This window comes from Pseudomonas sp. COR18 (assembly GCF_048568395.1).
Classification (GTDB): Bacteria; Pseudomonadota; Gammaproteobacteria; order Pseudomonadales; family Pseudomonadaceae; genus Aquipseudomonas; species Aquipseudomonas fuscovaginae_B.
Map to the genome: position 1 here is coordinate 1,710,454 of NZ_CP183808.1, position 99,547 is coordinate 1,810,000.

At 64.6% G+C, this 99,547-nt stretch carries 91 protein-coding genes, 2 rRNA genes and 3 pseudogenes (2 of these 96 running past the window's edge); 38 read left to right on the forward strand and 58 right to left on the reverse strand.

The genetic code is table 11. The features are described 5' to 3' along the window. The 3 genes from ACM62G_RS07925 to ACM62G_RS07935 all read right to left on the reverse strand — a co-directional run. Window positions 1-418, reverse strand: partial view of an HAD family hydrolase gene (locus tag ACM62G_RS07925; protein ID WP_416771680.1) — the 5' portion only. The gene continues 179 nt to the left of window position 1, outside the view; the window shows 418 of its 597 coding nt (coding positions 1-418); it begins with the start codon at window positions 416-418; its stop codon lies beyond the left edge, outside the window. Continuing rightward, on the reverse strand, window positions 415-1,284 hold the full coding sequence (gene tesB, locus ACM62G_RS07930; RefSeq protein WP_419736970.1) for an acyl-CoA thioesterase II: 870 nt from the start codon (window positions 1,282-1,284) through the stop codon (window positions 415-417). Before tesB ends, ACM62G_RS07925 begins: the two co-directional genes overlap by 4 nt. A gap of 280 nt (window positions 1,285-1,564) precedes the next feature. Continuing rightward, window positions 1,565-2,134, reverse strand: a complete 570-nt coding sequence (locus tag ACM62G_RS07935) for a GNAT family N-acetyltransferase (protein ID WP_054058691.1) — start codon at window positions 2,132-2,134, stop codon at window positions 1,565-1,567. A 94-nt stretch (window positions 2,135-2,228) separates the two neighbouring features. On the opposite strand from ACM62G_RS07935, the gene ACM62G_RS07940 reads away from it, so the two are divergent. Both ACM62G_RS07940 and ACM62G_RS07945 read left to right on the forward strand, forming a co-directional pair. Continuing rightward, window positions 2,229-3,149 (forward strand): histone deacetylase, encoded by a 921-nt coding sequence (locus tag ACM62G_RS07940; protein WP_273824698.1) that lies wholly within the window; start codon window positions 2,229-2,231, stop codon window positions 3,147-3,149. A gap of 253 nt (window positions 3,150-3,402) precedes the next feature. Further along, on the forward strand, window positions 3,403-4,653 hold the full coding sequence (locus tag ACM62G_RS07945; protein ID WP_419736971.1) for a TIGR03862 family flavoprotein: 1,251 nt from the start codon (window positions 3,403-3,405) through the stop codon (window positions 4,651-4,653). A 140-nt stretch (window positions 4,654-4,793) separates the two neighbouring features. Here ACM62G_RS07945 and ACM62G_RS07950 read toward each other — a convergent pair whose 3' ends face one another. Both ACM62G_RS07950 and yedA read right to left on the reverse strand, forming a co-directional pair. Then, window positions 4,794-6,131: a DEAD/DEAH box helicase gene (locus ACM62G_RS07950; RefSeq protein WP_054063750.1), complete on the reverse strand. Its 1,338-nt coding sequence runs from the start codon at window positions 6,129-6,131 to the stop codon at window positions 4,794-4,796. A 71-nt stretch (window positions 6,132-6,202) separates the two neighbouring features. After that, entirely contained in the window at window positions 6,203-7,093 is an 891-nt protein-coding gene (gene yedA / locus ACM62G_RS07955; protein WP_054058685.1) for a drug/metabolite exporter YedA, read from the reverse strand. Between the two features lie 158 nt (window positions 7,094-7,251). On the opposite strand from yedA, the gene ACM62G_RS07960 reads away from it, so the two are divergent. Then, complete coding sequence (locus ACM62G_RS07960) at window positions 7,252-7,713, forward strand: Lrp/AsnC family transcriptional regulator (RefSeq protein ID WP_273824696.1); 462 nt, start codon at window positions 7,252-7,254, stop codon at window positions 7,711-7,713. A gap of 75 nt (window positions 7,714-7,788) precedes the next feature. Here the strand turns inward: ACM62G_RS07960 and ACM62G_RS07965 are convergent, their stop codons facing one another. After that, window positions 7,789-7,935 carry a hypothetical protein gene (locus ACM62G_RS07965; RefSeq protein ID WP_273824695.1) on the reverse strand — a complete coding sequence of 49 codons (147 nt, stop codon included), beginning with the start codon at window positions 7,933-7,935 and terminating at the stop codon, window positions 7,789-7,791. A gap of 188 nt (window positions 7,936-8,123) precedes the next feature. On the opposite strand from ACM62G_RS07965, the gene ACM62G_RS07970 reads away from it, so the two are divergent. After that, window positions 8,124-8,411 carry a type II toxin-antitoxin system Phd/YefM family antitoxin gene (locus tag ACM62G_RS07970; protein ID WP_273824694.1) on the forward strand — a complete coding sequence of 96 codons (288 nt, stop codon included), beginning with the start codon at window positions 8,124-8,126 and terminating at the stop codon, window positions 8,409-8,411. Continuing rightward, a complete protein-coding gene (locus tag ACM62G_RS07975; RefSeq protein WP_273824693.1) occupies window positions 8,401-8,691 on the forward strand; it encodes a type II toxin-antitoxin system RelE family toxin in 291 nt (96 codons plus the stop codon). The genes ACM62G_RS07970 and ACM62G_RS07975 overlap by 11 nt, the downstream gene beginning before the upstream one ends. Window positions 8,692-8,700: 9 nt before the next feature. Here the strand turns inward: ACM62G_RS07975 and ACM62G_RS07980 are convergent, their stop codons facing one another. The 3 genes from ACM62G_RS07980 to ACM62G_RS07990 form a co-directional block, all read right to left on the reverse strand. Next, window positions 8,701-9,312: a PolC-type DNA polymerase III gene (locus tag ACM62G_RS07980; RefSeq protein ID WP_054058681.1), complete on the reverse strand. Its 612-nt coding sequence runs from the start codon at window positions 9,310-9,312 to the stop codon at window positions 8,701-8,703. A 28-nt stretch (window positions 9,313-9,340) separates the two neighbouring features. After that, window positions 9,341-9,820: an NYN domain-containing protein gene (locus ACM62G_RS07985; protein ID WP_054058680.1), complete on the reverse strand. Its 480-nt coding sequence runs from the start codon at window positions 9,818-9,820 to the stop codon at window positions 9,341-9,343. 198 nt (window positions 9,821-10,018) lie between these two features. Then, on the reverse strand, window positions 10,019-10,780 hold the full coding sequence (locus tag ACM62G_RS07990) for a DUF2076 domain-containing protein (RefSeq protein ID WP_273824690.1): 762 nt from the start codon (window positions 10,778-10,780) through the stop codon (window positions 10,019-10,021). Window positions 10,781-10,960: 180 nt separating this feature from the next. On the opposite strand from ACM62G_RS07990, the gene ACM62G_RS07995 reads away from it, so the two are divergent. After that, window positions 10,961-11,623 carry a YciC family protein gene (locus tag ACM62G_RS07995; protein WP_419736972.1) on the forward strand — a complete coding sequence of 221 codons (663 nt, stop codon included), beginning with the start codon at window positions 10,961-10,963 and terminating at the stop codon, window positions 11,621-11,623. 87 nt (window positions 11,624-11,710) lie between these two features. After that, on the forward strand, window positions 11,711-12,793 hold the full coding sequence (locus ACM62G_RS08000) for an endonuclease/exonuclease/phosphatase family protein (protein WP_054058677.1): 1,083 nt from the start codon (window positions 11,711-11,713) through the stop codon (window positions 12,791-12,793). A 15-nt stretch (window positions 12,794-12,808) separates the two neighbouring features. On the opposite strand, the gene ACM62G_RS08005 is transcribed toward ACM62G_RS08000, so the two are convergent. The 3 genes from ACM62G_RS08005 to ACM62G_RS08015 form a co-directional block, all read right to left on the reverse strand. Next, window positions 12,809-13,966, reverse strand: coding sequence for an L-dopachrome tautomerase-related protein (locus ACM62G_RS08005; RefSeq protein WP_054063747.1), 1,158 nt, complete (start codon window positions 13,964-13,966; stop codon window positions 12,809-12,811). Between the two features lie 194 nt (window positions 13,967-14,160). After that, window positions 14,161-14,925, reverse strand: a complete 765-nt coding sequence (locus ACM62G_RS08010; RefSeq protein WP_054058675.1) for an SDR family oxidoreductase — start codon at window positions 14,923-14,925, stop codon at window positions 14,161-14,163. Window positions 14,926-14,953: 28 nt separating this feature from the next. Next, window positions 14,954-15,751, reverse strand: coding sequence for an SDR family NAD(P)-dependent oxidoreductase (locus tag ACM62G_RS08015; RefSeq protein WP_273824686.1), 798 nt, complete (start codon window positions 15,749-15,751; stop codon window positions 14,954-14,956). 110 nt (window positions 15,752-15,861) lie between these two features. On the opposite strand from ACM62G_RS08015, the gene ACM62G_RS08020 reads away from it, so the two are divergent. Further along, on the forward strand, window positions 15,862-16,806 hold the full coding sequence (locus tag ACM62G_RS08020) for a GlxA family transcriptional regulator (protein ID WP_419736973.1): 945 nt from the start codon (window positions 15,862-15,864) through the stop codon (window positions 16,804-16,806). Window positions 16,807-16,849: 43 nt separating this feature from the next. On the opposite strand, the gene hrpB is transcribed toward ACM62G_RS08020, so the two are convergent. Then, complete coding sequence (gene hrpB / locus ACM62G_RS08025; RefSeq protein ID WP_419736974.1) at window positions 16,850-19,381, reverse strand: ATP-dependent helicase HrpB; 2,532 nt, start codon at window positions 19,379-19,381, stop codon at window positions 16,850-16,852. Between the two features lie 108 nt (window positions 19,382-19,489). On the opposite strand from hrpB, the gene ACM62G_RS08030 reads away from it, so the two are divergent. Together ACM62G_RS08030 and ACM62G_RS08035 are read left to right on the forward strand one after the other, a co-directional pair. Further along, window positions 19,490-19,909: a polyribonucleotide nucleotidyltransferase gene (locus ACM62G_RS08030; RefSeq protein ID WP_419736975.1), complete on the forward strand. Its 420-nt coding sequence runs from the start codon at window positions 19,490-19,492 to the stop codon at window positions 19,907-19,909. A 28-nt stretch (window positions 19,910-19,937) separates the two neighbouring features. Beyond that, window positions 19,938-20,828 carry a cation diffusion facilitator family transporter gene (locus ACM62G_RS08035; RefSeq protein WP_054061505.1) on the forward strand — a complete coding sequence of 297 codons (891 nt, stop codon included), beginning with the start codon at window positions 19,938-19,940 and terminating at the stop codon, window positions 20,826-20,828. Here ACM62G_RS08035 and ACM62G_RS08040 read toward each other — a convergent pair whose 3' ends face one another. Beyond that, entirely contained in the window at window positions 20,829-21,965 is a 1,137-nt protein-coding gene (locus ACM62G_RS08040; RefSeq protein WP_273824683.1) for a DUF6515 family protein, read from the reverse strand. Window positions 21,966-22,395: 430 nt separating this feature from the next. On the opposite strand from ACM62G_RS08040, the gene ACM62G_RS08045 reads away from it, so the two are divergent. Together ACM62G_RS08045 and ACM62G_RS08050 are read left to right on the forward strand one after the other, a co-directional pair. Further along, on the forward strand, window positions 22,396-22,875 hold the full coding sequence (locus ACM62G_RS08045; RefSeq protein WP_054061508.1) for an Lrp/AsnC family transcriptional regulator: 480 nt from the start codon (window positions 22,396-22,398) through the stop codon (window positions 22,873-22,875). A 99-nt stretch (window positions 22,876-22,974) separates the two neighbouring features. Continuing rightward, a complete protein-coding gene (locus tag ACM62G_RS08050; RefSeq protein ID WP_017903158.1) occupies window positions 22,975-23,184 on the forward strand; it encodes a DUF2788 domain-containing protein in 210 nt (69 codons plus the stop codon). Here the strand turns inward: ACM62G_RS08050 and ACM62G_RS08055 are convergent. From ACM62G_RS08055 to ACM62G_RS08070, 4 genes and pseudogenes are all read right to left on the reverse strand, one after another. Then, the gene (locus tag ACM62G_RS08055; protein WP_273824682.1) at window positions 23,179-23,811 is read right to left on the reverse strand and encodes a pseudouridine synthase; all 633 of its coding nucleotides are present in this window, start codon (window positions 23,809-23,811) and stop codon (window positions 23,179-23,181) included. The two genes, ACM62G_RS08050 and ACM62G_RS08055, sit on opposite strands and share 6 nt — an antisense overlap. A 239-nt stretch (window positions 23,812-24,050) precedes the next feature. Next, complete coding sequence (gene amn, locus ACM62G_RS08060) at window positions 24,051-25,514, reverse strand: AMP nucleosidase (protein WP_054057108.1); 1,464 nt, start codon at window positions 25,512-25,514, stop codon at window positions 24,051-24,053. Window positions 25,515-25,604: 90 nt separating this feature from the next. Then, a complete protein-coding gene (locus ACM62G_RS08065) occupies window positions 25,605-27,254 on the reverse strand; it encodes an acyl-CoA dehydrogenase family protein (protein WP_054057107.1) in 1,650 nt (549 codons plus the stop codon). Window positions 27,255-27,330: 76 nt separating this feature from the next. Next, window positions 27,331-29,696 (reverse strand): annotated as a pseudogene (locus ACM62G_RS08070) (hybrid sensor histidine kinase/response regulator). Window positions 29,697-29,981: 285 nt separating this feature from the next. Here ACM62G_RS08070 and ACM62G_RS08075 point away from each other — a divergent pair. The 4 genes from ACM62G_RS08075 to ACM62G_RS08090 all read left to right on the forward strand — a co-directional run bounded on the left by ACM62G_RS08075 (window position 29,982) and on the right by ACM62G_RS08090 (window position 33,524). After that, window positions 29,982-30,779, forward strand: a complete 798-nt coding sequence (locus ACM62G_RS08075) for a hydroxymethylpyrimidine/phosphomethylpyrimidine kinase (protein ID WP_054063743.1) — start codon at window positions 29,982-29,984, stop codon at window positions 30,777-30,779. Between the two features lie 33 nt (window positions 30,780-30,812). Then, window positions 30,813-31,436 carry a thiamine phosphate synthase gene (thiE, locus tag ACM62G_RS08080; RefSeq protein WP_054057104.1) on the forward strand — a complete coding sequence of 208 codons (624 nt, stop codon included), beginning with the start codon at window positions 30,813-30,815 and terminating at the stop codon, window positions 31,434-31,436. Between the two features lie 18 nt (window positions 31,437-31,454). Continuing rightward, window positions 31,455-32,738, forward strand: coding sequence for a glutamate-1-semialdehyde 2,1-aminomutase (hemL, locus tag ACM62G_RS08085; protein ID WP_419736976.1), 1,284 nt, complete (start codon window positions 31,455-31,457; stop codon window positions 32,736-32,738). Window positions 32,739-32,975: 237 nt separating this feature from the next. Continuing rightward, window positions 32,976-33,524: a tetratricopeptide repeat protein gene (locus ACM62G_RS08090; protein WP_054057102.1), complete on the forward strand. Its 549-nt coding sequence runs from the start codon at window positions 32,976-32,978 to the stop codon at window positions 33,522-33,524. A 40-nt stretch (window positions 33,525-33,564) separates the two neighbouring features. Here ACM62G_RS08090 and ACM62G_RS08095 read toward each other — a convergent pair whose 3' ends face one another. Continuing rightward, window positions 33,565-33,891, reverse strand: coding sequence for a DUF1820 family protein (locus ACM62G_RS08095; protein ID WP_054057101.1), 327 nt, complete (start codon window positions 33,889-33,891; stop codon window positions 33,565-33,567). A 136-nt stretch (window positions 33,892-34,027) separates the two neighbouring features. Here ACM62G_RS08095 and miaB point away from each other — a divergent pair, with 136 nt between their 5' ends. The 5 genes and pseudogenes from miaB (at window position 34,028) to lnt (ending at window position 39,398) form a co-directional block, all read left to right on the forward strand. After that, window positions 34,028-35,356, forward strand: coding sequence for a tRNA (N6-isopentenyl adenosine(37)-C2)-methylthiotransferase MiaB (gene miaB, locus ACM62G_RS08100; protein ID WP_054057100.1), 1,329 nt, complete (start codon window positions 34,028-34,030; stop codon window positions 35,354-35,356). A 145-nt stretch (window positions 35,357-35,501) separates the two neighbouring features. Next, window positions 35,502-36,506 (forward strand): PhoH family protein, encoded by a 1,005-nt coding sequence (locus ACM62G_RS08105; RefSeq protein WP_054063741.1) that lies wholly within the window; start codon window positions 35,502-35,504, stop codon window positions 36,504-36,506. Then, the gene (gene ybeY / locus ACM62G_RS08110) at window positions 36,499-36,957 is read left to right on the forward strand and encodes an rRNA maturation RNase YbeY (RefSeq protein ID WP_054057098.1); all 459 of its coding nucleotides are present in this window, start codon (window positions 36,499-36,501) and stop codon (window positions 36,955-36,957) included. Before ACM62G_RS08105 ends, ybeY begins: the two co-directional genes overlap by 8 nt. A gap of 61 nt (window positions 36,958-37,018) precedes the next feature. Further along, the gene (locus ACM62G_RS08115) at window positions 37,019-37,858 is read left to right on the forward strand and encodes an HlyC/CorC family transporter (RefSeq protein ID WP_054063740.1); all 840 of its coding nucleotides are present in this window, start codon (window positions 37,019-37,021) and stop codon (window positions 37,856-37,858) included. Window positions 37,859-37,875: 17 nt separating this feature from the next. Continuing rightward, window positions 37,876-39,398: pseudogene (gene lnt / locus ACM62G_RS08120) on the forward strand (apolipoprotein N-acyltransferase). An 84-nt stretch (window positions 39,399-39,482) separates the two neighbouring features. On the opposite strand, the gene ACM62G_RS08125 reads toward lnt, so the two are convergent. Both ACM62G_RS08125 and ACM62G_RS08130 read right to left on the reverse strand, forming a co-directional pair. Continuing rightward, window positions 39,483-40,274 (reverse strand): YdcF family protein, encoded by a 792-nt coding sequence (locus ACM62G_RS08125; RefSeq protein ID WP_419736977.1) that lies wholly within the window; start codon window positions 40,272-40,274, stop codon window positions 39,483-39,485. A 116-nt stretch (window positions 40,275-40,390) separates the two neighbouring features. Next, a complete protein-coding gene (locus tag ACM62G_RS08130) occupies window positions 40,391-40,711 on the reverse strand; it encodes a hypothetical protein (protein WP_054060057.1) in 321 nt (106 codons plus the stop codon). 223 nt (window positions 40,712-40,934) lie between these two features. Between ACM62G_RS08130 and leuS the strand changes: the two genes are divergently transcribed. The 5 genes from leuS (at window position 40,935) to ACM62G_RS08155 (ending at window position 46,927) form a co-directional block, all read left to right on the forward strand. Then, window positions 40,935-43,541 (forward strand): leucine--tRNA ligase, encoded by a 2,607-nt coding sequence (gene leuS / locus ACM62G_RS08135; protein ID WP_419736978.1) that lies wholly within the window; start codon window positions 40,935-40,937, stop codon window positions 43,539-43,541. An 85-nt stretch (window positions 43,542-43,626) separates the two neighbouring features. Continuing rightward, window positions 43,627-44,232, forward strand: a complete 606-nt coding sequence (lptE, locus tag ACM62G_RS08140) for an LPS assembly lipoprotein LptE (RefSeq protein ID WP_273824674.1) — start codon at window positions 43,627-43,629, stop codon at window positions 44,230-44,232. Between the two features lie 40 nt (window positions 44,233-44,272). Beyond that, window positions 44,273-45,310: a DNA polymerase III subunit delta gene (gene holA / locus ACM62G_RS08145; protein WP_419736979.1), complete on the forward strand. Its 1,038-nt coding sequence runs from the start codon at window positions 44,273-44,275 to the stop codon at window positions 45,308-45,310. 66 nt (window positions 45,311-45,376) lie between these two features. Next, window positions 45,377-45,538 carry an alternative ribosome rescue factor ArfA gene (gene arfA / locus ACM62G_RS08150; RefSeq protein ID WP_017123357.1) on the forward strand — a complete coding sequence of 54 codons (162 nt, stop codon included), beginning with the start codon at window positions 45,377-45,379 and terminating at the stop codon, window positions 45,536-45,538. Between the two features lie 72 nt (window positions 45,539-45,610). Continuing rightward, a complete protein-coding gene (locus ACM62G_RS08155) occupies window positions 45,611-46,927 on the forward strand; it encodes a lytic murein transglycosylase (protein WP_419736980.1) in 1,317 nt (438 codons plus the stop codon). Window positions 46,928-47,114: 187 nt separating this feature from the next. Here ACM62G_RS08155 and ACM62G_RS08160 read toward each other — a convergent pair whose 3' ends face one another. From ACM62G_RS08160 to ACM62G_RS08220, 13 genes are all read right to left on the reverse strand, one after another. Then, window positions 47,115-48,068, reverse strand: coding sequence for a S66 peptidase family protein (locus tag ACM62G_RS08160; protein ID WP_273824672.1), 954 nt, complete (start codon window positions 48,066-48,068; stop codon window positions 47,115-47,117). A 5-nt stretch (window positions 48,069-48,073) separates the two neighbouring features. Then, entirely contained in the window at window positions 48,074-49,102 is a 1,029-nt protein-coding gene (gene lipA, locus ACM62G_RS08165; RefSeq protein ID WP_054060062.1) for a lipoyl synthase, read from the reverse strand. Between the two features lies 1 nt (window position 49,103). Then, window positions 49,104-49,754 carry a lipoyl(octanoyl) transferase LipB gene (lipB, locus tag ACM62G_RS08170; protein WP_054060063.1) on the reverse strand — a complete coding sequence of 217 codons (651 nt, stop codon included), beginning with the start codon at window positions 49,752-49,754 and terminating at the stop codon, window positions 49,104-49,106. After that, window positions 49,754-50,029 carry a DUF493 domain-containing protein gene (locus ACM62G_RS08175; protein WP_017903133.1) on the reverse strand — a complete coding sequence of 92 codons (276 nt, stop codon included), beginning with the start codon at window positions 50,027-50,029 and terminating at the stop codon, window positions 49,754-49,756. The genes lipB and ACM62G_RS08175 overlap by 1 nt, the downstream gene beginning before the upstream one ends. A 108-nt stretch (window positions 50,030-50,137) precedes the next feature. Further along, window positions 50,138-51,301, reverse strand: a complete 1,164-nt coding sequence (locus ACM62G_RS08180) for a D-alanyl-D-alanine carboxypeptidase family protein (RefSeq protein ID WP_054060064.1) — start codon at window positions 51,299-51,301, stop codon at window positions 50,138-50,140. A 241-nt stretch (window positions 51,302-51,542) separates the two neighbouring features. Next, complete coding sequence (locus ACM62G_RS08185) at window positions 51,543-52,562, reverse strand: septal ring lytic transglycosylase RlpA family protein (RefSeq protein ID WP_054060065.1); 1,020 nt, start codon at window positions 52,560-52,562, stop codon at window positions 51,543-51,545. Next, window positions 52,562-53,572, reverse strand: coding sequence for a lytic murein transglycosylase B (mltB, locus tag ACM62G_RS08190; RefSeq protein WP_054060066.1), 1,011 nt, complete (start codon window positions 53,570-53,572; stop codon window positions 52,562-52,564). Before mltB ends, ACM62G_RS08185 begins: the two co-directional genes overlap by 1 nt. 17 nt (window positions 53,573-53,589) lie before the next feature. After that, window positions 53,590-54,693: a rod shape-determining protein RodA gene (gene rodA, locus ACM62G_RS08195; RefSeq protein WP_010446724.1), complete on the reverse strand. Its 1,104-nt coding sequence runs from the start codon at window positions 54,691-54,693 to the stop codon at window positions 53,590-53,592. A 38-nt stretch (window positions 54,694-54,731) separates the two neighbouring features. Continuing rightward, the gene (gene mrdA, locus ACM62G_RS08200) at window positions 54,732-56,618 is read right to left on the reverse strand and encodes a penicillin-binding protein 2 (protein ID WP_054060067.1); all 1,887 of its coding nucleotides are present in this window, start codon (window positions 56,616-56,618) and stop codon (window positions 54,732-54,734) included. Between the two features lie 9 nt (window positions 56,619-56,627). After that, window positions 56,628-57,095, reverse strand: a complete 468-nt coding sequence (gene rlmH, locus ACM62G_RS08205) for a 23S rRNA (pseudouridine(1915)-N(3))-methyltransferase RlmH (protein WP_003185785.1) — start codon at window positions 57,093-57,095, stop codon at window positions 56,628-56,630. Between the two features lie 9 nt (window positions 57,096-57,104). Further along, entirely contained in the window at window positions 57,105-57,530 is a 426-nt protein-coding gene (gene rsfS, locus ACM62G_RS08210; RefSeq protein ID WP_054060068.1) for a ribosome silencing factor, read from the reverse strand. Window positions 57,531-57,596: 66 nt separating this feature from the next. Further along, window positions 57,597-58,259: a nicotinate-nucleotide adenylyltransferase gene (gene nadD / locus ACM62G_RS08215; RefSeq protein WP_273824737.1), complete on the reverse strand. Its 663-nt coding sequence runs from the start codon at window positions 58,257-58,259 to the stop codon at window positions 57,597-57,599. A 28-nt stretch (window positions 58,260-58,287) separates the two neighbouring features. Then, window positions 58,288-59,559 carry a glutamate-5-semialdehyde dehydrogenase gene (locus tag ACM62G_RS08220; protein WP_419736981.1) on the reverse strand — a complete coding sequence of 424 codons (1,272 nt, stop codon included), beginning with the start codon at window positions 59,557-59,559 and terminating at the stop codon, window positions 58,288-58,290. 179 nt (window positions 59,560-59,738) lie between these two features. Here ACM62G_RS08220 and ACM62G_RS08225 point away from each other — a divergent pair, with 179 nt between their 5' ends. Together ACM62G_RS08225 and ACM62G_RS08230 are read left to right on the forward strand one after the other, a co-directional pair. Then, the gene (locus tag ACM62G_RS08225; RefSeq protein ID WP_054061509.1) at window positions 59,739-60,425 is read left to right on the forward strand and encodes a DNA-3-methyladenine glycosylase; all 687 of its coding nucleotides are present in this window, start codon (window positions 59,739-59,741) and stop codon (window positions 60,423-60,425) included. Between the two features lie 15 nt (window positions 60,426-60,440). Further along, window positions 60,441-61,757, forward strand: coding sequence for a bifunctional DedA family/phosphatase PAP2 family protein (locus ACM62G_RS08230; RefSeq protein WP_419736982.1), 1,317 nt, complete (start codon window positions 60,441-60,443; stop codon window positions 61,755-61,757). A 159-nt stretch (window positions 61,758-61,916) separates the two neighbouring features. Here the strand turns inward: ACM62G_RS08230 and ACM62G_RS08235 are convergent, their stop codons facing one another. From ACM62G_RS08235 to ACM62G_RS08245, 3 genes are read right to left on the reverse strand one after another with little or no spacing between them, the layout of a single operon-like run. Beyond that, window positions 61,917-62,507, reverse strand: coding sequence for an LON peptidase substrate-binding domain-containing protein (locus ACM62G_RS08235; RefSeq protein WP_054058561.1), 591 nt, complete (start codon window positions 62,505-62,507; stop codon window positions 61,917-61,919). Between the two features lie 12 nt (window positions 62,508-62,519). After that, a complete protein-coding gene (locus ACM62G_RS08240; protein WP_054063730.1) occupies window positions 62,520-63,236 on the reverse strand; it encodes an LrgB family protein in 717 nt (238 codons plus the stop codon). Next, a complete protein-coding gene (locus ACM62G_RS08245; RefSeq protein ID WP_054058563.1) occupies window positions 63,233-63,595 on the reverse strand; it encodes a CidA/LrgA family protein in 363 nt (120 codons plus the stop codon). Before ACM62G_RS08245 ends, ACM62G_RS08240 begins: the two co-directional genes overlap by 4 nt. A 162-nt stretch (window positions 63,596-63,757) precedes the next feature. Here ACM62G_RS08245 and ACM62G_RS08250 point away from each other — a divergent pair, with 162 nt between their 5' ends. From ACM62G_RS08250 to ACM62G_RS08260, 3 genes are all read left to right on the forward strand, one after another. After that, window positions 63,758-64,213 carry a MaoC family dehydratase gene (locus ACM62G_RS08250; RefSeq protein ID WP_054058564.1) on the forward strand — a complete coding sequence of 152 codons (456 nt, stop codon included), beginning with the start codon at window positions 63,758-63,760 and terminating at the stop codon, window positions 64,211-64,213. 111 nt (window positions 64,214-64,324) lie between these two features. Continuing rightward, window positions 64,325-66,043 (forward strand): C13 family peptidase, encoded by a 1,719-nt coding sequence (locus tag ACM62G_RS08255; RefSeq protein WP_054058565.1) that lies wholly within the window; start codon window positions 64,325-64,327, stop codon window positions 66,041-66,043. Between the two features lie 27 nt (window positions 66,044-66,070). Continuing rightward, window positions 66,071-66,712 carry a nucleoside-diphosphate sugar epimerase gene (locus tag ACM62G_RS08260; RefSeq protein ID WP_054058566.1) on the forward strand — a complete coding sequence of 214 codons (642 nt, stop codon included), beginning with the start codon at window positions 66,071-66,073 and terminating at the stop codon, window positions 66,710-66,712. 152 nt (window positions 66,713-66,864) lie between these two features. Here the strand turns inward: ACM62G_RS08260 and ACM62G_RS08265 are convergent, their stop codons facing one another. From ACM62G_RS08265 to ACM62G_RS08295, 7 genes are all read right to left on the reverse strand, one after another. Further along, window positions 66,865-67,152, reverse strand: coding sequence for a YceK/YidQ family lipoprotein (locus ACM62G_RS08265; protein WP_054058567.1), 288 nt, complete (start codon window positions 67,150-67,152; stop codon window positions 66,865-66,867). After that, a complete protein-coding gene (ubiX, locus tag ACM62G_RS08270; RefSeq protein ID WP_419736983.1) occupies window positions 67,145-67,774 on the reverse strand; it encodes a flavin prenyltransferase UbiX in 630 nt (209 codons plus the stop codon). Before ubiX ends, ACM62G_RS08265 begins: the two co-directional genes overlap by 8 nt. Continuing rightward, the gene (gene mpl, locus ACM62G_RS08275; protein ID WP_054058568.1) at window positions 67,771-69,120 is read right to left on the reverse strand and encodes a UDP-N-acetylmuramate:L-alanyl-gamma-D-glutamyl-meso-diaminopimelate ligase; all 1,350 of its coding nucleotides are present in this window, start codon (window positions 69,118-69,120) and stop codon (window positions 67,771-67,773) included. The genes ubiX and mpl overlap by 4 nt, the downstream gene beginning before the upstream one ends. A 114-nt stretch (window positions 69,121-69,234) precedes the next feature. Then, the gene (locus tag ACM62G_RS08280; RefSeq protein WP_273824603.1) at window positions 69,235-69,603 is read right to left on the reverse strand and encodes a glyoxalase superfamily protein; all 369 of its coding nucleotides are present in this window, start codon (window positions 69,601-69,603) and stop codon (window positions 69,235-69,237) included. A 140-nt stretch (window positions 69,604-69,743) separates the two neighbouring features. Then, window positions 69,744-70,637 carry an NAD-dependent epimerase/dehydratase family protein gene (locus ACM62G_RS08285; RefSeq protein WP_273824601.1) on the reverse strand — a complete coding sequence of 298 codons (894 nt, stop codon included), beginning with the start codon at window positions 70,635-70,637 and terminating at the stop codon, window positions 69,744-69,746. Between the two features lie 129 nt (window positions 70,638-70,766). Next, complete coding sequence (locus ACM62G_RS08290; protein ID WP_419737499.1) at window positions 70,767-71,675, reverse strand: LysR substrate-binding domain-containing protein; 909 nt, start codon at window positions 71,673-71,675, stop codon at window positions 70,767-70,769. Between the two features lie 55 nt (window positions 71,676-71,730). After that, entirely contained in the window at window positions 71,731-72,321 is a 591-nt protein-coding gene (locus ACM62G_RS08295; protein ID WP_054058571.1) for an NAD(P)H-dependent oxidoreductase, read from the reverse strand. A 194-nt stretch (window positions 72,322-72,515) separates the two neighbouring features. Here ACM62G_RS08295 and ACM62G_RS08300 point away from each other — a divergent pair, with 194 nt between their 5' ends. Next, the gene (locus tag ACM62G_RS08300) at window positions 72,516-72,830 is read left to right on the forward strand and encodes a putative quinol monooxygenase (RefSeq protein WP_054058572.1); all 315 of its coding nucleotides are present in this window, start codon (window positions 72,516-72,518) and stop codon (window positions 72,828-72,830) included. A 134-nt stretch (window positions 72,831-72,964) separates the two neighbouring features. Further along, window positions 72,965-73,312, forward strand: a complete 348-nt coding sequence (locus tag ACM62G_RS08305) for a cupin domain-containing protein (RefSeq protein WP_017903103.1) — start codon at window positions 72,965-72,967, stop codon at window positions 73,310-73,312. A gap of 85 nt (window positions 73,313-73,397) precedes the next feature. Here the strand turns inward: ACM62G_RS08305 and ACM62G_RS08310 are convergent, their stop codons facing one another. From ACM62G_RS08310 to ACM62G_RS08335, 6 genes are all read right to left on the reverse strand, one after another. Further along, window positions 73,398-73,802 carry a hypothetical protein gene (locus ACM62G_RS08310; protein WP_419736984.1) on the reverse strand — a complete coding sequence of 135 codons (405 nt, stop codon included), beginning with the start codon at window positions 73,800-73,802 and terminating at the stop codon, window positions 73,398-73,400. A gap of 272 nt (window positions 73,803-74,074) precedes the next feature. Then, window positions 74,075-75,292 carry a cytochrome c biogenesis protein DipZ gene (locus ACM62G_RS08315; protein WP_419736985.1) on the reverse strand — a complete coding sequence of 406 codons (1,218 nt, stop codon included), beginning with the start codon at window positions 75,290-75,292 and terminating at the stop codon, window positions 74,075-74,077. A gap of 94 nt (window positions 75,293-75,386) precedes the next feature. Beyond that, window positions 75,387-75,623, reverse strand: a complete 237-nt coding sequence (locus tag ACM62G_RS08320; protein ID WP_054063725.1) for a DUF2790 domain-containing protein — start codon at window positions 75,621-75,623, stop codon at window positions 75,387-75,389. Between the two features lie 162 nt (window positions 75,624-75,785). Next, window positions 75,786-78,149: a DNA polymerase II gene (locus ACM62G_RS08325; RefSeq protein WP_054058579.1), complete on the reverse strand. Its 2,364-nt coding sequence runs from the start codon at window positions 78,147-78,149 to the stop codon at window positions 75,786-75,788. 125 nt (window positions 78,150-78,274) lie between these two features. Continuing rightward, entirely contained in the window at window positions 78,275-79,162 is an 888-nt protein-coding gene (mmsB, locus tag ACM62G_RS08330; RefSeq protein ID WP_054063724.1) for a 3-hydroxyisobutyrate dehydrogenase, read from the reverse strand. Between the two features lie 14 nt (window positions 79,163-79,176). Further along, window positions 79,177-80,700, reverse strand: coding sequence for a CoA-acylating methylmalonate-semialdehyde dehydrogenase (locus ACM62G_RS08335; protein WP_054063723.1), 1,524 nt, complete (start codon window positions 80,698-80,700; stop codon window positions 79,177-79,179). Between the two features lie 128 nt (window positions 80,701-80,828). Between ACM62G_RS08335 and ACM62G_RS08340 the strand changes: the two genes are divergently transcribed. Then, a complete protein-coding gene (locus tag ACM62G_RS08340; RefSeq protein WP_273826366.1) occupies window positions 80,829-81,776 on the forward strand; it encodes a LysR family transcriptional regulator in 948 nt (315 codons plus the stop codon). A gap of 35 nt (window positions 81,777-81,811) precedes the next feature. Here ACM62G_RS08340 and ACM62G_RS08345 read toward each other — a convergent pair whose 3' ends face one another. From ACM62G_RS08345 to ACM62G_RS08355, 3 genes are read right to left on the reverse strand one after another with little or no spacing between them, the layout of a single operon-like run. Continuing rightward, window positions 81,812-82,315, reverse strand: coding sequence for an OmpA family protein (locus ACM62G_RS08345; RefSeq protein ID WP_054060413.1), 504 nt, complete (start codon window positions 82,313-82,315; stop codon window positions 81,812-81,814). Window positions 82,316-82,319: 4 nt separating this feature from the next. Next, on the reverse strand, window positions 82,320-83,591 hold the full coding sequence (locus ACM62G_RS08350) for a diguanylate cyclase domain-containing protein (protein WP_419736986.1): 1,272 nt from the start codon (window positions 83,589-83,591) through the stop codon (window positions 82,320-82,322). After that, window positions 83,588-84,073, reverse strand: coding sequence for a YfiR family protein (locus ACM62G_RS08355; protein WP_419737500.1), 486 nt, complete (start codon window positions 84,071-84,073; stop codon window positions 83,588-83,590). Before ACM62G_RS08355 ends, ACM62G_RS08350 begins: the two co-directional genes overlap by 4 nt. 435 nt (window positions 84,074-84,508) lie before the next feature. On the opposite strand from ACM62G_RS08355, the gene ACM62G_RS08360 reads away from it, so the two are divergent. The 4 genes from ACM62G_RS08360 to ACM62G_RS08375 all read left to right on the forward strand — a co-directional run bounded on the left by ACM62G_RS08360 (window position 84,509) and on the right by ACM62G_RS08375 (window position 88,945). Next, a complete protein-coding gene (locus ACM62G_RS08360) occupies window positions 84,509-85,360 on the forward strand; it encodes a sugar phosphate isomerase/epimerase family protein (RefSeq protein WP_273826367.1) in 852 nt (283 codons plus the stop codon). A gap of 12 nt (window positions 85,361-85,372) precedes the next feature. Next, window positions 85,373-86,431, forward strand: coding sequence for an isopenicillin N synthase family dioxygenase (locus tag ACM62G_RS08365; protein ID WP_419736987.1), 1,059 nt, complete (start codon window positions 85,373-85,375; stop codon window positions 86,429-86,431). A 37-nt stretch (window positions 86,432-86,468) separates the two neighbouring features. After that, the gene (locus tag ACM62G_RS08370) at window positions 86,469-87,260 is read left to right on the forward strand and encodes an ABC transporter substrate-binding protein (RefSeq protein WP_419736988.1); all 792 of its coding nucleotides are present in this window, start codon (window positions 86,469-86,471) and stop codon (window positions 87,258-87,260) included. Window positions 87,261-87,400: 140 nt separating this feature from the next. Then, window positions 87,401-88,945 (forward strand): amino acid ABC transporter permease/ATP-binding protein, encoded by a 1,545-nt coding sequence (locus ACM62G_RS08375; RefSeq protein ID WP_419736989.1) that lies wholly within the window; start codon window positions 87,401-87,403, stop codon window positions 88,943-88,945. Window positions 88,946-88,984: 39 nt separating this feature from the next. Here ACM62G_RS08375 and recD read toward each other — a convergent pair whose 3' ends face one another. The 5 genes and pseudogenes from recD to ACM62G_RS08400 all read right to left on the reverse strand — a co-directional run. Beyond that, window positions 88,985-91,072 (reverse strand): exodeoxyribonuclease V subunit alpha, encoded by a 2,088-nt coding sequence (gene recD, locus ACM62G_RS08380; protein ID WP_419736990.1) that lies wholly within the window; start codon window positions 91,070-91,072, stop codon window positions 88,985-88,987. Further along, on the reverse strand, window positions 91,069-94,755 hold the full coding sequence (gene recB, locus ACM62G_RS08385) for an exodeoxyribonuclease V subunit beta (protein WP_419736991.1): 3,687 nt from the start codon (window positions 94,753-94,755) through the stop codon (window positions 91,069-91,071). Before recB ends, recD begins: the two co-directional genes overlap by 4 nt. After that, a pseudogene (recC, locus tag ACM62G_RS08390) lies at window positions 94,752-98,212 on the reverse strand (exodeoxyribonuclease V subunit gamma). The gene recB and the pseudogene recC overlap by 4 nt, the downstream one beginning before the upstream one ends. A 203-nt stretch (window positions 98,213-98,415) precedes the next feature. Further along, window positions 98,416-98,531, reverse strand: a 5S ribosomal RNA gene (gene rrf / locus ACM62G_RS08395). Between the two features lie 149 nt (window positions 98,532-98,680). Further along, window positions 98,681-99,547, reverse strand: a 23S ribosomal RNA gene (locus ACM62G_RS08400) (it continues 2,024 nt past the right edge of the window).

Here is a 99,547-nt window from a genome sequence, read left to right on the forward strand (position 1 = left end):
AGGCCTCGGCCAGTTTCAGCAGACCGCCCGGGTGCGGCTTGGGTGGCGCGTCGTCGCGGCCCAGCACATCCTCCATGGCGAAGCAGTCGGCCAGACCGATCGCTTCCAGGGTGACATGGGCCAGCTCGCGGGCATTGCGCGTCAGGATGCCCAGGCGATAGCCGCGCCCGGCCAGTTCGCGCACCAGTTCCACCGCCCCCACCGCCGGCCTGGACCCCAGCGCCAGGTCACGCTCATGCTCCAGCAGCCAGGCATGCTTGGCCGCCGCCTCGTCGGCCGGCAGCGCCGCCAGGTGGGTGAGAATGTCGTCTTGCGGCGGAATCGACAGGGCCACGCGAATCGCCGCGAAATCATGCACGGCGACGGTCAGGGTGCCGTCCATGTCGAACACCCAGTGACGCACATCGGCCAGGCTCATGCCCAGTCCTTGCGGTGACGGATCAGGCCTTCCTGGGTCACCGACGCCACCAGCACGCCGGCGCGGTTGTACACGCTGCCACGGGAGAAACCGCGGGAGTTGCCGGCCCAGGGGCTGTCCATCGCGTACAGCAGCCAGTCATCGGCGCGCAGGTCGGCATGGAACCACAGCGCGTGGTCCAGGCTGGCGACCTGCATGTCCTTCTGCCACACCGACTTGCCATGGGGCAGCATCGAGGTGGTCAGCAGGCCGAAGTCCGAGGCGTAGGCCAGCAGGTACTTGTGCAGCGCCGGAATATCGGCCAGGGCGCCGTCGGCGCGGAACCAGACATACTTGATCGGATCGGCCGGCTGCGGGTTGTAGGGGTCCTTCTCGGTCACCGGGCGCACTTCGATCGGTTTGGGGCACAACAGCTTGTCGCGCATGTGCTCGGGGATCAGATGGGCGCGCTGGCGGGTGATTTCCAGCTCCGACGGCAGGTTCTCCGGCCCCACCACCTGCGGCATGCTGCTCTGGTGCTCGAAGCCTTTTTCGTCGTACTGGAACGACGCGCTGCAGGTGAAGATCGGGTGGCCCTTCTGGATCGCGGTCACGCGCCGGGTGCTGAAGCTGCCGCCGTCGCGCACGCGGTCGACCGAATACACCACCGGCAGCGCCGCATCGCCGGGGCGCAGGAAGTAGCCGTGCAGCGAGTGTACGTGCCGCGCGTCCTCGACGGTCTGGCTCGCCGCCGACAGGGACTGGCCCAGCACCTGGCCACCGAACAGCTGGCGAAAGCCGAGGTCCTGGCTACGCCCGCGAAAGAGGTTTTCCTCGATAGATTCCAGGGTCAGCAAGTCGACCAGGTCTTCCAGCACGTGGCTCATCAAAACGCTCCTCACACAGGGCAATGCCGCCCAGCCTTGGCTGCGGCGGTCGAGGTCATTCGCTGTTCGACGACAGCGCTCATGCCGCAAATGATACAGCGTTTGCAGCCCCCGGGCCCTAGTGGCCCGTGTGGCTAATTCGCATACTCGGCTCCGAGCCCATGGCTTCGCCAGATAGCGTTGCCATTCCTCGCCGTAGCCCTGCTACGACTCGTCATGGCGCCTTGCCTGGCAAACCCCTGGGCCCGAATTTGAGTATTCGAATCAACCGTACAGGCCACTAGCCGTGCAGGGTTTCCAGCCACTGGTCGCGGCTGATACGGTACAGCACGTGCTTGCGCAACGGATGGTCCTCGGCCAGCTTGGGATGCTCGAAATCCGCCGACGGATCGTAGTGCATGCCGATGGCCTGCATGACCTTCTGCGAAGGGGTATTGGTTTCGGTGGTGAAGGCCACCACTTCCTCCAGCGCAAGGCGATCGAACGCACAGCGCAAGGCGGTCCAGGCGGCCTCGCTGGCATAACCCAGGCCCCAGTGCTCATGGGCCAGGCGCCAGCCGATCTCCACCGCCGGGGTGAAGTCGGCGTCGAAGCTGACATGGGCCAGCCCGGTCAGGCCGATGAACGCACCGGTGTCCTTGCGCTCCAGGGCCCACAGGCCAAAACCGTGCTCGGCGAAATGGCCGCGAAGGCGCCCGATCAGCGCGGCGCTTTCCAGGCGGCTCAAGGTCACCGGGAAATAGCGCATCACTTGAGGATCGGCGCACATCCGGGCAAATTCCGGCAAGTCGTCGTCACGCCACTGGCGCAACAGCAGGCGCGCACTCTCAAGTTCCAGTATCGGCTCCATCATTCCCCCCTTCAGGTTTCCTTGCCACGCTGTTTCCTGCCCGCAAGTGTATCGCGCTGATAAGATCCTTCACTCATTCCTACATGAAATCGCCATGCCGTTGCCACTGATCTATCACGACGACTACAGCCCCGAGTTTCCGCCGGAGCATCGTTTCCCCATGGACAAGTTCCGCCTGCTGCGCGATCACCTGGTGGACAGCGGCCTGACCAGCGACCCGGCGTTGCTGCGCCCGCAGATCTGCCCTGTGGATATCCTCGCCCTGGCCCATGACCGCGACTACATCGAACGCTACATGGCCGGCGAACTGTCCCGTGAAGACCAGCGCCGCCTCGGCCTGCCCTGGAACGAAGCCCTGGCCCGGCGCACCGTGCGGGCGGTCGGCGGCTCGCTGCTGGCCGCCGAACAGGCCCTGGAACATGGCCTGGCCTGCCACCTGGCCGGCGGCACCCATCATGCCCACTACGACCACCCGGCGGGTTTCTGCATCTTCAACGACCTCGCGGTGATCAGCCGCTATTTCCTCGAGAGCGGGCGCGTGGACCGGGTGCTGATCTTCGACTGCGACGTGCACCAGGGCGACGGCACCGCCCGCATCCTTGAAGACACTCCCGAAGCCATTACGGTTTCCCTGCATTGCGAGAAAAACTTCCCGGCGCGCAAGGCCCACAGTGACTGGGACATCCCCCTGCCCATGGGCATGGGCGATGCCGACTACCTGCGGGTGGTGGACGATGCGCTGAACTATCTGCTGCCGCTGTATCAGCCGGACCTGGTGCTGTATGACGCCGGTGTCGACGTGCACAAGGACGATGCCCTCGGCTACCTGCAGTTGACCGACGAAGGCGTCGCGGCCCGCGACGAAAAGGTCCTGCGCCACTGCCTGGGCCGTGACATCCCGGTGGTCGGGGTGATCGGCGGCGGCTACAGCAAGGACCGCCAGGCCCTGGCCCGCCGCCACGGCATCCTGCATCACAGTGCACAGCGGGTCTGGACGTCATCAGGCTGTCATTGAGTTGTGCAGGCTTACCCACAATGCCTGTGGAACCGCCTGTGGATAACCTGCGTGAAAGGCTGCACAGGCCTTGCAGAGCAAGGCTCACAGGTGGCTGTATGTTTTTCGTACACATGCCGATGCCGTGCCGGTTCGATGGAAGTGTGCAAGACAGGAGGGCCTATTCGCGGGCAAGCCCCGCACCGCCCACCCCACACAAGGCTGTGGAAAAACGTAGAATACGCGCCCTCATCCAGCCGATTCGCAGCCCGCCATGACCCGTCCAGCCCCCGATACCCCTTCCCGCGTCGCCATCATCGGCGGTGGCCCCGCCGGCCTGATGGCCGCCGAGGTCCTGAGCCAGGCGGGTATCCAGGTCGACCTGTACGACGGCATGCCCTCGGTCGGACGCAAGTTCCTGCTGGCCGGCGTCGGCGGCATGAACATCACTCATTCCGAGCCCTACCCGGCCTTTCTCTCGCGCTACGCCGAACGTGCACCGCAGATCGCGCCGATGCTGCGGGCGTTCGGCGCGGATGAACTGCGCGAGTGGATTCACGGCCTGGGGATAACCACCTTCGTCGGCACCTCCGGCCGGGTGTTCCCCAGCGACATGAAGGCCGCACCGCTGTTGCGCGCCTGGCTCAAGCGTCTGCGCGAGGCCGGGGTGCTTATCCACACCCGCCATCGCTGGACCGGCTGGCAGGAAGGCAAGCTGGTTATCCACAGCCCGGACGGCGAAAGGCTGGTCAACGCCGAGGTGACCTTGCTGGCCCTCGGTGGCGGCAGTTGGGCCCGGCTGGGCTCCGACGGTGCCTGGCTGCCGCTGTTGGCACAGCATGCGGTCGGGGTTGCGCCGTTGCAACCGAGCAACTGCGGCTTCGAGGTCGAGGCCTGGAGCCAGTTGCTGAAGGACAAGTTCGCCGGCGCCCCGCTGAAGAACGTCGCCATCGGCCTGCAGCACAATGCCCTGCGCCTCGGCGAGTGCGTGATCACGGCCAACGGGATCGAAGGCAGCTTGATCTATGCCTTGTCCGCCGGAATCCGTGAGCAGATCAACCAGCAAGGCTCGGCCGTCATCGAGATCGACCTGCTGCCCGGCAAGACCCGTGAACAACTGCGCACGGCGCTGGCCAAGCCAAGGGGCTCACGCTCGATGGCCAAGCATCTGCACAGCCAGGTCGGCATCGACGGGGTCAAGGCGGCGTTGTTGCGCGAGCTGACGAATGCTGCCTGCTTCGGCGACCCCGAGCAGCTGGCAAACGCGATAAAGGCCCTGCCATTGAAGTTGGTAGCGCCCCGCCCGCTGGACGAGGCCATCAGCAGTGCTGGCGGCGTGACGTTCGAGGCGATGGACGAGCACCTGATGCTCAAGGCCTTGCCGGGGGTGTTCTGCGCCGGCGAGATGCTCGACTGGGAAGCGCCGACCGGCGGCTACCTGCTGACCGCCTGCTTTGCCAGTGGGCGCGTGGCGGGGAAAGGTATCCTGGAGTGGCTGCGGCGCCAGCCAACACGGCATCTGTAGGAGCGCTTGCCCGCGAAGGCGTGCCCCAATAAGCAATAGCTTCGCGGGCAAGCCACGCTCCTACAGAATTGCAAGAACGGACGCCGAGCGTCCAGAGAGGCGTTCCCACGCGGAGCGTCGGAACGATCGGAAGATCAGGTTCAGGGCTTGCGCTTGCGCGGCCCGGTATTGAACGCCGGCACCTTGCGCACCGGTTTGACCGGCGGCGCCACGTCCTCCGGTTTCTCGCCACTGTCCACCCAGCGCCCCAGGTTGCGCTTGCCACCGCCCGATTCCTTGGGTTTCTTCGGCTTCTTCGGTTTCTTCACCACGTTACCGGCCCCGTCGGTCTGCGGCACCCGGTGATCCGGCTCGAAACCGGCCTCGTCCTGCCGCTTGAGGGTCTGGCGGGTCAATGTCTCGATCGCCGACAACAGGTTCACTTCATCGGCACACACCAGGGAAATCGCCTCGCCGGTGGAACCGGCACGACCGGTGCGACCGATCCGGTGCACGTAGTCCTCGGCGACGATCGGCAGGTCCAGGTTGACCACCAGCGGCAGGTCCTCGATATCCAGGCCACGGGCCGCGACGTCGGTCGCCACCAGAATCTGCACTTCGCCCTGCTTGAAGCTGTCCAGCGCCCGTTGCCGGGTCGCCTGCGGCCGGTCGCCATGGATGCCGTCGGCACTCACGCCCAGTCCCTGGAGCTTTTCCACCAGTTGGTCGACGCCGTTGCGGGTCTTGGCGAACACCAGCACCTGCTTCCACTTGTTCTTGCGCAGCAGGTGCACGAACAGTTCCGACTTGCGCTTCTTGTCGACCGTCACCACCCACTGCTTGACAGTGCTGGCCGCCACGTTGCGCGGGCTGACCTCGATGCTCAGCGGATTGTTCAGCGTCTGCCCGGCGAGCAGGCGGATGGCGTCGGAGAAGGTCGCCGAGAACAGCAGGGTCTGGCGCTTCTTCGGCAAGGCCCGGTAGATGTTGCCCAGCTCTTCCTGGAAACCCAGGTCGAGCATGCGGTCGGCCTCGTCGAGCACCAGGGTCTGCAGCTGGTTGAACTTGATGGCGTTCTGGCGGAACAGATCGAGCAGGCGGCCCGGAGTCGCCACCAGCAGGTCGACGCCGCGGCGCAGCTTCATCATCTGCGGGTTGATGCTGACCCCACCGTATACCGCGTAGGTACTCAGCGGCAGGTGCTCGGCGTACTGGCGAACGCTTTCGTGGACCTGCTCGGCCAGTTCGCGGGTCGGCACCAGGATCAGCGCGCGCAGCGAGTTGGCGGCGACCTTGGGGCCCTCCATGGCCAGCAGTTGCAGCAGTGGCAGGGCGAAACCGGCGGTCTTGCCGGTACCGGTCTGGGCCGCGGCCATCAGGTCGCGGCCGGCCAGCACGGCGGGAATGGCCTGGGCCTGGACCGGCGTCGGCTCCTTGTAGCCAAGAGTGTCCAGGGCCCGGGTCAGGGGTTCGATCAGGCCGAGAGTGGCGAATGTCATGCAAGTACCATAAAAAAGAGCACCGTAGGAAAAGAGTCAGCGCAAGAAGCCATGCGCGGCAGTTTAACCTGTCAGGCCCCTTTCGGCTTGCGCCACTGCGGCAAACCGATCAGCACCACGGCACTGATGATCACCGCCATGGCCAGGCATTCGTGCCAGCCGATGTGCTCGTCGGCGAACAGGATGCCCAGCAGCACCGCCACCGCCGGGTTGACGTAGGCATAGCTGGTGGCCGCCGCCGGACGGACATTCTTCAGCAGGTACATGTAGGCGTTGAAGGCGATGATCGAGCCGAAGAACACCAGGTAGGCCATGACCACCCAGCCTTCGACGGAGGGCATGTGGGCCAGGCGCTCGCCGCGGGCAAAGCTGGCCAGCAGCAGCACCACGCCGGCCACCAGCATCTCCGCCGCGCTGGCCATGCCGCCGGGCGGCAGTGGCAGGTGCTTGCTCCACACCGAACCGAAGGACCAGGTGGCGGCCGCCAGCAGGATCAGGCCCGCACCCAATGGGCTGCCCTGCAGGTTGGAGCCCATGTTGAGCAGAGCGATACCGATCAGCCCGAGGACGATGCCGGCCCATTCGAGACGGGTGGCGCGGCCCCCCCAGAAGTAGCCGCACAGCAGGGTGAACAACGGCACGGTGGCGACCGTCAGCGCGGCAATCCCCGAGGCCACGCCGATATGCTCGGCCAGGGTCACCGCACCGTTGCCGAAGGTCAGCAGCAACACGCCGATCACCGCGGCGGCCTTCCACTGCTGCCAGGTCGGCGCCGGCACCCCGCGCCAGCGCTGGTAGGCATACATCAGGGCACCGGCGATCACGAAACGGATCCCGGCCATCATCAGCGGCGGCCAGGACTCGACGCCAATGCGGATCGCCAGATAGGTCGATCCCCAGATGAAATACAGCGCGAAAAAGGCACCGATCAACGGTAGCGGAAAGCGGCGAGGGGCAGGCATGGGAGGCTCTGGGCAGGACAAGGGAAGGCTATTCTAGAAAGGCCTTCGCTAAATAATAAGTTACAAAACCGCGTAATCACGCCGGTACACTTTCTAAATCATGGATATCACGGGTATAAACCGTGATTTCGAAAGTCGGCCTTGCGGAGACCCTGCAGATGGATAAATACGACCGTTTGATCCTCGGTGCTTTGCTGGAAAACGGCCGCGCCTCGTTCGCCGAACTGGCGCGCAAGGTCAACCTGTCGGCCCCGGCGGTGGCCGAGCGGGTCTCGAAGCTGGAGAGCAGCGGCGTGATCACCGGCTACCAGGCCAAGGTCGACCTGGACAAGCTCGGCCTGCCGATCCGCTGCGTGATCGAGTTACGGATGAACCAGCATGGCAAGCAGCAGATCTACGACGATCTGGCGCAGATCCCGCAGATCACCGAATGCCATCGGGTCACGGGCGACCCTTGCGTGATCATGCAGGCGGCGGTGGGCTCGATGGGCGAGCTGGAGGACCTGATCAACCGGGTGGCCCAGTTCGGCCTCAGCAAGACCTCGGTCGTGCTGTCCAGCGCCATCGAGCCACGGGTGCCGTTGGGGCATCTGGACATGAATGGAAAGACCAAGGGCTGAGCAGCCCCGTCATTTGCGATGAATGACCACGAGAACGTCGATTGCGTTCTGCCAGAGCGCCCGCGCGTACCGATTTCAGGGCGACTTCGACCCCATCGCGTAGACACCCGGCTCGCTGAGCATCAGATGTTCCTCGGGGCCGCCGTTGCCCTGCAGGTTCAGGGGACGGCGCTGATCCGGATCGAGCTTGACCGCCTTGCGCTCGTGCCACTCGATGCCCATCAACCGCCCGACATCACGGGCGCGAAGTACGACATTTCTGAAAAGCTACAGGACAGCCGCATGCGCCATGCAACCCCGCAAAATCCCTAATACCATCCCGACTTCTGCAGACGACTGACGGTGGGGTACGAGCATTGATTGGCTGCGAAATAAAGACCAAAATAAAGACCGATCAAGGAGTCTTTATTATGCAAAGCGTTTTGAGCAAGATGGTTGTCAGCGTCTCCGAGCTCAAGAAGAATCCGTCCGCCGTGTTGACTGGCGCAGGAGGAGAGCCTGTGGCCGTGCTCAACCATAACCGTGTCATGGGTTACATGGTGCCTGCCGAGGTGTTCGAAGCACTGATGGAGCGACTGGATGACCTGGAACTGGCTCAATTGGCCAGAGAGCGCATCGAAGCCAATGAAACGCCGGTAAAGATCTCCTTGGACGATTTGATTGCTGAAGCTCAGGCCGATCTCGAAGATGGGCGCTGAATACCGTGTTGAATGGGATCTCAAGGCCTTAAAGGAGCTGCGTAGCCTGGACGCGGCTCTTCGGTTGCAATTGCTGCACAAACTGGAAGAACGTCGGCATGCACCACGCGTGCAAAGTGATGCACTGCATGGGCTCAAGGACTGCTACAAGATCAAGTTGCGCGCAGCAGGGTACCGACTCGTCTATCGTGTCGAAGATGAACGTATCGTCGTTGTCGTACTGGCGATAGGCAAACGAGAGCGCAGCGCCGTGTATGAGCAGGCCAGGAAACGTACCTGACCGGCGGTCTCAGACACCCCGATACCGCTTCAACTGCTCCCCCACCTTCGCCGCCGGCACTTTCTGCAGCTTGCACAACAGGTCATGGGACAACTCCCGTAGCCCGTGCTTGTCACGCAATTCCCCAACCATATGCGCCAGCAGGTTCGCCGCCATCTCGGCATCGGCCATGGCCCGGTGCGCCTTCCCGGTATTGGGCAACTGTGCATAGGTGGTCAGGGTACCGAGCTTGTGGTTCGGCGCCGCCGGCATCAGGCGGCGCGCCAGCAGCAGTGAGCAGGCAAAGTTCTGCAGGCGGGTGCGCTTGATCCGCGACAGCTCGTAGTCCCAGAACTTCTGGTCGAACGCCGCATTGTGCGCCAGCAGCGGCGTGACGCCGACGAACTGGTTGACCTCGTTCATCACCTGCTCGGCCGATGGCGCCGTGCGCAGCATGGCGTTGCTGATGCCGGTCAGTTGTTCGATGAACGCTGGCACTCGCACACCGGCATTCATCAGGCTCTGGTAACGGTCGACGATGCGCCCTTCTTCCAGGATGACCACGGCGATTTCCGTCGCCCGGCAACTGCTGCTCGGCGAGATCCCGGTGGTTTCAAAGTCGATGACCGCAATACGTTCCAAAAGCCCTGCCCTTTCAATAATCGGTTGTTCAGTTTTTCAGCAGCAACGCACCTTCGATCGGCACGTAGCGGCTCGCTGCGCGAATCAGCGAGTTGGCGGTCAGCCCTGGCACACCATAGGCCACCGCGTCGACCCCGTGCCTGGCGATGATGCGTTCGAGCAGCAGGTCGAAGTCGCCATCGCCGGAAGCCAGCACCACTTCATCGACATTCGGTGCCGCATCCATGATGTCGAGGGTGATGCCCACGTCCCAGTCGCCCTTGGCCGAACCGTCGCTGCGCTGGATGTACGGCTTGAGTTTCACCGTGAAGCCCAGGTTGCGCAGGATCTGCTGGAATTGCTGCTGCTTGCTGTCGCCGCGGTCGATCGCATAGGCATAGGCCTCGACGATTTCCCCACGCCGGCTGATATCGGCCCACAGGGCGGCATAGTTGAAATGGCAACCATAGGCCTGGCGGACGGTGTAATAGAGGTTCTGCACATCGGCGAACACAGCGATTTTCTTCACCGCGAATCCTCATGGCGCAGACGCGCACTGGCGGGCTGACGGACACTCGAAAGCGAGCAGACGCCCAGTATGCCAGCATGGGGCAAGATTCCGCGAACAATCGCCACCTGCGCTTCGTCCGCGAATGGCCGGGAAGACGGCCTTCCGTAGGGGGATAAGGGTAGTCCGGGGCACCCTGGCGCCCCGGATTGCGAGGGATCAGACGTAGGAGTCGTCGTCAGAGAAGGAGCTGTCGTCGCTGTAGTCGCTATCGAGGAAACCGCCCTGGTCGTTATTGCCCCAGGCGTCGTTGTTGGCCATGCGCTGCTCGTCGCCCCAACCGCCACCATTGCCCCAGCCATCGTTGTTGCTCATCGGCGCGGGCTCGATGATTTCCTCGATGATCTGCGGCTGTTGCTGGTTGTGGTGGAACAGGCTGCTGATGCCTTCGGCCAACATCACGCCACCGGCCACGCCCGCGGCGGTTTTCAGCGCGCCACCGAGGAAGCCGCTGCCGATTGGCGCGGCCGGAGCCGCCTGCTGTGGTGCGTAGCTGGGTGGAGGGTTGTAGCTCTGCTGCGGCTGGGCGTTGAAAGCTGGCCGCGCCGGCTCACGCCAACCGCCACCCGAGCTGGCAGGGGCCGGAGCCGGGGCCGCTTCGCGATTGCCACCGCCGAAGAGGCTCGACAGGAACCCGCCGCTGCTCTGCGCCGGTGCCGCGCCCTGGGAGCGGGCCTGCTGCAGTTCAGCCTGGAGTTGCTGGAGTTGAGCCTGCAATTGCTTGTTCTGCTCGTCGAGACTCTTGATCGCGTGCTCCTGCACCAGGATCGATTGAGTCATGTAGTACGGCGCAGCCGGCTGGCGCGTCAGATGCTCCTTGATCCGCGCCTCGGCCTGGGCGTCACGCGGGGCTGAATCCTTTTCGGCTTGTTGCAACCGTGAAAACAGTCCATCGATCAGGGTTTGCTCTTCGCTATTCATGGCGACCTCATCAGATTGCCGGGTAGAAATCGGTCGTCCGGGCCAACGCTGGCAGGGACGTGCATCAGTTATGGGGTTGTTGCAGGAAGTTTCAATGATCCTTACGCAACGTTTACATTTGAGTGTCGGCCAGCCGCATCGGTTAAAGTGGCGCCTTGCTTTGACCTTGATAGCGATCCCATGACTCCGTTCACCGTACTACGCGACTCCCTGTATTTCTTCCGCCGCAACCTGGGCCGGATCGCCAAGTTGTGCCTGCCCCTGGTGGTGCTCGAAACCGTGCTCCAGCACCTGCTGGATAATGCCATCGGCCCCGACGCCCCAGCCACCTACGACCTGCTGGCCGGGCTGGTGGTGTACCCGCTGTACACTGCGGCGCTGATCCTGTTCCTCGATGCCCGCACCCGCGCAGAAGCACCCGCCAACCGCGTGCTGCTGGCCGCAGCCCTGAGCCTGTGGCCGCGCATGGCCCTGCTGGCGGCGACCACCACCGTGGCGACCGTGCTGGGTCTGTCGTTGTATTTCCTGCCCGGCATCTGGCTGACCGTGGTCCTGGCTTTCGCCGAATACCGGCTGGTGCTGAACAGGAGCGAGCCCCTGCGGGCGATGAAGGAGAGCTTCAATCTCAGCCGCGGGCATTTCTGGCTGATCTTCACCTGCATCCTCTGCGTCATGGCGCCGCTGTGGATACTCAAGGGGATCACCGCCAACCTCTACCCGGAGCCGCAGAACCCGCTGCTGACGCTGGTCATCGACAGCGCCCACAGTTTTTTACAACTGTTCACCAGCGTCGTGCTCTTCCGTTTGTATATGCTGATCAGCGAAAAGCCTGGCCGGGACTGACCGGACAGCCCTCAGGGAGCGGGGTTAACCGCTGACAAGGCTGTCGGGTATGCTCCCACATCAACTGCAACGTCATAAGCCGCGCCCATGACCCGTTTATTACGTTACACCGTTCTGAGCCTCGTCCTGATCGCCGCCCTGCTCGGCCTCGCCCTCTACAGCCTGACCTGGCGCCCCGCCGACAAGGAAACCCTGCCCGTCAGTTGCACCGCCCAGGCGCCGGTGCTGGTCGCCGGCCAGGCGCTCAAGGTGATGACCTGGAACGTCCAGTACCTGGCCGGCAAGCGCTACGTGTTCTGGTACGAAACGGCCGACGGCAACGGCAAGGATGAACGCCCGACGCAGGCCGACATGGCCTTCAGCCTCGATGAAGTCTCGCGGGTGATTCGTGATGAGCAGCCGGACCTCGTGCTGTTGCAGGAAGTGGACGACAACGCCAAGGCCAGCGCCTATCAGGATCAGCTCAAACTGCTCCAGGAACGGGTCGCCGACCTCTACCCGTGCAGCACGCAGGCCTTCGACTGGAAAGCCGATTTCGTGCCCAACTGGCATATCCTCGGCAGCGTCGGCCGCAAGCTGGCGATTCTCAGCCGCTACCAGGTCGAACATGCCGAGCGCCTGCAACTGCCCCTCGGCCCGGCCAACCTGATCGCCCGCCAGTTCCAGCCCCGCCCGGCACTGCTGCTCAACTACCTGCCGATGAGCAATGGCGATCAACTGGCGGTGATCAACACCCAGCTGGCGCCCTTTGCCCAGAACGATACCCAGTTGCGCCAGGTGCAGGCGACCACCCATCTGCTGGACAAGCTCGAAAGCCAGGGCACGCCCTGGCTGATCGGCGGCGATTTCAACCTGCTGCCCCTGGGCCAGTATCTGCGCCTGCCGGCGCAGTTGCGCGGCGGCTATTCGGCGGACAGCGAACTGCACGTGCTGTGGGACAAGTACCCGATGATCCCGAGCAACAATGAAGCCAGCGGGATCGACCGCGAGCAGTGGCTGACCTTCTATCCGAACAACCCCGCCATCAGCGGCCCGGACCGCACGCTGGACTACTTCTTCTACAGCGCGAAGATGCGCCGGGTGCAGGCACAGGTGCGCCAGGACGATACGCTGAAGATCTCCGATCACCTGCCGCTGGTGGCGCGGTTTCTATTGCCGGCCGGGCACTAGCGGCCTTCAGTGCCCTCAGTGGGTCGCCGCCGGCTTGGCGTCGATCCGCACCCGCATCAGCCGGTAGGGTTTTTCCCGCTTGTCCTGCCCATCATGGAAACCGGGCGAGCGGTGCAACTGGTTCGCGGTGAAGTAAAGATAGCCGTCCGGCCCGATCGACAGGGTGTCCGGCCACTGCGCCCGCGGGTCCTGGACGATGGTCTGCCAGCGCCCGTCGGGTAGGCGCTGGCGGATAGCGTCGTGTTCGTAGTCGCCGGCATACACCGAACCGTTGGCGTCCGCCTCGAGGCCGTCCGAGGCGCCCTTTTCCCCCAGGTCGACGACCGCCTTCTCCAATTCGGCCTCGCTCACGCTGGCGTCGCGCAGCAACGCGGTCGAAATCGAATAGAGGTGCCGGCTCGACAGCGGGCAGAAGTACAGGGTCTGGCCATCGCTCGACAGGGCAATGCCGTCGGAGGCGACCTTGAGGAAGCTGTTCCCCCCCTGGGCGTCACGGGTGATCAGTGCCGGCTTGCCCTCGATCACCGGGACGAAGGACGGGTCGACCGAAGTCGACTTCGCACCGCTCAGGCGCCGGCTGGCGTTGCCAGTGGCAAGGTCGACCACGATGATCCCGCCGGGACCGCTGACGGAAGAGTCGGTCACATAGGCGACACCGGCCTGGCCGACGCGGAAGTCGAAGCGCACATCGTTGACGTAGGTACTCGGCAGGATGACGCTGGCGGGGAACACCAGCGTCTTCACCACCTTGTTCGAGGCCAGGTCGATCGCCACCAGCTTGGCGCCCCCGGCCCTGGGTCGGGAAAACCCGGGAGCGGCGGTGTCGAGCACCCAGAGCCGGCCACGGCCATCGGCGACCACGCTCTGCACGCTGATGAAGCCGGCGGCGGGGTCCTTGGGATCGGCGGTATTGATCGACCGGTTCGGGTAGGCGACCAGCTTGCCGTCGACGATTTCCGCAACGGTGAATTCGACGTTATCACCCCAGCGCGGGAAGTTGACGAAAATCCTTCCGGTTTCGCTCACCGTCACCCCCGTCGGCATGGCGCCGTCGAACGCGTAGACCTGTTCGAGAGCGGCCTTGCCGGCCGGCGTGGCGGCCTGCTCGGCGAAAGAGAAAGCGCTGGCGGAAATGGCCAGCGCGAGGCTTGCAACCTTGAAGAGGGTTTTCATTTTCGATTTCCTGGACTTCGAACTGACACTGCCGGGAGCCCGCCACCTCATCAGAGGTTGGCACCGACAGAATGGGAGTGGTGTCAGGCTATCCGTGCCGCTCAATCGGAAAAACCGCCCGATCGGGGCAAGACCTTCAATGTTTCATTGAAAATGCTGGGGCACCTGCCGGAACACCGCAGGTGCCCACCCACTCAGGCGACAGGAATCGGGTTGTCGACCAGCGACAGGTTGAACTGGTGGATCAGCTCATGCTCGCCCTGGCCCTGGTTGGCACGCAGCGGCACGACCCGGTCCACCAGCACTTCGGTGGTCGCGGTTTCGAGCTTGACCAGGGTTTCGCGGATGAACTCGTCCAGCGGCATGGCGCGCTCGTCGCCGCTCTTGTGGATCAGGTCGGTGTCCACCCACGGCGGCGCGATTTCCAGCACCTTGACGCTGGTATCACGCAGGGCGAAACGTTGCGACAGCGAGTAGGAGTGGATCGCGGCCTTGGTCGCCGAGTACAGGGCCGTGGCCGCCAGTGGCAGGTAGGCCAGTACCGAACTGTTGTTGATGATGTACGCCTCGGGCTGGCGCTTGAGATGCTCGACGAACGCCGCGCTGATCCGCACCGGGCCGAGCAGGTTGGTTTGCAGGAGGCCTACGGCCTGCTCATCGTCGTAGTCACCGGAGCCAGGATTGTCGAAGGGCATGATGCCGGCGTTGTTGATGACCACGTTCAGCGACGGATGGCGGCGAATGACTTCCCCGGCGACCGCCTTGATCTGCTGCGGATCGTTGATATCCAACTGGATGGTGTCGATCCCCGGGTTGGCCCGGGCGATCTCGTCCAGCAGGGCCTGGCGCCGGCCGGCGATGATGACCTGGTTGCCACGCTGGTGGAACGCTTCGGCCAGGGCCCGGCCGATACCCGAGGTGCCGCCGGTGATGAAGACAGTGTTTGCGCTGAGTTTCATGGGTCGTGTCCTTCTCAATGAACGGGGATCAGTTGGCGCTGTAGCGAGGCGCCAGGCGGTTGCTGGAAAGCTGGCTGAACAGGGCCTGCCGGCTGGCTTCGTAGTGTTCGAACGGTTGCAGGTCATGCAGCGACGGAATGGAAATCAGCACATCCCGGTCGAAGTCCTGCAGGGCGCCGTCGACCAGGTCGGAGGCCGACATCACGATGCCCGGGTCGAGGTTTTCCAGCGGCAGGCCGCCGATCTGCCAGAAGTCGGTCGCGGTCGCCCCGGGCAGGACGGCCTGGACCTTGATGCCCTGTGCCGACAGCTCCTTGTGCAGCGACTGGCTGAAGGCGGTGACATACGCCTTGCTGCCGCCGTACACGCCATTGAGCAGTTCCGGGGCCAGGCTGACGATCGACGAGATATTGATCAGCGCGCCCTGCCGGCGGGCGATGAAGCCCGGTACCGCGGCGTAGGTCAGGCGGGTCAGCGCGGTGACGTTGAGGCCGATCATCTCGGCCATCCGCTCCACGTCGCTTTCCAGCAGGCTGGTGTGGGTGCCGATCCCCGCATTGTTCACCAGCAGGGTGATGCTCGCGTCTTCGCGCAGCTTGCGCTCGACCCGGGCCAGGTCCTGCGAGTCGGCCAGGTCCGCCGGGAAGACTTCGACGTTGCGCTGGGTGTCGGTGGTGATGCGGCTGGCCAGCGTGTTGAGGCGGTCACGGTTGCGGGCCACCAGCACCAGGTCGTAACCGCGACGAGCCAGGCGCTCGGCATAGATGGCACCGATTCCGCTGGAAGCGCCGGTGATGAGGGCGGTGCCTTTGTGTTCCTGAGTCATGTTGCTGCTCCGTCATGTGTGGGGGGACTGGAGCCATGATGCGCAAAACCGGCTATGTCTTAAACGACGTATATGGTAGTTTTTCAGGACATCAGAACAGGAGCATTGCCATGCACCGAGTGGGCTATCTGCTGACCGAAGGTTTTCAGGTCATGTCCCTGGCGACCCAGGCGGTTTTCGAGTTCGCCAACATAGTCGCGGGGGAGCCGGTCTACCGGATCCAGAACTTCTCCCTGGCGGGAGGCCTGGTGCGCTCGTCCCTGGGCATGCAGATCGACACGCTGGCGCTGGGCAAACCCGGCCTCGCCGACAGCTGGATGGTGGCGGGCACCCTCGAGCCGCTGACGCCACCAGACGCGGGCGTGCTCGACAGTGTGCGCGGCTTCACCGAAAACGCCCGGCGCACGGCGGGGGTCTGCACGGGCGCCTTTGTCCTGGCCGCAGCGGGCGTGCTCGACCATCGTCGCGCGACCACGCACTGGGCCTATGCCGCGGACCTGCAGGCGAACTACCCGGACATCGAGGTCGAGGACGACCGGATCTACATCGTCGATGGGCCGGTATGGACCTCCGCCGGCATGACCGCCGGGATGGACATGACCCTGGGGATGGTGGAGAAGGATCTGGGGCCCGAGCTCGCACGGTCGGTGGCACACCGCCTGGTCATGCATCAACGCCGCTCCGGCGGACAGTCGCAGCACTCCGAACTGCTGTCGCTGTCACCCAAGTCGGACCGGATCCAAAGCGCCCTGGACTATGCCCGCCAGCACCTGAGCCGGCCGTTGAGCGTCGAGGAACTGGCCGAGGTGGTGCACCTGAGCCCGCGGCAGTTCACCCGCGTGTTCACCGCCGAGACCGGCCAATCGCCGGCCAGGGCTGTGGAGAGCCTGCGGCTGGAGGCGGCGCGGTTGATGATCGAGCAGAGCCGCCACAGCCTGGATGTGGTGGCCCGGGAAACCGGCTTCCGGGACCGGCGTCACATGCGCGAGGTGTTCATCCGCGGCTTTGGCGTGCCGCCGCAGGCGGTGCGGCGGGACGCCCGGCGGGTTGGCTGAACAGACGCCGATCACGCGCCTGCAGGTGGGCGGTGTCGGGTGGTTATTTGCGCGGCTTGGCCCGCGCCGTCGCCTCGGCCACCAGCGGATCATCCGGCCAGTAGTGCTTGGGGTAACGCCCCTTCAGATCCTTCTTCACGTCGGCATAGGTGCTGCGCCAGAAGTTCGCCAGGTCCTGGGTCACCTGCACCGGCCGTCGCGCCGGAGACAGCAGGTGCAGCTTCACCACCTGCCGGCCGCCGGCCACCCGCGGCGTCTCGGCCAGCCCGAACAGCTCCTGCAGGCGCACCGCCAGGATCGGCGGCTGCTCGCTGTAGTCCAGGCGGATCGACGAGCCCGACGGCACGCTCAGATGGTGCGGGGCCAGTTCGTCCAGGCGCTGTGGCAACGGCCACGGCAGCAGGTTGTGGACGATGCTCGCCAGTTCCAGGTTGGCGAAGTGGCTGAGCCGCGAAACCCGCCCCAGGTAAGGTGCCAGCCAGTGCTCCAGGCTCGCCAGCAGGGCCGGGTCGCTGACGTCCGGCCATTCGCTCTCGCCCTTGTCCGCCAGGTCAAGCTGGCGCAACAGGGCCACCCGCGCCTGCCACTGGCGCAGTTCCGGCGTCCAGGGCAACAGTTCGAGGCCCTTGCGCCGCACCAGGTTGACCAGCGCCTGGCTGCGGGCGCTCTCGTCCAGGCCGGTCAACGGCTCGCGACTGAGCACCAGTTCGCCAACCTTGCGCTGGCGTTCGGCACGCAGCACGCCCTCACGCTCATCCCAGTCCAGTTGATCGACAGTGCTCACCTGCTCGGCCAGCACCGTGTCGAACAGAGCGGGGTCGAACTCGGCCGCCAGGTAGATCCGCTCTTCGCGCTGCCCCTGGCGACTGCCGAGGTCGGCGATCACCAGCCAGGGCTGCTTCATCAGACTGTCGGTTTCGCTGAACATCGCCGCGCGGCCGTTGGCCAGGCGGTATTCCGCACCACCGGCGCGGCGCTGCTGGGCGACCCGGTCCGGGTAGGCCAGCGCCAGCAGCGCACCGAGCCAGCGCGAATGCTCGGGATCGGCCACCGGCTCGGTCGCCTTGCCGCGCAGGTAACCCCGGTATTGCCGCGCCAACTGCCGGGCGCGCTGCACCCCGCCCTGTCCACCGCGGGCCACCCGCTGCTCACCGGCCAGCAAGGCCAGGCGGCTGTGCAGGTCGGCACCACCGCCACGCTGGATATCGCGCTCGCCGAGCAGGGCCGCGACATCGCAGGCCATGTTCGCCAGACCCAGCGCCTGGCCACGCAACAGCAGGTGGGCGATACGCGGATGCGCCGGCAGCTCGGCCATGGCCTGGCCATGGCGGGTCAGCGTCGGTGCCTCGCCCGGCCTAACCGCCAGGGCCCCCAGGCGCTGGAGCAGGTCGCAGGCCTGGGCAAACGCCGCGGCCGGGGGCACATCGAGCCAGACCAGTTGCTCGACCGCCACGCCCCAGCGCGCCAGTTGCAGGGCCAGCCCGGCCAGGTCGGCCTGGAGAATCTCGGCGCTGCCGTAGGCCGCCAGTTGTTCATGCTGGGCCTCGGACCACAGCCGATAGCACACGCCCGGCTCCAGGCGCCCGGCCCGGCCGGCACGCTGGGTCGCACTCGCGCGGGAAATGCGTTGGGTATCCAGGCGGGTCATGCCGCTGCCCGGGTCGAAGCGCGGCACCCGCGCCAGCCCGGCGTCGATCACCACCCGCACGCCGTCAATGGTCAGGCTGGTTTCGGCGATGTTGGTCGCCAGCACCACCTTGCGCTTGCCCGCCGGGGCCGGCTCGATGGCCGCACGCTGGGCCGCCAGGTCCAGCTCGCCATGCAGCGGGCAGAGCAGGATCTCCGGGCGGCTGCCCAGGGCTTCCTCCAACTGCTGATGCACGCGGCGGATCTCAGCCTGCCCCGGCAGGAACACCAGCAGGCTGCCGCTTTCATCGCTGACCGCTTCGAGCACCGTCTGCACCACCCGCGGCTCGATGAACTCGCCGGGCTGGAAAGGCCGCCCCCAACGGGTAGCCACCGGGAACATGCGGCCCTCGCTGCGCACCACCGGCGCGTCCCCCAGCAGGCTGGACAGGCGCTCGCCCTCCAGGGTCGCCGACATCAGCAGGATCTTCAGCGGCTGCTCGTCACGAAACATCTCGCGACCATTGAGGCTCAGGGCCAGGGCCAGGTCGGCGTCCAGGCTGCGCTCGTGGAACTCGTCGAAGATCAGCAGGCCGACGCCCTCCAGGGCCGGGTCATCCTGCAGGCGCCGGGTCAGGATACCTTCCGTGACCACTTCGATCCGCGTGCCAGGGCCCACCTTGCTCTCCAGGCGGATACGATAACCCACGGTTTCGCCGACCTTTTCCCCCAGCTCCGCCGCCAGCCGCTCGGCCGCCGCACGGGCCGCCAGGCGCCGAGGTTCGAGCATCAGGATGGTTTGCCCGGCCAGCCACGGCTCGTGCAGCAGCGCCAATGGCACACGGGTGGTCTTGCCCGCGCCGGGCGGGGCTTCGAGCACGGTTTCGTGGCGTTCGCCCAGGGCCTGGCGCAGGGCAGGCAAAACTTCATCAATCGGCAAGGAAATCATGGTGGCTCCAGAACAGGCCGCCGAGTATAACGGCGAACCGAGCTGCATTAATCACGGTCTTATTCGTTGACCCTTGTATAGTTGGCCTTTCCCCCAGGAGATCCTTGCATGCGTATTTCTTCGCGCGTTATCGGCGGCATCGTGGTTGCCACCCTGCTGACCCAGTTGACCGCCTGTGGCTCGATCTTTTTCCCCGACCGCCGTGGCCAGATCGAAGGCAAGATCGACCCGCTGGTCGCCGGCCTCGATGCCATCGGCATCCTGTTCTATGTCATCCCCGGGCTGATCGCCTTCGGCATCGACTTCGCCACCGGCGCCATCTACCTGCCCAACGGCACCACCGCGCAGATCGCCCCGGAAAAACTCCATGAATCCATTGGCACCGATGGCCGGGTGGACAACCAGAAACTGCAGGCCATCATCCAGACCGAACTGGGCCAGAGCCTGCCGCTGAACGATCCGCGGCTGATCCAGCACAAGGGCAGCCTGCAGCAACTGGCCCTGTACGGCCTGCAACCTTCCGCCTGATACCCGCCCGCACAAGGACCGCCCCTGCATGAGCAACAGCCCCGAACACGCTCGCCTGCTGCGCCTGGCCACCCGGGCCTCGGTGGCGGTCGCCAGTATCCTGATCGTGACCAAGGCCATCGCCTGGTGGCTGAGCGGCTCGGTGAGCATGCTCGCCGGCCTGACCGACTCGGCGCTCGACGGCGTGACCTCGTTCCTCAACCTGCTGGCGGTGCACTATGCGCTGCGCCCGGCGGATGACGATCACCGCTACGGCCATGGCAAGGCCGAGTCGCTGTCCGGCATGGCCCAGGCGCTGTTCATTGCCGGCAGCGCCATTCTGATCGCGGTACAGGCGGTGGAACGGATCCGCCATCCGGAGCCGGTCGGCGCGCCCTGGCTGAGCATCGGCGTGATCGTGCTGTCGCTGGCGCTCACGGCCGCGCTGCTGGTGCTGCAACACCGGGTCATCCGTGCCACCGGCTCCACCGCCGTGCGCGCCGACTCGCTGCATTACCGCTCGGACATGCTGCTCAACGGCAGCATCCTGCTGGCCCTGGTCTTCGCCAGCCTCGGCTTCGCCCAGGTGGACGCCTGGTTCGGCCTGGGGATCTCGGCCTACATCCTGTGGAGTGCGATCCAGATCGGCCGCGAGAGTTTTGCCGTGCTGATGGACGAGGAACTGTCGCCCGAAATCAGCCAGCACATGCTGGAGCTCGCCAAGGGCGTGCCGGGTGTGCTCGGCGCCCATGACCTGCGTACGCGGGTGTCGGGCAACCACTGGTTCGTGCAGTTGCACCTGGAGTTGCCGGGGGAATTGACGCTGTCGGTGGCCCATGGCCTGAGCGACCAGGCCGCCGATGCGATCAGCGCCGTTTACCCGAAGGCCGAAGTGCTGGTGCACGCCGACCCTCGGGAAGTGGTGAAGCGCCGCGACTGATCAGTAGTTGACCTGGTAGCCGCGGCTGCTCAGGCAGTTGCCCTGGGCCTGGCGGTAGGTCTGCACCACCGTGGGGTCCGGGGCATAAGTGGCCCGGGCCGGGTCGAAGCCGCTCTGCTGCACGGCCCAGCGATAGCAGTCCTCGCCATCCTGCTGCACCTGCTCGGGGCTCTGGCCGTTGGCCGGGTAGGCCACCACGTCATAGCCATTGCCCGATGGCGCCGGCGCCACCTGTGGCGCGGCGGCGGGCGGATCGACCACCACGTAGTCCTGGGTATCTTCCTGATAGAGGTAGTAGGCGCCTGCCGCAAGGAAGAACAGCGTGCTGCCGACCCAGACTTCCCGTGCATAGTCGGGCAGGTAACTGATACGGATCCCGCGCGGTGGTGCGACCACCACATAACGTGGCCCCTGCGGGCGATACCAGTAGCCGCCGGAGAAGAAGTAGTCCTGCCCGCGATACGGCACCCGCCAGTTGCGGTCGGGGAAACGGTCGATCACATAACCGGGACGATACTGCGGACCGGGGCCCCAGCCATTGCCATGGCCGGACGGCCGCCCCGGCCAGCGGTGGTCGTTGGGGTGATCGAAGTTGCCACCGGGCCGGCCGTTGTAGCCGCCGGGCTGCCAGCCGGGGTTGTAGCCGTTGCGCCGGGGAATGTCCGAGTAGTTGCCACGCAGCGGCTCCTGGGTCTGGCGCACGGTATCGGGCCGGCTCTGGATCGGCAGGTTGTTCTGCGGCTGTGGCGCCGGGCGACTCTGCTGGTTGGGATCGTTCTGGGGTGGACGCGGCTGCCACTGGCCGCCGAAGTTCTGCTCGCGCCGCTCGAAGTGCGGGTTGTTCTCCGGACGGGGCTGGCTGTTCTGCGGATGGAACGGGGTCATCTCCGGACGGGCCTGGGGTGCCTGCGGGCGAACCTCTGGTGTCTGCGGACGCGGCTGGACGTTCTCCGGGCGCGGCTGATTGTTCCCCGGCCGCTCCTCATGACCGCCCGGCCGCCCTTCGGGGCCACGCTGGCCACCGTTGGGATGGGGATGTTGCTGATTATCGTCACCCCGATCTTCAGCCAGCGCTTGCGCACCAACACTCATACAGAGCAAGCCAACACCTGCCAGACGCCAGATGCGCGATTTCATTCGGTTCCTCACTGCGGTTCAGGGCATGACCATAAGACTGGGAAAGCGGATTCCGGTTCTGCAACACTTTATCAGTCACGCGACTTATTTTACGCCCAATAAAAAAGGGAGGCTCGTCAGCCTCCCTTTGGGGAATTTCGTCCGTGCTCGACGCTTTTGACGCCGGCTCACCTCACACCGTCTTCTGGACCGTGTGTAGCCCGGGGGCCTGCACAACCCTGTGGGATTGCCGGCCGCGGCGCGCCTGATTCGGCGGACCGCTGTGGACTCGATGTCCGGGCAGTGATTCGTGTTGCAGTGATTCTGGTGATAAGAATAGGCCGACAGCGGCGGCAGGCGATTGCGAACATTGCTCGAATAAACATGACTTGCGCAATATTTCGCTTCAGATGGATAATTCAGCGCAATTGTTATGATAAAGGTCTGAATGATGAGCAAACTCGACCGATACGACCTGAGCATTCTGGCGGAATTGCAGCGCGATGCCCGCATCTCCAACCAGGAGCTGGCCGAACGCATCGGCCTGTCGCCATCGCCCTGTTCGCGGCGGGTCAAGCAATTGGAAGACGACGGCTACATCTCGCGCCAGGTCGCCCTGCTGGACCGCAAGAAGCTCGGCTTGAGCCTGACCGCCTACGTGTTGATCGGCATGGACCGGCACACCCCCGAACGCTTCGAGAACTTCGAGGCGGCGATCCGCAGCTTGCCGCAGGTACTGGAGTGCAGCCTGGTGACCGGGATGGATGCCGACTACCAGTTGAAGGTGGTGGTGGCCGATATGGATCACTACCAGAAACTGTTGCTCGGCCACCTGACCCGTATCGAAGGGGTGACCAGCGTGCGCTCCAGCTTCGTGCTCAACCAGGTGCTCAACAGCACCGAGTTGCCGTTGAATCACCTGCGCAACTGAACCGGGATCTGAGGCAAACCGCCGCAGGTCAATGCCGGTCGATTCTTCGCTGGCGTATACTCGGCGGGCTTTTTACCTCGCGTGTGCTGGAGAGTCCCGATGGATCCTGCCGTTTTCGAAGAATGGATGATGACCGGCCTGGTCAGCATCCTGATCATTTTCATGGGTTTCATCGTCTGGGACCTGGCGAAAAAGTCCAAGGCCGGACGCTTCGGTACGCTGATCCTGTTTTTCGTGCTGGGCCTGGGCGTGGCGGCGTTCGTGATCAAGAGCGTGGTGATCGGCCTGATCGAGTCCGGCTCGCTATAACCGCGCCGGGACTTCCTTCCACTGGCCCTGGTCGAGCCCGTCGAGCGTCCAGTCGCCAATCCGCACCCGTACCAGGCGCAGGGTCGGCAGGCCCACCGCCGCCGTCATCCGCCGCACCTGGCGGTTGCGACCTTCGCGGATGATCAGTTCCAGCCAACGGGTGGGGATACTCTGGCGAAAGCGCACCGGTGGGTTGCGCGGCCAGAGCTGGGGTTCCTCGAGCAGCCGGGCCTGGGCCGGCAGGGTCATGCCATCGTTCAACTCGACGCCCTTGCACAAACGCTCGATCTGCTCCGCTGTGGGAATGCCCTCGACCTGCACCCAGTAGGTTTTCGCCAGCTTGTGCTTCGGATCGGCGATGCGCGCCTGGAGCTGGCCGTCGTTGGTCAACAGCAACAGCCCCTCGCTGTCGCGGTCCAGACGGCCGGCCGGGTAGACACCCGCCACATCGATGAAGTCCTTGAGCGTTGCCCTTCCCTCACCGTCGCTGAACTGGGTCAGCACATCGAACGGCTTGTTGAACAGGATCAGCTTGGACTCGCGCGGCGGCGCCTTGGCGACACGACGGGGAGCGACAGGGCTTTTCGCCGCCGAACGGCGGGCGATGGGACGGGGGGGACGAGGCATGGCGAAGTGGACATCTGAGGATCAGGAGCCGTCATGCTAGGGCGTGCCGGGGATTATTTCCAGACGGGCCATGACCAATGCTTTCGAGGATGATAAAAGCTTCGCGGGCAAGCCCGGCTCCTACAGTACTGCGTCGTTCACAGATTTTGTATACGACGCGGTACTGTAGGAGCCGGGCCTGCCCACGAAAGCGTCAACCTGGGGGACACAAGACTCCGCGGCCGCCCACGCCAGCGATATCAGCGGAACGGCGGCTCGTCGAAACTGCGCAGCTTGCGCGAGTGCAGCGAGTGCAGCTCGGTACGCAGCAGGTCCACCGCGGCGATGCCGATCTTCAGGTGCTGGCTGACCGCCCGCTCATAGAACGCGTTCGCCGACCCCGGCAGCTTGATTTCGCTGTGCAACGGCTTGTCCGATACGCACAGCAACGTCCCGTAGGGCACACGCAGGCGATAGCCCTGGGCGGCGATGGTGCCGCTTTCCATGTCCACCGCCACGGCACGGGACAGGTTGATCAACGGACGCTCCTGGGCCCAGCGCAATTCCCAGTTGCGGTCGTCGTAGGTCAGCACGGTACCGGTACGCAGGCGCTTCTTCAGGTCGTCGCCCTTGTCGCCGGTGACATTCGCAGCCGCTTCCTGCAGCGCCAGTTGCACTTCGGCCAGGGCCGGAATCGGGATGTTCGGCGGCACCACCCGGTCGAGGATGCCGTCACGGCGCATGTAGGCGTGGGCCAGCACGTAGTCGCCGATGGTCTGGGATTGGCGCAGGCCGCCGCAGTGGCCGATCATCAGCCAGCAATGCGGACGCAGCACCGCCAGGTGGTCGGTGATGTTCTTGGCGTTGGACGGACCGACGCCGATGTTGACCAGGGTCACGCCATGACCATCCGCGGCCTGCAGGTGATAGGCCGGCATCTGGTAGCGGTGCCAGACCACCGCGGCCGCCACCGCCTGGGCCTCGGCGTAGTCCATGCCCTTGTCGATGATCACGTTGCCCGGCAGCACCATGCGCACGAAACGCGGATCGTCGCGCAGTTGTTCCAGGCCATGGAGGATGAACTGGTCGACGTAGCGGTGATAGTTGGTCAGCAGAATCCACGGCTGCACATGGCGCCAGTCGCTGCCGGTGTAGTGCACCAGGCGACGCAGGGAAAAGTCGACCCGGGCCGCATCGAACAGCCCCAGCGGCAGCGGCTCGGCGTTTTCCCAGTCGTGCAGGCCATCGGCGATATCGTCGGTGGCGGCGGACAGGTCGGTACTCGGGAACACCCGTGCCAGGGCCGCGGCGGTCACGCCGGAACCGGCCAGTTCATCGCCCTGCTCGACCACGTACGGATAGGGAATGTTCTGCTCGCTGACACCGACTTCCACCGTCACGGTGAAATCGCGCATCAACGGCACCAGCTGTTCCAGCAGATATTTGCGAAACGCCCTGGGATGGGTAACGGTGGCGCTGTAGGTGCCCGGCAACTGGACCTTGGCATAGGCGCGAGTGGTCGTCGGAACCTCGCCCTGATAGGTGTAAGTCAGGCGCAGTTCGGGGTAACGGAACAGGGCGCGCTGGTCGGCGTCAGGTTCGACGCGGTCCTTGAGGTAGCGCTTGAGCGCCTGGCTCAGGGCGGTCGTCGCACGCTCATGGAGTTCGGCCAGGCGGTCGACGGCCTGCTCGGGGGTTTGCACGACAATAAAAGCTTCGGTCACGGAGAGTATCCTGTCTTTTGATGTTGCAGGCCCTCATCTTGCCTGCAACCTCGTCGGACGGGAACATCGGCGTTTCGTTCCGCCGCGCGATCAGAAACCCTGCGGGGTCGAACGGGCAACGATGGCTTCGACATTCACCCCGCGTGGCAAGGTGCCGTAGACCCGGCCAGCGCCGTCCAGGCGCCCGGCGATGAAACCGTCGCTGACCGCCGAGTTGCCCGCCTCCAGCAGCAGCTTGGCCTGCAGGGCCAGGGCGATGTCCTCGGTCAGTTGCCGGGCACGGTACTGGATGTCGCCGGTATCGGCGAACGCCTGCCTGAGTTGCCCGATATGCCGGGCCAGGCGCGGGTCGCCATGACCATCGCCCAGCTCGTCGAACAGCACTTCGAGCACCCCCGGCTCCTTCGACAGCGAGCGCAGTACATCCAGGCACTGCACGTTCCCCGAACCTTCCCAGGTCGAGTTCACCGGCGCCTCGCGGTACAGCCGCGGCAGGATGCTGTCTTCCACGTAGCCGGCGCCGCCCATGCATTCGGCCGCCTCGTTGATCATCGCCGGCGCCCGCTTGCAGATCCAGTACTTGCCCACCGCCGTGACCAGCCGGGCGAAGCGGGCCTCGCGTTCATCTCCCAGGCGGTCCAGCGCCTGGCCCATGCGCAGGCTCAGGGCCAGGGCCGCCTCGCTCTCCAGCGCCAGGTCCGCCAGCACGTTCTGCATCAGCGGCTGCTCACTCAGCAGGCGCCCACCGACCCGTCGATGCGCACAGTGGTGGCTGGCCTGGGTCAGGGCCTGGCGCATCAGGGCACTGGAGCCGACCATGCAATCGAAGCGGGTCATCGCCACCATCTCGATGATGGTCGGCACGCCACGCCCTTCTTCGCCGATCATCCAGGCCAGGGCGCCACGAAATTCCACTTCGCTCGAGGCGTTCGAGCAATTTCCCAGCTTGTTTTTCAGGCGCTGGATGTAGAACTGGTTGCGGCTGTCGTCCGGGCGGTGCCGCGGCAGCAGGAAACAGGTCAGGCCCTTGTCGGTCTGGGCCAGGGTGAGGAAAGCGTCGCACATCGGTGCCGAGCAGAACCACTTGTGCCCCACCAGCTCATAGGGCTGGCCGGGACCGCCAGCGCCGACGGGATACGCGCGCGTGGTGTTGGCCCGGACATCGGTGCCGCCCTGCTTCTCGGTCATGGCCATGCCGATGGTGGCGCCGCTCTTGTGGGCGATTCCGACATTACGCGGGTCATAGCGGGTGCTGAGGATGCTCGGCAGCCACTGCCCGGCGATGTCCGCCTGCAGCCTCAGGGCCGGCACGCAAGCGAAGGTCATCGTCAGCGGACAGCCGGTGCCGGCCTCGGCCTGGCTGTGCAGGTAAGTCATCGCGGCGCGGGCCACGTGGGCACCGTCCTGCGGGTCGGTCCAGGGCAGCGAGGGCAGGCCGTGCTCGATGGCGGTACGCATCAGCTCGTGATAGGCAGGATGAAACTCCACCAGGTCCTGGCGATGACCATAGCGGTCATGGCTGACGAACACCGGCTTGTTCTGGTTGGCCTGGAAACCCGCCTCCATCAGCGGCCCGCCGGCCAGCGCCCCATACTCGTCGATACGGGCCTGCGCCCAACCGGCGCCAAGGCGCCGCGACCACTCCTGCAGCGGCAGGTCGATCCGGTAGAGGTTGGCGCCATCGAGCGAGGGTGGCTGATTGGTGACTTCGTGGGTTTCGGCGTACTGATGGAGATTCATCGGGGCTGCTCCTGCAGGAAGTGCCTGGAAGGCCAGTGAATCATGCAGCACACCGGGAAAAAAGTGGCATATGCGCCTAAATACCGGCGCTTTCGCCCTCTACCTGACTCAACAGCCGCCGCGCCAGGACACTTTGCAATTCCTCGAAACGCACCGGCTTGTGCAGGTAATCGGTGACGCCAGCGGCCCGCCCCCCTCGTGCTCCACGCCATTGACCAGGCCGGTCAGCGCCAGGATCGGCACCTGCGCGAGGCGTACCTGCTCGCACAATATCGCCGCCCCCTGCGGTTCGGCCGCACTATCGAGCAGCAGCGCGTCGACACTGTCCTGCCGCAACAGGTCGATGGCCGCCCGAGGCACGTTGGCGGTCAGCACCCGATAGCCGAGCTTGAGCAGCATGCCCCTGACCACCAACTGGCTGACCTCATTGCCGTCCACCAGCAACACCGTGCACTCCTGCGGCTTGCGCGGTGTCGACAATGGCCGGGAAAGCCGCGGCGCCGACACCGTCACATCGACCTCGATCTGGAAGCGGCTGCCCATGCCCGGTTCGGATTGGTGAGTCATGCGCCCACCCAGCAGTTCGATCAGTTGCCGGCAGATCGCCAGGCCAATGCCCAGGCCGCCGTATTCGCGGGTCATCGAGCCATCGAGCTGGAAGAACCGCTGGTACAGCGTGGCTTCGTCCAGATGGGTAAAACCGATTCCGCTGTCGATCACGGCAAAGGACAGGGTCAGGTGCCCGGGCTCGGCCGAGTGGCCGATCACCCGCAACACCAGCCCGCCTTCACGGGTGAACTTGATGGCATTGTCCACCAGGCACTCCAGGCACTGAACGATTTTCGTCGCATCGCCGTGGAGGCTGTCGGGCAGTTCGTCGGCCACTTCGACGGAGAAGTGCAGCCCCTTGTTCAGCACATTCCCGGCGAACTGTTCCTGCAGGCCCTTGAGCAGGCCCCGCAGACTGAAAGCCTGCGGATACACCTTGAGCCGCCCGGCCTGCAGCTCGGTGAGGGTGAGCAGGCCGTTGACCATGCGCATCATGTCCCGCGCCGAACCGGCGGCCGTCTGCTGGTACTGCTCCAGTTCCGGATTCAGTTCCAGGGTCTGCATCAGCTCCAGCGAACCGATCACCCCGTTCATCGGCGTGCGCAATTCATGGGTGACCGTCGCCAGGAACTCGTCCTTGAGGCGATTGCTGTTGGCCAGTTCCTGGTTCAGCACTTCCAGTTTCTGCCCGGACTCCAGCAGGGTCTGCGCCTGCTGTTCGCGCATGGCATTGATCCGGTCGGCCAGGGCCAGCGACAACAGGCCAACCTCCAGGGCCGAGCCGATCTGGCTGGCGTACATGGTCAGGAACATGTTCGGCAGATAGCCCAGCACCATCAGGGTGTTGACCAACCCGCCCAGCAGGAACGCCGACCAGGCGATGATGAAATAGCGGGCCACCCTCTGGCCGCGGTACCAGGCACTGAGCCCGGCGAAGAAGATGGTCACGGTAAAGGCCAGGGCCAGCGCCGTTGCCAGGCGCAGGGCCAGTGCATAGCCGCTCATCAGCGACAACGCCATGACCAGCGCCCCCACCGCCATCAACAGCAGCAACAGGCGATCCAGCCAGCGACTGTGGGCCGCTGTATTCAGAAAGCGGCGGGAAAACTGGCAACCGAAGAAACCCGCCGAACCGATCAGGAACGGCGTCGCGGCGTTGGCCCACCAGGGGTTGTTCGGCCAGAAGTACTGGACCGCCGCACCGTTGACCGACAACTGGTAGAAGCCGAACGAGGCGATATAGAAGATGTAATAGAGGTAGCTGGTGTCGCGCACGCTGAGGTAGATGAACAGGTTGTAGACCAGCATCCCCAACAGCACGCCATAGATCAGCCCGAGCACGTACAGGCGCACCGGCTGCTCCTCCAGGTAGGCCTGGCTCGACCACAGGCTCAGCGGCGCCTGGACCGAACCCGCGGTCTGCAGGCGCAGGTAGACGGTCTTGCTTTCGTTCGGGGCGAAATCCAGCTCGAACAGGTAGTTGTTCTGCTTGATCGGCCGGCTGGCGAAGGGCAGTTCATCACCGGTACGCTGGTTCAGACGGTATTCGCCGCTGGCGTCCGGCAGGTAGAGGTCGATGTGGTCCATCGGCGGGTAGGCCAGTTCCAGCAGCCAGGTTCGCCGTGCGTCAGGATTTTTCGGCTTGTAGGTCAGGTCGACCTTGAGCCAGAACGCCGATTGCGAATAACCGGCGTTGAGCGCGTCCTTGTCATGCTGACGAAAGTGGCCGGCCATGGCGGGCGAGGCAATTTGCGCGATAGCGGCCTGGCCGCCCACGTCCTCGAACACTTGCATGACCCGGCCCAGGGGCAGGCTCTGAGTGGATTCATCAAACTCGACTGCGCTCGCCATCAGCGGCAGCAAGCTCAACAACATCATCAGCAAATAGCGCATACAGCCCCAGCATGGCCATTCCGGTCGCGTCAGGAGCCCCCATTCCCTTGAGACGACGTGATGCCGCATAGCCTGTTATTCGTTTGGATCCACTCTAGCATAGCCACTGATGGCTAAAAAACACCATTGTAATATTTCGGCGAATCGCTCTAGAACGGGCATTTGCGCGATTGAATCGAATTTGTGAGTAGCTGCTGTCGGCCACATCGGACAAACCTTCCGGGAAAAGATGCAACGCTGCGTGGACGATTCCGAAAAAAGCGATTGGTGGTAAGCTCGCGCCCCATGAATATCTACAGCTCTCGTCCCGTTGTTCTCTGCCTTTCCGGACACGACCCCAGTGGCGGCGCCGGCCTCCAGGCGGATATCGAAGCCCTGCTCGCCCAGGGTTGCCATGCCGCTCCCGCGGTCACCGCGCTGACCGTGCAGGATACGGTGAATGTCAGCGACTTCCGCGTGCTCGATCGCGAGTGGGTGTTGGCCCAGGCCAATGCGGTGCTCAACGACTCGACGGTCGCGGCGGTCAAGCTGGGCATGCTCGGCTCCCTGGAAATGGTCGACACGGTAGTCGAACTGCTCCAGGCGCACCCCCATCTGCCGATGGTCTGCGACCCGGTGCTGCGCGCTGGCGGCGGCGGCCGACTGGGCAAGGACGAGGTCGGCTACGCCATGCGCGAGCGCCTGCTGCCCCTGGCGAAGATCGCCACCCCCAACCTGCCCGAAGCGCGCATCCTGGCCGAGTTGCCCGAAGGCAGCGCCGATGAATGCGCGCAAAAGCTCCTGCCGTACTGCCAATACCTGCTGATCACCGGCGGCCATGGCGATGAGGAGCAGATCCACAACCGCCTGTACGGTCGTGACGGCAGCCGCCAGACCTTCAAATGCCAGCGCCTGCCCGGCAGCTATCATGGTTCGGGCTGCACCCTGGCGAGCGCCCTCGCCGGTCGCCTGGCCCAGGGCGAGCAACTGGTCAGCGCCGTGCAATCGGCCCTGGACTACACCTGGCGCACCCTGCGTGACGCCGAACAACTGGGCCAGGGGCAGTTCGTACCGCGCCGTCTGCCGCTGGATTTCTGCTCGTAATGTCTCCACCCGTAACGTCTTGAGGCCGAATCGATGAAACTACGTGGCCTGTATGCCATCACCGACAGCCAGTTGCTGGCCGGCAAGTTCCTCGCCCATGTCGAGGCCGCACTGGAAGGTGGCGTGACGCTGCTGCAGTATCGCGACAAGAGTACCGACGAGGCCCGCCGCCTGCGCGAGGCCGAGGCCCTGCTCAGGCTCTGCGAGCGCTACGGGACCCGGCTGATCATCAACGATGACGCCGAACTGGCCGCGCGCCTAGGGGTCGGCGTACACCTCGGGCAGACCGACGGCCCACTGACCCCGGCCCGTGCCCTGCTCGGCAGCCGGGCGATCATCGGTGCCACCTGCCATGCGCAACTGGAACTGGCCGAACAGGCCGCCCGGGAAGGCGCCAGCTACGTCGCCTTTGGCCGCTTCTTCAATTCCAATACCAAGCCCGGTGCACCGGCGGCCGATATCGCCCTGCTCGAACGGGCCCGCCCTGCGTTGCACCTGCCGATCTGCGTGATCGGCGGTATCACCCTCGACAATGCCGCGCCGCTGGTCGCCCAGGGTGCCGACCTGCTGGCGGTGATCCACGGGCTGTTCGGTGCCGAAAGCGCCCAGGAAGTGACGCGCCGCGCGCGCGCCTTCAATGCCCTCTTCACTTCATGATTTTCTGAGAGCCCCACTATGTCTCGTTCCGAAACGCTGTTTGCCAATGCCCAGAAACATATTCCCGGTGGCGTGAACTCGCCCGTTCGGGCGTTCAAGAGCGTCGGCGGCACCCCGCTGTTCTTCAAGCACGCCGAAGGCGCCTACGTCACCGATGAGGACGACAAGCGCTATGTCGACTACGTCGGTTCCTGGGGGCCGATGATCCTCGGCCACAGCCATCCGGACGTGCTCGATGCGGTGCGCAGGCAGCTGGAACACGGCCTGTCCTATGGCGCACCGACCGCCATGGAAACCGAAATGGCCGACCTGGTCTGCTCGATCGTGCCGTCGATGGAAATGGTGCGCATGGTCAGCTCCGGCACCGAGGCGACCATGAGCGCCATCCGCCTGGCCCGTGGCTACACCGGCCGCGACAGCATCATCAAGTTCGAAGGCTGCTACCACGGCCACTCCGACAGCCTGCTGGTCAAGGCCGGCTCCGGCGCGCTGACCCAGGGCGTACCGAGCTCGGCCGGCGTGCCGGCGGCGTTCGCCAGGCACACCCTGACCCTGCCGTTCAACGACATCGACGCGGTGGCGAAGATGCTTGGCGAGGTCGGCCAGGACGTGGCGTGCATCATCGTCGAGCCAGTGGCCGGCAACATGAACTGCGTGCCACCGGCGCCAGGTTTCCTCGAAGGCCTGCGCAGCCTGTGCGACCAGCACGGCGTGGTGCTGATCTTCGACGAAGTGATGACCGGCTTCCGCGTCGCCCTCGGCGGTGCCCAGGCCCACTACGGTGTGACCCCGGACCTGAGCACCTTCGGCAAGATCATCGGTGGCGGCATGCCCGTAGGCTGCTTCGGCGGCAAGCGCGAGATCATGTCGCGCATCGCCCCGCTGGGCCCGGTCTACCAGGCCGGCACCCTGTCCGGTAACCCGCTGGCCATGGCCGCCGGCCTGACCACCCTGCGCCTGATCAGCCGTCCGGGCTTCCATGCCGAACTGACCGACTACACCACGCGCCTGCTCGACGGCCTGCAGCAGCGTGCCGATGCCGCCGGTATCCCGTTCGTCACCACCCAGGCCGGCGGCATGTTCGGCCTGTACTTCAGCGGTGCCGACGACATCGTCACCTTCGACGACGTGATGGCCAGCGACGCCGAGCGCTTCAAGCGCTTCTTCCACCTGATGCTCGAAGGCGGCGTATACCTGGCGCCAAGTGCCTTCGAAGCCGGCTTCACCTCGATCGCCCACGGCGAAACCGAGCTGAAACTGACCCTGGATGCCGCCGAGCGGGCCTTCGCCGCGCTGAAATAAGCGCAGGCACCCGTCACCGATTCGACGCCGGGCCCGACCGGCGTCGACTTTCCCGCCTAAACTTTCGGTGTCGCTCCCCGTCATCCCCTCGATGACCGGCAAAACCGGACGATATGAAGCCCGCGCAGCAGAAAAACGAGTAAAGACTTTGTAAGGTGGCCCCCGCTTATTTCATAATGCGCGCCATACACATCCCCTGGCCGGGTACGCCCGCCCTTCAGAGGTACGTCGATTCCCATGAACCGCACCAGCCGCGCCCTTTCATTGGGCTGCCTGTTGCTCCTTCAGCCGCTGCTGGCCCATGCCGGTGGCAACTCGTTGTTGATCCCGGCAATGGGGCGTTGCACCCTCAACACCCAGCCGCAGGATCTCGCCGAGGCCCTGAGCGCCTGCGAACAGGCAGCCAAGGGCGGCGACGCGCAGGCGCAATACGAGTTGGGCGAGTTCTACTACGACGGCAAGAATGCCCCACGCGACCTCAACAAGGCCCTGAGCAACTTCGAACTGGCTTCCCTGCAGGGTCACGCCCAGGCCCAGTTCCAGCTCGGCATCATGTTCTACAAGGGTGAGGGCGTACCGGCCAACAATGTCCAGGCCTATATCGTACTGAAGATGGCGGCAGTCAATGGTGCCGAGGACGCCCTGGACACCGCCGACGAAGTCGCGGCACAGATGCCGCGGGACGAACTGGAGATGGCGACCCAGGTACTGGGGCAGATCTTCCGCAAGTACCTGCTGGAATTGCAGACCGCGGATGGGCGCACGCCCTTCTCACCGCTGCCCTGACCCGCCCCTTGCAGGGAAGTGACCGACTTCAAGCCAGCGGTTATTTCTCCGGCATCGGCATCGGAAACGGCGTGACATTGCCCATGCCCCGCGCCTCGCTGATCTTCGGTGTACCCAGGCGCTCGACCTCGTCGATCCGCACGATCGAGTGCATCGGCACGAAACTGCGCACCACGCCCTCGAACTGTGCCTTGAGCTTTTCCTCGCCCGGATCGACCACCAGTTGCGTGCGCTCGCCAAAGACGAACTCCTCGACCTCCAGGAAGCCCCACAGATCGCTCTGATAGATCTGCTTGGCGTACATTTCGAACACCTGGCCCTGGTTGAGGAAAATCACCTTGTAGATCGGGGTTTCACGTTTGCTCATGGCGGGCGGACGACACATCGGGGCTATGGAAAGAGGGCGCGAACTATAGCATAGCCGTCGGACGCACAATGCTAGGAAGCGACCGCGATGACCCTTATAATGCGCGGTTCTTTGAATCACTCGACGACACCCGCCCATGGCCAAGAAGCTCTATATCGAAACCCACGGTTGCCAGATGAACGAGTACGACAGCTCGCGCATGGTCGACCTGCTGGGCGAACATCAGGCCCTGGAAGTCACCGCCCGCGCCGAAGACGCCGACGTCATCCTGCTCAACACCTGTTCGATCCGCGAACGCGCCCAGGATCGGGTCTATTCCCAGTTGGGCCGCTGGCGCGAGCTGAAGGAAGGCAATCCGGACATGGTGATCGCCGTCGGCGGCTGCGTCGCCAGCCAGGAAGGCGAGGCGATCCGCAAGCGCGCGCCGTATGTCGACGTGGTCTTCGGCCCGCAAACCCTGCACCGCCTGCCGGAGATGATCGACGCGGCGCGGGTCACCCGCCTGCCGCAGGTGGACATCTCGTTCCCGGAAATCGAAAAATTCGACCACCTGCCCGAACCGCGCATCGACGGCCCCAGCGCCTACGTCTCGGTGATGGAAGGCTGCAGCAAGTACTGCACCTTCTGCGTGGTGCCCTACACCCGTGGCGAAGAGGTCAGCCGGCCATTCGACGACGTGATCGGCGAAATCATCCACCTGGCCGAGAACGGTGTGCGCGAAGTGACCCTGCTGGGGCAGAACGTCAATGGTTATCGCGGCGTCACCCATGACGGACGGCTGGCCGACCTGGCGGAACTGATCCGGGTGGTGGCGGCCGTCGACGGCATCGAACGCATTCGCTACACCACCTCGCATCCGCTGGAGTTCTCCGACAGCCTGATCCAGGCCCACGCCGAGGTCCCGGAACTGGTCAAGCACCTGCACCTGCCGGTGCAGTCGGGCTCGGACCGTATTCTCGCGGCCATGAAACGCAATCACACCGCGCTGGAATACAAGTCCAAGCTGCGCAAACTGCGTGCCGCCGTGCCGGGCATCTGCATCAGTTCGGACTTCATCGTCGGCTTCCCCGGAGAAACCGAGAAGGACTTCCAGCAGACCATGAAGCTGATCGAGGACGTCGGCTTCGACTTCTCCTACTCGTTCGTCTACAGCCAGCGCCCCGGTACGCCAGCGGCGGACCTGCCGGACGACACCCCGGAAGAACTGAAGAAAGAGCGCCTGAACGCGTTGCAGCACCGCCTGAACCAGCAGGGGTTCGAGATCAGCCGACAAATGGTCGGCTCGGTCCAACGCATCCTGGTGACCGACTACTCGAAAAAGGATCCGGGCGAACTGCAGGGCCGGACCGAGAATAACCGTATCGTCAACTTCCGCTGCGACAATCCGCAGTTGATCGGCCAGTTCGTCGACGTCCACATCGATTCCGCGCAGCCGCATTCGCTGCGCGGCTCGATGCTCCAGTAACGCCGTTGTGAGCAGTCTGGCCCCGGTGAACCGTGTTCCTCGTCAAAGAGGGGACGGTCTGTCAGACGGAAGCGCTTTCGTCCCCCGGCTGCTAGCGTTATCCTTGAATTCATCTCCATTGCCGTCGGGCGGCTGATAAACAACCTTGAACGCACCCATAGAACCCCATCGTTTCATCCTCGAGCCCTTCGAGGCCCATCGCTTCGCCAATCTGTGCGGGCAGTTCGACGAGCATTTGCGTCTGATCGAACAGCGCCTGACCATCAAGATCCGCAACCGCGGCAATCAGTTCGAACTGATCGGCGAACCCAAGCTCACCACTTCCGCAGAACAACTGCTGCGCCGCCTGTACCGGGAAACCAAGGGTACCGAGCTGTCTCCGGACATGGTGCACCTGTTCCTGCAGGAATCCACCGCCGATGACCTGGAGAACAATCCGGTCGCCGAAGCCGCAGTGGCGCTGCGCACGAAAAAGGGCATGATTCGCCCGCGCGGCCTGAACCAGCAGCGCTACGTGAAGGAAGTGCTTGCCAACGACATCAACTTCGGCATCGGCCCGGCGGGTACCGGCAAGACCTACCTGGCGGTGGCCTGTGCCGTGGACGCCCTGGAGCGCGAGCAGGTGCGGCGGATCCTGCTGGTGCGTCCGGCGGTCGAGGCCGGGGAAAAACTCGGCTTCCTGCCGGGCGACCTGGCCCAGAAGATCGACCCGTACCTGCGCCCGCTGTACGACGCGCTGTATGAAATGCTCGGTTTCGAGCACGTGGCCAAGCTGATCGAGCGCCAGGTGATCGAGATCGCCCCGTTGGCCTACATGCGCGGCCGCACGCTGAACAATAGCTTCATCATCCTCGACGAAAGCCAGAACACCACCGTCGAGCAGATGAAGATGTTCCTGACCCGGATCGGCTTCGGCTCGACCGCGGTCATCACCGGTGACATCACCCAGGTCGACCTGCCACGCGGCACCAAGTCCGGCCTGGCCCATGTCATCGAGGTACTCAAGGACGTGCCGGGTATCAGCTTCACCCACTTCCAGCCCAAGGACGTGGTGCGCCACCCGCTGGTGCAGCGCATCGTCGAAGCCTACGAGCGTTTCGACAAGCGCACCGAGTCCGCTGCGGCCAGGGACAGCCAAGCCGATGCTTGAACTCGACCTGCAACTGGCCACTGACGCACCGGCCCCGAGCGAGGCCGATTTCCGTACCTGGTGCGCCCTGGCCCTGCGCCAGCGCAGCGCCGACTCGGAGCTGACCATTCGCCTGGTGGACGAGGCCGAGGGCCGCGAACTGAACCGTACCTGGCGCCAGAAGGACTACGCGACCAACGTGCTGTCCTTCCCCGCCGACGTGCCGGACGAGTTGCTGGATATTCCCCTGCTGGGGGATCTGGTGATCTGCGTTCCGGTGGTCGCTCGCGAGGCGGCCGAACAAGGCAAGGCACTGGAGGCCCACTGGGCCCATCTGGTCATTCACGGCTGCCTGCATCTGTTGGGTTACGACCACATCGATGACGAGGAAGCCGAGGAAATGGAAGCACTGGAACGAGAGTTGCTTGCTGAACTGGGTCATCCGGACCCTTATGCCGATGACGAGCACTGATCACTCATCACATTGATCACCAACGACTGATCACTCAATCAAGGAAAACGAGTAAATCGCTATGAGCGAAGACCGATCGAGCAACGGGCAGAAGTCCTGGCTGGGTAAGCTGACCCAGGCTTTTGCCCATGAGCCGAAAAACCGCCAGGAGCTGATGGAGCTGCTGCGCGAAGCCCACCAGAACAAATTGCTGGACAGCGAAGCGCTGGCCATCGTCGAAGGCGCCATCCAGGTTGCCGACCTGCAGGTACGCGACATCATGGTCCCGCGCTCGCAGATGATCAGCATCAAGGCGACCCAGACACCCCGCGAATTCCTTCCCGCCGTCCTCGATGCCGCCCACTCGCGCTATCCGGTGATCGGCGAAAGCCACGACGACGTCATGGGCGTCCTGCTGGCCAAGGACCTGCTGCCGCTGATCCTCAAGGAAAACGGCGAAGGCTTCAACATCAAGGACCTGCTGCGCCCGGCGACCTTCGTCCCCGAATCCAAGCGCCTGAACGTGCTGCTGCGCGAGTTCCGTGCCAACCACAACCACATGGCCATCGTCATCGACGAATACGGCGGCGTGGCGGGCCTGGTGACCATCGAGGACGTGCTGGAGCAGATCGTCGGCGATATCGAGGACGAGCACGACGTCGAGGAAGACAGCTACATCAAGCCGCTGCCCAGCGGAGATTTCCTGGTCAAGGCACTGACGCCGATCGAGAACTTCAACGAATTCTTCGACAGCGAATTCTCCGACGACGAGTTCGACACCGTCGGCGGCCTGGTGATGAGTGCGTTCGGCCATCTGCCAAAGCGTAATGAAACCACCGAGATCGGCGCGTATCGTTTCCGTATCCTGAATGCCGACAGCCGTCGGATCCACCTGATCCGCCTGACACCCATCAATCGCTAAGGACTGGAAGCTTCCCTATGCTGCGCTTAACCCGTCCCGGCTGGCCCGGTAACCTGCTGGCCGTGGCGGCTGGCGCGCTGACCACCCTGGCCCTGGCGCCGTTCGATATCTGGCCCCTGGCGTTGCTGGCGGTCGGCCTGTTCTATGCCGGCCTGCGCGAACTGTCGCCACGCCAGGCCCTGTGGCGCGGCTGGTGTTTCGGCTTCGGCCTGTTCGGCGCCGGCACCAGCTGGATCTACGTGAGTATCCACACCTACGGCGGCGCCTCGGTGCTGTTGGCGGGCCTGCTGATGCTGGCGTTCATCGCCGCCATCGCCTGGTTCTTCGCCCTGCCCGCCTGGCTCTGGGCACGCTGGATCCGCCGCAATGAGGCGCCGCTGGCCGATGCCCTGGCCTTCGCCGCCCTGTGGGTCGCGCAGGAAGCCTTCCGCGGCTGGTTCCTGACCGGCTTCCCCTGGCTCTATTCCGGCTACAGCCAGCTGGACGGCCCATTGGCCGGTCTCGCTCCACTGGGCGGGATCTGGCTGATCTCCTTCGCCCTGGCCCTCACCGCGGCCCTGCTGTACAACGCCCGGCGCCTGCTCAAGGGGGTCGCAAGGCGTTTATCACGGCGGGCCTGGTGCTGCTGGTCGGGCCATGGGCCATCGGCCTGGCACTCAAGCATCATGCCTGGACCAGCCCGGCGGGCGAGCCGCTGAGCGTTGCCGCCCTCCAGGGCAATATCGAACAGAGCATGAAGTGGGACCCGGCGCAACTCAACGCGCAATTGGCGTTGTATCGCGACATGAGCTTCAGCACCAGACGGACTGACCTGCTGGTGTGGCCGGAGACCGCGGTCCCGGTACTGAAGGAGTCCGCCGAAGGCTACCTGTCGATGATGGGCAACTTTGCCGCCGACCGGCATTCGGCCCTGATCACTGGCGTGCCGATCCGCCAGGTGGTGCATAACGAGAAGCGCTACTTCAACGGCATCGTCGCGCTTGGCGAAGGCGACGGGGTCTACCTGAAGCAGAAGCTGGTACCGTTTGGCGAGTACGTCCCCCTGCAGGACCTGCTGCGAGGGCTGATCGAGTTCTTCGACCTGCCGATGTCCGACTTCGCCCGTGGCCCCGTCGACCAGCCGCTGTTGCAGGCCAAGGGCTATCAGATCGCCCCGTTCATCTGCTACGAAGTGGTCTACCCGGAATTCGCCGCCAGCCTGTCGGCACGTAGCGACCTGCTGCTGACCATCAGCAACGACACCTGGTTCGGCACCTCGATCGGCCCGCTGCAACACCTGCAGATGGCACAGATGCGCGCACTGGAAGCCGGACGCTGGATGATCCGCGCCACCAACAACGGCGTGACCGGGCTGATCGATCCGTTCGGCCGGATCACCACGCAGATCCCGCAGTTCGAGCGCGGCATCCTGTATGGCGAAGTGGTACCGATGCACAACCTGACACCGTACCTGCAGTGGCGTTCGTGGCCGCTGGTCATTCTCTGCGGCCTGCTGTTCGGCTGGGCGTTGCTGGCCAGCCGGATTGCCAAGGCCGTCTGAAACACACCTGCGTCTTGTAGGAGCGTGGCTTGCCCGCGAAGCGCTTAACGTCCTAGAGGACGCCTTCGCGGGCAAGCCCTGCGCCTACAGAGGCGGTGAGCTGCCTTCGGGCACAGCCCGGTAGAAAAGTCGGTACCCTACCTGCCCCACCGCCTCGTTGATCAGTTGCCCACTGCGCCAGATCGCCTTGAACTCCGGCATCCAGCCACCCAAAGGGCTGGCATTGTCCCGCCCCAGGAAGCCGACCGGTGCCGGCACCACATTGAAACCGGCCTGTTCGAAGCTCCAGACCGCCCGCGGCATATGCGCGGCATGGGTGACCACCACCACGCGCCTGATCCCCAACGGCGCCAGCAATTCATGACTGAACCGGGCATTTTCCCAGGTCGTGGTGCTGCGCTCCTCCAGCCAGCGCACCGTCACCCCGGAATCCTCCCGCATCGACTCGGCCATCAACGCCGCCTCGCTGGGCGGTGTGCCATAGTGCAGGCCGCCGCTGGTCAGCACCGGCAAGCCCGAAGCCTTGGCCAGCCGCGCCGCATAGCGCTGGCGCTCCAGGCCGATACCGGTCGGCTGGTCGCTGCCCCAGGCCGAATCGCCGCGCTCGCGCCCGGAACCGAGCACCACGATGGCATCGGCGCGCTGCGCCAGCCCCGCCCACTCGCTACGCTCCAGCGCCGGCACGGTCTCCAGCGCCCGCGCGGACCATTCGACCACCACCGGCAGGCTGATCAGCCAGAACCCGCCAAACCCCAGGGCAAAGCACACCGCCGCCAGCCGCGGCCGGCGCCTGCGCAGCCACCAGGCCAGCGCCAGCAGCAGCAGCAACAGGCCGGGCGGCAGCAACAATTGTTTTAGGATGTAGCGAACAGGCATCGGGCACCTCCAGAAGATGCCCGAAGCCTAAGTGCATCAGGGTCAATCAACAACCTTGCGGATCCTTGGCCCGGGGAACAGGCCAGGACAGACAACAGGATGCAGCCGGGCGGGCCTCATTTGGCCCGAAATGACTTGAACCGCGCCGAATACAGCTTCGGCGCCCTGTCCTTCAACCAGATGATCTCGGCCGAACGTACGTCTTCCCTCGGTTGTGAAACGGTTGCGCCAGACGTGTGCACGCCGCGACCGCTCAGGTCCAGATAGGCCCTGATCAGTTCGAACTCGGCGCTACTCAGGCCCCGCAACTCCAGCTCGGCAGGCCGCTCGTCACGCAGGCGGACCGCCGTCCTCGCCGCGTCGAGGGCGAGCCCAAGACGCGTGATCAGGCGTTCGTACAGCTCGGGATCAGTTACATTTCGCTGCGACTCCACCATCCGCTCACCTCATTGAAGATAAGTATCACTTCCCCCTCTATGAGCTTAGCGGCGCACGGCCAACCAGCCTGCCGCCGCGACCAACGGCCTTCGTCGCGCAATCAGGGTTTCCCTCGGCGGAGCGGCGTCATGTATGCTACGGGGCTTCCTGTAACTCCACTTCCAGCAGCACCCGCACGGTGCGTTGAAGAGGATTGGGCCACCCTTTCCAGAACAAGTAGCCATGCACGAACACTATCAGCCCCGTGAAATCGAAAACGCCGCCCAATCGTTCTGGGACGAGCAGAAGTCCTTTGAAGTCAGTGAACAGCCAGGCAAGGACACCTACTACTGCCTGTCGATGTTCCCTTACCCCAGCGGCAAGCTGCACATGGGGCACGTGCGCAACTACACCATCGGCGACGTGATCGCCCGCTACCAGCGCATGCAGGGCAAGAACGTCCTGCAACCCATGGGCTGGGACGCCTTCGGCATGCCGGCGGAAAACGCCGCGATGAAGAACAAGGTCGCACCGGCCAAGTGGACCTACGAAAACATCGCCTACATGAAGAGCCAGCTGCGCAGCCTGGGCCTGGCAGTGGACTGGTCCCGCGAAGTGACCACCTGCAAGCCCGACTACTACCGTTGGGAACAGTGGCTGTTCACCCGCCTGTTCGAGAAAGGCGTGATCTACCGCAAGAACGGTACCGTGAACTGGGACCCGGTGGACCAGACCGTACTGGCCAACGAGCAGGTGATCGACGGCCGCGGCTGGCGTTCCGGCGCGCTGATCGAGAAGCGCGAAATCCCGATGTACTACTTCAAGATCACCGCCTACGCCGATGAACTGCTGGAAAGCCTCGACGAACTGCCGGGCTGGCCCGAGCAGGTCAAGACCATGCAGCGCAACTGGATCGGCAAGTCCCGCGGGATGGAAGTGCAGTTCCCGTACGACGTCGATTCCATCGGCGAAGCCGGCACGCTGAAGGTCTTCACCACCCGTCCGGACACCCTGATGGGCGCGACTTATGTCGCCGTCGCCGCCGAGCACCCGCTGGCGACCCAGGCCGCGCGCAACAACCCCGAACTGCAAGCCTTCATCGCCGAATGCAAGGCCGGCAGCGTCGCCGAAGCCGACGTCGCCACCCAGGAAAAGAAAGGCCTGCCAACCGGCCTGTTCGTCGCCCACCCGCTGACCGGCGAAAAACTGCCGGTCTGGGTCGCCAACTACGTGCTGATGCACTACGGCGACGGCGCCGTAATGGCAGTGCCGGCCCACGACGAGCGTGATTTCGAGTTCGCCAGCAAGTATGGGCTGCCGATCAAGTCGGTGGTGCGCACCAGCTCCGGCGACACCCACCCGGCCCCGTGGCAGGACGCCTACGGCGAACACGGCACCCTGATCAACTCCGGCGAGTTCGACGGCCTGGACTTCGCCGGCGCGTTCGACGCCATCGAAGCCGCGCTGATCCGGAAGAACCTCGGCGCCTCGCGTACCCAGTTCCGCCTGCGCGACTGGGGCATCAGCCGCCAGCGCTACTGGGGCTGCCCGATTCCGATCATCCACTGCGACAGCTGTGGTGACGTACCGGTACCGGAGGACCAACTGCCGGTCGTGCTGCCGGAAGACGTGGTGCCGGACGGCGCCGGTTCGCCACTGGCGCGCATGCCCGAGTTCTACGAGTGCAACTGCCCGAAATGCGGCCAGCCGGCCAAGCGTGAAACCGACACCATGGACACCTTCGTCGAGTCGTCCTGGTACTACGCCCGCTATGCCTCGCCACGCTACGAAGGTGGCCTGGTCGACCCGAAAGCCGCCAACCACTGGCTGCCGGTGGACCAGTACATCGGCGGTATCGAACACGCGATCCTGCACCTGCTGTACGCGCGCTTCTTCCACAAGCTGATGCGCGACGAAGGCCTGGTCAGCTCGAACGAGCCGTTCAAGAACCTGCTGACCCAGGGCATGGTGGTCGCCGAGACCTACTACCGTCGCGAAGCCAACGGTGGCTACACCTGGTACAACCCGGCGGACGTCGAGCTGGAGCGCGACAGCAAGGCCAAGATCATCGGCGCCAAGCTGATCAGCGACGGCCTGCCGGTGGAGATCGGTGGCACCGAGAAGATGGCCAAGTCGAAGAACAACGGCGTCGATCCGCAATCGATGATCGAGCAGTACGGCGCCGACACCTGCCGCCTGTTCATGATGTTCGCCTCGCCGCCCGACATGAGCCTGGAATGGTCCGACTCCGGCGTCGAGGGTGCGCACCGCTTCCTCAAGCGTGTCTGGCGTCTGGCCCAGGCCCACGTGACCCAGGGTCTGCCGGGCAAGCTGGACCTGACCGCGCTGAACGACGAGCAGAAAGCGGTCCGCCGCTCCATCCACCTGGCGATCAGGCAGGCCAGCCAGGACGTCGGCCAGAACCACAAGTTCAACACCGCCATCGCCCAGGTGATGACCCTGATGAACGTGCTGGAAAAGGCGCCGCAGGACTCCGCCCAGGACCGCGCGCTGATCCAGGAAGGCCTGGAAACCGTGGCCCTGCTGCTCGCGCCGATCACCCCGCACATCAGCCACGAGCTGTGGAAACAGCTGGGCCAGGACGGCGCCATCATCGACGCCGGCTGGCCGGTGCTGGATGAAAGTGCCCTGGTCCAGGACAGCCTGGTGCTGGTGATTCAGGTCAACGGCAAGCTGCGTGGTCAGATCGAGATGCCGGCCAGCGCCACCCGCGAGGAAATCGAAGCGGCGGCCCGGGTCAACGAAAACGTACTGCGCTTCATCGATGGCCTGACGATCCGCAAGGTCATCGTCGTGCCCGGCAAGCTGGTCAACATCGTCGCCAGCTAATTGGACCAGGCGCCCGTCAGAGCGGGCGCCTTACAGGATTTCCGGGGCCGCCATGCCGGCCCGCGGTTTCAAGGGGAGCAACAAGATGATCAAACGCAATCTGCTGGTAATGGGCCTTGCGGTGCTGCTGAGCGCGTGCGGCTTCCAGCTGCGTGGCACGGGCACCTCCGAACTGACGATCAAGGAATTGTCGGTCAGCGCCCGCAACGCCTACGGGGATACGCTCAAGCAACTGACCCAGGTGCTGGAGCACAGCGGCGTCGACGTCCACAAGGGCGCGCCTTACAAGCTGGTACTGACCAACGAGCAGGAAACCCAGCGTGCAGCGAGCTACAGCGGCTCGGGTCGTAACGCCGAGTACGAACTCAACACCGCGCTGAACTACGAGATCCGTGGTGAGAAGGACCTGCTTCTGACTGGCGGCAAGCTGGAAGTGCAGAAGTACTATGTGCACGACGGCAACAACATCACCGGCGGTGACGCCGAGGCCGCGGAGCTACGCAAGGAAATGCGTCGTGACCTGGTGCAGCAGATGGTCATCCGCCTGCAGGTGCTGACCCCGCAACAGCTGGACAGCCTCCAGCAGGCCGCTGATGCCAAGGCCAAGGCGGATGCCGATGCCCTGGAAGCCGCGCGCAAGTTCGAGGCCTCGCAGCCACAACAATCGCCTCTGGAACTGCCGAACCCGTAAACCATGTGGGGCGCCCCTGGCGCCCCCTGGCAACCCGCCCATGAAACTCGCTCCCGCCCAACTCGCCAAACACCTGCAAGGTGGCCTCGCGCCGGTCTATATCATCAGCGGCGACGATCCGCTGCTGTGTCAGGAGGCTGCCGACGCCATTCGTGCCACCGCCCGCCAGCAAGGCTTCGATGAGCGCCAGGTGTTCAGCGCCGACGCCAACTTCGACTGGGGCACCCTGCTGCAAGCCGGTGCCAGCATGTCGCTGTTCGCCGAGAAACGCCTGCTGGAACTGCGCCTGCCGTCCGGCAAGCCGGGTGACAAGGGCGCCGCCGCGCTGATGGAGTACTGCGCGCGACCGGCCGACGATACCCTGCTGCTGATCACCCTGCCCAAGCTCGACGGCAGCGCGCAGAAGACCAAGTGGGGCAAGGCGCTGATCGAAGGCCAGCAGACCCAGTTCATCCAGATCTGGCCGGTGGATGCCAACCAGTTGCCGCAATGGATTCGCCAGCGCCTGGCCCAGGCCGGGCTTTCCGCCCAGCAGGATGCCGTGGAACTGATTGCCGCACGGGTCGAGGGCAACCTGCTGGCCGCCGCCCAAGAAATCGAAAAGCTCAAGCTGATGGCCGAGGGCGGGCAGATCACCATCGAGACGGTGCAGGCGGCGGTGGCCGACAGTGCCCGCTTCGATGTGTTCGGCCTGGTCGATGCCGTGCTCAATGGCGAGGCAGCCCACTCCCTGCGCATGCTCGAAGGGTTGCGTGGCGAAGGGGTCGAGCCGCCGGTGATTCTCTGGGCCCTGGCCCGGGAACTGCGGCTGCTGGCCAACCTGTCCCAGCAGTACAGCCAGGGCGTACCGCTGGACAAGGCCTTCAGCCAGGCCAAGCCGCCGGTGTGGGACAAACGCCGACCACTGATGAGCAAGGCCCTGCAACGCCACTCGGCACAACGCTGGAGCCAGTTGCTGATGGATGCCCAGCGCATCGACGCGCAGATCAAGGGCCAGGCTGCCGGCTCGCCATGGAGCAGCCTGAGCCGACTCAGCCTACTGATGTGTGGCCAGCGTCTGGTGCTGCCAGCGGAATAACCCCACTGGACAGACAGGTGCATCTGCCTGATGATTCGCGCTCTTCCAACCCAAGAGTGCACTGCCATGAGCAAGCCGTCCCGGCGCCGTCCCAACAAAGCCAAATCGATCATCGCCCAGCCACTGTTCCGAAGCCGCCAGGAACAGCCGGCCAAAGGCAAGGGCAGCTACCGTCGCGAAGCCTTCCAGTCCAAAAGCTGGGAGGCTTCTGACTTTCTGGCCGCGTGAAAGTGTCATCACGACCTGCACCCCCAAGGCATGATAAGGTCAACACCTGATTCGCATTCTTCGGACCCGCGCATGCCCTTTAGTCTCACCCTCGGTTGGCCTTTGCGCCGACTGTTCGCCGCCACCAGCTTCATCCTGCTCGTCGCCTGTGCGGAAAAGCCCACGGCCGCCGACGCCCAGCCGCTGCCGACACTGCCCGCTACGCCGGTGCCGACTCCCGCAGCAGCACCTGCCACCGATACCCAATTTATCCAGCCCGCCCAGAGTTTCGAGGATTGGCGCGCGGCATTCCGTATCGAGGCATTGCGCGCCGGGATCACCCCGAATACCTTCGACAACGCCTTCGCCGGCGTCAGCCCCGACATGAGCGTGATCAAGGCCGATCGCAGCCAGCCGGAGTTCACCCGGCCGGTGTGGGAATACCTCGACGGCGCACTGTCGGCGACCCGCGTGCGCAAGGGCCAGGCCCTGCTGGTGCAGAACAGCGCGGTGCTGCAGAGCATCGAGCAGCGTTATGGCGTCGACCGCGAGGCCCTCGTCGCGGTCTGGGGCATGGAGAGCAACTTCGGCCAGTTCCAGGGCGATAAATCGGTGATCCGTTCGCTGGCGACCCTGGCCTACGAAGGCCGTCGTCCGGGCTTCGCCCAGAGCCAATTGCTGGCCGCCCTGCAGATCATCCAGCATGGTGATATCCGTCCGGAACAGATGCTCGGCTCCTGGGCCGGCGCCATGGGCCAGACCCAGTTCATCCCGACCACCTACAACAGCTATGCGGTGGACTTTGACGGCGATGGCCGCCGGGATATCTGGAACGATTCGGCCGATGCCCTGGCCTCGACCGCCAACTACCTGCAAAGCTCGGGTTGGCAGAAAGGCCAGCCTTGGGGTTTCGAAGTCGCGGTACCGGCCGGTTTCGACTACTCGCTGGCCGACGGCGCCATCCGCAAGCCGGTCAGCGAATGGCTGCAGATGGGCGTGCAACTGCCCGCCGGCGTCGCCCTGCCCTATGGCGCCGCACCGCTCTCGGCTTCGCTGCTGCTACCGGCGGGTTATCGTGGGCCGGGGTTCCTGGTGCTCGACAACTTCCGCGCCATCCTCAAGTACAACAACTCGTCGTCCTATGGCCTGGCGGTCGGGCTGCTGTCCCAGCGGTTCAACAGTGGTGGCGTGATTCGCGGCAGTTGGCCCAAGGATGACCTGCCACTGAGCCGCAGCGAGCGGATCGAGTTGCAGACGCTGCTCAGCAGCACGGGCTACGATGCCGGCAACCCGGATGGGATCATCGGGGCCAACACCCGCAAGGCCATTCGCGGTGCACAGCAATCGCTGGGTTGGCCGGCGGATGGCTATCCGAATCACAAGCTGCTCGAGAGCCTGCGCAAACGCTAGAAAGCAACGCGCTCCCTTAGGAGCCGGGCTTGCCCGCGAAGCTTTCAGTGGCTGCGCTGGCCTCTTCGCAGGCAAGCCTTGCTCCTACAGCGCATGTCGTATCAGTGTGGGAGCGGGCCCTGTTCGCGGGCAAGTCGGATCGCCGCACCGCCTGCCTCTACAGGCCTCGTGTCGAATCTGGACGAAATCAGATCCGCACCACATCCTGCTCCAGCACCAGCCGCCGTGCATCGGCCTCCAGGCGCACCTGCGCACCCAGCGGCAGCGTCAGGTTCGGGTCGCAATGCCCACTGCGCCAACCGGCCAGCACCGGAATCCCCAGGGGGCCCAGTTCCTGCTTGAGCAGCCTCGCCAGGGCATCGCTGTCGACCCCGGCAAAGTCCCCCACCAGCACGCCCTTCAAGCCTTCGAGCTTGCCCGCCAGGCGCAGGTGGGTGAGCAGCCGATCCACCCGATACAGAGGCTCGTTGACGTCCTCGATGAACAGGATCACGCCATCGGTATCGATTTCGTAGGGCGTCCCCAGGCTGGTGCAGATCAACGTCAGATTACCGCCCTGCAGGCGCCCACGGGCGCTTCCCGGGGCCAGGGTGCTCAGTGGATAGGCTTCGGGGTGTTCGAGCGTATCACCGGCCTTGAGACGGCCACCAAGCAGGTCGAACAGGGACGCTTCGGTTGGTGGCAACTTGCCCCTGAGCAGATCGATGTTGAACATCGGTCCATGGAACGTCATGAACCCGGCGTAACGGGCAATTGCCAGGTGCAGGGCGGTGATATCGCTGTAGCCGACCAGCAGCTTGGGATTGCGGGCGAGCAGCGGGTAATCGATCCGCTCCAGCAGCCGCGGGCAGCCGTAACCGCCTCGCAGGCAGAGGATGGCATCGATTTCCGGGTCGGAGAAGGCATCGTGCAGGTCCCGCAGGCGAACCTCGTCGCTGCCGGCCAGGTAACCGTCCCGTTGCGAGACACCTGGAAAGATCCGTAGCTCATAACCGCGCGAGCGTACCCACTGCCGGGCTTCCTGCGGGTCGATGGCGACCGGGCCGGCCGGGGCGATCAGGCCGATCACCCCGCCCTGGGGCAGTGCCGACACCGCGCTTTGTTCCGGGTAGAAGTCCCGCACGGGTCGAAGGCTGCCCATGGGTCTTACGACGCTCCCAGCAGTTCGGCCTTGACCAGCTTGGCCTGCTCGTCGGCGTGGTACGAGGAACGCACCAGCGGGCCCGAGGCGATGTTCTTGAAGCCCATCTTGTAGCCTTCCTCGGCGAACCAGGCGAAGGTGTCCGGATGGACGAAACGCTGCACCGGCAGGTGACTGCGCGATGGCTGCAGGTACTGGCCGAGGGTCAGCATGTCGATGTCATGCTCGCGCATGCGCTTCATCACTTCGATGACTTCGTCGTCGGTCTCGCCCAGGCCGAGCATCAGGCCGGACTTGGTCGGTACGTGCGGGACCATCTGCTTGAAGCGCTGCAGCAGGGTCAGCGACCACTGGTAGTCGGAACCCGGACGCGCAGCCTTGTACAGGCGCGGTACGGTTTCCAGGTTGTGGTTGAACACATCCGGCGGCTCGGCCGCGGTGATTTCCAGGGCGACGTCCATACGGCCGCGGTAGTCCGGGACCAGGGTCTCGAGCTGCACGTTCGGCGACAGCTTGCGGATCTCGCGGATGCAGTCGGCGAAGTGCTGGGCACCGCCGTCACGCAGGTCGTCGCGGTCCACCGAAGTGATCACCACGTACTTCAGGCGCAGGTCGGCAATCGCCACCGCCAGGTTCTTCGGCTCGTCGACGTCCAAAGGCTTCGGCCGGCCATGGCCGACGTCGCAGAACGGGCAACGACGGGTGCAGATGTCACCCATGATCATGAAGGTCGCGGTACCGCCGCTGAAGCACTCGCCCAGGTTCGGGCAGGAGGCCTCTTCGCAGACACTGTGCAGCTTGTGCTTGCGCAGCAATTGCTTGATGCGGTCGACTTCCGGCGACACCGGGATGCGCACGCGAATCCAGTCGGGCTTCTTCGGCAGCTCGGTAGTCGGGATGATCTTCACCGGGATCCGCGCGACCTTCTCGGCACCGCGCAGCTTGACGCCGGTTTCGACTTTCGCACGGGCCGGGCGCTCGGAAACATCCAGCGCCGGGATCAGGGTTTGCACAGCGTCTTGCGCAGTAGTCATATCAATCGATTCCGCCCGTGAGGGTCGTCTGCTCAGCATAGTCGAGGTGTTTGACGAGCTGCGCACGCAGCCGGGCACTTACCTCGGCAAATTCAATCGGTCCTGTGTGGTCGCGCAGCTGGGTCATCGCCAGCCCCGCATAACCGCAGGGGTTAATCCGTCGGAACGGCGCCAGGTCCATGTCGACGTTCAACGCCAGGCCATGGAAGGAACAGCCGTTGCGAATCCGCAGGCCCAGGGAGGCGATTTTCGCGCCATTGACGTATACCCCGGGAGCATCGGCCTTGGCCTCGGCCTGCACGCCATACTCGGCGAGCAGTTCGATCAGGCTGCGTTCCATCCGGCTGACCAGTTCGCGCACGCCGAAACCCAGGCGGCGAACGTCCAGCAGCAGATAGGCCACCAGTTGGCCAGGCCCATGATAAGTCACTTGGCCGCCACGATCGACCTTCACCACCGGAATGTCGCCCGGCAGCAGCAGGTGCTCGGCCTTGCCGGCCTGGCCCTGGGTGAAGACCGGCGGGTGCTGCACCAGCCAGACTTCATCGGGAAACTCTTCGGACTTGCGTCCGTCGGTGAATCGCTGCATGGCATGCCAGACCGGCTCGTAAGGCGTCTGGCCGAGCTCGCGAAAGCCCAACATGCCTGCCATCACAGCACCATGTGTACGAAGCCGGTGGCCCGCAACTCGCTGTTGATGTTGTACAACTGGTCCTGGTCGGTGGCCACGATGTGCAGTTGGATCGTGGTGTACTTGCCGTTGCTGCTCTGGCGTTCGTCCACCCGCTGGTCGTTGATCGTCGCATGCTTGCGGACGATCTCGACGATCTTGTCCTTGTTGCCCACACCCGTGTCACTGATCACCTTGACCGGATAGTCGGTAACCGGGAACTCGATTTTCGGAGCTTTTACTTCAGTGTCTGTCATGACAATAACGGCCTCGTAAGCCCAGGCAACGGACGTGCCTCGCACCCGGGTCGGGTGGAGGCACGCAAATCGACACTATGTGATGAAAATGCCGCTGGTGAAACCGCGTCAGTTGAACATGCCGTAGAAGAACATACGGATGCTATCCCACAGGCGACGGAAGATACCACCTTCCTCCACCGCGTCCAGCGCGATCAGATCAGTGCTGCGCACCACCTTGTCATCCAGTTTGACTTCCACTTTACCGATGACGTCACCCTTGGCGATCGGCGCGACCAGTTTCGGATTGATGGTCATGCTGGCGGCGAGCTTTTTCAGCTGGCCTTTAGGCATGGTCATGGTCAGGTCTTCGGCCAGGCCGGCCTTCACTTCGTGGGTGGTACCTTTCCAGACCGGAGCCTTGGCCAGCTCGGTGCCCTTCTGGTAGAAGGTCTGGGTTTCGAAGAAGCGGAAACCGTAGGTCAAAAGCTTCTGGGTCTCGGCCGCACGGGCCGCTTCGCTGTTGGTACCGAACACCACCGCGATCAGGCGCTGGCCGTCACGCACCGCCGAGGACACCATGCAGTAGCCGGCTTCTTCGGTGTGGCCGGTCTTCAGGCCGTCAACGGTCTTGTCACGCCACAGCAACAGGTTGCGGTTGGGCTGCTTGATGCCGTTCCAGAAGAATTCCTTCTGCGAGTAGATGGCGTAGTGCACCGGGTCGACACGGATGATCGCGCGAGCCAGCAGCGCCATGTCGTGGGCCGACGAGTAGTGCTCGGGGTTCGGCAGGCCGGTCGGGTTCATGAAGTGGCTGTTGCTCATGCCCAGATCGCCAGCGGTCTTGTTCATCATGTCGGCGAAGGCATCTTCGCTGCCGGCGATGTGCTCGGACAGCGCCACGCTGGCGTCGTTGCCGGACTGGATGATGATTCCGTGCAGCAGGTCACTGACGGTCACCTGCGAACCGACCTTGACGAACATCCGCGAACCACCGGTACGCCAGGCGTTCTCGCTGATGGTCACCGGATCGTTCTCGCCGATCTGGCCGCGACGGATTTCCAGGGTCGCGATGTAGGCGGTCATCAGTTTGGTCAGGCTCGCCGGCGGCAGGCGCTGGTCGCCGTTGTTCTCGACCAGCACGTTGCCGCTGGCGGCATCCATGAGCACGTAGGACTTGGCGGCAAGTTGCGGCGACGCCGGCAACGCCATGTCATCGGCAGCCCAGGCGGCGGGCGCCATGATCAACGGCACAAGCAGGCACAAACGTTTGGCAAAGGTGGTGATGTTCATCCGTCTCTCGAAATCGCTAATGGAAACTTGCCCTCACGGGCAAAACTAATCAGACAGCCAGAGGCTGCCCCGTGTTCGGTTGCTCGCTCCACCACCCTTTCCAGGCTTTTATTATTAAACGAACCAACAACCAGGCCCCGGCCCCAGGCTCAGCACCTCATGTATCCGCGCTCGCCCAGGCGGCGTTGAAACATTCTGTACAGAGCCTTGGAAGGCTGCCCAATCCGCCATTTTGCCTGTGTTACTCCGACGTCACCAGACTTGGCGAGCCGAGATTGGCCAGGCGGACACTGTTCTGCACCTGCTGGACCTCATCCGGCGTGCCGATCGGCCCCATCCGCACCCGATGCAGTGTCTGCTGGTTGCGTACGATCGAACTGACGAACACCGGCGCCTTGACCATCGAACTCAGCTTCGAGCGCAGCAGTTCGGCAGCGTCCGGGTTCGCGAAGGCGCCCACCTGGAGATACTGGCCAGAGGCTGGTACCGCACCGTTTTTTTTTGCATCGGCCTGTGCCTGCACAGGGACCACGTCGGTGGCGTGCTGTTGCGGCGGTGGCGTCCACTGCTCGATGGTGCCGGTGGAAGCCGACAGAGCCGGCGTGGACGTCTGCGCCACCTGCGGTTCATTGAGCATCAGCGGCGCCGGCCGGCCACGCTGGGCCCACCATTGTTGCGGATCGATGCCTTCGACCCGGACCCGCGCCGTGCCGATCTCGGCGTAGCCGAGCTTCTTGGCGGCGGCGTAGGACAGGTCGATGATCCGGTCGGAATAGAACGGCCCGCGGTCGTTGACCCGCAGGATCACACTGCGGTTGTTGTCCAGGTTGGTCACCCGCACGTAGCTGGGCAGCGGCAGGGTCTTGTGCGCGGCGCTCATGCCGTACAGGTCGTAGACCTCGCCGTTGGCGGTGTTCTGGCCGTGGAACTTGGTGCCATACCAGGACGCGGTACCCTGGGCGATGTAGTTCTTCGAATCCTGCAACGGGAAGTAGGTCTTGCCCAGCACCGTGTAGGGGTTGGCCTTGTAGGGACCGGAATGCAGGGTCGGGGTGGCATCGGGAATCCGCGACACATCGACGTCCCACCATGGCGCGCCGTCCTTGTGGGCCCGGTTGATGTCCAGCCCGGGCTTGGAACGGATCGCATTGGAAGATGACGACTGATAGGGCGAACGGCTGGACGAGCAACTGACCACCAGCACCGCCAGCGCGGTGCAAGCCAACAGCTTCAGTGGTTTGGAAATCGGCAAAGCCTGCATTACTTGACGCCCCGTGCTTGGACCAACAGGTCGGACAGCTGATGCACGGCCATGGCGTACATTACGCTGCGGTTATAGCGCGTGATCGCATAAAAATTCTTCAGGCCCATCCAGTATTCAGGCCCATTGTCGCCTTCCAGGCGAAATGCCGTCACCGGCATGTCATCGCGCAGCGCATCATGACTCGACCAGCCCAGTGCCCGCAACTCCCCCACGGTCTTCACCGGGTCGAGACCGGGGCTCAGCCCCTGATCGACCTGGTCACCGCGCACATCGGCGCGGCTGACCACCGGCTCGCCGGTCACCCAGCCGTGGCGTTTGAAATAGCTGGCGACACTGCCGATGGCGTCGTCGGCGTTGGTCCAGATATTGATGTGGCCGGTGCCGTCGAAATCCACCGCATAGGCGCGGAAACTGCTCGGCATGAACTGCGGCAGGCCCATCGCCCCGGCGTAGGAGCCCTTGAGGCTCAGCGGATCGAGCTGCTCCTCGCGGGCCAGCAGCAGGAACTCGCGCAGTTCCTTGCGGAAGAACTCGGCGCGGGGCGGGTAGTCGAAGCCCAGGGTCGACAGGGCATCGATCACCCGGTAGTTGCCGGTGTTGCGGCCAAAGAAGGTTTCCACGCCGATGATCGCGACAATCACCTGGGCCGGCACGCCATATTCCTGCTCGGCGCGGGCCAGGGCGGCCTCGTGCTGGCGCCAGAAGTCGACGCCACGGGCGACCCGGGCATCGGTGAGGAACATCGGGCGGTATTCCTTCCACGGCTTGACCCGCTCGGCCGGCCGGGAAATCGCATCGAGAATGCTCTGCTTGCGCTCGACCTGACGGAACACGTCCATCAGTTGCTCGCCGGCGAAACCATAGTCGCGGGTCATTTCACCGACGAACTCGGCGACTTGCGGCGATCCTTCGTAATCACCGGCCAGCGCCCCCGGCGCGGCCCCCAGGCAGCCGAGAAGGCCCATCCAGGGAGCGCATCGAGCCGCCCAGTCGCGCATCACTTGCATTGAACTGTTCACCTTAATCAAACCTGTGCGATCCACTTACGGTGGGTATGGATCGACATCAAAATCCCAAACGCTGACAGCAGTGTCACCAGCGAAGTTCCGCCGTAGCTAATGAACGGCAACGGCACCCCGACGACAGGCAACAGGCCACTGACCATACCGATATTGACGAAAACATAAACGAAGAAAGTCATGGTCAGGCTGCCAGCCAGCAGCTTGCCGAACAGGGTCTGGGCCTGGGCGGTGATCACCAGCCCGCGACCGATCAGCAACAGGTATAGCAGCAGCAGGACGCAGATCCCCACCAGGCCGAACTCCTCGCCCATCACCGCGATGATGAAGTCGGTGTGGCTTTCCGGCAGGAAGTCCAGGTGCGACTGGGTGCCCAGCAGCCAGCCCTTGCCGAACACGCCGCCGGAACCGATGGCGGCCTTGGACTGGATGATGTTCCAGCCGGTCCCCAGCGGGTCGCTTTCCGGGTCGAGGAAGGTCAGGATCCGCTGCTTCTGGTAGTCGTGCATGATGAAGAACCACATGCCCACCGCCACCGGTACCGCCGCTGCCAGCACGCTGAGGATCCAGCGCCAGCGCAGGCCCCCCATGAACAGCACGAACGCGCCGCCCGCCAGCACCAGCAGCGAGGTGCCGAGGTCGGGCTGGCGGACGATCAGGATGAAGGGCACGCCGATCAGCATCAGGCTGATCCCCACATGCTTGAGCTGCGGCGGCAGGGTGCGCTTGGACAGGTACCAGGCGATGGTCGCCGGCATCAGGATCTTCATGAATTCCGACGGCTGGAAACGAATCACCCCGGGAATGTTGATCCAGCGCGTGGCGCCCATGGCGTTGTGGCCCATGACGTCCACCACCACCAGCAGCATGACCCCCAGCACATAGGCCAGGGGCACCCAGCGGGCCATGAAACGCGGCTCGAACTGGGCAATGACGATCATCGACACCAGGCCGATACCGAAGGACGTCGCCTGCTTGATCAGCAGGTCCCAGCTCTTGCCGCTGGCCGAGTACAGGACGAACAGGCTGCCGGCCGCCAGGGTCAGCAGCAGGACCAGCAACGGGCCGTCGATGTGCATGCGCTGCAACAGGGTGGCCCGGCGGCGCATCACATCCTCACTGGAGAGGATGCGATCGAAATTGGCAATCACGGCGTAGCCTCCGCGGTAGTAGTGCCAGCGTATTCAGGTTTGAGCCGGCCATCCGGGCCGAGCAGCCAGGCATCCATCACCTGGCGGACCACCGGCGCCGCGACGCCGGAACCGGACTCGCCGTTCTCGACCATCACCGCGACGACGATCTTGGGGTTGTTGGCCGGGGCAAAGCCGACGAACAACGCGTGGTCGCGATGGCGTTCCAGGACCTTCGAGCGATCATATTTCTCACCCTGCTTGATCGCCACGACCTGAGCCGTACCACTCTTGCCGGCGATCAGGTACTGCGCGCCGATCGAGGCCTTGCGCGCGGTACCACGGGCACCGTGCATCACCTGCTGCATGCCGTGGTTGACCTTGTCCCAGTCCGACGGGTTGCGCAGGACGATATCCGGCATCGGGTTGTCATCCTTCGGCCGCTGGCCCTCGATGGTCTTGGCCAGGTGCGGCCGGTTCCACACGCCCTTGTTCGCCACCAGGGCCGTGGCCTGGGCCAGTTGCAGCGGCGTGGCCTGCATGTAGCCCTGGCCGATCCCGAGGATCAGCGTCTCGCCCGGGAACCAGGCCTGGCGGCGCGTGGTGCGCTTCCACTCGCGCGACGGCATCAGCCCCGGCGATTCCTCGAACATGTCCAGGGAGACCTTCTGGCCCAGGCCGAACTTGTTCATGTAGCTGGCCAGGCGGTCGATCCCCAGCTTGTGGGCCAGGTCGTAGAAATAGGTGTCGTTGGAACGCATGATCGCCGTGTCGAGGTCGACCCAGCCGTCGCCGGTGCGGTTCCAGTTGCGGTATTTGTGATCGTAGTTCGGCAACTCGTAGTAGCCGGGGTCGAAGACTCGCGTCGAGGCGTTGACCACACCGCTGTCCAGGCCGGCGATCGCCACCGCCGGCTTGATGGTCGAGCCGGGCGGGTACAGACCGCGCAACACCCGGTTGAACAGCGGCCGGTCGATGGAATCGCGCAGTTCGGCGTAGGCCTTGAAGCTGATGCCGGTGACGAACAGGTTCGGGTCGAAACTCGGCTGGCTGACCATTGCCAGCACCTCGCCGGTGCTCGGATCGAGCGCCACCACCGCGCCACGACGGCCACCCAGGGCTTCCTCGGCGGCTTCCTGCAGCTTGATGTCCAGGCTGAGGACGATGTCCTTGCCCGGTACCGGATCGGTGCGCTTGAGCACCCGCAGGATACGACCGCGGGCGTTGGTCTCGACCTCCTCGTAACCGACCTGGCCATGCAGCTCCGCCTCGTAGAAGCGTTCGATGCCGGTCTTGCCGATATGGTGGGTACCGCTGTAGTTCACCGGGTCGAGGACCTTGGCCTCCTTTTCGTTGATCCGCCCCATGTAACCCACCGAATGGGCGAAGTGCGCGCCCTGTGGATAATGGCGAACCAACTGCGCGACCACCTCGACGCCCGGCAGGCGGAACTGGTTCACGGCGACGCGGGCGATCTGCTCCTCGGTGAGCTCGAACAGGATCGGCACCGGCTCGAACGGCCGGCGCCCCTGGCGCATGCGTTTTTCGAAGAGCACGCGATCCTCGGGCGTCAGTTGCAACACCTCGACGATCACATCCAGCACTTCCTGCCAGTTGCCGGCCCGTTCGCGGGTCATGCTCAGGCTGAAACTCGGCCGGTTATCGGCCACCACCACACCATTGCGGTCGTAGATCAGGCCGCGGGGCGGCGGGATCGACTGCACATGGACGCGGTTGTTTTCCGACAGGGTCGAGTGGTAGTCGTACTGGATCACCTGCAGGAAATACAGGCGGGCGATCAGCACACAAATCAGCAGCACGACCACCACCGCGCCGACCACGACACGGTTACGCACCAGACGGGCGTCTTTCTCGTGGTCCTTGAGGCGAATCGGCTGGGTCATTCGGCAGGCTTATTTGTGATAGGGGTGGCCGGACAGCACGGTCCAGGCACGATACAGCTGTTCACCGATCAGAATCCGCACCAGCGGGTGCGGCAGCGTCAGCGGCGACAGCGACCAGCGCTGATCGGCCCGTGCACAGACTTCCGGCGCCAGCCCCTCGGGGCCACCGACCATGAAGTTGACCGTACGCGAATCCAGGCGCCAGCGATCCAGTTCGACCGCCAACTGCTCGGTGCTCCACGGCTTGCCGTGGACCTCCAGCGTGACGATCCGCTCGTTGGGGCCGACCTTGGCCAGCATGGCCTCGCCTTCCTGACGGATGAAACGAGCCACGTCGGCATTCTTGCCCCGGGTATTGAGCGGTATCTCCACCAGTTCCAGCGCCAGTTCGGAAGGCAGACGCTTGGCATACTCATGCCAACCCTCTTCCACCCATTTGGGCATGCGGGAACCGACGGCAATCAGACGCAGACGCACGGGCGACCCTTATTCCATGTCCTTGTTGAGCTTGGCGAAGTGCTCATGGGAGTTTTCCGGGCTGTGGTGGGCAGCGCTGGCCGAACGGCTCTGCTCGGCACCGGCCCACAGGCGCTCCAGGTCGTAGAACTGGCGAGCCGAGGCGGTCATCATGTGCACGATGACGGTGTCCAGGTCCAGCAGCACCCAGTCGCTGTCGCCCTTGCCTTCCTCGCCCAGCGGACGCAGGCCCTTGGCTTTCACGTTCTCGCGTACCTTGTCCAGCATCGCGTTGATCTGGCGGTTGGAGGTACCGGTGGCGATCACCATGTAGTCGGTGATGCTGTTCTTGTCACGCACGTCGATGACCTGGATATCCTGGGCCTTGACGTCTTCCAGTGCGGCCTTGGCCACTTCGACGATGTCCGCGCCGTTCAAAACTTCTTTGTTCGTCATATAAAACTCATTCAGCTCGTATGTTTGGCGATTTCTTCGCGCAACTTGCGGCGTTGAAACCCACCTTCAGTTCGACGCACGGTACAGACCGTGCGCATCGATATAGGCCAGGACCGCGTCAGGCACCAGGAAACGTACCGACTTACCGCTGGCCAGCAGTTGACGGATCTGGGTGGCCGACACCGCGAGGGGCGTCTGCCAGACGAATGTAATATGCCCGCCAGGCCCCGGCAGGGCCTTCGGGTCGCTGACCGACCGTGCGGCCAGCAGGTTGCGCAAGGCATCCGGCGGCTCGCTGTCGGCATCCGGGCGTTGCAGCACCAGGATGTGGCAATGCAGGAGCAACTCCTCCCAGCGATGCCAGGTGGGCAGGCCGCAGAATGCGTCCCAGCCCAGCAACAGAAACACCTGGTCCTCGGCGGCCAACTCGGCCCGCATGAGTTCCAGGGTGTCGATAGTGTAGGACGGCTTGTCCCGCTGCAGCTCCCGGTCGTCGACCACCAGCGGCGCGATACCGGCCACTGCGCATTCGACCATCGCCAGCCGGGCACGCGCCGAAACCTGCGGCGTGTCGCGATGAGGTGGCCGGGCGCTGGGCATCAGGCGCAACTCATCGAGGTCCATCAGTTCCGCAACCTCCAGGGCACTGCGCAAATGGCCGATGTGCACCGGGTCGAAGGTTCCGCCGAGCACACCGATGCGCCGAGGTGGAACTTCGCGAGGGGGCACGGCGGCTGACTGGCGTTTGCCGACCAAGTCAGAGCGACTCCTGGCCACGCAACTGCCCGTCGCCGACCACGATGTATTTCTCGCAGGTCAGGCCTTCCAGACCGACCGGTCCGCGGGCGTGCAGCTTATCAGTAGAGATGCCGATCTCGGCACCCAGCCCGTATTCGAAACCATCGGCGAAGCAGGTCGGGGTGTTGAGCATCACCGAGCTGGAGTCGACGTCGGCCATGAAGCGCCGGGACTCGGCCAGATCCTCGGTGACGATCGAGTCCGTGTGATGGGAACCGTAGCCGTTGATGTGCTCGACGGCCATGTCCAGGCCGTCGACGACGCGGATCGACAGGATCGGCGCCAGGTATTCGGTGTTCCAGTCCTCTTCGGTCGCCGCCACGGCCTCGATGATCGCCCGGGTCCGCGCGCAGCCACGCAGCTCGACACCCTTGGCCCGGAACTGCTCGGCCATGGCCGGCAGGAAGGACTCGGCCACGGCCTTGTCCACCAGCAGGGTCTCCATGGCGCCGCAGATGCCGTAGCGATAGGTCTTGGCGTTGAAGGCGATGCGCCGGGCCTTGTCGAGGTCGGCACGGGCGCTGACATACACGTGGCAGATGCCGTCCAGGTGCTTGATCACCGGCACCCGGGCATCGCGGCTGATCCGCTCGATCAGGCCCTTGCCGCCACGGGGTACGATCACGTCGACATACTCGGGCATGCTGATCAGCGCCCCGACAGCTGCCCGGTCGGTGACTTCCACCACCTGCACGACGGCCGCCGGCAGGCCGGCCTCGTCCAGGCCGCGCTGGATGCAGGTGGCGATGGCACGGTTGGAGTGGATCGCTTCGGAGCCGCCACGCAGGATCGTCGCGTTGCCGGACTTCAGGCACAGGCTGGCGGCATCGATGGTCACGTTCGGCCGCGATTCGTAGATGATCCCCACGACCCCCAGCGGCACGCGCATCCTGCCGACCTGGATACCCGACGGCCGGTAGCTCATGTCGCGGATCGCCCCGACCGGGTCCGGCAGGTTCGCTACCTGGCGCAGACCGACGATCATGCTGTCGATCCGCGCCGGCGTCAGTGCCAGACGCTCGACCAGCGCCGGCTCCAGACCATTGGCGCGGGCAGCGGCCAGGTCGAGCTCATTGGCGGCGACCAGTTCGTCACGCGCCGCATCCAGCGCGGCGGCGGCAGCGTGCAGCGCGCGATTCTTCTGCGCGGTGCTGGTCCGGCCGATCACGCGGGAAGCCTCGCGGGCTGCGCGGCCCAGGCGGGTCATGTAGTCAGGAACGGACTCGGTCATGGTCTTGAGGAGGTCTTGGCAAAGAAGAAAGCGGCCGATTATAGCTGTCGCGCCGCCTGACGGACAGCGGTGCCGGGCGGATGGTCGAAATGCCGCACAAACAGCCGCCATTCAGCCTGAATTAAGCACAAAATCGGTATGATTGGCCTCCAAACAGTCCGGAATGCCCATCAGCGACGATGTCCAATCTGACACCCCTCCCCCTGCCAAACGCCCTGCCAGACAGCTTTTTCGACCGCGACGCGCAACTGCTCGCCCGCGAACTGCTGGGAAAAGTCATACGTCATCGGGTCGGCGATCTGTGGCTCGCGGCACGCATCATAGAGACCGAAGCCTACTACTTCGAGGAAAAAGGCAGCCATGCCTCCCTCGGCTATACAGAAAAGCGTAAGGCTTTGTTTCTGGATGGCGGGCACATCTATATGTACTACGCTCGCGGTGGCGACTCTCTGAACTTCAGTGCCCGGGGGCCGGGGAACGCCGTGCTGATCAAGTCGGCCTATCCCTGGACCGATGACCGCTCAGGCCCCGCCAGCCTGGCGCAGATGCAACTGAACAACCCGGACGCCCAGGGCGGCCCGCGCCCGGCGCAGAAACTGTGTGCCGGCCAGACCCTGCTGTGCAAGGCGCTGGGCCTGAAAGTGCCGATCTGGGACGCCAAGCGCTTCGACCCGCAGCGGCTGTTCGTCGAAGACGTCGGCAACCGGCCGGCACGCATCATCCAGACCACCCGCCTGGGCATCCCCCTGGGCAGGGATGAGCACCTGATGTATCGCTTCGTCGATGCCGAATATGCCACCTGCTGCACCCGCAACCCGCTGCGCCGGGGCCAGGTCGAAGGCAGGGACTACCACCTGCTACCCTGAACAAGGAAATCGCCCATGGGCCCATGGCTCGATAGCATCACCGGCTGGCTGACAGCCAATCCGCAGTGGCTCGGCCTGGCCGTGTTCATCGTCGCCTGCGTCGAATGCCTGGCCATCGCCGGCATCATCGTGCCGGGCACCGTCCTACTGTTCGCCATCGCCGTCCTGGCCGGCAGCGGCGCCCTGTCGCTGGGTGAAACCCTGCTGCTGGGGTTTCTCGGCGGCCTGCTCGGCGACGGCTTGTCCTACACCCTGGGCCGGCGTTTTCACCAGAACATCCGCCGCCTTCCCGGCCTGCGTCAGCACCCGGAATGGATGAACGGTGCCGAGTCCTACTTCCAGCGCTACGGCATCGCCAGCCTGCTGGTAGGACGCTTCATCGGCCCGTTGCGGCCAATGCTGCCGATGATCGCCGGCATGTGCGACATGCCGCTGCCACGCTTCATCGGCGTCAGCCTGCTTGCCGGCGCCGGCTGGTCGGTGGCCTACCTGCTGCCGGGCTGGGCCACCGGCGCGGCGTTCCGCCTGCCGCTGCCCGAGGGGTTCTGGCCGCAGACCGCGGTGGTCGCGGCGGGCCTCGCGGCCCTGATCGGCCTGTGCATCCATTGCAGCCTCCAGCGCCATCCACGGGCCACGCTGCTGATTTCCGGGCTGAGCCTGTTGCTGCTGGCCGGCCTGTTCCTCGGCTACCCGCACTTGCAGGCGTTCGACCAGGGGCTGATGGCACTGGTCCAGGAACACCGTGACAGCAGCTTCGACCTGATCGCCGTGATCATCACCCGCCTGGGCGACTTCCGCACCCAGTTCACCGTCGCAACGGTGCTCACGCTGCTGTTGCTGCTGGCCCGGCAATGGCGGCATGCGCTGTTTTTTGGCGGCACCCTGGCCGTCACCGCCATCGGCAACACCGCCACCAAGCATCTGTTCGCCCGCATGCGTCCGGAAGTCCTCAGCGACCCGATCACCAGCTACAGCATGCCCAGCGGTCACAGCTCGGGCTCGTTCGCCTTCTTCCTGGTACTGGCGGTACTGGCCGGCCGCGACCAGCCCCCACGGATGCGCACGACCTGGCTGCTGCTGGGCTGCCTGCCGGCATTCGCGGTGGCCTTGTCACGGGTTTACCTGGGCGCCCACTGGCCGACGGACATCCTCGCCGGCGCGCTGCTGGCCATTGCCGTGCTCGCCGCCAGCCTGACCCTGAGCCAGCGCCACATGCCATTGCACGCCCTGTCGCCCCGGGCCTGGTGGCTGATCCTGCCAGCCGCGGTGGCCCTGTACGGTTCACACGCGCTGTGGCACTTACCGCAACAGCTGCTGCGGTATGCCTACTAGTGGCCTGTACGGTTAATCCGAATACTCAAATTCGGGTCCAGGGGTTTGCCAGGCAAGGCGCCATGACGAGTCGCAGCCGAGCTACGGCGAGGAATGGCAACGCAGTCTGGCGAAACCCTGGACCCGGAGTTGAGTGTGCGAAATTAGCCACACAGGTCACTAGGCGAACAGTTCGCCCTGCAACTCGTCGAGCAGTTCCTGGATCGCATCCAGGCGCTGCTGCGGATCATCGAGCTCCAGCAGATCGATCTTGTCCAGATCGGAAAACGGCAGCAGATAAGCCAACTGGTTCGCCAGCGACTGCTGCCCACCGGCCTCGGTGCCCATGTTCAACGCCGCGACCATCGGGTGCTCGGCCAGGGCCTTGAGCAGGGCCACCAGGTCTTCGTCCTCATCCTGCAGCGGCTGTTCGGGAACCTCGTCCAGCCACTGCACCTGGGCGACGGTCAACTGGTCCTTCTGCAATTCGCTGTCGAGCACACGAAAGCGCCGGCCGCCCTCGACCCGGATCCCCAGCAGACCGTTGTCCTGCTGCTGGAAATCGCGAATCAGCGCCTCGCAGCCGATCCGGGCGAAGCCCTGCGGCGCCGGGCCGACCTCTTCGCCTTCAAGGATGCACACCACGCCAAAACCGCTGCCCTGCTTCATGCAGCGGCTGATCATGTCCAGGTAACGCGCCTCGAAAATCTGCAGATCGAGGGTGCAGCCGGGAAACAGCACGGTGTTCAGGGGGAACAGCGCCAAGCTCATACAAGGGTTTCCTTAAACCATCCAGGTGACGATCAGGGGCAACAGTACCGCAGTGGTCACGCCCATCAAACTCATCGCCAGCGCCGCGAAGGCGCCGCATTCGTCGCTTTCCTGCAGGGCCACCGAGGTGCCCACCGCATGGGCGGTCATGCCCAGGGCCATGCCCCTGGCCTCGGGCCGCAACACACCCAGGCGGGTCAGCATGGGTGGGCCGGCAATAGCGCCGATCACCCCGGTGATCAGCACGAACACCGCCGCCAGGGCGGCCACACCGCCGATCTGCTCGGCCACCAGCATCGCAATGGGGGACGTCACCGATTTCGGTGCCATGGTCATCAGCATCCGCGGCTCGGCGCCGAACCACCAACCCAGCAACACGCACAGGCCAGTGGCAATCACGCCACCAATCACCAGCGTAGTAAAAATCGGCCAGAACAATTGTCGGATCCGCCGCAGGTTGAGGTACAGCGGCACCGCCAGGGCAACGGTCGCCGGGCCGAGCAGGATGCCGAGAATCTCGGTGCTCTTGCGATATTCGGCATAGTCCAGGCCACACAGCAACAGCACACCGACCACCAGCGCCATCGACGCCAGCACCGGCTGCAGGAAGATCCAGCGGGTTTTCTCGAACCCCGCCAGCACCAGTTGATAGGCACCCAGGGTGATTCCAATACCGAACAGCGGATGGTGAATCACCGCCGCCCACGCCCCTTGCCAATCCAATGTCATCGTTCGCCCTCGCGCCGATCCTTGCGCCGGATCAGCCAGTTCATCAGCACCCCGACCAGGGCCATGGAAATCAGTACCGACAGCACCAGCGAGCCGACAATGGCCCAGAAATCCGCGGCGATATCGCTGGCGTAGACCATCACGCCCACGGCCGGCGGCACCAGCAGCAACGGCAGGTAGCGCAGCAGGCTGCTGGCCGCCTCGCTCAACGGTGCCCCGACCTCACCCCGAATCAGCAGGAAGGCCAGCAACAGCAGCAGGCCGATGATCGGCCCCGGCAACATCGGTACACACAAATGATTGATAGCCGTGCCAAGCAACTGGAACAGCACCAGCCAGGTCAGGCCGCGCAGCAACATCCGTACTCCCCCTTGTCAACGCACCCCATTATAAGCATGCCGATACGCCGGCATTCGCCAAAGCCATGGTCGCTTGACCGGGCACAACGGCCGTGATGATCTACAGTGGATGCCAAGGGCTGCAACCCAAGGCCTGACCCCGAACGACCAAGGAGAGGCTCAATGCCCTATGTACCCGTAGCGCAACTCAAAGACTATGTCGGCAAGGAACTGGGACGTTCCGAATGGTTCACCATCGACCAGGAGCGCATCAACCTGTTCGCGGAGGCCACCGGCGATTATCAGTTCATCCACGTCGACCCGGTCAAGGCCGCGCAAACACCTTTTGGCAGCACCATTGCCCACGGCTTTCTCTCGCTGTCGCTGATCCCCAAGCTGATGGAGGACATCCTGATCCTGCCCGAAGGCCTGAAGATGGTCGTCAACTATGGCCTGGACAGCGTGCGCTTCATCCAGCCGGTCAAGGTCGACTCGCGGGTGCGGCTCAAGGTCGAGCTGGTCGACGCCACCGAGAAAAAGCCGGGCCAGTGGCTGCTCAAGGCAACCGCCACGCTGGAGATCGAAGGCCAGGAAAAACCTGCCTATATCGCTGAACCTCTGTCGCTCTGCTTCGTCTGAAGCGACATCCGGGCTGCGGCACGAAGCGGCGACGGTGCTGTTTCGTGCTTTACCTCTGGACACGACACAATGCTTCGGCATACTCGGTCCCCTAATTGCCCGGATCCCGTCATGCGCCCATTTGCACCCCTTGCCCTGACCCTGTTGCTCACCGCCTGCGGTGATGGCGAATCACTGCTACCGCCGGACGCCCGTCTGCCGGACGGCGGCCGCTACCGTGGGGAAGTGGTCAATGGCCTGCTGCAAGGCCAGGGGCGCATCGACTACCCGAACGGCAGTTGGTATGCCGGCCAGTTCCTCAATGGCCAGTGGCATGGCGACGGCGAGTGGCACGGCAGCAACGGCGAGGTCTACAAGGGCCAGTTCCAGCAGGGCCTGTTCCATGGCCAGGGCACCCTGACCCTTCATGACAGCAGCTACACCGGCGGTTTCAAGCTGGGCCGACGCAACGGCGAAGGCACCCTGAAGGAAGCCGGCATGACCTACCGCGGCGAATTCAGGGACGACCAGTATTCCGGCCTCGGCCACCTCGAACTGGAAGACGGCAGCCAATACCAGGGCGAGTTCGCCCACGGCAAGCCCAACGGCGAGGGCCAGCGCAGCGATGCCAGCGGCAACCAGTTCACCGGGCGTTTCGTCAACGGCCAGCTGGAAGGCGTCGGGACCTTCAACAGTGCCGAAGGCGACCAGTACGCCGGCGGTTTCCGGCACAACCAGCTGAACGGCAAGGGCCGCTATGAAAACGCCGACGGCGATGTCTGGATCGGCGAGTTCAAGGACGGCGTACTCAATGGCCAGGGCGAACTGATCGGCGTCGATGGCAGCCATTATCGCGGTGAGTTCAGCGAATGGCGCTTCAACGGTTTCGGCCAGTTGAACCTGGCCGATGGCAGCCACTATGTCGGCGAGTTCGCCAGCGACACGTACGAGGGCCGGGGCATCCTGACCCTGGCGGACGGCCGGGTGCAAAGCGGCATCTGGAGCAATGGCCAGCGGGTTCGCGAGGCCGATGGCAAACTGCTGCCGGACCAGCTCGAACTGGGCCTGCTGGCCCAGGGGCCCCTGTTGGAAAAAGCCCTCGCCGCGGTTCCGGCCTCCACGCCGGCCATCGAGCTGTACAGCCTGGTGCTGGCCGGCGACGGCAAGCAGAGCGTCTTCCTGCGTGAAGCCGACTATGTCGGCAAGATGCTCGCCACCCGCTTTGGCGCCTATGGCCAGATCAGCCTGGTGAACCATCGCGATCACCTGATCGACCGGCCGATGGCCACTCGCGAAAACCTGCACCGGGCCGCCCAGGCCCTGGCCGAACGCAGTGGCCCGGAAGACCTGATCTTCATCTACCTGACCAGCCACGGTACCCACGCCCATGAACTGGTGCTGGACCAGCCACGCCTGGAACTGGCCGACCTGCCCGCCGATGAAATGGCCCAGGCCCTGGCCCCGTTGAAGAACCGCGACAAGGTCATCGTCATTTCGGCCTGTTACTCCGGCGGCTTCATTCCGGCCCTCAAGGATGAAAGAACCCTGATCATGACCGCCTCGCGGGCCGACCGGGTGTCCTTCGGCTGCTCCGAGGAAGCGGACTTCACCTACTTCGGCGATGCCCTGTTCGCCCAGGCCCTGAACCAGACCGACGACCTGCAGCAGGCCTTCAACCTGGCCAAGGCCCATGTTGCCGAACGTGAGCAGGCGGACAATTTCGAGGCGTCGGAACCGCAGATCTGGGCCCCCAAGGGCGTGCTGGCCCACTGGCAGCAGCTACGCAAGCAACAGGCAAGAAAAGCGTTGCAAAGCGCTTCACTGGACAGCAAGGGCGCCAAGAGCAACTAAGCTGATTCGTATCAAGGGAGATATTTTATGTACTTGACGCCTCAGCACATCCTGCTCGCTGGAGCCACCGGCCTGACCGGTGAACATCTGCTGGACCGACTGCTCAACGAACCCACGGTCAGTCGCGTCCTCGCCCCTTCGCGTCGCCCACTGGCGAAACATCCGCACCTGGAGAACCCGGTCGGCGACCCGGCGATCTTCCTGCCGCAACTGAGCGGCCGGGTCGACCTGGCGATCTGCTGCCTGGGCACCACGATCAAGCTCGCCGGCTCCGAAGAAGCCTTTCGCGCTGTCGATCACGATATGGTGGTGGCTTTCGGCAAGCGTGCGCGGGAACTGGGCGCGCGGCACCTGATCGTGGTCAGCGCGGTGGACGCCAACCCGAAATCCAAGGTGTTCTACAGCCGGGTCAAGGGTGAGATGGAGGAGTCGCTGAAGGCCCAGGGCTGGCCGCAGTTGACCATCGCCCGGCCGTCGCTGCTGATCGGCGAGCGTAGCGAACCGCGCCTGGCCGAACAGTTGGCGGCACCGCTGTCGAAGCTGATTCCCGGCAAGTATCGCGGGATCGAGGCCTGCCAACTGGCCCGGGCGCTGTGGCGCCTGGCGCTGGAGGAGCAGGACGGGGTGCGGATCGTCGAGTCGGATGAGTTGCGCCGGCTCGGCAAGTAGCTTTCGCCAGGTAGATTTTTGTTGCCAGGGCGGGACTCTTCGCGGGCAAGCCGCGCTCCTACAGGACCGCGTGAACCGATTCGACCGCCTGCAGGAGCGGGCGGCGCGGCGATCCGGCTTGCCCGCGAAGGGGCAAAACACGATCGCCGGCCCTACAACCCACCCGTCGCCTGAAACCCGACGCCCAACGCCGTGAACACCGACAACGGCAACAGCAGCGTATCGAGCAAGGCACTCGCCGGCAGGTCCAACCCAGGATACCCCGGCGCCTCGGCGCCGAACCGGTCACGGGCACAACAGCCACCCTGCAACGCGTACAGGTCCAACCGCGTGCCGGCATAGACGAGCGGCGCCCCGGCCTTGCCGGCATCCAGCGTCCGCGCCGTCGCACAACCCGCCAGTTGCAGTGCCAGCAGCAGGCCCAGCAGCGCCTTACTCATTGCTGTTCAAATGATGCTCACCCCAGCGCGGCAGCATGTCCTGGGGGATATTCAACAGATTGAGAATCCGCGCCACCACGAAATCCACCAGGTCGTCGATGGTCTGCGGCTGATGATAGAAGCCCGGCGAAGCCGGCAGGATCGTCACGCCCATGTTCGACAGCTTGAGCATGTTCTCCAGATGAATGCTCGAATACGGCGCCTCGCGCGGCACCAGGATCAGTTGCCGACGCTCCTTGAGGGTCACGTCCGCCGCCCGCTCGATCAGGTTGTTGCAGGCGCCCGTGGCGATGGCCGACAAGGTCCCGGTGGAGCATGGCACCACCACCATCGCCGCCGGCGAGCCGGAGCCGGAGGCCACCGGCGACATCCAATCCTCCTTGCCGTACACGCGGATCTGCCCGGCCTGGGCCCCGGTGTACTCGGTGAGGAACGCCTGCATCGCCTGCGGCTTGGGCGGCAGGGTGACGTCCGTCTCCGTCGACATCACCAACTGCGCCGCCTTGGAGATCAGGAAGTGCACTTCGCGGTCCTCGCGCACCAGGCAATCGAGCAGGCGCAAACCATACTGCGCCCCGGAGGCGCCGGTCATCGCCAGGGTGATACGCTCCGGGCCGTTCACCGCAGGGCCTCGGCCAGTTTGCCGTGCAGCCCGCCGAAGCCGCCGTTGCTCATGATCACCACGTGCGTGCCGGGCTTGGCCTGGCTTTTCACCCGTTCGATGATGCCCTCCAGGGAGTCGCTGACAATCGACGGCACACTGCACAAGGCCGCCGTGGCACCCAGGTCCCAGCCGAGATTGGCCGGCGCGTACCAGATCACCTGATCGGCCTGAACCACGCTCTCCGGCAGGCCATCGCGGTGAGCGCCCAGTTTCATGGAGTTGGAACGCGGTTCGATGATGGCGATCACCGGTGCATCGCCGACCTTCTTGCGCAGGCCGTCGAGGGTCGTGGCAATGGCGGTCGGATGGTGGGCGAAGTCGTCGTAGATGGTCACGCCGTGGACTTCGGCGACCTTTTCCATGCGCCGCTTGACGCTCTTGAACGCACTCAGACCGGCAATACCCATCGTCGGCACCACGCCGACATGCCGCGCCGCGGCCAGGGTGGCCAGGGCATTGGCGACGTTGTGCTGGCCGGTCAGTTCCCACTCGACCGTGCCCTGGGCCACGCCCTCGAACAGCACCTCGAAACGCGAACCGTCCTCGCTGAGCAGGCGCGCCTGCCACTGGCCACCGGCACCGGTGGTCTGCACCGGGGTCCAGCAGCCCATGTCGATCACCCGCTTCAACGCCGGCTCGGTGGTCGGGTGAATGACCAGTCCTTCGCTGGGGATGGTCCGTACCAGGTGGTGGAACTGCCGCTCGATGGCTGGCAGGTCGGGGAAGATGTCCGCGTGGTCGAACTCCAGGTTGTTCAGGATCGCCGTGCGCGGATGGTAGTGGACGAACTTGGAGCGCTTGTCGAAGAACGCGCTGTCGTACTCGTCGGCCTCGATCACGAAGAACGGCGTGCCGCCCAGACGCGCCGATACCGAGAAATTCTGCGGCACGCCGCCGATCAGGAAGCCCGGGCTCATGCCCGCGTGCTCCAGCACCCAGGCGAGCATGCTGCTGGTGGTGGTCTTGCCGTGGGTGCCGGCCACGGCCAGGACCCAGCGTCCCTGCAGCACATGGTCGGCCAGCCACTGCGGGCCGGACACGTAGGGCAGGCCCTTGTTCAGCACGTACTCGACCGCGGGGTTGCCACGGGACATGGCATTGCCGATCACCACCAGGTCCGGGGCCGGATCGAGCTGGGCCGGGTCATAACCCTGGGTCAGTTCGATGCCCTGGGCCTGCAGTTGCGTGCTCATCGGCGGATAGACATTGGCATCGGAGCCCGTCACGTGGTGACCCAGTTCCTTGGCCAGAACAGCCATCGAGCCCATGAAGGTGCCACAGATACCCAGAATATGAATGTGCATAGTCGACCTCGTAAAACATGGCCGCAGGTTAGCCCAGGGCGGGCGAAATCGCACCTTGTGTTTCAGATTCGAGGTGACTGGCAGGGCTTCGACATCGATTCGAAGCCCTGTGGCTCAGACGCAGATCGCGTTGGTGAACACCAGGCGGTTGCCGAACGGGTCGGCGATCGGCATGTCCATGCTGCCCCAGGGCATGGCCTGGATTTCCGGACGGGCGTAGCCGAAGCCCTTGGCCAGCAGTTGTTCGCGAAAGGCCTCCAGCTCGTCGGTCTCGATACGCAGCGCCGAACCCGGAGTGGTATCACCGTGATGCTCGCTCAGGTGCAACACACAATTGCCCTTGGACACCTGCAGATACAAGGGGAAGCCCGGCTCGAAACGATGCTGCCAGTCGACCTGGAAACCCAGGAAGTCGACGTAGAACTCCAACGCCTTGCCCTCGTCGAAAATTCGCAGAATGGGGGTGGTCTTACCGAAGCTCATGTCAGGTCTTCCTGGCGGTTCTGGATCAAAGCGCTTCGGCCATGGAACGGGTTTCTTTAGTGGCTCAGTGCCATTATCGCGCAAAAGCGCGACCTCGTTCGCAAAAACCTGACGCCAATCACCAGCATAGCCGCTTGGGCTCAAACCATCTCGTTGAGGATCCAGTCGATCACCGAGTTGCGCTTGGGTACCCAGCCCAGCAGTTCACGGGCGTTGCTGCCGCGGACCCGGCTGTTGGAACCCAGGCCGTAATTGGCCATCTCATAACCCCACTCGGCCTCGGCGTCCGCCAACGGCCAATCCTGCGGCTCACCCAGGTTCAGCGCCCTGGCCATGGCGGTGGTCATGTCGATGAACGAGGCTTCGCCGCTTTCGACGAAATAGAAGGTGCCCGGCCGATTGCCGGTCAACGCCAGCAGGTACAGCGCCACCACATCCTCGATGTGCACGTTGGACCAGATGTTCTGCCCGCTCCCGACGTGCCGGACCACGCCACGCTTGCGGGCCTGCTTGAGCAGGCGCGGCAACTGCACGCTGTCACGCTTGACGCCCAGGCTGTGGCCGTAGATCAGGGTGTTGCAGAGCACCGCCGAGCGCACGCCGGATTTAGCCGCGTCGAGCACCCGGTGGTCGATGGCCACCCGCGCCGCCTTGTCGACGGTCGGTTCCGGCAGCCGGCCTTCGTAATAGACGATATCGCTGGCCTTGCCGCCGGAGGCGTCACCGACGATGCTCGAACCGCTGGTGTGCAGCAACACCTTGTCGGAACCACGCAAGGCGTCGAGCAGCGCCTCCACCGCACCGCGATGGTCGCTGCTGGCAGCGTTGATCACCGCATCGGCCTGGCGCGCCTGCTCGGCGAGCAGTTCGCTGTCGTCCAGGCTGCCGACCACCGGGGTAATGCCCAAATCACGCAGTTCCTGCACCTGCTCGGCACTGCGCACCAGCCCGGTGACCCGATGGCCGGCAGCGACCAGCCCGGTCGCGATGGAACCGCCAATGAAACCGGCGGCGCCGGTAACGAATACGTTCATGGAGAAACTCCCTGCATGGATAAGTGATGGAGCGAGTATCGAAAACTTATCCGTGCCGAATAACCCCCTATTGCCCAATTCACTCTTGCGCTGGAGTCACGAATCAAGAGCTGGCGCCCAGCGTCAGGGCTATGCCACCACGGGCCCCGCATACCCCACCAGCTTGCCCTGGATGAAATCGAGGAAGCACTGGATACGCAGCGCCAACTGCGAGTTGCGGTAGTACACCGCATGGATCGGCTGGCGGTAGCCGCTGTTGGCTTCGGGGAGGATCACCTGCAGGCGGCCGGACTGGATGTCCTGGTGAGTCATGAAGTGCGACAGGCAGACGATCCCCTGCCCCTCCAGCGCCAGTTGGCGCAGGGTCTCGCCGCTGGAGGCGCTGAGGTCGGGGCGGATCTGCCAGCGGTCGCCCTGGGCATGCCGCAACGGCCAGTGATTGAGCGTTTCGGTCTGGGTGAACCCCAGCAGGGTGTGTCGGGACAGCTCATCGACACTGACCGGCTCACCGTAACGCGCCAGGTAGGCGGGGCTGGCCAGGATGTTCAGCGGGCTGCTGCCCAGCGAGCGGGCATGCAGGGTCGAATCCGCCAGGTGGCCGATGCGGATGGCGATGTCGGTGCTCTGCTCCAGCAGGTCGATGATCAGGTCGTTGCTGTTGAGTTCCAGCTGGATGTCCGGGTACAGGCTGCGAAACTCGGCGATGTACGGGACCACCGCGTGCAGCATGAACGGCGAGGCGGCGTTGATACGCAGGCGCCCGGCGGGGGTCTGCTGGCGCAGGGCCAGGCGTTCTTCCAACTCGTCCATCTGCTCGAGGATCTGCTTGGCCCGCTCGAAGAAAAACTTGCCTTCCTCGGTCAGGTCCATGCGTCGCGTGGTGCGATTGATCAGCGTGGTCTCGAGCTTGGCCTCCAGCCGCGACAGGCTGCGGCTGACCGCCGACGGCGTCTGCCCGACCTGTTCGGCCGCTGCGGAAATCGAACCGCACTCGATCACGCAGACGAAGATCTGCAACTCATCCGACCTGGCTTTCACACTCACCTCTCAACTCAAGAACCTGATATTAGCCGGCCTCGAGGCAAAAGGAACCTCACTTCGGCAAATCGAAAACCTCTGCCAGGTGCTGCTCGTAGCGCCGGATATCCGCCTCGATGGCCGGTACCTTCATCACGTCGACACAGAGAAAGGTCGGCAGGCCGCTCATGCCGAGGAACTGGTTGGCCTTGTGAAACGGGAAGTAGACCGCATCCACGCCCTTGGCCTCGAAGAAATCGGTGGGGTCGTCGAAAGCCTGCCGTGGCGCGTTCCAGGTCAGCGACAGCATGTACTGCTTGCCCTGGATCAGACCACCGCTGCCGTACTTCTGCGAGGCGTCGGAACGCGTCCGGCCATCGTTGGCGTAGAGGCTGCCGTGGCCCGCGGTGAACACTTCGTCGATGTACTTCTTCACCGTCCAGGGCGCGCCCATCCACCAGCCAGGCATCTGGTAGATGATCACGTCGGCCCAGAGAAACTTGGCAACTTCCTCGGCGACATCGTAGCCCTGGTCGATCCAGGTCTGTCTGACATCGCAACCGGAGCGATCGAGGTAGGCCACGGCGGTTTCATGCAGGGTGGCGTTGTAGCGGCCGGCGGAGTGGGCGAACGCCTTGCCGCCGTTGAGTAGCAGGATCTTTTTCATGGTCGGTCTCATGGAGGGCGGCCCCAAGGGCAGCCCGGTCGACAGGTTCAAGTGCGGGCGCAGGTTAGCCCTCGCACGCACGGCGAAAAAGCGTGGCTGACGCAAATCGCTTTTGCTGTAACGGCACGAATGCTCGACGTATTGTTGCCTTAGCATTGACGGCTTCCAGAACCTGTCCTGCCCGGAGTGAATCCATGAGCCAACCCTACGGTTTTATCCTGCATGCCAAGACCCGCCCGGAAAAGGCCGAGGCCTTCGAGGCGCTGTTTCGCGCCTATGTCGAACCCAGCCGCCGGGAAGACGGCTGCATCGAATACCACATGCTGCGCGACCACGCCGACCCGACCCTGTTCATCTTCTACGAGATCTGGCAATCGAAGGCTCATCTGGACGTGCACTCGGCGCTGCCGCACATGCGGGCATTTCACGAGCAGCGCATGGCGTTCCTCGAGCGGGATTTCGAGATCCGCCTGATCGACATGCTCAGCCCATCCTCGGCCAGCCGCTGATCAACAGCGGCCCCCTGCCGGGCGAAAACGGCCTGTGCGCGCATGGACAGCTGGATGTCGAGCCTGGACATCCCTGCGGCGGGCGCCCCCGTTAGGGTGCAGGCTTCATTCAGAACCTGTGCCCGGAGCCCAGCATGTCCAATCCACCGATTACCGTTCTGCGCGATACCCACCCACTGCCGGTGCTCGACGCCTGCAAATGGGAAAAGCTCGAAGGCGATCCGCACACCGTCAACCTCAACGCCTACAACAGCGAAGACGGCAGCAAGATCATGGGCACCTGGATCTGCACCCCGGGCAAGTGGCGGGTCGATTACGTGAAGTGGGAGTACTGCCACTTCCAGGAAGGCTACTGCATCATCACGCCGGACGGTCAGGCGCCGATTCACTTGAAGGCCGGCGATATCTTCATCGTCGAGCCAGGCATGAAGGGCACCTGGGAAGTCGTCGAGACCGTGCGCAAGTACTTCGTGTTCGCCTGACAGCACCAGACGCGTTTCGATCCGGGCCCCGTCTCGAAAGACACGGGGCCCTGTCGTGAGGAACGGTTCGAGAGGTCGTCAATCTTCAAGCGACACGACGTTCCAGCAAGCGATCCGAGCCACCTTCGACTACACGACGCTCCAGCAGACGATCAGAGCCACCTTCCGCTACACGGCGCTCCAGCAGACGATCGGAACCACCTTCCGCTACACGGCGCTCCAGCAGACGATCGGAACCACCTTCCGCTACACGGCGTTCCAGCAAACGGTCCGAGCCGCCCTCCGCCACACGGCGCTCCAGCAGGCGATCGGAACCACCTTCCGCCACACGACGCTCCAGCAGACGGTCAGATCCACCCTCCGCCAGCCGATGCTGGTTGATCGCGCCGAACCCGGTTGCCGGCACATTGGCCGAAGCGGCATTCGCCAGGCCGAGGCCACCGACCAAAGCCAGGGTGAGGGCCAGGGAAGCGGTAGAGAACTTGAACATGGGTAATACTCCTGCGTTTGTGAGTAAGACTCTGAGAGTTGGGTGGGGCCTGGATCGGCCTCACCGTTCGACAGGTACATTTCAACGCAGGGCTGTATCCACCGTGTGTCGCGAACGGGCGATAAGGTGGCGCACTGTATGGCGGCGGGCCACGTACACAGTCTGATACAACGTGCCGATGCCCGAGCCCGGTGCCACTCGAACACCCGCCCACAAAAAAGCCGCAAGGTCCGTGGCGGGACCTTGCGGCTATCGCTGCCGGATTCCGGGGCTCAGTTGGCACTGCCAGCCTTGGCCTCCTGCAGCAGGGTCTGGATGACCTTTTCCTGTTCGTCATAACGGCCTTCGCCGAAATGGGTGTAGCGCACCTGCCCCTTGGCATCGATCAGGTAGTGGGCCGGCCAGTACTGGTTATCGAACGCCCGCCAGATACGGTAGTCGTTGTCGATCGCCACCGGGTAACCGATCCCCAGTTCCTTCACCTGCTGGCGCACGTTGCCGAGGATCTTCTCGTAGGCATATTCGGGGGTATGCACGCCGATCACCACCAGCCCGTCCTTCTCGTATTTCTTCGCCCAGTCCTTCACATAGGGCAGGGTGTGCTGGCAGTTGATGCAGTCGAAGGTCCAGAAGTCCACCAGCACCACCTTGCCGCGCAGGGACTCACGGTTGAGCGGCGCCGAGTTCAGCCACTCCACCGCACCGTCCAGCGCAGGCATCGCGCCCTTGGCTTCGAGGTCGACCGACGTGGCCGCATTGGCCTTGCTGATCACGTAGTCGATGGCCCGCGGGATCTGCTTGAGCAGGCTCTGCTCCACCGACGCCGAGCCCTGTGACGAGGTGCCGGCGAGCAGGGCGTTGTTCGCCCCGGTCGAGATCAGCACCGCCGACAGCAGGACCAGCACGCCGGCCCCACGCCGCAGCCAGCCGGTCACCGGGATGGAAGGCTTGAGCCGGTTGACCAGGCCACGGCCGGCGAAGATCAGCGTGCCGAGAGACAACGCACTGCCCAGGCCATAGGCCAGCAGCAACAGGCTGGTCTGTGCATTGGCGCCCTGCAGCATGGCGCTGGTCAGGATCACGCCGAGAATCGGTCCGGCACAGGGCGCCCACAACAGCCCGGTGGCGACGCCGACCAGCAGCGCGGCCAACGGCCCCGACAGCTGCCGCGCCGCCGGATCGAGGCGATTGCCCAGCAGCACGAACGGCCGCGACAGCCAGGCCCCCGCGCGGGCGGAAATCAGTGACAGGGCGAACAGCACCATCACGATCAGCGCCAACTGACGGCCGGCAGCGTTGGCCTGGATCACCCAGGCGCTGCTGACCACCGCCAGGCTCGACACCAGGGCGAAGGTCAGCGCCATGCCGCCCAGGGTCAACAGCACCGACGAGCGGGAACGATCGGCCCGCGCGAAAAGGAAGGGTACGACCGGCAGGATGCAAGGACTGAGCACCGTCAGTATCCCACCGAGGAAAGCGATAAGCAGCATGACGTCACCTGGCAGATGCAGGCATGAAACCGACCGCGACGCGGTACGGTTTCATGCGGGTGGAGGAGAGAGCGTGAGGCGGGTTCCCAAGGCCTCAGCTGCCCAGGTTGCAACTGGCGAACTTGCCGTATTCCAGGGTGTGGGTCTGGCCCTGGGAGTCCAGGTAGGTCAGGTGCGCCTTGGCGACATCGCAACTGCCCATGGCATCGGTGGTGATCGACACCACGTGCCGGATATCCGGTTTGGCGCTGGCGGCCTGGGCCGGGGCGGCGATGGCCAGGAGGCTCAGGGCGGACAACAGGCCGGCGGTGCAGAGTGCTTTCAGTTTCATGGCGATTTCCTCAAGTGTGTATTCGGTTGGTTGGAGCCAGTGTTGTCTGCCTCCCTGGAACCTATTTGACGCCCTTGAGGTATCTCGAATGTGTGCGCAAGCCAGGGTTCTGAAGTGCGCAAGTATCACCGCCCCTCCCAGATACATTGCAATACAAAACCCTCAGAACAGACCCATCTGCCCACCGATCAGGGTGGTGAAATCGTCCTGCACGAACGGCAGGATCGCGTCCGCCACCGGCTGCAACTGCTTGGTGATGTAGTGCTCGTAGTCGATGGGCGACCGACGCACCTCCAGCGGCTCCGGCCCGGCCTGGGCAATCACGTAGCTGATCCAGCCGCCGCCCTGGTACTGTCGCGGCCGCCCCTGGGCGACGTTGTATTCATCGGCCAGGCGTGCCGCCCGCACCTGCGGCGGCACGTTGCGCTCGTAGTCGCCGAGCCGCCGGCGCAGGCGCTTGCGATACACCAGCAGGTCATCCAGCTCGCCCGCCTGGGTACGCCGCACGTAGTCACGGACGTAATCCTGGTAGGGCTGGCGGCTGAAGATGCGTCGGTACAGCTCCTGCTGGAACGCCTGCGCCAATGGCGACCAGTCGCTGCGCACGGTTTCCAGGCCCTTGTAGACCATCTCCTCGCGGCCGTCGGCACGCACCACCAGCCCGGCATAACGCTTCTTGCTGCCCTCCTCGGCCCCGCGGATGGTTGGCATCAGGAAGCGGCTGAAATGGGTTTCGAACTGCAGTTCCAGGGCACTGTCCAGGCCCAGTTCCTGCTTCAGGTGCTCGCGCCACCAGTCGTTGACCCCGGCCACCAGTTGGCGGCCGATCTGCGCGGCCTCCTCCTGGCCATGGGCGCGCTTGAGCCAGACGAAGGTCGAGTCGGTATCGCCATAGATCACCGTGTAGCCCTGGGCCTCGATCAGTTGCCGGGTGCGGCGCATGATCTCGTGCCCGCGCAGGGTGATCGACGAGGCCAGGCGCGTATCGAAGAAACGGCAGCCACTGGAACCGAGCACGCCGTAAAAGGCGTTCATGATGATCTTCAGGGCCTGGGACAGCGGCGCATTGCCGTCGCGCTTGGCCGCCTCGCGGCCCTGCCAGACCGTCTCGACGATCGACGGCAGGCAGTGCCGCGTGCGGGAGAAACGCGCCCCGCGAAAGCCCGCCACCGACTCGCTGTCGTCGGGATGCCGCAGGCCCTCGATCAGCCCCACCGGGTCGATCAGGAAGGTACGGATGATCGACGGGTACAGGCTCTTGTAGTCCAGTACCAGCACCGACTCGTACAGCCCGGGCCGCGAGTCCATGACGAAACCGCCGGGGCTGGCCTCGGGCATGCGTTCGCCGAGGTTCGGCGCGACGAAACCCTGGCGATGCATCAGCGGCATGTACAGGTGGGTGAAGGCCGCCACCGAACCGCCGCTGCGATCGGCCGGCAGGCCGGTGACAGTGGCGCGTTCGAGCAGGAAGGTCAGTAGTTGGGTCTTGTCGAATATCCGCGTGACCAGCTCGCAGTCCTTGAGGTTGTAGCGCGCCAGGGCCGGCTTGTCCTCGGCGAACATGCGATTGATCTCGTCCATGCGCTGGTAGGGGTTGTCGATCGACTTGCCCTCGCCGAGCAGGTGCTGCGCCACGTATTCGAGGCTGAAGGACGGGAAGCTCCAGGTCGCCGAACGCAGCGCCTCGATGCCGTCGATGATCAGCCGGCCGGCCGCCGCGGCGAAGTAGTGGGTGTTGCGCGCACCGTTGTCGCGCCAGCCCATGACATCGCCCCCACGCCCCAGGCGCAGCGGGATGCTCAGGCGCTGGGCATGTTCATGCAGCACCTTGAGGTCGAATTGCACCAGGTTCCAGCCGATGATTGCATCCGGATCGTGCCGGGCCAGCCAGTCGTTCAGGGCTTCGAGCAGTTCACCGCGGCTCGCTCGATAGTCGAGCTTGAAATCGACCTGGCTGGCGTCACCGTTCGGCGGCCCGAGCATGTACACCTGGCGCTCGCCACAACCTTCCAGGGCGATGGAATACAGCTCGCCCTGCATGGTGGTCTCGATGTCCAGGGACACCAGCCTGAGCCGTGGCCGATAGTCCGCCGTCGCCTTGAGCTGGGTATCGAGCAGCGGCCCGTCGGTATTCGGCGTACCGGCGAACAACACCGGCGCGGTGATGAAACGCTCCATGAGAAAGCGCTCGGGAGGGCGGATATCGGCCTCGTAGACATCCACCCCGCCCTGGCGCAACAGCTTCTCGATGTTCATCAACTGCCGGTGCTGCTGGCAATACAGGCCGCACACCGGGCGGTGGTGAAAATCCATCAGTGCCAGCGGGCGCCATTCCACCCCCCGCTCTTTGCTCAACAGCTGGGCGGCACGCTCGCGCTGTTCGGCGGGAATGAAGGCAACCGAGGGTTGTGGCGGCAAGCGCACGTGACGGGGGCCGGCGTCGGTCGCCAACCAGAATTCGACCTGCGTACCCGCGGGGGTGTCGCGCCAATGCCGGGTCAGGACAAAACCCTGCTGTAGATCCACCACCGCCCCCTCGAAACCGATTCTCGGCAGTCATTCTACTGTGCCGGGGGATACGCGGATAACGTTTGGACGCACGTCCCGGAAAAAACCGGGGACCCGCCCGACGCGAGCCCCCGGAAAAAACCTTACTCGGGTTTGCGATAGGCACCGATGATGGCCGAGAAGTCCTTGCCGCCCTCCCCGCGCAGGCTCATGGCCTGGTACAACTGCTGCGCCACGGCACCGAGGACCACCGGCTGGTGGGCCTGGCGCGCGGCCTCGGTGGCCAGGCCCAGGTCCTTGAGCATCAGTTCGGCGCCGAAGCCGCCGGTATAGCCGCGCGACGCCGGTGCGGTGTCGATGATGCCCGGCCAGGGGTTGTAGGTGTCGGAACTCCAGCAGCGGCCGGTGGAACTGTTGATCACCCCGGCCAGCACCTGGGTGTCGATGCCCAGGGCGGCGCCCAGGGCCATGGCCTCGCTGACGCCGATCATCGAGATGCCCAGCAGCAGGTTGTTGCAGATCTTGGCGATCTGCCCGGTGCCGACCTCGCCGCAATGGACGATGTTGCGGCCCATCTGTGCCAGCACCGGTTGCAGGGTGGCGAACAATGGCTGGGAAGCGCCGACCATGAAGGTCAGGGTCCCGGCCGCCGCGCCACCGGTACCGCCGGATACCGGCGCGTCGGCCATCGCCACATTCTGTTTCGCCGCCGCGGCGGCAACGTCCTTGGCGGTCTGCGGATCGATGGTGCTGCAGTCCACCGCCGGCACGCCGGCGCCGATCCCGGCCAGCACCCCGTCCTCGCCCAGCCAGACGCTGCGCACATGGGCGGCGGCCGGCAGCATGGTGATCACCAGTTCGCTGCCCTCGGCCGCGGCCTTGGGCGAGGTGCTGATGGTCCCGCCGAGGGCCGCCAGTTCCTTGAGCACCGTCTGGTTCAGGTCGAACAGGTTCAGGCTGTGCCCGGCCTTGATCAGGTTGCGCGCCATTGGCGCGCCCATGTTGCCCAGTCCGATAAATGCGATCTTCATGGCCCGTTCCTCGCTCAGCGCAGGTTGATGGTGGTGTTCACGCCATGGTTCTCGCTGTCGTCATCGAACCAGCGCGCGGTGACCGTCTTGGTCTGAGTGTAGAACTGCACCACCTGCTTGCCGTAGGGACCCAGGTCGCCGAGCTTGGAGCCACGGGAGCCGGTGAAGCTGAAGAACGGCACCGGCACCGGGATCGGGATGTTGATGCCGACCTGGCCGATATCGATCTCGCTCTGGAACTTGCGCGCCGAGGCGCCGCTCTGGGTGAACAGGCCGGTGCCGTTGCCGAAGGGGTTGGCGTTGACCAGGGCGATGGCCTCGTCGAGGGTGTCGACCTCCATCACCGCCAGCACCGGGCCGAAGATTTCCTGGGTGTAGATCTGCATGTCGGTGGTCACCCCGGAAAACAGGGTCGGGCCGACGAAGTTGCCCTGCTCGAAGCCCGGCACGACGATAGCGCGGCCGTCCAGTTCGAGCTTGGCGCCTTCCTGGATGCCGCTTTCGATCAGGCCCAGCACCCGCTCCTTCGCCCGCTTGGAAATCAGCGGACCGACATCGGTGCCCGGCTCGCTGCCGGCGTTGACCTTGAGCTTCTGCGCCAGCGCCTTGAGGTCCGGCAGCCATTGCTTCGCCGCCCCTACCAGCACCACCACCGAGGTGGCCATGCAACGCTGGCCGGCCGCACCGAAACCGGCGCCGACCAGGGCATTGAGGGTCTGCTCGCGGTTGGCGTCGGGCAGCACCACGGCGTGGTTCTTCGCGCCCATCATCGACTGCACGCGCTTGCCGTGGCGACCGGCGAGATCATAGACGTGGGTACCGACGGCGGTCGAACCGACGAACGAGACCGCCTTGATGTCCTTGTGGGTGCACAGCGCATCCACCACCTCCTTGCCGCCGTGCACCACGTTGAGCACGCCCGGCGGCACGCCGGCTTCCAGCGCCAGCTCCACCAGCATCAGGGTCGACAGCGGGTCCTGTTCGGACGGTTTGAGAACGAAGGTGTTGCCGCAGGCGATCGCCATCGGGAACATCCACAGCGGGATCATCGCCGGGAAGTTGAACGGGGTGATCCCGGCGCAGACGCCGATCGGCTGGCGCAGGGTGTAGGTGTCGACGCCACCAGCGACGTTCTCGGCGAACTCGCCCATCTGCAGGGTGCCGATCGAGCAGGCGTGCTCCACCACTTCCAGGCCGCGGAAGATATCGCCCTCGGCGTCGGCCAGGGTCTTGCCCTGCTCGGCGCTGAGCACGGCGGCGATGCGCTTGGAATGTTCGCGGATCAGCGCCTGCAGCTTGAGCATGATGCGCATGCGGGCGCCGATGGGGGTCAGCTTCCAGGTCTGGAAGGCACGCTGGGCAGCGTCGATCGCCGCATTCACTTCAGCGGCAGTGGCGAAGGGCACCTTGGCCAGCACTTCCTGGGTCGCCGGGTTGACGATGTCGTGCCACTCACTGCTCTGGGATTCGACCCACTCGCCGTCGATCAGCAATCGGGCGGTCTTGAGGGTGGCGTCGGGCTTGAGAGAAACGTTCATGGAAGTCTCCTGAATTATTGTAATGGCCGAATCCCGGACGGGACGATACCCGAGCATGGTGACTGGACTGTTTTTGGAGTATAGATGTGCATTCTTCTAATAAGAACGCACATAAAAACCGGATCAACATGCAAAAAAACATCACGTCTTTGGGTTCATTGAACTGGGACGACCTGAAGTTTTTCCTTGAGGTTGCCCGTACCCGCAAGGCCAGCAGCGCGGCCAAGCGCCTGGCGGTGGACTACACCACGGTGTCACGGCGCATCAGTTCGCTGGAGGCGGCCCTGGGCACCCTGCTGTTCGAAAAGTCGCGCACCAGCGGCTTCGTCCTCACCGCCGAGGGCCAGCGCCTGATGGGCTATGCCGAGTCCATCGAAAGCACCCTGCACATGGCCTGCGAGCAGGTGTCGGGGTCTGGCGTGGCGCTCTCGGGGCATGTGCGCATGGGCTGCACGGAGGGCTTCGGCAGCTTCTTCATCACCCCGCAACTGAGCCATTTCGTCGACGCCTACCCGGCGATCTCGGTGGACATTCTGCCGCTGCCGCACTTCATCAGCCTGTCCAAGCGCGAGGCGGATATCGTCATCGCCCTGGAGCGCCCGGAGCACGGGCCCTATGTGTGCTGCAAGCTGTGCGACTACCGCCTGCAGTTGTACGCGACCCAGCCGTACCTGGACCAGCACCCGCCGATCCGCCGCGCCAGCGACCTGGGCCGGCACCGTTTCGTCAGCTACGTCGACGACCTGGCGTTCAGCAACGAGCTGCTGTACCTGGCCAACCTGCTGCCCAACGCCACCGCCAACCTGCGCAGCACCAGCGTGATCGCCCAGTTCGTCGCGGCGCAACAGGGCCGGGCGCTGGCGATCCTGCCGTGTTTCCTGGCGGCCCAGGACCCGAACCTGCTGCCGGTGTTGCCGGATGAGGTAAGTATCACCCGGCAGTTCTGGATGTATTGCCGGGAAGATCTGCGCAAACTCAAGCGGATCAATCTGTTGTGGGACTACATTCGGGAAGTCACGGAACTGAATCGACCGCTGCTGCTGGGGGAGACGCGGGAGCTTCGGTTCGTCGATTAGAATGCCGCCAGTCGGATAGGCCTCTTCGCGGGCACTCAGTCGGCAATCACCACGATCGCCACCCGGCGGTTTTCTGTCCGCCCGGCCACGGTGCTGTTGCTGGCCACCGGTTCGCGGCTGCCCAGGCCGCGGACCTGGATGTTTTCCGGCTTCATCCCGGACTGCCGCAGTACCGTCGCCACACTGTTGGCCCGGCGTACCGACAACTGTTCGTTGTAGTCGTCCTTGCCCGACGCATCGGTGTGCCCATCCACCCGCACCCGCTGGATATCCACGCTGAGCAGGGCCCTGGCGATCCGCTCGACGATGGCCTGGCTTTGCGGGTTCAACCCATCCAGGTCACTGCCGAACAGCACCTTGCCCGACAGGCCGAAAGCCCAGCCATCGTCCGTCAGTTCGAAACCCTGCTGCTTGAGGACGGCGATCTGCGCCGGGCTCAGGCCTTTCTGCGCAGCCGTCTGGCAGCCGCCCAGCGCCAGCAGGGCGGCAAACAGGGCAACGCTGAAAAATCGCAGGGAACGTTGGGTCAAGGTAGACAAGGGTTCAACTCCTGGTGGGGACTGAGGCGGCGCTGTGCTCCGACTGCGCGGTGTGTCGACTGCCTCGGGAAAGGCGCTTGGCCTGGTACATGGCGCCATCGGCGGCATTGAGCAACGAGCCCGGGGTGTTGCCGTGATCGGGGTAGACGGCGATGCCGATACTCAGCGAGGTGACGACCTGGGTCGGGCCGGGCACCGGGATCGGCAGTTCCATGCTGGCGATGATCTTCTCGGCAATCTGCTCAGCGTCCTCGATGCTGTGCAGCGGGGTCAGCAACACGGCGAACTCGTCGCCGCCAAGCCGCGCCACCAGGTCATCTTCACGCAGTTGCGCGCGCACCCGCGTGGCCACGGCCACCAATACCGCATCGCCTGCCGCATGGCCGAAGGTGTCGTTGATTTCCTTGAAGCGGTCGCTGTCGAGAAACAGTACCGCCACCCGCTCGCCCTGCCGGGCACCGTTGCGCAAGGCGCGCATCAGCCGACCTTCGAAGAAGGCCCGGTTGGGCAGGCCGGTCAGGCTGTCGTGGCTGGCCTGGTGCGCCAGGGTCTGGTTTTCGTTCTGCAGGTGCGTCTGCCAGGCTTCCAGCTCATCGAGCAGGGCATTGAAGTCGTTGCCGAGGTTGTCCAGTTCGACAATCTGCGCCGGCGGTACCCGCCGCTCGAAGGCCCGCTCGCTACGCACGGCGTGGGCCACTTCGGCCAGGCTGCGCAGCGGCACGAGGATCCCGCGCAGCAGCCGGCGGGCCAGGTACAGACCGAGCCAGGCCGCCAGCACGCTGCACACCAGGATGCCGGCCAGGCCGCTGAGCAGGTAGCGCATCAGGCTGGCGCCATGACCGGTCAGGCGCACGCTGCCGACCTCGCGGTTCTGGTGCAGGATCGGCAGTTCGATGGGCTGTTCCAGCAGGCTCCTCGCCAGTTGCATTTCCAGCCGCGACAGCAGACCGGTTTCCGGGCGTTGCCAATGGGCCAGGCGCTGGCCGCTGGCGGTGAAGATCTCGGCCTCGGCCACTTCTTCGGTCGAGGCGATCAGGTCCAGGGCTTCGGTCGCCGCACTGCGGTCGTTGAACACCACCGCCGCCTCGACGGTGTAGCTGATGGAGCGGGCGATCAGGTGCAGGTTGTGGTCGGCGTAGACCCGAAGCGCCAGCACACCGAACAAGGTCAGCGAAACGCTGACCAGGCCGACCGCCGCCAGGGCCACCAGCATGTGCCCACGCCCCAGCACCGAACGCAGGGTGCGGCGGTTGTCCGGCTTGTGCAGACCGATCATGGCTGTGGGGCCTGCCGGCGGGACAGTTGCAGGACGCTGGGGTGAATGCGCACGCCGCTGCGGGCCACCGAATCCAGGTTGACCTCGAACGCCACCTGCTCGTCGCCGACACGCAGGCAGAACAGGCTGCCGACGACGCAATGGTCGCCTTCTTCGCTGATGCTCAGCACCGCATGGCCGGCCAGTGACGCGAACAACTGGTTGCGCTCGTTGCTGGACAACTGGCCGATGTACACCGCGTCACAGCTGTCGCCGACGGCCGGGTTGCTGGCCAGCAGGCGCTGTACCAGCACCGGGCGGCCGCTGGCCTGGGTCGTGCCCTTGACCAGATCATCGGTGTATTGGGTCGGCCCGACAATGCACAGGCGCAACTGCGCCGGCTCCACCGGCCAGCGGGCGTAGCTGAGAATACCCAGCACCACCTGGGTGACGGCCTGGGCCCGCTGCTCGGCGCCGCCATGGGGAGCGGCGTCTTCGGCCATGCCCGCGTGCATGAACAGGCAACACAGGACGAACGCCGCGAACTGTCTTGAGCCAAAAAACCGCCACATCATCCAGGCAGCCATGTTCATGTGAGAATTCTCTGGATACTACGTCAGAATATTGCCGCAACGATAGCATATAGCTGGCAAACCAGCGTTAGATTGAGATCATGCATAGCCCACTATTGGTTTAGAAATCTCTGAAGTATCGATTTGAGGTTTGCTATTTTTCCCCGCCTGCGGGGCTGCCTAAGATCGACCCATCGCCCTTCGCAGGCTGGTTCATGACGCTGCGCAAGCGGCGCCTGGCGTCAGTGAGACCGCCCCACAGAAGAGGGCCGGCTCGACGAAACCTTTCCAACTGCCCTAACCGCTCGCCCAGGCTTCTCGCCGTGGCGGGTCCCGAGCAGCTTGAGGTTTGGTCGAGGTTCACTGATGAAACTGGAGATTTTCCGCACCCTGTGGGGCTACACCGCCAGCAAGGCCCAGGCACTCGACGAGTTGCTGGAGGCCGGCTTCGACGGCATGGAAGCCCGCCTGCCACTGGCGGCCGCAGAACGTGCCGAGTTCGCCGCCTTCCTGCGTGCCAACCGCACGCCTTACATCAGCACCGTCTTCACCGCCTACGATGTGCTCCCCGAGCAGTCGGCAGCCCCCGTCGAGCATCTGCGCGACCTCGAACAGAAACTCGCCTGGGCCGCCGAACTGGAGCCACGTTTCGTCAACGTACTGGCCGGCAACGACCGTTGGCCCCTGGCGCAGCAGGTGGAGTTCTTCGGCCAGGCCATGGACCTGGCCCGCCGGCAGGGCCAGGCCTGCAGTTTCGAAACCCATCGTGCACGCTCGCTGTTCAACCCCTGGGTGACCCTTGAGCTGATCCGGCAACTGCCCGACCTGCGCTTCACCAGCGACATCAGCCACTGGGTGGTCACCTGCGAGCGCCTGCTCGACGACCCGGCCGACGACCTGCGGCCATTCGTCGAGCGCGTCCACCATATCCAGGCCCGGGTCGGCTATGACCAGGGCCCGCAGGTGCCTCATCCCGGCGCCCCGGAGTACGCCCGCGAGCTGGCCTTCCACCAGGCCCACTGGGAAAGCGTCTGGCGCGCCCAGCAGGCCCGCGGTTACACGGTCAGCACACTGACCCCGGAGTTCGGTGCCGACGGCTACCTGCATCACCTGCCCTTCACCAACGTTCCGGTCGCCGACCTGTGGTCGCTCAACGTGTGGATGGCCCGCACCGAGCGCGAGCACTTCGACCGTTTCCGTCATTCAACCCAACCGTGAGGCGTTCGCGTCATGCCTGAGAACAGTCACAAGCATCCGGCCCAGGCCAATTTCAAGAGCATTCCGGTGGTGGATATCGCCGGGTTGTTCAGCGTCGAACTGGAACATCGGCTGGCGGTCGCCGATCAATTGGGCACCGCCGCCAGCGAGGTCGGTTTCCTCTACATCACCGGGCACGGCATCGACCCGCAACTGATCGCCAACCTGCGCCAGGCGGCCAGGGACTATTTCGCCCAACCGTTCGCAACCAAGATGCAGCACTACATCGGCACCTCGAAGACCCACAAGGGCTTCGTGCCCGAGGGCGAAGAGGTGTATGCCAAGGGCAAGCCGGACCACAAGGAAGCCTTCGACATCGGCTTCGAGGTGCCGGCGGACGACCCGCTGGTGCTGGCCGGCACCCCGCTGCTGGGGCCGAACGAATGGCCGACGCTACCGGGTTTCAAGGAGGCCGCGCAGGCCTACTACGCCGCGGTTTTCGCCCTGGGACGCAAGCTGTTCGGCGGTTTCGCCCTGGCCCTGGGATTGGAGGAAAACACCTTCGATGCGCTGGTCACCCGGCCGCCGTCGAAGCTGCGGCTGATCCACTACCCGTTCGATGACGCCGCCCAGGACGCCCCGGGCATCGGCGCCCACACCGACTACGAGTGCTTCACCATCCTGCTGGCCGACAAGCCCGGCCTGGAGGTGCTGAACGACCAGGGCCAGTGGATCGACGCGCCACCGATCCCCGGCACCTTCGTGGTGAACATCGGCGACATGCTCGAAGTGATGACCGCCGGTGCCTTCGTCGCCACCGCCCACCGGGTACGTACCGTCAGCGAGGAGCGTTACGCCTTCCCGCTGTTCTACGCCTGCGACTACCACACCCTGATCCGGCCGCTGCCGAGCTTCGCCAAGGCAGGCCAGGAATACGAACAGATCGCCATCGGCGAGCACATGTACGGCCAGGCGCTGCAGACCTACCAGTACCTGCGCCGGCGCGTGGAGAACGGCGAGATCGACCTGCCGGAAAAAGCCCGCAAACCCTCGAGTTTCGGTCACCTGAAAAACCAGGCGCAGCCTTCCTGAACCTGCCGCTCACCTACCCAACCCGGAGTTATCGTCCATGCTCAAGCACCTCCCTGGCCTGACCCTGCTCGCCACCACCCTGCTCTGCACCGCCAGCGCCTTCGCCGCCGCGACGGCCACGCCCGGCCAACTGAAAATCGGCATGGAAATCACCTATCCGCCCTTCGAGTCCTACGACGCGGACAAGAACGTGGTCGGCTCCGATCCGGAACTGTCCCACGCGCTGGCCAAGCACATGGAGAGCAAGGCGGAGTTCATCGACACCAAGTTTCCGAGCCTGATCATGGGCCTGAACGCCGGCAAGTTCGACGCGATCATTTCCGGCATGTACATCACCCCCGAGCGCCAGACCCAGGCCATGACCATCGCCTACGCCAGGACCGGCGCGGCGATCATGGTGCCCAGGGACAGCGGGCTGAAGCCGGCGACGCCGGAGGACCTGTGCGGACTGAAGGTCGGCCTGGAACAGGGCACCACCTGGGTCGCGCAGTTCCGCAAGCTGTCCAGCGAATACTGCGTGCCCAAGGGCAAGGGGGAGATCACCGTGAGCGAATACCCCTCGGCGCCGGAGGTCACCCAGGCGCTGCTGTCGAACAATATCCAGGCGCAGGTGGAAATCGCCGGTGCGGCGAAGATGATTGCCGAGCGGACCAAGGGCCGGGTGGTGGTGACCACCGAACATCCGATTTACCAGCAGACCCTGGGGATCTTCGTGAAGAAGGGCAATGACGCCACTTACCAGGCACTGCTCAAGGCGTTCGAGGAGACGAAGAAGAGCGGTGAGTACACGGCGATCCTGAACAAGTACGCGCTGGAAGCGGCGGAATAAGCACACGCCCCGTGGAAGACGCACCTCCTGTGGGAACCGCTCGGCCGGCTCCCACAAGGAGGGTGTTCACCCCGATCGGTTTCTCCAGGGGCAATGTTTTTCCCCAAAAAGGCGCCAGGCCCTGAATCACCGAGGTTCCCATGCAATTCGATTGGCCCTATTTTCTTTCGCTGTTCTCGATGCCCGCCTTCTGGCAGGCCTGTGTCACGGTGGTCGAGCTCAGCGCGCTGGCCTGGTTCATCGGCATGGTGCTGGGCTTCGTCCTGGCCTCGGCCAAGCTGTCGGCCTCGGCCTGGCTGCGCGTACCGGCCGCGGTGTACATCTGGTTCTTCCGCAGCATTCCGCTGCTGGTGCTGGTGGTGTTCGTCTACAACCTGCCGCAACTGTTACCGGCCACCGGCCGGGTGCTGTCCAACCCGTTCTACTCCGGGCTGTTCGCTCTGGTGGTCACCGAGGCGGCGTACATGGCCGAGATCCATCGCGGCGGGCTGATCTCGGTCGCCAAGGGCCAGAAGGAGGCCGGCCGCGCCCTCGGCATCGGCCTGCTCGGGCTGCAACGGCTGATCGTGATTCCCCAGGCGTTCCGCATTTCGCTGCCGACGCTGATCAACGAATACATCACCGTGGTGAAACTGACGTCGCTGGTCTCGGTGATCTCCCTCACCGAAATCCTCACGGTCGGCCAGCGTCTCTACGCGCAGAACTTCCTGGTGATGGAAACCCTCGGCGCGGTGGCGGTGTACTACGTGCTGATCGTCAGCCTGTTCGGCTGGCTGCTGCAACGCCTGGAGCGCTACCTGGACCTGAACCAGCGCAAGCCGCAAACCCTCGCCGACAGCGCCACCGCCAGCCTCAGGTCGCGCCTGCTGCCGTCACCGGCGAGCGTCCGCCCGCTGCCGATGGCCGGAGCCGCCCCGGCCCTGCAGTTGCGCAATATCCACAAGCGCTACGGCAATCACGAAGTGCTCAAGGGCATCGACCTGAACGTCGGCAGCGGCCAGGTGATCTCGATCATCGGCCCGTCCGGCTCCGGCAAGACCTCGCTGATCCGCACCATCAACGGCCTGGAAAGCATCGACCAGGGCGAAATCGTGCTGTTCGGCGAAAGCTTCATCAGCGCCAGCGACCGCGCCAACAGCCCGCAGGTCCGCCGGGGCGTGCGCAGCATCGGCATGGTGTTCCAGAACTTCAACCTGTTCCCGCACCGCAGCATTCTCGACAACGTCACCCTGGCGCCGCGTTATCACGGGGTCAGCCGTGAACCGAGCGAGCAGCGGGCGCTGGCGCTGCTGGACAAGGTCGGCCTGCTGGCCCATGCCCACAAGTACCCGCATCAGTTGTCCGGCGGCCAGCAGCAGCGGGTGGCGATCGCCCGGGCGCTGGCGATGGAGCCGCAGATCATGCTGTTCGACGAACCCACCTCGGCCTTGGACCCGGAGCTGGTGGGAGACGTGCTCAAGGTGATCCGCGAGCTGGCCGACGAAGGCATGACGATGCTGATCGTCACTCATGAGATGGATTTCGCCATGTCGATCTCCGACCGGGTGATCTTCATGGAGAGCGGCGTGGTGCAGCTCGATGCCAGCCCGCGGGAGATTCGCGAGGGTGATCAGGGGGAACGGGTGCGACGGTTCATGGGGATCGAGCGCCAGGAAGTGGCGGCGCTGGACAGGGTTGGGCGTTGAGGTGAGGGGGCGCCCTTCGCGGGCAAGCCCTGAATCCCGCTACCCCAGCTCCAGCATCAGCCCGCTCAGGCGCTTGACCTTGCGCCGCACCGCCTCCTCGAACACCCCGCCACGCGGTTCGAGCAGGCTGAACCAGTCCTTGGCCCGGGTGATCCCGGTGTAGATCAGTTCCTTGGTCAGCACCGGGTTCAGCGCCTCGGGCAGGATCAGCGCGGTGTGGGTGAACTCCGAGCCCTGGGACTTGTGCACGGTCATGGCGTAGACGGTTTCCACATCGTTCAAGCGGCTCGGCAGGACGAACCGCACGCCGCCCTGGCCGTCGTTACGGGGAAACGCCACCCGTAGCACCTGCTTGCCCACTTGCGGCCCATCGCGCTCGGGCAGGCGCAGGGCGATGCCGATATCGCCGTTCATCAGGCCCAGCCCGTAGTCGTTGCGCGTCATCAGCACCGGCCGGCCCTCGTACCAGTGCTGGTCGCTGTCGATCAGCCGCCTCGCATAAAGCGCTTCGGTGATGCGCTGGTTCAAGCCTTCGACGCCCCAGAGCCCCTTGCGCACGGCGCAGAGCAGCTGGAACTCGTCGAAGGCGCGCAGCACCGCACGCGCCCAGTCTTCCCAGCACGGGTCATCGAGGTCACGCTCAACGGACGGACGATGACCGCGCATCACGTCGAGGTAATGCCGATAGCCCTTGCGCTGGCTGCCCTCGCCATCGAGCACCAGCTTGTCGAACTTGCGGTCCTGCTCGCCCTTGAGGGCCAGGGCGAACAGGTCGTCATGCGCGCCCGCCTGCAACAGGGCACGGGCCTCGTCGGCCGCCTGCTGGTTGACCAGCCGCGCCAGTTGGCCGATGCCGCTGCCTTCGCCAAAGCGTCGCGAGTGGCGCAGCATCACCACCTGCTGGGCCAGCGAATGGCTACCCTCGGCGGCCTCGCACAGGCCACTGGTGCCGATATCCTCGCCACTGACCGCCTGCAGCCAGGCGCGCGTGCTAGCGCTGTACCAGCCCTCCTCGGCATCGCGACACAGGTCACCGAGCACCGCGCCGGCTTCCACCGAAGCCAACTGGTCCTTGTCCCCCAGCAGCACCAGCCGCGCATGCACCGGCAGCGCGTCGAGCAGGTTGGCCATCATTTCCAGGTCGATCATCGATGCCTCGTCCACCACCAGGACATCCAGCGGCAGGCGGTTGCCGGCGTGATGGCGGAAGTGTCGGGTGCCCGGGCGACTGCCGAGCAGGCGGTGCACGGTAGTCACTTCACTGGGGATCCGGGCACGCACCGCTTCATCGATGGTCAGCGAACGCACCTGGGCACTGATGGATTCGGTCAGCCGCGCGGCGGCCTTGCCGGTCGGTGCGGCGAGGCGGATGCGCAGCGGCTTGCCCGCCTCCACCGCCGGCGCCTGGAGCAAGGCCAGCAGACGCACCACGGTGGTGGTCTTGCCGGTGCCGGGACCGCCGGTGACGATGCTGAAAGCACCTCGCGTGGCCAGGGCACAGGCCAGTTTCTGCCAGTCGATGCGCCCGCTGCTGCCGGCGGCGCCAAACAGTTCGGTGAGGCGCCAGGCCAGATCGTCCGGGGTGGCTTCCTGTTCAGCCAGCCGCAGGCGCAAGGCGCTGTCGATCCGCCGCTCATAGGTCCAATAACGACGCAGGTACAACCGCCGACCACTGAGCACCAGCGGCCGCTGCCCGGCCTCCAGGCTCTCATCGTCGGCCAATGCCACCAGCGGGCTGGCCTGCAATGCCCGGCACCAGGCCTCGCCATCCAGCGCCACCAGCAGTTGCGAGGGCAATAGCAGCGCCGCGCTCTGCACGTCGCCTTCCGGCGGCAGCGACAGGGCGAAGTCCGGCTCGCTCAGGGTTTCCAACAGGTCGAGACAGACATGCCCATGACCCAATTGATGACTGGTCAGGGCGGCCGCCAGCAGCACCAGCGGATCGCCCTGCGGGTCGAGCTCATGCAGGAAGGCCACGAACGCCTTGTCCAGCGCCCGTACCCAGCCGCGCTCGAACCAGCGTTCGAGCAACAGCAGCAGGTCCTCGGCGCGGGTCAGCGGTGCCAGTTCGGCGAGGCTGTCATCATTCAGCGCAGTGGGCAGCAGGTCGGCGAAGGAACGTTTCATAAAAGACTCCCCTGCTCCCAGGCGGGTTCGGATTTCGGTACCGGCTTGCCCTGGAACAGCAGGTCCAGTTGTTCGATCAACACGCGTGGCGGCCGGGCGAAATAGGCGCCCTGGCTCGGCGCGCGGGTGCCGCGCAGGAACAGGTACAGGGCCCCGCCCATGTGCCGGTCGTAGTCGTAGTCCGGTACCCGTGCCTTGAGCTGGCGATGCAGGGCCAGCAGGTAGAGCACGTACTGCAGGTCGTAGCGGTTCTCGAGGATCGAGGCGGCCATGGCCTGCTCGGTATAGGCCGCATCGTCGGCACCCAGCCAGTTGGACTTGTAGTCGGCCACGTAGTAGCGGCCCTGATGCTCGAAGGTCAGGTCGATGAAGCCCTTGAACATGCCGTTGAGCAGTACCGGTTCGGCCGCCGCCCGGGCGACGCCGCCGTGGGTGTGGCGACGAACCAGTGCGTCGACCTGCTGCACGTCGACCTTGTGGCTGGCGAACCAGAATTCCATTTCCACCTGGTAGCTGGCGAGGCTGTTGAGCGCCACCGGCGGCTGGTCGTCGCCAAGGCGGAAAGGCACCTGCAGCAGGTGCGCGAGCCAGTCGCTCAGGGTCTCGATCCAGCCCTTCCAGCCACGCAGGTTGCAGCGCGGCGCGACGGCCTTTTCGATCAGCGCGCGGTCGGCCGTGAAACGTTCGTCACCGGCCCACTCCAGCAGGCCATGGAGAAAGGTGCCGGGGTTCGGCCCCCGGGGAAAACGGTGGATATCGCCTCCGCTGGCCAGCACTTCGCGCGGCGCGTCCGGGTCCAGCCGCTCGTCGTCGAAGAGTTTCTGCGCCTGGGGGTTTTCCGGCGCTTCATCACTGCCGGCGCCCAACTGCTCACTGATGCGCAGGGCACTGTAGGAAGCGATCCACCAATGCTCGGCGGCCTTGCGCCTGGGCAGCAGCGGTTCGAGCAGGGTCGCCTGGTTGCGCGGCGGTTGGTAAGACAGGTCGTTGGGCGCGGGCAGTTCCTGGCAGGCCAGCGCCGGGCAGCCCTGTTGCAGATCGCGCAACCAGCCCGCCAGGCCAGTGGATTCGGCCAGCACCGCACCGCCACCGAGCAGGTAGCCCAGGGCCGACAGGTGCAGCACCGAACTGTTGTGGTTGCCACGCTTGAGGTCGGCCACGCCCAGCCAGCAGGCGTGCCGGGCGCGGGTCAGGGCCACGTAGAGCAGGCGCAGGTCCTCGGCCAGGCGCTCGTCGTCGGCCTGGGCGATCAGTTCGGCGGTAGGCTTGAGGCTGACCTGGGCCTTGCCGTCGCTGTCGTGGTAATGCAGCGGCAGCCGGCTGCCGTCCACCGGCTTGACCGAGCAGATGAAGGGCAGGAACACCAGGGGATATTCCAGGCCCTTGGATTTGTGGATGGTCACGACCTTGACCAGTTGCTCGTCGCTTTCCAGGCGCAGGATCTGTTCTTCACCGGCCTGCCCGGACAGCGCCAGGTGCTCGCCGAGGTGGCGGATCAGCGCCTGTTCGCCATCCAGCTCACCGGAGGCCTGTTGCAGCAGCTCGGACAGGTGCAGCAGGTTGGTCAGCACCCGCTCGCCGTCACTGCGGGCCATCAGCGCCTGGGGCAACTGGAAGTCATGCAGCAGGCGGCGCAGCATCGGCAGCACACCCTGGGTCCGCCACAACATGCGGTAGCCACGGAACTGCATGACCCGCGCCTCCCAGGCCAGTTCGTCCTGGTTCAGCCGCTCCAGTTCGGCCAGCGGCAGGTTCAGGGTGATACAGGCCAGGGCCGCGCGCAGCGTACGCTCGACATCCGGCTCGGCGCAGGCCTTGAGCCAGGTCAGCAGGTCGTGGGCTTCCTGGGCGGCGAACACCGAGTCCTTGTCCGACAGATACACGCTGCGCACCCCGCGCGCGGCCAGCTCGCCGCGTACCGCCTGCGCTTCCTGGCCGTCGCGGACCAGGATGGCGATATCCGAGGGCAGCACGCCCTGCAGATTGCCGTCGCGGCTGAAACCGACGCGGCCCTGCTGCCCGCCATTGAGCAGGCCGACGATCTCGCTGGCGCAACTGGCGGCCAGTTGCTGGCGGTAGACCGCGCCGGACAGCGGCTGCTCGGAGGACAACTGCCAGACGTTCAGGGCCGCCTGGGGCTGGCCATCGATCTGGAACGCCTCCTTGCGGCCCTGGGACTCTACCGACACGAAGGGTACCGGGTTGTCTTCGCCCTCACGGAACAGGAAGGCACCACGGCCCTGCTCCCGCTGCTCGGCCTGTTCGAATACATGATTGACCGAGCGGACCATCGCATGGCTGGAACGGAAGTTGGTGTCCAGGGTGTGCAGGCGGCCGAGGGTGGCCTGGCGCGCGCGCAGGTAGGTGTAGATATCGGCACCGCGGAAGGCGTAGATCGCCTGCTTCGGGTCGCCGATCAGGAACAGGCCGCCATCGGGGCTGTTGTCCTCGATGCGGTAGATGCTTTCGAAGATCCGGTACTGCACCGGGTCGGTGTCCTGGAATTCGTCGATCAAGGCCACCGGGAACTGCTCGCGGATCAGCCCGGCCAGGCGCTCGCCGCCCTCGGCACGCAGCGCGGCGTCGAGGCGCAGCAGCATGTCGTCGAAGCCCATTTCGGCGCGGCGGCGCTTCTCGTCCTCGAAGCGTGCGCCGACCCAGCGGGCGGCGTGTTCCAGCACCGCGGCGTCAGGGGTCGGCAAGGCATCGAGGCTGGCTTTCAGGGCGGCCATCGCCTCGAGCGCGGGATGCCGTGGGGCCTCGCCCTTCCAGGCTTCGGCCATGCCCTCGGGGGTCAACCGGGTGAAGCCGGTGCCGATATCCAGTTGTTCCAGGGCTTCGTCTTCGGCCCAGGCGGTGAGCTTTTCGAACCAAGGCTCGAAGTAGCGCGCCTGCATCTTGCGACCGTCGACCGCCTTGCTCGCCACGCCTTGCAGGCAGATCTCGCGCAACTCGGCGGCCCACTGCTTCCAGGGTGCCTTGATCTGCAACAGGGCTTCACGGCGTTCGAGCAGACAGGCCTCGATCAGTTCGGCAGGCTCCGGCTCCTCCTCACTGTCACGAGTCACATTGCCAAACAGGGCGCGAACCCTCGGCAGCAAGGCGTCGGGCCCGCCCCAGTTGGCGCGCACCCAGTGCAGCGCGTCGCCCTGCATCTTGTAGCAATAGAGCCGCCAGTAGTCGCGCAGCACTTCGCCGAGCAGTTCGCTGTGGTCGGTTTCCAGGGTCTGGGTGAACAGGCTGCCGCTGTCGAAGGCGTGCTCGCGCAGCATGCGCTGGCACCAGCCGTGGATGGTCGAGACCGCCGCCTCGTCCATCCATTGCGCGGCGATGTCGAGGCGATTGGCGCAGGCGGGCCATTGCTCGACAACGTATTCGGCACGCAGTTGCGCGATCAGGTCGTCCGGGGCCGCGATCTCGTCGCGGAAAAAACGCGCGGCTTCGGCCAGACGGGTGCGGATACGGTCACGCAGCTCCTTGGTCGCGGCATCGGTGAAGGTCACCACGAGGATCTGCGGCGGCAGCAGCTCGCGCCCGAACCCGGCCGCCTCGCCGCCATGGCCGAGAACCAGGCGCAGGTACAGCGCGGAGATGGTGAAGGTCTTGCCGGTACCGGCACTGGCTTCGATCAGTTGGCTGCCGCGCAGCGGGAAGGCCAGGGCCAACGGTGTCTTGTCGCTCATGGGCGCGCCTCCTCGTTCACCAGGGAGCGCCACGGTGCTTCGAGCAAGGGTCGATAGAGGCTGTCGCACCAACCCTCGAATTCCTCGCTGGTCACCAGCGCATCGTAGTCGGCGAACTGCCGGGCCAGGGCCGCACTTTCCCGCCGCTCGCCCTCGCTGTTGACGCCATCGCCCTCATAGGCCTTGCGGGCGGCGGCCTCGGCCTTGGCCGGATCCGGCTGGGATAACCAGGCGAACGCGGTCTTGATCGCCACCGGCAAGGGCCGGCGCATGCCCACCTGCCAGGCCAGCAGCAATTCGCCGAGCAGAGTGTGGGCCCGCTCCGGCTCGAAGGGAGGCAGCAACAGGGTATCGTCGCTGGCGACCAGCGCGGTGGATAGCGGCAGGCCGCAGGCACAGGCCACCAGATGCTCGACCCAGGGCCGGGTCAGGCGATGCCATTTGCGGGTCTTGAGCGAGCCGATGCCGTTGGGGATCGTCGTGACAGCCAGGTAGCCGCCATCGCTGCGTTGATGCAGGCCGGCCAGCCAGCCTTCCAGACGCACGCCACTGCTGCTATCGATGCTGACCGGCACGGCGCTAGGCACTGGTGTCGGCCAGAGCGTCAGCAGTTGCCGGTAGCGCTCCAGCAGGCCGGGCAGCGGCTCGATCAGTTCCTGTTGCAGCAATTCACCGAAGCCGGCCATGGGCAGCAGGCCGCTGCCCTGCAGGCGCCGGGCCTGGTCGTTCAACGCCTGCTGGGGATTGTCCACCTGCTGCAAGGCGGCATTGAGCAGGCTGTCGCTGAGGCTATAGCGTTGCAGCGCATCGAGGACGAAGGGTTCCTCATCGGCCAATGGCGCTTCGGCGGCCTCGAAGAAGACTTTCAGGCGCTGGCTGAAGAAATGCCGCACGGGGTTGCGCAGGAAATCTTGCAACTGGGCCAGGGTCAGCGGCTCGTCCTGGCTGTAGGGGGCGAGTTCACCGGCAGGCTCGCTGGGGTCCTGCTGCTGGTGCAACTGCTGCCATTCACGGGCGTAGCTGAACAGGCCGGCATCCCCTTCGTGGAAATAGCGGGCACTGAAGGGCTGCAGCGGGTGCTCCCGGGTCAGGGCTTCGAGCAGGCGTTCACCGTCGGCGTCGGGCAGTCGCCAGCCGCTGGCGACATGGTCGCGCAACTGGCCGATCAGTACCGAGGCCGGGCGCTCGCTGTTGTCGCGAATGCTGCGACCGACCCAACTGATGTACAACTGTTCACGGGCCGAGAGCACGGCTTCGAGCAGCAGGTAGCGGTCGTCTTCGCGGCGTGAGCGGTCGCCGGGGCGGTAGTCGCTGCCCATCAGGTCGAAGTCCAGCGGCGGTTGGGCGCGCGGGTAATCGCCGTCGTTCATGCCGAGCAGGCAGACCAGCTTGAACGGGATCGCCCGCATCGGCATGAGGGTGCAGAAGTTCACCGCACCGGCGAGGAAACGCTGGGACAGGCGGCCCTGGTCGAGACCGGCCAGCCAGGCCTCGCGCACCACGGTCAGCGGCAGCTCCTCCTGCAGGCCGACGGCCTCGCAGGTTTCCAGCCAGGTGGCGCGCAGTTGTTCGAGCTGGATCAACAGGTAGTCATCGTGCTCGGTACTGGCGAGAAAGAACAGTTGCAGCAGCGCTTGCAGGCGCTCGCCCCACTGCTGCGGGCGAGCCGGTTCGCAGAGTTCCTGGTGGGCGATTTCCAGGGCATCGAGCAGGGCGACCACCGGACCGATCAGCGCGGCATCGAGGCCGCCGATTTCGTCATAAGGCTCGATGCCTTCGCAGCCTTCACCACTGCCGACGGCGTAACCCAGCAGCATGCGGCGCAGGCCGAAACGCCAACTGTTCTGCTCCAGTTCATCCGGCAGGCCGAGATCGGCGCGTTGCTCGGCACTGAGGCCCCAACGGATGCCCGCGCCTTCGATCCAGCGATGCAAGGTCGGCAGGTCGCGTTCCTGGACATTGAAGCGGGCGCGCAGGGCCGGCACGTCGAGCAGGTCGAGAATTTCGCTGACCGGGAAACGGCTTTCGGGCAGCTTCAGCAGGTGTTCGACGGCGATCAGCAGCGGGTCGCGTCCACGCTGGCCCTGGTCCGCCAGAGTGAAGGGGATGAAGCGCGGATCGCTGCGTTCGAGCTGGCCGAAGACCGCACGGATATGCGGGGCGTAGCTGTCGATGTCCGGAACCATGACGATCACGTCACGGGGGCGTAGATCCGGGTTGGCGCTGAAGCGGGCGAGCAACTGGTCGTGGAGAATCTCCACTTCGCGCTGGGCGCTGTGGGCGACTTCGAAGCGGATCGACTGATCCTGCAGCAGGTCGACGGCAGGCCAGCGTTCACGGGTTTCGGCCAGCGGGCGCAGTTCGAGGATATCGTCCTGCAGTTGGTTGAGCAGGGTCTGCGGCGTGCTGTCGCTGAACAGGTCGATGCGACCATCGCGAAAAGCCGCCCGGTAGCTGTTCGGGTCGTCGTAGCTGTCGAGCAGGTTGATGTAGTCGCGGCCCTGCTTGCCCCAGGCGGCCAGCAGGGGTGGGCATGCTGGTGCAGGGCCTCGGGGTCGAGGCTCAGGGGCATGCCGGGCTTGCGTGATTGGCGCTTGTATTCGTTACGCAGCAGGTCCTTGTCGGCGACGATGTCGGTCCAGTGGTGACGGCAGGGGTTGTGTACGCAGAGCAGCACCTGGCTGAACCGCGCCAGGCCGGCCAGGGCTTCGAGGGCCTGGGCCGGCAGCGAGGAAATGCCGAAGACGATCACCCGTGGGGGCAGGCCTCGCGGGGCGGCTTCGAGGTTGTTGATACGCTCGATGAACCGCTGGTGCACACCGGCCCGGCTCTGGGCCATGCCTTCGGTGCCGACATCCAGCAACAGTGCGCGCCACAGCTCGGCCTGCCAGCAGTTGGCCGGGTTCAGCGGCTTGATCTCGCCGCGGACATTGCGCAACTGGTGGCGGCCGGCAGCCCAATCTTCCAGCCAGTCGGCACGGTAGACCTGGTATTGGTCGAACAGGTCGGCCAGGCGTTCGGCCAACTGGTAGCGTTTGCGCAGGTCGCTGTCGTGGGTCAGGAAACGCTGCAGGGGTTCGAAGTGCGGCTGGTCGATCAACTCCGGCAACAGACGCATCAGGCGCCAGGTCAGCGGTGCCTTGTCGAGCAGCGACTTGGCCGGAATCTCGTCGCGCCCCAATACCATGCGGTAGAGCTGCCACAGGAAGGTACCGGGTAGTTGCACATCGATGGCGGCGGCAATGCCGCAGCCCCCGGAGTCGTCCTCCTCGGCATCTTCGGCCAGGGCCAGCTTCAACCACTGGGCGATGCCGTTGCTCTGCACCAGGGCAATTTCGTTCTCCAGGGGGGCCAGGGGGTAACGCCGCATCACGTTGATCACCAGGCTGCGCAGTTCCTCAGGGCTGTTGCTCTGCACAACCATGAACGCAGGATTGAGTGACGTCGCGTCCGGCATGACGACTTCCTTGGAGAATTCAGAAACGAAGGCAGAACTTTAACATCTATGCCGGATGAGGATGGTGCTGCCCCCGTGCTGTGACGCGGAGCGTGGTGGCCTCTTCGCGGGCAAGCCCGGCTCCGGACGTTTCAACGCCGGTTTCAACACCGCAAAAGACAAAACCCCTACCTGCCTGCGCAGATAGGGGTTTCGGAATTTAATCTTGACGATGACCTACTCTCACATGGGGAAACCCCACACTACCATCGGCGATGCATCGTTTCACTTCTGAGTTCGGGATGGGATCAGGTGGTTCCAATGCTCTATGGTCGTCAAGAAATTCGGTAGCCAGCTCGTTGCCTGGGCAACGCTCCAGCGAATCGGGTACGTGACAGTCTTTGGTGCTTTGTGCGTGGCAAACTTTCGGTTCACTTCGTCTTCATACACCGCAATCTGCTCATTCGACGCAAATTGCTTGGGTGTTATATGGTCAAGCCTCACGGGCAATTAGTATGGGTTAGCTCAACGCCTCACAGCGCTTACACACCCCACCTATCAACGTCGTAGTCTTCGACGGCCCTTCAGGGAACTCAAGGTTCCAGTGAGATCTCATCTTGAGGCAAGTTTCCCGCTTAGATGCTTTCAGCGGTTATCTTTTCCGAACATAGCTACCCGGCAATGCCACTGGCGTGACAACCGGAACACCAGAGGTTCGTCCACTCCGGTCCTCTCGTACTAGGAGCAGCCCCTCTCAAATCTCAAACGTCCACGGCAGATAGGGACCGAACTGTCTCACGACGTTCTAAACCCAGCTCGCGTACCACTTTAAATGGCGAACAGCCATACCCTTGGGACCGGCTTCAGCCCCAGGATGTGATGAGCCGACATCGAGGTGCCAAACACCGCCGTCGATATGAACTCTTGGGCGGTATCAGCCTGTTATCCCCGGAGTACCTTTTATCCGTTGAGCGATGGCCCTTCCATACAGAACCACCGGATCACTAAGACCTACTTTCGTACCTGCTCGACGTGTCTGTCTCGCAGTCAAGCGCGCTTTTGCCTTTATACTCTGCGACCGATTTCCGACCGGTCTGAGCGCACCTTCGTACTCCTCCGTTACTCTTTAGGAGGAGACCGCCCCAGTCAAACTACCCACCATACACTGTCCTCGATCCGGATAACGGACCTGAGTTAGAACCTCAAAGTTGCCAGGGTGGTATTTCAAGAATGGCTCCACGCAAACTGGCGTTCACGCTTCAAAGCCTCCCACCTATCCTACACAAGCAAATTCAAAGTCCAGTGCAAAGCTATAGTAAAGGTTCACGGGGTCTTTCCGTCTAGCCGCGGATACAC

Bases quoted from the DNA above. Each gene is read 5' to 3' on its own strand.
- tesB (WP_419736970.1), bottom strand. From the start codon at position 1,284: ATGAGCCACGTGCTGGAAGACCTGGTCGACTTGCTGACCCTGGAATCT.
- ACM62G_RS07935 (WP_054058691.1), bottom strand. From the start codon at position 2,134: ATGGAGCCGATACTGGAACTTGAGAGTGCGCGCCTGCTGTTGCGCCAG.
- ACM62G_RS07940 (WP_273824698.1), top strand. From the start codon at position 2,229: ATGCCGTTGCCACTGATCTATCACGACGACTACAGCCCCGAGTTTCCG.
- ACM62G_RS07945 (WP_419736971.1), top strand. From the start codon at position 3,403: ATGACCCGTCCAGCCCCCGATACCCCTTCCCGCGTCGCCATCATCGGC.
- ACM62G_RS07950 (WP_054063750.1), bottom strand. From the start codon at position 6,131: ATGACATTCGCCACTCTCGGCCTGATCGAACCCCTGACCCGGGCCCTG.
- yedA (WP_054058685.1), bottom strand. From the start codon at position 7,093: ATGCCTGCCCCTCGCCGCTTTCCGCTACCGTTGATCGGTGCCTTTTTC.
- ACM62G_RS07960 (WP_273824696.1), top strand. From the start codon at position 7,252: ATGGATAAATACGACCGTTTGATCCTCGGTGCTTTGCTGGAAAACGGC.
- ACM62G_RS07965 (WP_273824695.1), bottom strand. From the start codon at position 7,935: ATGGGCATCGAGTGGCACGAGCGCAAGGCGGTCAAGCTCGATCCGGAT.
- ACM62G_RS07970 (WP_273824694.1), top strand. From the start codon at position 8,124: ATGCAAAGCGTTTTGAGCAAGATGGTTGTCAGCGTCTCCGAGCTCAAG.
- ACM62G_RS07975 (WP_273824693.1), top strand. From the start codon at position 8,401: ATGGGCGCTGAATACCGTGTTGAATGGGATCTCAAGGCCTTAAAGGAG.
- ACM62G_RS07990 (WP_273824690.1), bottom strand. From the start codon at position 10,780: ATGAATAGCGAAGAGCAAACCCTGATCGATGGACTGTTTTCACGGTTG.
- ACM62G_RS07995 (WP_419736972.1), top strand. From the start codon at position 10,961: ATGACTCCGTTCACCGTACTACGCGACTCCCTGTATTTCTTCCGCCGC.
- ACM62G_RS08000 (WP_054058677.1), top strand. From the start codon at position 11,711: ATGACCCGTTTATTACGTTACACCGTTCTGAGCCTCGTCCTGATCGCC.
- ACM62G_RS08005 (WP_054063747.1), bottom strand. From the start codon at position 13,966: ATGAAAACCCTCTTCAAGGTTGCAAGCCTCGCGCTGGCCATTTCCGCC.
- ACM62G_RS08010 (WP_054058675.1), bottom strand. From the start codon at position 14,925: ATGAAACTCAGCGCAAACACTGTCTTCATCACCGGCGGCACCTCGGGT.
- ACM62G_RS08015 (WP_273824686.1), bottom strand. From the start codon at position 15,751: ATGACTCAGGAACACAAAGGCACCGCCCTCATCACCGGCGCTTCCAGC.
- ACM62G_RS08020 (WP_419736973.1), top strand. From the start codon at position 15,862: ATGCACCGAGTGGGCTATCTGCTGACCGAAGGTTTTCAGGTCATGTCC.
- hrpB (WP_419736974.1), bottom strand. From the start codon at position 19,381: ATGATTTCCTTGCCGATTGATGAAGTTTTGCCTGCCCTGCGCCAGGCC.
- ACM62G_RS08030 (WP_419736975.1), top strand. From the start codon at position 19,490: ATGCGTATTTCTTCGCGCGTTATCGGCGGCATCGTGGTTGCCACCCTG.
- ACM62G_RS08035 (WP_054061505.1), top strand. From the start codon at position 19,938: ATGAGCAACAGCCCCGAACACGCTCGCCTGCTGCGCCTGGCCACCCGG.
- ACM62G_RS08040 (WP_273824683.1), bottom strand. From the start codon at position 21,965: ATGAAATCGCGCATCTGGCGTCTGGCAGGTGTTGGCTTGCTCTGTATG.
- ACM62G_RS08045 (WP_054061508.1), top strand. From the start codon at position 22,396: ATGAGCAAACTCGACCGATACGACCTGAGCATTCTGGCGGAATTGCAG.
- ACM62G_RS08050 (WP_017903158.1), top strand. From the start codon at position 22,975: ATGGATCCTGCCGTTTTCGAAGAATGGATGATGACCGGCCTGGTCAGC.
- ACM62G_RS08055 (WP_273824682.1), bottom strand. From the start codon at position 23,811: ATGCCTCGTCCCCCCCGTCCCATCGCCCGCCGTTCGGCGGCGAAAAGC.
- ACM62G_RS08065 (WP_054057107.1), bottom strand. From the start codon at position 27,254: ATGAATCTCCATCAGTACGCCGAAACCCACGAAGTCACCAATCAGCCA.
- ACM62G_RS08075 (WP_054063743.1), top strand. From the start codon at position 29,982: ATGAATATCTACAGCTCTCGTCCCGTTGTTCTCTGCCTTTCCGGACAC.
- thiE (WP_054057104.1), top strand. From the start codon at position 30,813: ATGAAACTACGTGGCCTGTATGCCATCACCGACAGCCAGTTGCTGGCC.
- hemL (WP_419736976.1), top strand. From the start codon at position 31,455: ATGTCTCGTTCCGAAACGCTGTTTGCCAATGCCCAGAAACATATTCCC.
- ACM62G_RS08090 (WP_054057102.1), top strand. From the start codon at position 32,976: ATGAACCGCACCAGCCGCGCCCTTTCATTGGGCTGCCTGTTGCTCCTT.
- ACM62G_RS08095 (WP_054057101.1), bottom strand. From the start codon at position 33,891: ATGAGCAAACGTGAAACCCCGATCTACAAGGTGATTTTCCTCAACCAG.
- miaB (WP_054057100.1), top strand. From the start codon at position 34,028: ATGGCCAAGAAGCTCTATATCGAAACCCACGGTTGCCAGATGAACGAG.
- ybeY (WP_054057098.1), top strand. From the start codon at position 36,499: ATGCTTGAACTCGACCTGCAACTGGCCACTGACGCACCGGCCCCGAGC.
- ACM62G_RS08115 (WP_054063740.1), top strand. From the start codon at position 37,019: ATGAGCGAAGACCGATCGAGCAACGGGCAGAAGTCCTGGCTGGGTAAG.
- ACM62G_RS08125 (WP_419736977.1), bottom strand. From the start codon at position 40,274: ATGCCTGTTCGCTACATCCTAAAACAATTGTTGCTGCCGCCCGGCCTG.
- ACM62G_RS08130 (WP_054060057.1), bottom strand. From the start codon at position 40,711: ATGGTGGAGTCGCAGCGAAATGTAACTGATCCCGAGCTGTACGAACGC.
- leuS (WP_419736978.1), top strand. From the start codon at position 40,935: ATGCACGAACACTATCAGCCCCGTGAAATCGAAAACGCCGCCCAATCG.
- lptE (WP_273824674.1), top strand. From the start codon at position 43,627: ATGATCAAACGCAATCTGCTGGTAATGGGCCTTGCGGTGCTGCTGAGC.
- holA (WP_419736979.1), top strand. From the start codon at position 44,273: ATGAAACTCGCTCCCGCCCAACTCGCCAAACACCTGCAAGGTGGCCTC.
- arfA (WP_017123357.1), top strand. From the start codon at position 45,377: ATGAGCAAGCCGTCCCGGCGCCGTCCCAACAAAGCCAAATCGATCATC.
- ACM62G_RS08155 (WP_419736980.1), top strand. From the start codon at position 45,611: ATGCCCTTTAGTCTCACCCTCGGTTGGCCTTTGCGCCGACTGTTCGCC.
- ACM62G_RS08160 (WP_273824672.1), bottom strand. From the start codon at position 48,068: ATGGGCAGCCTTCGACCCGTGCGGGACTTCTACCCGGAACAAAGCGCG.
- lipA (WP_054060062.1), bottom strand. From the start codon at position 49,102: ATGACTACTGCGCAAGACGCTGTGCAAACCCTGATCCCGGCGCTGGAT.
- lipB (WP_054060063.1), bottom strand. From the start codon at position 49,754: ATGGCAGGCATGTTGGGCTTTCGCGAGCTCGGCCAGACGCCTTACGAG.
- ACM62G_RS08175 (WP_017903133.1), bottom strand. From the start codon at position 50,029: ATGACAGACACTGAAGTAAAAGCTCCGAAAATCGAGTTCCCGGTTACC.
- ACM62G_RS08180 (WP_054060064.1), bottom strand. From the start codon at position 51,301: ATGAACATCACCACCTTTGCCAAACGTTTGTGCCTGCTTGTGCCGTTG.
- ACM62G_RS08185 (WP_054060065.1), bottom strand. From the start codon at position 52,562: ATGCAGGCTTTGCCGATTTCCAAACCACTGAAGCTGTTGGCTTGCACC.
- mltB (WP_054060066.1), bottom strand. From the start codon at position 53,572: ATGCAAGTGATGCGCGACTGGGCGGCTCGATGCGCTCCCTGGATGGGC.
- rodA (WP_010446724.1), bottom strand. From the start codon at position 54,693: ATGCGCCGCCGGGCCACCCTGTTGCAGCGCATGCACATCGACGGCCCG.
- mrdA (WP_054060067.1), bottom strand. From the start codon at position 56,618: ATGACCCAGCCGATTCGCCTCAAGGACCACGAGAAAGACGCCCGTCTG.
- rsfS (WP_054060068.1), bottom strand. From the start codon at position 57,530: ATGACGAACAAAGAAGTTTTGAACGGCGCGGACATCGTCGAAGTGGCC.
- ACM62G_RS08220 (WP_419736981.1), bottom strand. From the start codon at position 59,559: ATGACCGAGTCCGTTCCTGACTACATGACCCGCCTGGGCCGCGCAGCC.
- ACM62G_RS08225 (WP_054061509.1), top strand. From the start codon at position 59,739: ATGTCCAATCTGACACCCCTCCCCCTGCCAAACGCCCTGCCAGACAGC.
- ACM62G_RS08230 (WP_419736982.1), top strand. From the start codon at position 60,441: ATGGGCCCATGGCTCGATAGCATCACCGGCTGGCTGACAGCCAATCCG.
- ACM62G_RS08235 (WP_054058561.1), bottom strand. From the start codon at position 62,507: ATGAGCTTGGCGCTGTTCCCCCTGAACACCGTGCTGTTTCCCGGCTGC.
- ACM62G_RS08240 (WP_054063730.1), bottom strand. From the start codon at position 63,236: ATGACATTGGATTGGCAAGGGGCGTGGGCGGCGGTGATTCACCATCCG.
- ACM62G_RS08245 (WP_054058563.1), bottom strand. From the start codon at position 63,595: ATGTTGCTGCGCGGCCTGACCTGGCTGGTGCTGTTCCAGTTGCTTGGC.
- ACM62G_RS08250 (WP_054058564.1), top strand. From the start codon at position 63,758: ATGCCCTATGTACCCGTAGCGCAACTCAAAGACTATGTCGGCAAGGAA.
- ACM62G_RS08255 (WP_054058565.1), top strand. From the start codon at position 64,325: ATGCGCCCATTTGCACCCCTTGCCCTGACCCTGTTGCTCACCGCCTGC.
- ACM62G_RS08260 (WP_054058566.1), top strand. From the start codon at position 66,071: ATGTACTTGACGCCTCAGCACATCCTGCTCGCTGGAGCCACCGGCCTG.
- ACM62G_RS08265 (WP_054058567.1), bottom strand. From the start codon at position 67,152: ATGAGTAAGGCGCTGCTGGGCCTGCTGCTGGCACTGCAACTGGCGGGT.
- mpl (WP_054058568.1), bottom strand. From the start codon at position 69,120: ATGCACATTCATATTCTGGGTATCTGTGGCACCTTCATGGGCTCGATG.
- ACM62G_RS08280 (WP_273824603.1), bottom strand. From the start codon at position 69,603: ATGAGCTTCGGTAAGACCACCCCCATTCTGCGAATTTTCGACGAGGGC.
- ACM62G_RS08285 (WP_273824601.1), bottom strand. From the start codon at position 70,637: ATGAACGTATTCGTTACCGGCGCCGCCGGTTTCATTGGCGGTTCCATC.
- ACM62G_RS08295 (WP_054058571.1), bottom strand. From the start codon at position 72,321: ATGAAAAAGATCCTGCTACTCAACGGCGGCAAGGCGTTCGCCCACTCC.
- ACM62G_RS08300 (WP_054058572.1), top strand. From the start codon at position 72,516: ATGAGCCAACCCTACGGTTTTATCCTGCATGCCAAGACCCGCCCGGAA.
- ACM62G_RS08305 (WP_017903103.1), top strand. From the start codon at position 72,965: ATGTCCAATCCACCGATTACCGTTCTGCGCGATACCCACCCACTGCCG.
- ACM62G_RS08310 (WP_419736984.1), bottom strand. From the start codon at position 73,802: ATGTTCAAGTTCTCTACCGCTTCCCTGGCCCTCACCCTGGCTTTGGTC.
- ACM62G_RS08315 (WP_419736985.1), bottom strand. From the start codon at position 75,292: ATGCTGCTTATCGCTTTCCTCGGTGGGATACTGACGGTGCTCAGTCCT.
- ACM62G_RS08320 (WP_054063725.1), bottom strand. From the start codon at position 75,623: ATGAAACTGAAAGCACTCTGCACCGCCGGCCTGTTGTCCGCCCTGAGC.
- mmsB (WP_054063724.1), bottom strand. From the start codon at position 79,162: ATGAAGATCGCATTTATCGGACTGGGCAACATGGGCGCGCCAATGGCG.
- ACM62G_RS08335 (WP_054063723.1), bottom strand. From the start codon at position 80,700: ATGAACGTTTCTCTCAAGCCCGACGCCACCCTCAAGACCGCCCGATTG.
- ACM62G_RS08340 (WP_273826366.1), top strand. From the start codon at position 80,829: ATGCAAAAAAACATCACGTCTTTGGGTTCATTGAACTGGGACGACCTG.
- ACM62G_RS08350 (WP_419736986.1), bottom strand. From the start codon at position 83,591: ATGATCGGTCTGCACAAGCCGGACAACCGCCGCACCCTGCGTTCGGTG.
- ACM62G_RS08355 (WP_419737500.1), bottom strand. From the start codon at position 84,073: ATGGCCGAAGACGCCGCTCCCCATGGCGGCGCCGAGCAGCGGGCCCAG.
- ACM62G_RS08360 (WP_273826367.1), top strand. From the start codon at position 84,509: ATGAAACTGGAGATTTTCCGCACCCTGTGGGGCTACACCGCCAGCAAG.
- ACM62G_RS08365 (WP_419736987.1), top strand. From the start codon at position 85,373: ATGCCTGAGAACAGTCACAAGCATCCGGCCCAGGCCAATTTCAAGAGC.
- ACM62G_RS08370 (WP_419736988.1), top strand. From the start codon at position 86,469: ATGCTCAAGCACCTCCCTGGCCTGACCCTGCTCGCCACCACCCTGCTC.
- ACM62G_RS08375 (WP_419736989.1), top strand. From the start codon at position 87,401: ATGCAATTCGATTGGCCCTATTTTCTTTCGCTGTTCTCGATGCCCGCC.
- recD (WP_419736990.1), bottom strand. From the start codon at position 91,072: ATGAAACGTTCCTTCGCCGACCTGCTGCCCACTGCGCTGAATGATGAC.
- recB (WP_419736991.1), bottom strand. From the start codon at position 94,755: ATGAGCGACAAGACACCGTTGGCCCTGGCCTTCCCGCTGCGCGGCAGC.